General features: G+C 51.7%; 89 protein-coding genes and 1 pseudogene (2 of these 90 running past the window's edge). 73 read left to right on the plus strand and 17 right to left on the minus strand.

Annotation, left to right across the window (positions count from 1 at the left end; all coding sequences use genetic code 11):
* Window positions 1-2067: the 5' end (the start) of a DUF7507 domain-containing protein gene (locus tag ACFPOF_RS25855; RefSeq protein WP_378138135.1), read on the minus strand. 3060 nt of this gene lie to the left of the window's left edge; the window shows 2067 of its 5127 coding nt (coding positions 1-2067); it begins with the start codon at window positions 2065-2067; its stop codon lies beyond the left edge, outside the window.
* 199 nt (window positions 2068-2266) lie between these two features.
* Here ACFPOF_RS25855 and ACFPOF_RS25860 point away from each other — a divergent pair.
* The 5 genes and pseudogenes from ACFPOF_RS25860 to ACFPOF_RS25880 all read left to right on the plus strand — a co-directional run.
* Window positions 2267-2413 (plus strand): annotated as a pseudogene (locus tag ACFPOF_RS25860) (YkvA family protein); the annotation flags it as partial.
* A gap of 218 nt (window positions 2414-2631) precedes the next feature.
* On the plus strand, window positions 2632-3624 hold the full coding sequence (locus ACFPOF_RS25865; RefSeq protein ID WP_378138137.1) for a glycosyltransferase family 4 protein: 993 nt from the start codon (window positions 2632-2634) through the stop codon (window positions 3622-3624).
* Window positions 3625-3751: 127 nt separating this feature from the next.
* A complete protein-coding gene (locus ACFPOF_RS25870; protein ID WP_378138546.1) occupies window positions 3752-4510 on the plus strand; it encodes a phosphotransferase in 759 nt (252 codons plus the stop codon).
* 261 nt (window positions 4511-4771) lie between these two features.
* Entirely contained in the window at window positions 4772-6265 is a 1494-nt protein-coding gene (locus ACFPOF_RS25875) for an FTR1 family iron permease (RefSeq protein ID WP_378138139.1), read from the plus strand.
* An 18-nt stretch (window positions 6266-6283) separates the two neighbouring features.
* Window positions 6284-6655, plus strand: coding sequence for a hypothetical protein (locus ACFPOF_RS25880; protein ID WP_378138141.1), 372 nt, complete (start codon window positions 6284-6286; stop codon window positions 6653-6655).
* A gap of 471 nt (window positions 6656-7126) precedes the next feature.
* Here the strand turns inward: ACFPOF_RS25880 and ACFPOF_RS25885 are convergent, their stop codons facing one another.
* Complete coding sequence (locus ACFPOF_RS25885) at window positions 7127-7489, minus strand: hypothetical protein (RefSeq protein WP_378138143.1); 363 nt, start codon at window positions 7487-7489, stop codon at window positions 7127-7129.
* A gap of 271 nt (window positions 7490-7760) precedes the next feature.
* Here ACFPOF_RS25885 and ACFPOF_RS25890 point away from each other — a divergent pair, with 271 nt between their 5' ends.
* From ACFPOF_RS25890 to ACFPOF_RS25910, 5 genes are all read left to right on the plus strand, one after another.
* Window positions 7761-8657: a phytanoyl-CoA dioxygenase family protein gene (locus ACFPOF_RS25890; RefSeq protein WP_378138145.1), complete on the plus strand. Its 897-nt coding sequence runs from the start codon at window positions 7761-7763 to the stop codon at window positions 8655-8657.
* 101 nt (window positions 8658-8758) lie between these two features.
* On the plus strand, window positions 8759-9550 hold the full coding sequence (locus ACFPOF_RS25895) for a sugar phosphate isomerase/epimerase family protein (RefSeq protein ID WP_378138147.1): 792 nt from the start codon (window positions 8759-8761) through the stop codon (window positions 9548-9550).
* A 34-nt stretch (window positions 9551-9584) separates the two neighbouring features.
* Window positions 9585-10364 (plus strand): helix-turn-helix transcriptional regulator, encoded by a 780-nt coding sequence (locus ACFPOF_RS25900; protein ID WP_378138149.1) that lies wholly within the window; start codon window positions 9585-9587, stop codon window positions 10362-10364.
* 75 nt (window positions 10365-10439) lie between these two features.
* Entirely contained in the window at window positions 10440-11024 is a 585-nt protein-coding gene (locus ACFPOF_RS25905) for a YdeI/OmpD-associated family protein (RefSeq protein WP_378138151.1), read from the plus strand.
* Between the two features lie 85 nt (window positions 11025-11109).
* Window positions 11110-11553, plus strand: coding sequence for a cell wall hydrolase (locus tag ACFPOF_RS25910; RefSeq protein WP_378138153.1), 444 nt, complete (start codon window positions 11110-11112; stop codon window positions 11551-11553).
* 119 nt (window positions 11554-11672) lie between these two features.
* On the opposite strand, the gene ACFPOF_RS25915 is transcribed toward ACFPOF_RS25910, so the two are convergent.
* From ACFPOF_RS25915 to panD, 3 genes are all read right to left on the minus strand, one after another.
* Window positions 11673-12761, minus strand: a complete 1089-nt coding sequence (locus ACFPOF_RS25915; RefSeq protein WP_378138155.1) for a sensor domain-containing diguanylate cyclase — start codon at window positions 12759-12761, stop codon at window positions 11673-11675.
* Between the two features lie 309 nt (window positions 12762-13070).
* Entirely contained in the window at window positions 13071-13808 is a 738-nt protein-coding gene (locus tag ACFPOF_RS25920; protein WP_378138157.1) for a YheC/YheD family protein, read from the minus strand.
* A 34-nt stretch (window positions 13809-13842) separates the two neighbouring features.
* A complete protein-coding gene (gene panD / locus ACFPOF_RS25925) occupies window positions 13843-14244 on the minus strand; it encodes an aspartate 1-decarboxylase (RefSeq protein ID WP_378138159.1) in 402 nt (133 codons plus the stop codon).
* 168 nt (window positions 14245-14412) lie between these two features.
* On the opposite strand from panD, the gene ACFPOF_RS25930 reads away from it, so the two are divergent.
* Window positions 14413-15498 carry a YheC/YheD family endospore coat-associated protein gene (locus ACFPOF_RS25930; RefSeq protein WP_378138161.1) on the plus strand — a complete coding sequence of 362 codons (1086 nt, stop codon included), beginning with the start codon at window positions 14413-14415 and terminating at the stop codon, window positions 15496-15498.
* An 11-nt stretch (window positions 15499-15509) separates the two neighbouring features.
* Complete coding sequence (locus tag ACFPOF_RS25935) at window positions 15510-16709, plus strand: threonine synthase (RefSeq protein WP_378138163.1); 1200 nt, start codon at window positions 15510-15512, stop codon at window positions 16707-16709.
* A gap of 73 nt (window positions 16710-16782) precedes the next feature.
* Here ACFPOF_RS25935 and ACFPOF_RS25940 read toward each other — a convergent pair whose 3' ends face one another.
* The 3 genes from ACFPOF_RS25940 to ACFPOF_RS25950 all read right to left on the minus strand — a co-directional run bounded on the left by ACFPOF_RS25940 (window position 16783) and on the right by ACFPOF_RS25950 (window position 20900).
* Window positions 16783-17142: a hypothetical protein gene (locus ACFPOF_RS25940; RefSeq protein WP_378138165.1), complete on the minus strand. Its 360-nt coding sequence runs from the start codon at window positions 17140-17142 to the stop codon at window positions 16783-16785.
* Window positions 17143-17261: 119 nt separating this feature from the next.
* On the minus strand, window positions 17262-19946 hold the full coding sequence (gene mprF, locus ACFPOF_RS25945) for a bifunctional lysylphosphatidylglycerol flippase/synthetase MprF (RefSeq protein ID WP_378138167.1): 2685 nt from the start codon (window positions 19944-19946) through the stop codon (window positions 17262-17264).
* A gap of 72 nt (window positions 19947-20018) precedes the next feature.
* The gene (locus ACFPOF_RS25950) at window positions 20019-20900 is read right to left on the minus strand and encodes an alkaline phosphatase family protein (RefSeq protein ID WP_378138169.1); all 882 of its coding nucleotides are present in this window, start codon (window positions 20898-20900) and stop codon (window positions 20019-20021) included.
* Between the two features lie 243 nt (window positions 20901-21143).
* Between ACFPOF_RS25950 and ACFPOF_RS25955 the strand changes: the two genes are divergently transcribed.
* The 4 genes from ACFPOF_RS25955 (at window position 21144) to ACFPOF_RS25970 (ending at window position 25054) form a co-directional block, all read left to right on the plus strand.
* The gene (locus tag ACFPOF_RS25955) at window positions 21144-22085 is read left to right on the plus strand and encodes a hypothetical protein (RefSeq protein ID WP_378138171.1); all 942 of its coding nucleotides are present in this window, start codon (window positions 21144-21146) and stop codon (window positions 22083-22085) included.
* A 91-nt stretch (window positions 22086-22176) separates the two neighbouring features.
* On the plus strand, window positions 22177-22938 hold the full coding sequence (locus ACFPOF_RS25960) for an ABC transporter ATP-binding protein (protein ID WP_378138173.1): 762 nt from the start codon (window positions 22177-22179) through the stop codon (window positions 22936-22938).
* Window positions 22907-23656, plus strand: a complete 750-nt coding sequence (locus ACFPOF_RS25965) for an ABC transporter permease subunit (protein WP_378138175.1) — start codon at window positions 22907-22909, stop codon at window positions 23654-23656. The genes ACFPOF_RS25960 and ACFPOF_RS25965 overlap by 32 nt, the downstream gene beginning before the upstream one ends.
* 195 nt (window positions 23657-23851) lie before the next feature.
* Window positions 23852-25054 (plus strand): hypothetical protein, encoded by a 1203-nt coding sequence (locus tag ACFPOF_RS25970; protein ID WP_378138177.1) that lies wholly within the window; start codon window positions 23852-23854, stop codon window positions 25052-25054.
* A gap of 52 nt (window positions 25055-25106) precedes the next feature.
* Here the strand turns inward: ACFPOF_RS25970 and ACFPOF_RS25975 are convergent, their stop codons facing one another.
* Together ACFPOF_RS25975 and ACFPOF_RS25980 are read right to left on the minus strand one after the other, a co-directional pair.
* Window positions 25107-25910, minus strand: coding sequence for a hypothetical protein (locus tag ACFPOF_RS25975; protein ID WP_378138179.1), 804 nt, complete (start codon window positions 25908-25910; stop codon window positions 25107-25109).
* A gap of 61 nt (window positions 25911-25971) precedes the next feature.
* Window positions 25972-26487: a hypothetical protein gene (locus ACFPOF_RS25980; RefSeq protein ID WP_378138181.1), complete on the minus strand. Its 516-nt coding sequence runs from the start codon at window positions 26485-26487 to the stop codon at window positions 25972-25974.
* Window positions 26488-26644: 157 nt separating this feature from the next.
* Here ACFPOF_RS25980 and ACFPOF_RS25985 point away from each other — a divergent pair, with 157 nt between their 5' ends.
* From ACFPOF_RS25985 to ACFPOF_RS26090, 22 genes are all read left to right on the plus strand, one after another.
* Window positions 26645-27364 carry a FadR/GntR family transcriptional regulator gene (locus ACFPOF_RS25985; RefSeq protein ID WP_378138183.1) on the plus strand — a complete coding sequence of 240 codons (720 nt, stop codon included), beginning with the start codon at window positions 26645-26647 and terminating at the stop codon, window positions 27362-27364.
* Window positions 27361-28512, plus strand: a complete 1152-nt coding sequence (locus tag ACFPOF_RS25990; protein ID WP_378138185.1) for a trans-sulfuration enzyme family protein — start codon at window positions 27361-27363, stop codon at window positions 28510-28512. Before ACFPOF_RS25985 ends, ACFPOF_RS25990 begins: the two co-directional genes overlap by 4 nt.
* A 33-nt stretch (window positions 28513-28545) precedes the next feature.
* Window positions 28546-31350 (plus strand): glycosyl hydrolase, encoded by a 2805-nt coding sequence (locus tag ACFPOF_RS25995; RefSeq protein ID WP_378138187.1) that lies wholly within the window; start codon window positions 28546-28548, stop codon window positions 31348-31350.
* Between the two features lie 6 nt (window positions 31351-31356).
* A complete protein-coding gene (locus tag ACFPOF_RS26000) occupies window positions 31357-34533 on the plus strand; it encodes a family 78 glycoside hydrolase catalytic domain (RefSeq protein WP_378138189.1) in 3177 nt (1058 codons plus the stop codon).
* Window positions 34534-34544: 11 nt separating this feature from the next.
* On the plus strand, window positions 34545-35456 hold the full coding sequence (locus ACFPOF_RS26005; RefSeq protein WP_378138191.1) for a DMT family transporter: 912 nt from the start codon (window positions 34545-34547) through the stop codon (window positions 35454-35456).
* Entirely contained in the window at window positions 35456-36160 is a 705-nt protein-coding gene (locus ACFPOF_RS26010; RefSeq protein WP_378138193.1) for a PIG-L deacetylase family protein, read from the plus strand. The genes ACFPOF_RS26005 and ACFPOF_RS26010 overlap by 1 nt, the downstream gene beginning before the upstream one ends.
* A gap of 27 nt (window positions 36161-36187) precedes the next feature.
* Complete coding sequence (locus tag ACFPOF_RS26015; protein WP_378138195.1) at window positions 36188-37384, plus strand: hypothetical protein; 1197 nt, start codon at window positions 36188-36190, stop codon at window positions 37382-37384.
* 100 nt (window positions 37385-37484) lie between these two features.
* Window positions 37485-39146, plus strand: coding sequence for a response regulator (locus ACFPOF_RS26020; RefSeq protein ID WP_378138197.1), 1662 nt, complete (start codon window positions 37485-37487; stop codon window positions 39144-39146).
* On the plus strand, window positions 39130-40956 hold the full coding sequence (locus tag ACFPOF_RS26025; protein ID WP_378138199.1) for a cache domain-containing sensor histidine kinase: 1827 nt from the start codon (window positions 39130-39132) through the stop codon (window positions 40954-40956). Before ACFPOF_RS26020 ends, ACFPOF_RS26025 begins: the two co-directional genes overlap by 17 nt.
* Before the next feature lie 154 nt (window positions 40957-41110).
* The gene (locus ACFPOF_RS26030; protein WP_378138201.1) at window positions 41111-42013 is read left to right on the plus strand and encodes an ABC transporter permease subunit; all 903 of its coding nucleotides are present in this window, start codon (window positions 41111-41113) and stop codon (window positions 42011-42013) included.
* Entirely contained in the window at window positions 42010-42909 is a 900-nt protein-coding gene (locus ACFPOF_RS26035; RefSeq protein ID WP_378138203.1) for a carbohydrate ABC transporter permease, read from the plus strand. Before ACFPOF_RS26030 ends, ACFPOF_RS26035 begins: the two co-directional genes overlap by 4 nt.
* Window positions 42910-42987: 78 nt before the next feature.
* On the plus strand, window positions 42988-44808 hold the full coding sequence (locus tag ACFPOF_RS26040) for a type 2 periplasmic-binding domain-containing protein (RefSeq protein WP_378138205.1): 1821 nt from the start codon (window positions 42988-42990) through the stop codon (window positions 44806-44808).
* Between the two features lie 246 nt (window positions 44809-45054).
* Complete coding sequence (locus tag ACFPOF_RS26045; protein ID WP_378138207.1) at window positions 45055-47184, plus strand: alpha-galactosidase; 2130 nt, start codon at window positions 45055-45057, stop codon at window positions 47182-47184.
* Between the two features lie 26 nt (window positions 47185-47210).
* Window positions 47211-48908 carry an SGNH/GDSL hydrolase family protein gene (locus ACFPOF_RS26050; RefSeq protein ID WP_378138209.1) on the plus strand — a complete coding sequence of 566 codons (1698 nt, stop codon included), beginning with the start codon at window positions 47211-47213 and terminating at the stop codon, window positions 48906-48908.
* Window positions 48898-50457, plus strand: a complete 1560-nt coding sequence (locus ACFPOF_RS26055; protein WP_378138211.1) for a glycoside hydrolase family 32 protein — start codon at window positions 48898-48900, stop codon at window positions 50455-50457. Before ACFPOF_RS26050 ends, ACFPOF_RS26055 begins: the two co-directional genes overlap by 11 nt.
* A gap of 14 nt (window positions 50458-50471) precedes the next feature.
* Window positions 50472-51566, plus strand: a complete 1095-nt coding sequence (locus ACFPOF_RS26060; protein ID WP_378138213.1) for a glycoside hydrolase family 172 protein — start codon at window positions 50472-50474, stop codon at window positions 51564-51566.
* Between the two features lie 40 nt (window positions 51567-51606).
* A complete protein-coding gene (locus tag ACFPOF_RS26065; RefSeq protein ID WP_378138215.1) occupies window positions 51607-53208 on the plus strand; it encodes a hypothetical protein in 1602 nt (533 codons plus the stop codon).
* A gap of 38 nt (window positions 53209-53246) precedes the next feature.
* Window positions 53247-55937, plus strand: a complete 2691-nt coding sequence (locus ACFPOF_RS26070) for an alpha-L-rhamnosidase (protein WP_378138217.1) — start codon at window positions 53247-53249, stop codon at window positions 55935-55937.
* Between the two features lie 12 nt (window positions 55938-55949).
* Window positions 55950-58853 carry a glycoside hydrolase family 2 protein gene (locus tag ACFPOF_RS26075; RefSeq protein WP_378138219.1) on the plus strand — a complete coding sequence of 968 codons (2904 nt, stop codon included), beginning with the start codon at window positions 55950-55952 and terminating at the stop codon, window positions 58851-58853.
* A 27-nt stretch (window positions 58854-58880) separates the two neighbouring features.
* Complete coding sequence (locus tag ACFPOF_RS26080) at window positions 58881-60293, plus strand: Sapep family Mn(2+)-dependent dipeptidase (RefSeq protein ID WP_378138221.1); 1413 nt, start codon at window positions 58881-58883, stop codon at window positions 60291-60293.
* Window positions 60290-62650: a hypothetical protein gene (locus ACFPOF_RS26085; RefSeq protein ID WP_378138223.1), complete on the plus strand. Its 2361-nt coding sequence runs from the start codon at window positions 60290-60292 to the stop codon at window positions 62648-62650. The genes ACFPOF_RS26080 and ACFPOF_RS26085 overlap by 4 nt, the downstream gene beginning before the upstream one ends.
* Window positions 62651-63706, plus strand: a complete 1056-nt coding sequence (locus ACFPOF_RS26090; protein ID WP_378138225.1) for an SGNH/GDSL hydrolase family protein — start codon at window positions 62651-62653, stop codon at window positions 63704-63706.
* Between the two features lie 209 nt (window positions 63707-63915).
* Here ACFPOF_RS26090 and ACFPOF_RS26095 read toward each other — a convergent pair whose 3' ends face one another.
* Entirely contained in the window at window positions 63916-64863 is a 948-nt protein-coding gene (locus ACFPOF_RS26095) for a phytanoyl-CoA dioxygenase family protein (protein WP_378138227.1), read from the minus strand.
* Between the two features lie 120 nt (window positions 64864-64983).
* On the opposite strand from ACFPOF_RS26095, the gene ACFPOF_RS26100 reads away from it, so the two are divergent.
* Window positions 64984-65847, plus strand: coding sequence for a helix-turn-helix domain-containing protein (locus ACFPOF_RS26100; RefSeq protein WP_378138229.1), 864 nt, complete (start codon window positions 64984-64986; stop codon window positions 65845-65847).
* A gap of 27 nt (window positions 65848-65874) precedes the next feature.
* Here the strand turns inward: ACFPOF_RS26100 and ACFPOF_RS26105 are convergent, their stop codons facing one another.
* Window positions 65875-66555: a GntR family transcriptional regulator gene (locus tag ACFPOF_RS26105; protein WP_378138231.1), complete on the minus strand. Its 681-nt coding sequence runs from the start codon at window positions 66553-66555 to the stop codon at window positions 65875-65877.
* Window positions 66556-66738: 183 nt separating this feature from the next.
* Between ACFPOF_RS26105 and ACFPOF_RS26110 the strand changes: the two genes are divergently transcribed.
* The 7 genes from ACFPOF_RS26110 to ACFPOF_RS26140 all read left to right on the plus strand — a co-directional run bounded on the left by ACFPOF_RS26110 (window position 66739) and on the right by ACFPOF_RS26140 (window position 72680).
* Entirely contained in the window at window positions 66739-67701 is a 963-nt protein-coding gene (locus ACFPOF_RS26110) for a C-terminal binding protein (RefSeq protein WP_378138233.1), read from the plus strand.
* Between the two features lie 14 nt (window positions 67702-67715).
* Window positions 67716-68138 (plus strand): cupin domain-containing protein, encoded by a 423-nt coding sequence (locus ACFPOF_RS26115; RefSeq protein ID WP_378138235.1) that lies wholly within the window; start codon window positions 67716-67718, stop codon window positions 68136-68138.
* Window positions 68131-68913 (plus strand): MBL fold metallo-hydrolase, encoded by a 783-nt coding sequence (locus tag ACFPOF_RS26120; RefSeq protein ID WP_378138237.1) that lies wholly within the window; start codon window positions 68131-68133, stop codon window positions 68911-68913. Before ACFPOF_RS26115 ends, ACFPOF_RS26120 begins: the two co-directional genes overlap by 8 nt.
* Window positions 68914-68927: 14 nt before the next feature.
* Complete coding sequence (locus ACFPOF_RS26125; RefSeq protein WP_378138239.1) at window positions 68928-69689, plus strand: SDR family NAD(P)-dependent oxidoreductase; 762 nt, start codon at window positions 68928-68930, stop codon at window positions 69687-69689.
* Between the two features lie 39 nt (window positions 69690-69728).
* Entirely contained in the window at window positions 69729-70538 is an 810-nt protein-coding gene (locus tag ACFPOF_RS26130; protein ID WP_378138242.1) for an SDR family NAD(P)-dependent oxidoreductase, read from the plus strand.
* 282 nt (window positions 70539-70820) lie between these two features.
* Window positions 70821-72347, plus strand: coding sequence for a hypothetical protein (locus tag ACFPOF_RS26135; protein WP_378138244.1), 1527 nt, complete (start codon window positions 70821-70823; stop codon window positions 72345-72347).
* A gap of 18 nt (window positions 72348-72365) precedes the next feature.
* Window positions 72366-72680 carry a hypothetical protein gene (locus ACFPOF_RS26140; protein ID WP_378138246.1) on the plus strand — a complete coding sequence of 105 codons (315 nt, stop codon included), beginning with the start codon at window positions 72366-72368 and terminating at the stop codon, window positions 72678-72680.
* A gap of 1 nt (window position 72681) precedes the next feature.
* Here the strand turns inward: ACFPOF_RS26140 and ACFPOF_RS26145 are convergent, their stop codons facing one another.
* Window positions 72682-73674: an N-acetylglucosamine kinase gene (locus tag ACFPOF_RS26145; RefSeq protein WP_378138248.1), complete on the minus strand. Its 993-nt coding sequence runs from the start codon at window positions 73672-73674 to the stop codon at window positions 72682-72684.
* Window positions 73675-73677: 3 nt separating this feature from the next.
* A complete protein-coding gene (locus ACFPOF_RS26150) occupies window positions 73678-74454 on the minus strand; it encodes a DeoR/GlpR family DNA-binding transcription regulator (protein WP_378138250.1) in 777 nt (258 codons plus the stop codon).
* A 175-nt stretch (window positions 74455-74629) separates the two neighbouring features.
* Between ACFPOF_RS26150 and ACFPOF_RS26155 the strand changes: the two genes are divergently transcribed.
* From ACFPOF_RS26155 to ACFPOF_RS26215, 13 genes are all read left to right on the plus strand, one after another.
* Complete coding sequence (locus ACFPOF_RS26155) at window positions 74630-75376, plus strand: sugar isomerase domain-containing protein (protein WP_378138252.1); 747 nt, start codon at window positions 74630-74632, stop codon at window positions 75374-75376.
* 1 nt (window position 75377) lies between these two features.
* Entirely contained in the window at window positions 75378-76118 is a 741-nt protein-coding gene (locus ACFPOF_RS26160) for a sugar isomerase domain-containing protein (protein WP_378138254.1), read from the plus strand.
* Between the two features lie 48 nt (window positions 76119-76166).
* Entirely contained in the window at window positions 76167-77294 is a 1128-nt protein-coding gene (locus ACFPOF_RS26165; protein WP_378138256.1) for a beta-galactosidase, read from the plus strand.
* Window positions 77295-77385: 91 nt separating this feature from the next.
* Window positions 77386-78531: a GntR family transcriptional regulator gene (locus ACFPOF_RS26170; RefSeq protein ID WP_378138258.1), complete on the plus strand. Its 1146-nt coding sequence runs from the start codon at window positions 77386-77388 to the stop codon at window positions 78529-78531.
* 490 nt (window positions 78532-79021) lie between these two features.
* Window positions 79022-79789, plus strand: a complete 768-nt coding sequence (locus ACFPOF_RS26175) for an SDR family NAD(P)-dependent oxidoreductase (protein ID WP_378138260.1) — start codon at window positions 79022-79024, stop codon at window positions 79787-79789.
* Between the two features lie 12 nt (window positions 79790-79801).
* The gene (locus ACFPOF_RS26180) at window positions 79802-80803 is read left to right on the plus strand and encodes a zinc-dependent alcohol dehydrogenase (protein ID WP_378138262.1); all 1002 of its coding nucleotides are present in this window, start codon (window positions 79802-79804) and stop codon (window positions 80801-80803) included.
* Window positions 80804-80821: 18 nt separating this feature from the next.
* Window positions 80822-81466 carry a cyclase family protein gene (locus ACFPOF_RS26185; protein ID WP_378138264.1) on the plus strand — a complete coding sequence of 215 codons (645 nt, stop codon included), beginning with the start codon at window positions 80822-80824 and terminating at the stop codon, window positions 81464-81466.
* 27 nt (window positions 81467-81493) lie between these two features.
* Window positions 81494-83521: a hypothetical protein gene (locus tag ACFPOF_RS26190; protein WP_378138266.1), complete on the plus strand. Its 2028-nt coding sequence runs from the start codon at window positions 81494-81496 to the stop codon at window positions 83519-83521.
* Window positions 83518-84474 (plus strand): C-terminal binding protein, encoded by a 957-nt coding sequence (locus ACFPOF_RS26195; protein WP_378138268.1) that lies wholly within the window; start codon window positions 83518-83520, stop codon window positions 84472-84474. Before ACFPOF_RS26190 ends, ACFPOF_RS26195 begins: the two co-directional genes overlap by 4 nt.
* Window positions 84475-84686: 212 nt before the next feature.
* Entirely contained in the window at window positions 84687-85625 is a 939-nt protein-coding gene (locus ACFPOF_RS26200) for an AraC family transcriptional regulator (RefSeq protein ID WP_378138270.1), read from the plus strand.
* A gap of 234 nt (window positions 85626-85859) precedes the next feature.
* Complete coding sequence (locus ACFPOF_RS26205) at window positions 85860-88202, plus strand: family 78 glycoside hydrolase catalytic domain (protein WP_378138272.1); 2343 nt, start codon at window positions 85860-85862, stop codon at window positions 88200-88202.
* Between the two features lie 252 nt (window positions 88203-88454).
* Window positions 88455-89267, plus strand: coding sequence for a phytanoyl-CoA dioxygenase family protein (locus ACFPOF_RS26210; RefSeq protein WP_378138274.1), 813 nt, complete (start codon window positions 88455-88457; stop codon window positions 89265-89267).
* A gap of 101 nt (window positions 89268-89368) precedes the next feature.
* Entirely contained in the window at window positions 89369-90649 is a 1281-nt protein-coding gene (locus ACFPOF_RS26215) for a DUF455 family protein (protein WP_378138276.1), read from the plus strand.
* Between the two features lie 19 nt (window positions 90650-90668).
* On the opposite strand, the gene ACFPOF_RS26220 is transcribed toward ACFPOF_RS26215, so the two are convergent.
* A complete protein-coding gene (locus ACFPOF_RS26220; protein ID WP_378138547.1) occupies window positions 90669-91541 on the minus strand; it encodes a helix-turn-helix domain-containing protein in 873 nt (290 codons plus the stop codon).
* A 199-nt stretch (window positions 91542-91740) separates the two neighbouring features.
* On the opposite strand from ACFPOF_RS26220, the gene ACFPOF_RS26225 reads away from it, so the two are divergent.
* From ACFPOF_RS26225 to ACFPOF_RS26240, 4 genes are read left to right on the plus strand one after another with little or no spacing between them, the layout of a single operon-like run.
* Window positions 91741-93060, plus strand: a complete 1320-nt coding sequence (locus tag ACFPOF_RS26225; RefSeq protein WP_378138278.1) for a DUF455 family protein — start codon at window positions 91741-91743, stop codon at window positions 93058-93060.
* Between the two features lie 58 nt (window positions 93061-93118).
* Window positions 93119-94687 (plus strand): ABC transporter substrate-binding protein, encoded by a 1569-nt coding sequence (locus ACFPOF_RS26230; RefSeq protein WP_378138280.1) that lies wholly within the window; start codon window positions 93119-93121, stop codon window positions 94685-94687.
* A 13-nt stretch (window positions 94688-94700) separates the two neighbouring features.
* On the plus strand, window positions 94701-95570 hold the full coding sequence (locus ACFPOF_RS26235; protein ID WP_378138282.1) for a carbohydrate ABC transporter permease: 870 nt from the start codon (window positions 94701-94703) through the stop codon (window positions 95568-95570).
* Between the two features lie 16 nt (window positions 95571-95586).
* Window positions 95587-96405, plus strand: a complete 819-nt coding sequence (locus ACFPOF_RS26240; protein WP_378138284.1) for a carbohydrate ABC transporter permease — start codon at window positions 95587-95589, stop codon at window positions 96403-96405.
* 71 nt (window positions 96406-96476) lie between these two features.
* On the opposite strand, the gene ACFPOF_RS26245 is transcribed toward ACFPOF_RS26240, so the two are convergent.
* Window positions 96477-97376, minus strand: coding sequence for an AraC family transcriptional regulator (locus ACFPOF_RS26245; RefSeq protein ID WP_378138286.1), 900 nt, complete (start codon window positions 97374-97376; stop codon window positions 96477-96479).
* Window positions 97377-97443: 67 nt separating this feature from the next.
* Here ACFPOF_RS26245 and ACFPOF_RS26250 point away from each other — a divergent pair, with 67 nt between their 5' ends.
* From ACFPOF_RS26250 to ACFPOF_RS26285, 8 genes are all read left to right on the plus strand, one after another.
* Entirely contained in the window at window positions 97444-98355 is a 912-nt protein-coding gene (locus ACFPOF_RS26250; RefSeq protein ID WP_378138288.1) for an AraC family transcriptional regulator, read from the plus strand.
* 40 nt (window positions 98356-98395) lie between these two features.
* Window positions 98396-100066, plus strand: a complete 1671-nt coding sequence (locus tag ACFPOF_RS26255; protein WP_378138290.1) for an ABC transporter substrate-binding protein — start codon at window positions 98396-98398, stop codon at window positions 100064-100066.
* A 1-nt stretch (window position 100067) separates the two neighbouring features.
* On the plus strand, window positions 100068-101996 hold the full coding sequence (locus tag ACFPOF_RS26260; protein ID WP_378138292.1) for an ABC transporter permease subunit: 1929 nt from the start codon (window positions 100068-100070) through the stop codon (window positions 101994-101996).
* Window positions 101997-102003: 7 nt separating this feature from the next.
* Window positions 102004-102846 (plus strand): carbohydrate ABC transporter permease, encoded by an 843-nt coding sequence (locus ACFPOF_RS26265; RefSeq protein WP_378138294.1) that lies wholly within the window; start codon window positions 102004-102006, stop codon window positions 102844-102846.
* Between the two features lie 12 nt (window positions 102847-102858).
* On the plus strand, window positions 102859-104478 hold the full coding sequence (locus tag ACFPOF_RS26270) for a glycoside hydrolase family 140 protein (protein ID WP_378138296.1): 1620 nt from the start codon (window positions 102859-102861) through the stop codon (window positions 104476-104478).
* 47 nt (window positions 104479-104525) lie between these two features.
* The gene (locus ACFPOF_RS26275; RefSeq protein WP_378138298.1) at window positions 104526-107963 is read left to right on the plus strand and encodes a glycosyl hydrolase; all 3438 of its coding nucleotides are present in this window, start codon (window positions 104526-104528) and stop codon (window positions 107961-107963) included.
* Window positions 107964-108009: 46 nt separating this feature from the next.
* Window positions 108010-109401, plus strand: a complete 1392-nt coding sequence (locus ACFPOF_RS26280) for a sulfatase family protein (protein WP_378138300.1) — start codon at window positions 108010-108012, stop codon at window positions 109399-109401.
* Between the two features lie 90 nt (window positions 109402-109491).
* Window positions 109492-113175, plus strand: coding sequence for a hypothetical protein (locus ACFPOF_RS26285; protein WP_378138302.1), 3684 nt, complete (start codon window positions 109492-109494; stop codon window positions 113173-113175).
* Between the two features lie 106 nt (window positions 113176-113281).
* Here the strand turns inward: ACFPOF_RS26285 and ACFPOF_RS26290 are convergent, their stop codons facing one another.
* The gene (locus ACFPOF_RS26290) at window positions 113282-113998 is read right to left on the minus strand and encodes a helix-turn-helix domain-containing protein (protein ID WP_378138304.1); all 717 of its coding nucleotides are present in this window, start codon (window positions 113996-113998) and stop codon (window positions 113282-113284) included.
* A gap of 198 nt (window positions 113999-114196) precedes the next feature.
* On the opposite strand from ACFPOF_RS26290, the gene ACFPOF_RS26295 reads away from it, so the two are divergent.
* Both ACFPOF_RS26295 and ACFPOF_RS26300 read left to right on the plus strand, forming a co-directional pair.
* On the plus strand, window positions 114197-115165 hold the full coding sequence (locus ACFPOF_RS26295; RefSeq protein ID WP_378138306.1) for an alpha-L-fucosidase: 969 nt from the start codon (window positions 114197-114199) through the stop codon (window positions 115163-115165).
* A 150-nt stretch (window positions 115166-115315) separates the two neighbouring features.
* On the plus strand, window positions 115316-115343 hold the beginning of the coding sequence (locus tag ACFPOF_RS26300) for a hypothetical protein (RefSeq protein ID WP_378138308.1). It continues 1541 nt past the right edge of the window; the window shows 28 of its 1569 coding nt (coding positions 1-28); the start codon lies at window positions 115316-115318; the stop codon falls past the right edge of the window.

A 115343-nucleotide genomic window follows, 5' to 3' on the forward strand; every position in this document is an offset into this window, starting at 1 on the left:
CGTATTGATGACTTCGATCGTGTAGGTGACGATTTCGCCGGGTGCCACGGAAACTCGGTCCGACGTCTTCGCAACGACTAAGCTAAAGCTCGGGAGCACCTTCACTTGAGCGATATCTTTGACAGGTTCCGTTTGATCGGAGAAGACGACAACTGTGTTCTCGATGAATGTGCCGGCAAGCGCGTCCGGCGGGATGACGAATGACGCCGTTAGATCGACTCTAGCTCCGGGTGCCAAACTGGACAAAATGTCGATGAGGCCGAGCAGGGAATCCTCGACACGAACATTTGTCAAAGTCACGTTACTAGGATTTGAAACTTCGAAAGTATAAGTGACGATGTCTCCAGGTGCCCCCGATGGAACGGATGCTGTTTTCACAATATTAAGCGCTGCCGGCGAAGTGATCTGTACGATGTAGTCTTCAACCTCGCCGTCCGAAGCAGCCCCCAAGCTTCTTGTATCTTCTGCCGTTCCTGAAACGTTCTGATTGATCAGATTATCCGAGGTCAGCCGAAGCCGTACGAAGGTATGGTCGCTCTGCAGCGTCACTCCCACAGGAATCGTGAAGTTAAGAACGATTGTTTGAATTCCTGCTTGAGACGGCACCGACTGTACGGCGGAGGCTTCATCACCTTGGAATATTCCGTCACCATTAAAGTCGACCCATCCATACAGATTGGCGGCATTTCCGATATTGTTCGTCACTCTGACATCTAGGGAATAACTTGTTGCATCGAACGGAATAGGGGGGAGAGGGACCGTTAGCCCATCATCTTGAATGCCCACTCGAATATCGTCGCCAGTCGCTGTCGCATTTTGCAACGCGTCCGGTTCCGCCGTTACCTGTGTGCCTAAGAAGAGCGAGTCAACGAGATCATGCCGCGGGCCGTTTTTGGACAACAAGCTGGAGTAGTTATCCGGACCATTCCCTGGGGCGGTATCGGGGGCGTCGCCGAAATCGATTTGGACAGTTGCTGAAGGGCACATCGTCGCGTCGTTAAAAGAGGTCGTCACCGTAGTCGAGAATTGCGACGCTGTCGCCGTGTTGCCGGAAATGATGTATCTGTACACTGCGCCGGTTTGGTTGGATATGGCGTAGATCGTTCCAGTCGCATCGACTGCGATTGCTCCGAAGGGACCTGTATTATGCGGCGTTGTCGTCAGACTCGTCAGACTGCCAGTAGTTGGGACGATTCTTTGCATAATGCCCGTAGGGGTAATGCCATATAGAAGATTATCCAACGGATTGATGACCCAATCGCTCGCATTCAGGGCCGAGCTTAGATTGACGCCGAAGTTGCTCGTCTGTTCGGTAAAGCCGGTTGCCGGGTTGACCAGTTTCATGAAGGTGGAGGAGTTCGGTCGCAGGTCGATGACGTAAAATTTCGTTGCATTGTTGGTGAAAATGTAGAAAAAACCGTTCGAGTCGAAAGCTCCGTTCGTGTAAGCATCGGTAGGGAAGCCAGGCGGCAAGGGAGACAACGCGGTCACGTTGCCGCTGTTATCGACGCGCACGATATTGTTGTTTAACTGATCGTAGCCATAAATAAAATTGTCGAGCGGGTTGTATCCGATGGCATTGATATCAACGGGAGGATTGACGGTTCCGAGGACGACAGCCCCGCCTGTAACGACGCTGATACTGTATCGAACGGAGGGACGACCGGCAAATTGAATCAGTCGAGAATTGCAGGTTAGCGTGTCCGTGTTCGTGTCGTGGCTGAAATTCTGATTGCCTATGGTCACATTACCGCTGATCTGAGAGGCGCTTACGGGGACTGTCAATTTCCGCGGGCCGTTCGACATCGTAAATCCGGCAGGCTGCGTAAAGGTCGTCGGCGGACAAGTCAACCCGGGATCAGCAACAGGCTCATAGACCGTATAGGTCCCTGCGACAGTTACAGTAAAGCTGTAGTTTCCATTAGCGTCCGTTACGGCAGATGTACACGTTCCGCCTGCGCTGCTGAATAGAACGACAACGACATTCGGGATTCCCGGTTCTCCGGGGTCGAATGTGCCATTGTGGTTCAGGTCGTTAAACACGACTCCCGAAACCGTTGCCGGCATATCAGATTATCTCTCCTTCAACTGATCGTCTTGGCGAGCTCCGTTGTAGGCATAAATACCATTATCGCATTCATATGTGAGATGCCTTTGTCAGGTGTCTAGTTTAATTGGATTTTATGAGTGGTATAATAAAATAAAATGTTAATCATAAACGGGTGAGTCACAATGATTGAAGCCTTAAAACAATGGGCGAGACAGCGCCAAATCGTTATCCATATGTGTAGTAGCCTATGCCTTTAGCCCAATTGATTTGATTCCGGATTTCATTCCCGTATTAGGGTATTTAGATGATTTGATACTGGTTCCCTTAGGTGTTGCGGCGGCAATTAAATTGATCAACGAACAAGAATATGTATCAATTAGAATCCGCGCTTGCGCGGGTTTTTCATTTTATTATGGTTGCGGCGACAGACATTGGCCTAGTGCAATTCTGAGCTTGAATACATACGCTATTAGAAGTTCGGAATAGGGCGGGTGCCCGTAGATGACCTCATCTGTTTCATTGTACATGTTGTCAATTACCCCCAAAAGGGAATGAATTAAAAAAATGGGCAAACTTAAATTATGGGTCATGTCTCAGGAGTTTCAACCCAATATAATAGGGGGATTGGGGATCGCCGCTACCGTATTCTTCGATTCCCCCGAAATTCCCGGTATTTCAACCGTTCCAAACACTCCTTCAAAGCTTCCACCGTTATGCGTGCAGTTTCTTCGATGGGTTACATTGCACCGGATATTGTTCATGTGCACAGCACGGAGTTTGCGAATACGGCCCAAAAGGCAAAAGTGCAGTTCAGGGTCCCGATCGTCTATTCATGCCATTCTCTCTTATCAAGAGGAGTCAACTCGCCATCTGGTAAATTGTTTCGAATCGCCAAAAAAATCATCGTTCCGAGCAATTGGCAGGTTAGAGCAATTAATAAACGCTATCCGCGAAAGGCTTTTCGTTCAGTGGCTGTGATCCCTCATGGTGTAAAACCAAATCTTATGAAGAAAAAGGGTTCATCGAATCAATTGCTCTACGTTGGCAGACTCATTCCTTCTAAAGGACTTGAGCCTTTAATTAGGGCCATTGCGTTGTTATCTAAAAAACATAGCCGTGTTCATCTGACGATCGTTGGAAGCGGCAGAACAAGCTATCAAAGAAAACTTAAAACCCTTGCGAGGCAATTAGGTGTTGCAAAACGAATTCGCTGGATTAAACGAATGCCGAATGGCACTGTACAACGGATGTATGCTTCTTACGGTGCTGTGATTATTCCAAGTAAAACAGAATCGTTCTGTTTGGTTGCGCTTGAAGCAATGGCAAACGGAGTGCCTCTTATCTCTACATTGTCGGGTGGGTTAAAAGAATTTGTGAACGAACAAAATGCTCAAATCATACGCGCAGTTGAGAGTGTGAGCATAGCCCAAGTCATCAAAACGTTCTGGAGCAATCCTACCCGTAGAAGAAAAAGAATAACCAATGCTCGATCGACTGCTTCCCGGTTTAGATGGCCTACTATCGCGAAAAGATATAAGTCATTGTTCATGGCAATAAAAAAGGGGAATTCATAACATCAGTGGACCTTTGATTAACCATATTGCAAAATGTTTTGGGTTAAAGAAAAGCAGACATACGAAGATTAGAGGCGGCATCTATCGGGTTGTCAATTCAGATGGGAAGACATTCAATTTGAAGCGGATGCCAGTTCCAGTAGGAAGATTAAGGTGGATAGACCGCGTCTTGCTCAGGATCCGGCGCAAAGGATCGCTTCTGGCATGGCGTGATCCCAATACCCTTGAGGGGCGCAAACCCTATGTAACTTCCCGGAAAGGCGAGCATTATGTCTTAACGCCCTGGATATCGCGGAGGAAACCATCTCCACGTACATTATCGGATATGCGTGCATGCGGAATCGTCTTGGCTCGCTTTCATAAGGCCGGTCGTGCTGGATTAAAGGGAAAGATCGCATATAGTGAGATAGGAACATGGTACTCCACATTAAGAAATAGGGAAAGTTATATTAAAAACAAAATGGGTACCGCAAGAAGAAATGGGTTTAGTCCGCCGATAAGCCGATTTATCAAGCAACGCGGATCGGAGATCTTGCGGTACTCGAACAAGGCAAAAGCGCTGTTACGAGACAGCGGATACCACACATACCGTCATAACCCGCGTAAGCATGGGGTTCTATGTCATGGAGACGGGGGACCGAGCAACTTTATTATAACGGACAAAGGTACTTATCTGATCGACTTCGAGACAGTTCATGTAGACCTGAGAGTCTACGATTTATACCGGGTTACCGTCGGGTTTCGAAACTTCATAAGAACGATATCAAGCTTATTCGTGCGTGGTTGCAGTTCCCGTTCACAACATATTTTGTGTTTTGCGCCTCTAAACGATTTCCGTTTACAAAAAAATGGTTACAGTGGGCGCTTGAATCCGAAAGAAAAATAGGTCCATTTTTAAAGAAGCTTGATGAATATGCTGCAAGGAATTGTTCCTAAATAAATGAATCGTTTGGTACGCATAAGACGTGTACTGGAATCCTTGGTCGCTTTTAACGATCAATCCATTCACGTCTTTTTGCTTTTCAATAGGCAACGCATGCGGAATACCATTGACATTGCCGTTCCAGCCTCTTATAATTCTGTTGAGTTGCATTTGATAATCATTCTCAACAATCGAGAATGATTCCAAACTAGAGGTGTGAGTTTAGTGAAAATAGGCAAAGCGCTGTTGCTCGTGCTCGCGTTGTTCATGGGTTTTCACGTGTCTTCCGTGTTCGGAGAAGGGAAGTCCGCCGAAGAGAACATGACAGAGGCGAACACGATGGTGGAACAGGCGATCACGCTGGTGAACGGCCAAGACATCGCAGAGGCGAAAAGCCGATTCGCAGCGTTTAAGACCCAATGGTTCAATATCGAAGAAGGCGTCAAGGAGAAATCCCGAGCGACATACAAAGAAGTCGAGGACGCGATGGGCAAAATCGAATTCGCGTTCCTGAAGGATCCGGTCAATACGGCAAATGCTGTCAAGGCTTTAACCGAACTGTCCGAGGCGAATAAACGGTTTATTGCTGGCGATTACGTGGCCGATCAGCCTGCTGAATCACAGTCGAAAGGAAGCGTCTCATCGCTGATCAAGCTCCTTAATGAGGCCAAGATGGCGCTCGAACAAGGGGATTCGGCCAAAGCCAAAGCCGAAATCGAACGGTTCCGTGAATCGTGGCTCGATATCGAAGGTATCGTCTTGAGTCAATCGGCTTCCGCTTACAGCGATGCCGAACGAGATATGGTGCTAACTTACGCCTATTTAACGAATCATCCGACGAAGACGGAAGACGCCAAGCAAACGATTGAAGCGATGATCGTCTACTTGCAGCCACTTGCGGCCAAAACCGGCTACAACATGCTGGACGCCGTCACGATTATGTTGCGCGAAGGGTTGGAAGCGCTCCTCGTCGTCGTCGCTTTGCTCGCTTTCTTAAAGAAGTCGGGACACGAAGACAAACGGAAATGGATATGGTCCGGCGTCGGTTCCGGGATCGGCGTCAGTCTTGTCCTTGGCATAATCGTACAAGTGTTGTTTTCCTCAGGCATGTTCGGCTCGAATAACTTTATGATCGCCGGGTTCACCGGCATCTTCGCCGCCGTCATGCTACTTTATATGACCTATTGGCTGCACAGTAACGCCAACATCTCTCAATGGAATCATTACATCAAGTCGAAAAGCACGAGCGCGTTAGCTAAAGGCAGCTTATGGTCGCTAGCGATACTTGCGTTTCTGGCTGTGTTCCGCGAAGGCACAGAAACGGTGCTTTTCCTGATCGGCATGGCTTCGTCGATTTCGCTCTTCGACCTTCTTGCCGGCATCGGCATTGCCGTGGTGATTCTGGTTGTCATCGCTTATGTCATGCACAAATTCGGGGTGAAAATTCCAATCCGGCCGTTTTTCATGATATCAAGCTTGCTCGTATTCTATTTGTGCTTCAAGTTCGCGGGTATGGGCGTTCATGGTTTGCAACTTTCGGGTTTACTTCCGGCAACGGAAGTAAACGGTCTCAATACGATCGATTTTCTTGCGGTCTACCCGACGTGGGAAGGACTTCTGCCGCAACTGTTCCTCTTACTGGCGGCTGTCGGCATCGTGATATGGAACCGGTTAAAGGATCTTAGATTGCAATCGCAATTAAAGATAGATAGCAATTGATAAAGGGGACTTTTATTCATGTTTAAGCTGAAGATGAAGCTTGGAATGACGATGGTGTTGGCTACAGCGCTGATGATATCGGCGTGCGGCAAGAAAGACGACAACAAGATTTCGGACGGCGTAAGCGAGATGAAAGACGTATTGACGAACGTACAGGCGGCGGTCGATGCGGGCGACGTCGCGAAGGCGAAGACGGAAGCTACTAACCTCGAGAGCGCATGGGAGAAGTTCGAGGACGACGTGAAAGACAAATCCGCGGAATTGTACGAGAAAGCGGAAACGCCGCTGCATGCGATCGAAGCCGGGGCAGAAATCGATCCGCTGGACAAGGACGTGCTAACGAAGTCCGTCAACGAATTGAACCAGGTTCTCGACGAAATCAATAAATAAGGCTCGGATGCCAGGTCTGGCAAAAAAAATCCTCCTCAGAATCAATAGAGGAGGATTTTTTTGGCTATCGGTAAGAATATGGCTCAGGGTATTGGAGTTAACGTATCAATCTTTACAGTTTCCGATCCGAGAACCCGTTGAGCATTTACTAGGTTCCCATTTATATCCGTTGAGAAAAGGTTAGCGGTAAAGTCACTTGCGGAGGATACGTCTGCTTGAAGCTCGTAAGCTAAAGCTCCGGTAATATTATAAGTCTTAATGATGTTAGCAAGTGGGGGTACTGCAAATTGTTCTTTCGCAATTGGAACTTTCGGAACAACGCTATTCGTAATGATAAATAGTTCTAATTGAACTAAGGGCGTTGCAGCGGGGTTACTGTTCCTAATTGCAAAATGAAGTGTTGTTGCCACTCCATTATTAAGGATAGGTCCCGATGTCCTGGGCAAGTCGATCTCCTCCAATCAGTTGAAGTTAAAAAATGGGTGTTAATTGCGATATTTCTTGAGTTTCACTGCCGAGAACCCGCTGGGCTCCGATAAAATTGCCGCCCACATCTGTCGGAAATATATTTACAGAAAAGTTGGACGTACCCGTGACATTATACTGAATCTCATACGCGGAAGCACCAATGAGCCCATAAACACGAATATAGTTAATTAATGGTGGTACTGCAAACTGTTCATGGGCTACGGGAGTTGAGATACCCTCGATTGTAAGAAATACTTCAATTTCGATTACACCTGCAACATTTACATCATTATTACTTATTATCACTGTTGCATATGCAGCCGGATTCGGCACACTATTCCATATCAAGCTAGTCGTATTTGCCAAGTGTTCACCCCTCCATGAAATATGCTTTTTCTTAAATATTAGATGTGACTATTATATATATGGAGCTATTAAAAATCGGATTGTGTGAATATATGATAAACAACTAAATAGGTTATAGAATTGTGGTCGTAGACGACTTTTGAGGCACTTGCATGAAAGTACGGTTTTGCATAAATGCAGAGCGGTTATCACTAACGACTTTTCCTGCGGATTCCCTTATTCTTGGCGTATGAGCAGTAAACTATCAAGAATAAGAGAGGGTGCGACGAATATGAAATGGCAGATGGGTAATCGCGAACTGGAGATGGGCAGCAAATATTTGACGGAGCTTCGCAGCTCGAACGATATTTTGGAAGACACGGAGGCGCTGCGCGCGCGGCTGCAGGAGGATGGATATCTGCTAATCCGCGGCTTCCATGATCGCGAGACGGTGCTGGAGGCGCGTCGGGAGTTTCTCCGCAGTCTGGCTGAACAGGGCAAGCTCGATCCGAACGTTCCGTTGGAGGATGGCGTTATCGGGGAAGGTAATAAAGGCGGCATGTGGGGCAAGAGCGCTTTCGATCTGGAGACCGAGTTCCCGAGCTTTATTAACGTCGTTAATAATCCGAAAGTATTTACTTTCTTCGAGCGTCTGCTCGGAGGGCCGGCGATCACCTTCGATTACAAATGGCCGCGCGCAGTCGGTCATGGCGGAAATACCGGCGCGCATTACGATATCGTCTATATGGGGCGCGGTACGAAAAACCTGTACACGATGTGGACGCCAATGTCCGACATACCGCTGGAGCTTGGTACGCTGGCCATGCTGCTCGGTTCCCAGAATTACGACAGAGTGAAGGAGACGTACGGCCAAATGGATGTCGATCGCGACAATGTGGCGACCGGCTGGTTGTCCGAAGATCCGATCGAACTGGTCGACACGTTCGGCGGACAGTGGGCAACAACCGCTTTCGAAGCGGGCGATATGATCGTGTTCGGCATGTTCATGATGCATGCATCGCTTAACAATACGACGAACCGGTATCGGATTAGTTCGGATACGCGCTACCAGCTCGCCTCGGAGCCGGTCGACGAACGTTGGGTCGGCAAGAAACCTAAGGCGCATTACGCCTGGGGCAAAACACCGGAAAAATCCGTCGCCGAAGCGCGCAAGGAATGGGGCGTCTAGCAGGGGGTTATCGGAAGCGGGAGTGACCTTGCGGGCGCTCCTGTTTTCTGTGTTTATGGAAAATGGTAAGATAACACAAACGTGAGGAGGAGTACAGAAGAATGAAACTTCGTCTTTTTAAATCGTTATGGGGAATGGAAGAACTCTCCTATGAAGAAAGCTTCGAAAAAATCGCAGCGTTCGGTTACGAAGGCGTCGAAGCTGGCGTTCCGCCGACAGAGGATCGCGAGAGATTCTCCCAACTGTTGAAAAAACACAACTTGTCCTATATTGCCTTAATAGGCTCATCGGGGGATCATGAGAAAACGTTCGAAGAACGCGTTGCATCGGCGGTGCTGCTTGAACCGGATTTGATCATTTCCCACAGCGCCAGAGATTGCATGGACGAAACTGAGCAATATCGTTTCTTCGATAAAGCCCTACAGGTCGAGAGTCGTTATGGTATTCCTGTCGGTCACGAAACACATCGTCATCGCGCGATGTTCACGCCATGGACGACGTCGAAGTTGTTGAAGGCATTTCCTGACTTGAAAATAACGGCTGATTTCAGCCATTGGTGCTGTGTGTGTGAATCGCTGCTCGAAGATCAGGTGCATCACTTAGAGCTCGCATTCGAGCGTACGATTCATATTCATGCTCGTGTCGGATACGCGGAAGGGCCGCAAGTGCCTCATCCCGGCGCCCCGGAATACGAGAACGAGCTATTGGCGCATGAGAGATGGTGGAAGAGCATTATGGAAGCCCGTGCAGCCAAAGGATGTGCCGCGACAACGGTTACACCGGAATTTGGACCGCCGGGTTATATGCATACGATGCCTTTTTCAAATAAGCCGGTATCGGATTTATGGGACGTATGCTCGTGGATGGCGAATCGATTGAGGGCCAAGTATTAGCGGACAAAAGGGACCTGCTGAAGGGGAGTGCCGGATGCACATTCGCAGCTTTATCGGGACGCATGAGAAGGAGTGGGAAGACCCGCACGCCTTCCGTCATGAAAGCCTGGAGTTGACCAATATTGTGGAGGGAAGCGGGCTGTTTCGCTGGGGAGAGAAAGAGATCCCGGTCAGCGCGGGTCACATCGTGCTCATACCGCCCGATGTCGCCCACTCGTTCCACGCGGTGACGGCGATTCGCTTCGCCGTCATTCTGATGGATGGGCTACCGCAGGCGACAAGGGAGCTGTTCGATCGGCTGCTTCTTAACGGCGAACCGACGGTTATCGCGCTTTCGCCGTTCGACCAGGAGCAGTACGCGCAGTTGTTCAAGCAATGGCTGCGCATTGCCTCGTCGAAGCTTAAGGATCCCGAGCGTAGTTACGAGGCTTGGCTCGATATGCTGCTGTTGTTCGTGTCGGAGCACTCGCAGGCAGGCACGCAAGCGCAGTCCGTTGCACACATCGCCGATTACATCCGCACCAATCTGGACATTGGTCTGCAGATCGGCGATTTGGCCGAGAAAGCTGGGCTTTCGGAAGAAGGCTTTCGAAAGCGATTTATGAAAGCATACGGCATGACCCCCAAGCAGTACCATCAAATGTGCAAAATGACCGAAGCCAAATGGCTGCTTAGTTCTTCGGACAAAGATATGCAAGCCATCGCGGAAGCGATCGGTTTCGGGCAACTACATTCGTTCTCGACATGGTTTAAGCAACTCGAGGGCTGTTCGCCTTCGGAATGGCGCAAGGCGCAGCGGCTTTATCATCATTAATGAGAGTGGGCCGGATTATCACTGACCGTATCTGTCAGTTGTACAAGTGTATACTGGAATCAGGAGGCGAATTCTATGAAAAAGAAATCGAGCGAATTGGCTGTTATATTGTTCGAAGATCAACAATCACTTGAGAGTTGGCTTGAGGACAATCATGATACATCAGCGGGAATCCGACTGCAGATCGCGAAAAAAAATTCCGGCGTTGTTTCTGCTTCCTATGATGAGGCATTAGAAAGCGCACTATGTTATGGGTGGGTCGACAGTCAGAAGGAAAAATATGATGAAAAAACGTGGCTTCAACGATTTACTCCGCGTGGCGCTAGAAGCATATGGTCGAAAGTGAATAAAGAAAAAGCGGAGCTTCTTATCTCCAATGGAAGAATGAAGCCCTCCGGATTCAAGGCGATTGAAGCTGCCAAACAGAATGGACTGTGGGCAAAAGCCTACGAGTCGCAGAGCATTGCCACTATACCTGAGGACTTCGCAATCGCATTGGAACGGAATGTCAAAGCAAAGGCATTTTACGATCAGTTGGACAGACAAAATAAATATGCAATCTTATTTAGAATCCATAACGTCAAAAAGCAAGAAACTCGAGCTAAGCGAATCGAACAGTTTGTCCTGATGCTTGAAAAAGGTGAAAAAATCTATCCTTAGCGCAAAAAATAACCGTATTTTTCCAGAGTAACACTTTCGCTTCGCCTACATTATGATAAGTCTAGACATCGAATGAGGTGAGCGAATGGCAGTTGTAAAAGCCAGGAACCAGGACATTGATATGTTGGCGAGGTTGCTTCGAGCCGAAGCCGAGACTGAAGGCGAGATGGGCATGCTTCTTGTAGGGAATGTCGGCATTAACCGAATAAGGGGGAATTGCTCTGATTTTAAGGGGATTCGGACTATTCCTCAGATGATCAACCAGCCGCATGCGTTCGAAGCCTTGCAACATGGTTTGTACTATCAAAGCGCAAGAGACAGGGAACGCCGTCTGGCGCAAAGGGCTGTGAGCGGAGAGCGGAATTGGCCAGCCAAATTCTCTCTATGGTATTTCCGTCCGGGGTCGTTCGAAAATCCCGGGCCATGTCCACCAACATGGTATAATCAGCCGCTCGCAGGACGATGGAAGAAGCATTGCTTTTATGAACCGACAGCGGAAGAGTGTGAAAATGTATACAACACGTTCTGATTTCAAGTGCAACACGAATGGCAGAAACTCTCGTAGTGTGTGATTAACGCTTTGAGCAGTTATTTCATTACGCCGAGCAAGTGTCCGAACGTCCAGGGACTTGCTCGGCGTAAAGGCGATTACCCTACGAGCGCGCCATTGATCGCAATTCGGTTAGTGCCGTTGGACTTAGCTAGATACATCGATTCGTCCGCCGCGCGAATGAGTTCGAGCTCCGTCTTGCCCTCTGTCCATTGCGTACAACCGACGCTGGTGGACATCAATAGTTGAAGCCCCTTAAGCTGCATCGGCGACTCTAGTTGCCCGGTCAGACGCTTGGCGACCTGCAGCAATCCGTCGTTGCCGTTCTGCAGCCATGCCGCCACCACGAACTCATCTCCGCCTACGCGCGCGATCAGATCGGAGTCGCGAACCGCTCTTTTGATACGATTCGCGAATTCTACTAATACGAGATCACCGACTTCGTGTCCGTATGTATCGTTACATTGTTTGAATTTATTCAAATCGAGATAGAACACCCCGAATAAGCCTTCTTCTCGACTGGCCCGATTAATCCAACCTTCGATTCTATCGCTAAATCCTCTACGATTCAGCAATCCCGTCAGAATGTCGCGCTCTGTCAATTGAATAAGCTCACTTTCTAGTTTTTCGCGTCTTTCAATTTCGGCCCTTAATTGGACTAATAATTCCTCGTAATCGTTCAGAACTCGGATTTTGTCGTCGTAGGTGATTTGCTTGCCTAGCTCCGAGCCCAGGGCGAGCGATAACAACTGCAACGTCTCGATATCGCGGCTAGAGAAAGCATTGGGACGTCCAGAGATGACTTTCAACACGCCGACAGCGTGGCTAGATTCGAACAGGGGGACGCAGACCATGCTCCGCGCGCCGACTTTCAGGCACGCTTCTTTGTTGACGCGATCGTCCTGTTGCGTATCCGGAGAATACAAGATTTCCTTCTTCGTCACGGACAAGCCCGACAAGCTGCCAACCTTATTTATTCGAATTCCGAGGTGAGGTTGCAAAGTGCCGCTAACGGCGGCATAAACCATTTCATCGCCCGCCAGCATCTCGATGGTAGAGCCGTCGGCATCGGTTAATAAGCACATCCGATCGCAGATCGTATGCATAAATTGATTCAAATCAAAGTTAGCTAACAGCATCTGCTGTTGGACTTCCATTATGACTTTAAGGCGCCGGTTCTCAAGCATCGTCCCAATTCCTCCATGTACCGAAATCTGTCACATCATTAGGTAACATGGTAGCACTTTTAACTAGGTTTGTCAGCGGGGGGCTATGGAGAGCCATGGAGACGCAGGGTACTCGCTTACGGAATGCACAAACCTTGCACGGACCTCCAAGAGACAGGCATTTAGTTAGACTAAACACAACTACAGGGCACCGCGGCGACTCATTGTTTTCGCAAGCGATTGCCCAGTGGAGCCGCGCATAGCGCGGCTTTTAGTTTATTAAATGCACGCCTCGGTCAAAGCCGGCAGCTTCTTCGAGTTCAATTATCGCTATTTACGTTTTCGTTTTCTCCAAGTCGAGGCGATGGACTTGATTTTACGGTATTGACTTTTATCCTTTAACTTGGCGAACAGAGCATGGGATGGAAAATCGAAGTTTACTTCGATGACCCATATTTTCCCGGTAGGTTCAATGCCATAGTCAATGCCGATTTGTCGCGTGTATTTGTACGAATCGAACCGTCGACAAATTCGATAGCTGAGCGATTTTAACAGCTTCATCTTTCGTTCAGGACTGCGCTGCTTCGAGCGATGCAGAGCAGTCGGGATGCTCAGCACGTGGCCGCCGCCACGCCTGACATTCGTAATCACGCTGCCCGACCCCGCCACTTTCGCCAGCATCCCTGCATAGGTCCAGCGCCCCTTGAGGCGCATCATCATGACACGGATGTCATAGACCCGACCATTGACCCGTGCGAGCGGGATTGCTTTCTGAACGACGTAACTCTGTTTCGATCGAAGGTTTAACTTGCGGTATAGCTCGTTCGGCGTGCTCACGGGCGACGAAGGTGAGCCGCGAACCTTTACGAATGTAAAGCTGCCTGTTTTCTTCTTCCAAGCTTTAATGATCCCGATACCTTGATGCTCGTAGTTCGGTTTAATGTACACCCCTTTATGCCGATTCAAAAAACGTTCCAGCGTCGATCTCCCATAGATGGCTGTTGCAGGCAGATGATTCCGTACGACGCCATCCTTCCAGTAAAACCGGTGCAGTTGCCATTTCCCCATGCTGTCATCCCTTTCCCTCGGTCCGGCTTCCTGTTCAGCTTTCCAGTTCCATGTCTTGCCTGGCAACGGTCAAATCCAACGTCTCGATTTTTTCGATCCGATTGCTTTCATCGACGTATACGACGGTTGGCATTAATGAAGCTACTTCTTGCTCGTTAAATAACCCCGTGCTGAGCACGATCACGAGATCTCCTGGTTGAAAGAGAAGGGCAGGAGGTCCGTTCAGACAAATTTTTCCGGAATGCTCAGGTGCAGGTATGACATAGGTGATCCATCGTGTCGCATTGCGCAAGCTCGTGATTTGTACCATCTCATGAGGCGCTATGTTCGCTGCTTTCATCAGCAGCGAGTCGATCGTAATGCTGCCGACGTAATCGATCCGGGCTTCCGTAACCGTTGCTCGGTGGATTTTGCCCTTACACATATTGCGAAGCATGAGGTTCCTCCTTCGTGACCTTACATAGTATATGGCGGCCCCCGATAAGGCTTAGGCGATTGAGGGATTTGAATGGGCTATTGTCAGTCGCACGACCACCCATTTTTGTGTAAGTTAGGGTGAAGGATTTCGGGAGCATTCCATCGTTCGTAAAAGAGGGGGATACCGATGAGTAAACTAATGCCAGTAATCGGCGTAATCACAAGACGAAAAAAAGGCGGTTTCGTCGAGCCTGATTATTTCCGGGACTTGTATAGGGAAGGATCCAAATTGGGCGCATTGGTATACTTTTTTTCCGAGGAAGACGTGCGCTTAAAAGATAACGTGATTTTAGGTTTTGCGCCGGATAAACGCAGATGGAGACAAACGCTCCGCCCCTGGCCCGATGTTGTCATCGACCGAAGAAGGAGCAAATGGACGCGGTCCTTCTTGAATATACGCAGAAAGAAGCTATTTCCTTACACTAGCAGCAAATTCGCTTTTAAAGATGTTGTGACCCGAGAATTATCACGAATCGATGAGGTTAGCAAATGGATCCCTCAGACATCAACTTACTCATCCGATCGTTTGTCTCAAATGATGGATCGTTTTCCGCTCGTTTACGTCAAGCCGGGGAACGGTACAGCGGGAGGCAGCGTCGTGCGAATCGCGAAAGACAACAACCACTGGATTGCATGGGGGAGGGCGAAGGGGAAAAATTTGCGGAAAGCACGGTTCGCTAACAGGGAGCAAGTAATCAATTGGGTGAATACATGGGTGCGCACCGAGAGAGTGCGCGACGGCAAATTTATCGTGCAACAAGGACTGAATCTGGAGCTTATTCCCGGAAGAGTTGTCGATAATCGCCTTTTGATCCAGAAGAACAAAAATGGCAAGTGGGAGCTTACAGGGCTCGCGACCCGTATCGGCGGTCCAAACAGCCCGACAACCAATCTGCTCTATGACGACGGAAAAGCTCGAAAGTTCGATGTTTTCATGCGTGAACGCTTCGGTCCAGAGAAAGCCGCGGAGATCAGGGAAGAGTGCGTACGGATGGCGCACTCGCTTGTGGCGGTATTCGAACGGAAGTACGGTCCAATGATGGAATTCGGTATGGACGTCGGCGTTGACGTTGACGGACATGTATGGTTAATCGAAGCGAACCCCAAACCGAGCAGGGACGTCTTCCTTAAGACTGGGGAACGATCCACTTACTTGAAAGCCGTGCGTAGACCGCTCGAATATGCCTTGTATGTGGCTAAGCAACCGACTTGAGGGGGAAGACGATGAACAAATGCTGGTTGCGGTGCACGAGATGCAAGAGCGTATTCGACTTCCGACTGATCGGCAAATGCGAGAAATGCCAAGGAACCCTTCTTGTCGAGTACGACATGAATCGAGCACATGACGTCTTCACGCCGACAAAGTTGGCCCTAAGCAATAACAATACTTTATGGCGCTATCATGAACTGCTTCCCGTCCGATCTCTCGACTCCGCGATAACGCTTGGAGAAGGCGTCACGCCGCTCATTCGGATGCCCGCAATTGAGAAACAGCAATCCCTGCGCCGGGTCTGGATGAAGCGAGAGGAGCAAAATCCGACCGGCAGCTTTAAGGCGCGAGGCTTCTCCGTAACCGTGTCCTTGCTGGCCGAGCGAGGAATCCCGATTGCCGCCGTACCGTCAAACGGCAACGCAGCATCAGCTTTCGCGGCCTATGCCGCACGGGCGGGAATCGATGCGCATGTCTTCATTCCCAAAGATTGTCCACCGTTAATCGTCGAAGAATGCAAGTTGTATGGCGCACATACGACATTAGTCGATGGGAAAATACACGATGCTGCGGCTGCAATCGAACTACGGAAAGATCAAATGGGTTGGTTTAACGTGGGGACTCTTCGTGAACCGGGCAGGGTCGAGGGGAAGAAAACGATGGCATTCGAAATCGCCGAACAGCTCGGCTGGCGGCTTCCGGACGTGATTATCTATCCGACCGGAGGTGGTTCGGGCATTGTTGGCATGTGGAAGGGCTTTATGGAACTCCGACGGCTTGGACTCATTCAGGGGACACTCCCTAGATTGATCAGCGTCCAGGAAGAGGGCTGCCGGCCCATCGTCGATGCATTGAAGGGGACGGAGAACCAGGAAGAGAGCATAACCAATGAGGCTTCTAATCCGACGGGAATGCGCGTCCCCATTCCACCTGACTTGGATTTGCTCGTCACCATTCTAAAAGAGACAGGCGGTGATGCGATCTCCGTAAGCAAATCGGAGATGGACTCTGCCCAGAGAATGCTAGGCACACTCGGTATTTCCTCATCCCCAGAGGGCGCAGCCACGTATGCTGGATTGCTAAAGCTGACCGAGACGAACGGCCTTTCCGGCGAAGAAGAAATTGTCCTTTTCAACACATCGCATGCAATGAAATACTCGTCGGTATCTCCGAGCGCTATATCAAAACGTCAATTGGCTGATTATATGATCTAGCGCCTTGAACGCCACAAGGCTGCCGAGAAGTCTCTGCAGCCTTGTGGACCGTGATCGTTGAATTTGAACGTTTTCAAACGCGCTCAAGCTTCAGCAGCCAACAGGAAGTGCGGTCCAGCGTACGGGTATTTCGTGCGCTATTTATGACGGCAATGTTTAGAAAGATACGGACTCCGTCCCCGGTCCGGTTGTTGAAAAGCACTTTGTTCGGTTGCAAATCGCCGGCACCGCCGCGTGCAGTGAACGTTCCGGTTGAGGGCAATGCCTCCACCTTGAAGATGAATGCATCATTGGACAACAGAAAATTCACACTTCTCAATACGAGCTTTTTCCGGTTAGGTACGTCGATCACAATGGTTTGCACATCAACGCTTTTACCGGGTAGTAACTTAATCGGACTTTTACCACCAACAATACCGTTTAATTGAAGCATAACGACACCTCCAGATCGTGTATGCCACAGTATATGTCAGACGCATTGGACAAGTTTGGATGATTAACCGTCCCAAACAAAAGAAGACGACTGGCCCGCAATATAGGCTTGTCGTCTTCTTAGCGCTTTAATGATGCTCGAAAAATCGGATGCTTGACTTTGCGTTCTTTGTTAGGCCGACGGGCAATTAATAAGATTAATTCCACGAGGAGAACGGGAAGCGTCACGCGCCTAGGATACGCTAGGTAACGAGGCTCCCATGTCGGATGGAATTTTTCTTTATACTTACGAAGACCTTTAAACCCGTACCATTGCCCTCCGTATTCATAGACGCGGTTCGCCAACTTTTCCTCGCGCAGTGCGGATCGCGTTTCTCCGACGCTAGATAACGGAGCCATCCCCAAATTAAAGTAGGAATAGCCTTGGTCACGCGACCATTCTAACAAACGAATAAACAGAAAATCCATCGTCCCGTTCGGAGTACCGCTCAAGTGACGCATAAGGTCGATGGACATCGAACGATGGTCGTCATAACCAGGTGCAAGCGTAGCAAAAGCGATCTCTTGCCCGTCAGGATCGATAAGAACCGCGATCGGGGCTTCCTGCAAATAAGAGGGCTCAAACGATCCTAGCGAAAAGCCTTTTTCCCGTCGTCCCTTAAGCCATTCATTCGAGATCCGGCGAAGACGCTCGAGGAATTGCTGGTCATGCGGAGAGTGAAGAACTTCGAACCGAAAGCCGTCGCGTTCAAAGCGATTATTGACATTGCGTAGACTGGTATTGATTTTGCCGGTCAGCGTATAGGTCGACAGGTTCACGAGCGCTTCTTCCCCTAATTTGAAAAACCGATAGCCGTTCTCGTGATAAAGCGGGAGGTTCGCCGGCGACACTTGGTAAAATACAACCTCCAGATCGTATAAATCAGCTAAACGTTGGCACTCCTGAATGCCATCGCTGATGAGCATGGTGTCGCCGATTGGATCTCCAAGCACGACCATTTTGTTCCGGATCACGGAATAAGGAATGAGAACTCGCTCGTCGCAAGCCCAGAAAAAGCTTTTGTCACCTGAGAACAGCATGTGTGTGAGCAGGTTACCTTGTTGTTTAGCCAAAAATCCGCGTACTTTATCCAGGTCATCTGCCGAAGCGCCACGTGCGACCAGCCTGCTTGGCCGCATCAAAAGCGAGAGCGACAACAGGAGCCAAGTTATCCCGAGACCTGACACGATGGCAACGGTTTGTTCAGTCTTGTTAAGGATCAGGTGAAGTGAGTGACTTTCCGGGAGACGTTTCACAAATCCTGGAATTGTGCCGGAGGCGATAACATCATAGATATACGTTATAACTAGTGTGGTAATGGCCCAAGCCGCCATACGTTCACGATTGATCGGAGCTCCTAATCGGTAAAAGCGCTCCCGCGACAAGTAAAGCAGAAGGGCGATAAGGAGCAGAAAGATCGCCTCTTCAAAATCAAACGCTTTAGTGAATGTAAACAATGCCCCGGCGCATAGCAGGCCTAAAGTCCACTGGTATGCCCGCTTGATTCGACGGGAGATTCCCCAGGAAAGAACAACCAGCATGAGGCCGATCATCACGCTCAGTTGATGGGACAAGCGCATGAGCGGCGCGGATAGCAATTCCTCGGCGAACCGCAGACGATGGAGAAGACCAGGAGTTGCAGCAGATAGAAGCAGGACGACTCCGCTGAGAAATACCAGCTTACCGAGCGCCCACGCACCAAATTCGGAAATCCACGCATACTGCCCGGGAAACTCCCAGAATCGCTGCCAGCCGTTAAGAGCCCCCTCAACGTTGTTCTCCGTAACTTTGCGCTGGTCTTGTGCGAACTCGAATGCACCCATAACCAATCCAATGAGCCACGGGACCAAATAGTACATCATGCGAAATAATACAAGCACCGCGGCGGTTTTCTCAGGCGGGTAGCCAAGCGCCTGAAGCCCCAGCAATGCAATAAGATCAAAGCCGCCAATCCCACCAGGCGCCAGACTCACAAGGCCGGCCGCGGCCGCGACTGTATAAATGCCCAATGCCGTCCGGAATGGGAAATCCGGAAGAAGGGTGGACGCGATCATCCAGAAGGCAATACCCGCCAGTACCCATTCCACGACGGATACAGCTACTGAGGCAACGATCGTAGATACGTTCATCTGCGGCAAGTCGCGGTTTAACCATCTCGCATAAAAGGGCGTCCGCTGAAAAACCAGGTAGCCGGGAAGATAAAGCGCAATCGCCCAGACGGCATACAGCGTCCAGTGATGAGATCGGATCACGGCATCTATAGGTAAGAGTCCTGCAAGATCTCCCCAAGCCAGCAACGAAATCCCCGAAATGGTGATGGTGGATAGGAAGGCTATGGATGCCGTTATGATCGGAACGGAAATCCCGCGGTTGCGATACATGTAAGTGCGCAGCGCGGCTCCCGCAATCCCGGCGAATCCAATGACATTGTTCGACGTATTCGCAATCCACGCCAAGCGGAAAGTCGTCCAGTGTCCGATCGGGAGCCGGAAATGGCGCCGCAGTACGAATTCATACCCGCTAACTGATGCGACTGCGGCAAGAGATAAGGCTAAGAGCAGGAGAAGCCTCGAAGGTTCGAGATGCCGCAGGATATGCATCGTGGCTTTCCAGTCAATTCGGCGAAACTCGGCTTGTCCCTCCCATATGATCAGTGCAATGATGGCGATGGGAATCAAGATTTGTACAATTTTTAAGCGGTACAACGTGGACAGGAGCTTTAACGCTTTAAGGCGCGGATGCTCCCTTTTTATTTCTGCTGCCATGCCTTTTCTCCCTGTACGTATGTCGTACACTGAGTATGTCCGTAATGACGGTTATTCAAAAGTCGGCAAAATTTAATTAACGGGATTAAATATAGGCAAAAACTTTGCTTGCTTGGCGTGTCCGAGCGGGGGAAGGTCGTACAATTCTTCGATTGTGCGCAAGACATCGAAGTGATTGGACTGTTGTTTGTAATCGCCGATCTTGACCATCGGTCCTACAAATGTCGTTGGAATTTTGTTTTTTTGGCTGCGGTCGTCCTCGTCCCATGTCAGGATAAACAGACTATTGTTGGTTTGTGCCCATTCGACGTAACCGGATAAGTGTTGCTTAAGCCAGTCGTCCGCTTCTTTAATCGTCCCGTCATGAATATCGTGGTCCATGTTCGGGATGACGAACGAAACGGTCGGCAATTGGGCGTAATCCTTCGGAAAGCTCGTGAACGGCATGTTAACCGAACTTGGAACGTTCGCGAAATCGACCCACGGGTTGTGTTTTCTCGCGTAATTCGTTTTCAAGTCAAATGGCCCCGTATAACCGACTTTCGGTAATCCCTCGGAATAGCCTCCGAAAGTAAGACCGCGTTTGATCAGTTGAGCGGCCAAGTTATCGGACTTAAACGTAGGCGTCTTTTTATCGTCTTTTACGCCCTGATTCGATCCGGAGAACAAATCCAAATAATTAGGTTGGCTGGGATGCTCGATTGCGAAGTGGTTTACGAGATTTGCCCCTTGCTTCATGAGTTGGTTCATATAAGGAGCGGACTTGTTACCGGAAATTTCGCGCAGCGAGTGATTCTCTTCGATGACGATTACGATGTGATCCACCGTGGGCCGCGAAACAGAGGGCAGCTTCGCAGATACGGCTTGCTGGTCGACCGGCAGCGGGAATCCGGAAACAGCTAGCGGAGTAAGCATTAGAAGTAGCGAAATCAGTAGCTTCTTTTTGCGTAGCACCAGTACCCATCCTTTTAGATTCGTGTGTGGTAGAACGATTTCAGTATAGGGGAGCGGTAAGGCGAGTTGCAATGAATTTCGTCGAATTCGTTTGATCAAACACAGTTTTGTGACGAATACCAGTGTGGAGGGCATTCGAACAGGTAAGCAGATTTAAGAGAAAGTTAATAACTTGTTCACAGACCATTAATTTCTGATGTCTAAGCTTGAATAGTAAGACTATTCCATTGTAGGAGGTTTACTATGGTCAAGAAAAAATGGATATGGACGAGCAGTGCGATCGGCATTAGCAGTATCGTCATGCTGTCCACCGGGTTAACGGCGTTAGCGGGCACTTCGGGTTACGATGATTACAAAGCGGCTTTGAAATCGACGAAAGCGTTAAGCAGCGTCAGCGCGCAAGCTTCAGCGACTTTAAGGGATAACGGAAATGTTATCGCCGAAGCGCTGGCGAATGTGAAAGCGGATTTGAAATCGGAATCGAAAAGCGGCAACGTCAAAGTGACGAATAACGGAGGCGAGCAATACGTCGATCTGTACGCGTTACCCGACGGACAAGCATGGAAATCGAATGCAACGGATACTTATTTCGTGAAGAAAGATCGGCCGGATTCGGATAGCGAAGACTCGGGCGAAGGTACGGACTCTTCATGGATCGATCGGCAAGCAGAAACGGTGATCGACGCATTAGTCGGCAACCTCAAAAACGAGGTCACTGAGGAAGCCAATTCCGACGGCTCGAAGAAGATTTCGATCGCGCTCAATAGCATGCAGATTCCGGCAGTCGTTCAAGCACTAGCTCCAATCGCCTTTCATAAGCTTTCTGCCGATCGCGGTGAACGTGACCATGAAAAGCAAGATGCGAAGGATTCGGAAGAAAGGTCCGATCCGGAAGATCTGTTCGCGAAGCAACTATTCAATTCCATCGATCTCACCTTGACGCAGGATATTCAATTGAAGTCGATCGATTTGACGGCGGATATCAATGCCTCCGGTCAAATCGAACGCCAACAAGCAAGCATCGTCTTTGTCGGTAAAGATGCTTCCGGAGCAACCCATGAATTGAACTTCAGCGTGGATGCTAAACTGTCGGCGTTCAATCAGACAACGCCGGATACAATCGACCTTACTGGGAAAAAGGTACAAACAGTGCAAGACCGCCACGCTGGCAAACATCGCGATTAATGCAAGAGAATACAAGGAAATATCATTTGTCGGGACGGACGGGGCGAAAGTTGCCCCTCTGTCTTGACGCTTACAGTCGGGAGGCAGCAGGATGGAATTGATCGTTCAGATCGTCGATTTGACGAAACAATACCGCAATCGCCGAGGGGTCCAACATGTTTCGTTGGAGCTTCGCAAAGGCGACGTTTATGGATTGCTTGGCCCGAACGGGGCGGGAAAAACGACGCTCTTGAAACTACTTACAGGTCTTATACGACCGGATAGCGGAACGATATCACTGTTTGGACATGCTATCGGTGAATCGTTCGAGAGCGCGATGAAGAGAGTAGGCTGCATGATCGAATCCGCGGATTTCTACGACTATTTATCGGCTTATGAATATTTGAGACTGCTTGGAAATTATTATCACCGAATCGACAAAGAGGCGATCCTGTATGCGATCGATCAAGTCGGGCTTACTCCATATGCGCACGAGAAAATCAAAAATTTCTCCACCGGAATGAAAATGAAGCTGGCACTGGCTGGTGCTATCCTGCCCAATCCTGATCTCGTGATACTGGACGAGCCTACAAACGGACTCGACATCGAAGGGATCGTTTTGTTCAGAGAATTAGTGGGGCGGCTCTCGAGCGAAAGAGGCATCACGTTCTTGATCTCCAGCCACATGATTCACGAACTCGAACAACTTTGCAATAGGGTCGGCATTCTACTTGGTGGGGAACTCGTACATGAAGGGAATGTCGCCAATTTGCTGATGGACGGCAATTCGCTGGAGCAGTTCTATATCGAACAATTAACAAAACGAAAGGAGGTCTATCTACATGGGCAACTTGCAGGCGGCTATTCGGAATGAACTGAGGCTCATGCTCTATCGTAAGAAAACGCTCGCTTTTTTTATCGTTTCCGCAGCGATTCCCATTCTTGCGGCCTTCGCTTTTCGTTCCCTTAAACCAGTGTTAGGCATTTTCTCCGTGAATCCATCGTTCCCGATCGAGATGCTCGGTTTGTATACAGCGTTATGGATACCGCTATTTCTGCTTCTCTCGCTTGCCGATTCGTTTCCGCAAGAAGTATCATCTCGGACGCTAAAGTTGGCTTTGCTCCGGCCGGTAACACGGATGAAGGTCTATTTGGCCAAGCTGTCGGCCATTGCGATTGGAGTTGCCGCATTGATGCTTCTATTGTTAACGGTGACGCTGATCAGTAATGCGATGGCGGGCTCTGTCGGACAGTCGTTCCACGAGTGGTTCGTGTTCGCGAAAGCTTATTTCGCAGGATTCATCTCTATGTTGGCGCTTGCGACCGTTTTTTCAATGGTCGCGCAATTATTTCGTAGCGCGAGCGGCTTTCTCATTTTCTCTATCGTACTGTACGCGGCTGCGAAGATTGCCCCCTATTTTGTCGGCGGTTTTTCCGCGTTTTCCCTCGCCTCGTATACAGATTGGTACGTCTTGTGGCTAAGTGGAACTGTTGCGACCAGCCGACTGTTCTCATCATTTTTGTTCTTGCTGTCCGGAACCGTCTTATTCTTCTCGTTAGGATACACACTGTTTGATCGCAAAGAAGCATAGAAGGGAAACGACATTCCCATAACGGAACATAACAGGCATGCTGCTCGATTCTATGAGTGCGTGCCTATTTGCATTTCTAGTTATTCTCATTCTGCTTGTCTCAAGTTCATCCCTAAAATAAAAACCAGTTAATAAATAATTTATAATTCCCCTTTAATATAGGACACGTGACGCAAATAGGAAAGGGGAATTCACATGACGGCTAACGGAAATGCAGTTAAAGGCTGGTTTAGCAAAGTACCGGAAGTTACGATTTTTTTCTGGATCATCAAAGTATTATGTACGACAGTGGGGGAGACCTTTTCGGATTTTTTGAATGTGAATTTAGGAATGGGCTTAACTCAAACGACGATTATCATGGGGGTCGCGTTCGTCGTCGTTTTGTTTCTTCAATTCAAGGCGAGGAAGTATGTGCCCGTACTTTACTGGCTAACTGTCGTGCTGATCAGCGTATTCGGAACGTTAGTTACCGATAATTTGACGGATGCAATGGGCGTGCCGCTAGAGACAAGCACAATCGTTTTCAGCGGATTGCTTGCTCTGACTTTTCTAATGTGGTATTTGAGCGAAAAAACGCTCTCCATCCATTCGATATTCACCTTTAGAAGAGAAGCTTTCTATTGGCTGACCATTCTTTTCACGTTCGCGCTCGGCACTGCGGTCGGCGATTTGTTTTCCGAGCAACTCGGGCTCGGATATCTGAAGACCGGTCTCACTGTCGTTATCGTTATCGCAATCATTCTTGTCGCTTGGAGATTCAAACTCAACGAAATTCTGGCATTCTGGATCGCCTATATTCTCACCCGCCCGCTCGGTGCATCTTTAGGCGATTACTTGTCGCAATCCAAAGTCAATGGCGGCCTTGCACTCGGCGCAACGGTAACCAGCGTTATTTTCTTAATCGCGATATTAGCGATTATTCTATTCCTGGCTGTATCGAAAGTGGATATCATCAAAAAAAGCGAAGCAGATACGTCGACTCAAATCACACAAACTCCTAGAAAAGTTCTAGTGCAAACCGTAGTTGTTATTATCATTTTCTTAGCCGTCGGTATTGGCGGATATGTATGGTGCAATCAAAACATCATACCGGAAATAGATGCCGCACAAACGACGTTATCCGGACAATTAACGGATTTTATTACGACCGAGAACGAAATGCTTAATGCCGTTAAATCAAAGGATTTCGCTACTGCGAAATCATATGCGGACACCTTGGAGCATGATTGGGACGAGGCGCAAGCTAAGCTAAGGAAAATCGATCGCAAAACATGGACGAAGATCGACGGCACGATCGACGATGTATTGGCTGCGAATCGCGCGAAACAACCGAACGCAGACAAATGTCAAAGCGCGTTGGAGGACTCGCTAAGCGCCTTGAATGAAGCGAACCAATAGAAGGAGTGCTAAAATGAAATTGGCCGCCGAGAACGTCTCGGCGGCCAATGCTCTATTCGGACATGGATAGAGCTTGTTGATTAATTTCGCATTCTAATGCATGGAGCAAATTCAATGTTTCCAGATGGTCCTGTATTTGTTTCATTGTATTTTGTGCGTCGACCAATTGATGATTGAGTTCTTTAAAAACATTCGTTTGAAGTTGATTTTCTGTCAATTCGACTATGTTTAAATGTTTGGTGAGGTTTCCTATTAAAGACTCTTCAGGCATTCCGGCAACTGTAGCCTTTGATTCTGGTTTTGGTGCTGCCAATGATGTTGTTTTTAAAATTGCTTTTTGAATTTCTTCTTTAACGAATTGTTTGACAATCCGTATTTCGCGTTGAATCTGTTGCTCCGAGCTTTGGATTTCACTTTTTATTTCCAGCTTGATGTTATTATTCGTTTTTTGGAAAAAATCATGAAGTTCTTTTCGTTGCGCCTGCAATAAATCTTTAATCCAATCGTGCATTTTTTCATTCGCTTTTTTAGTGTGCATTTGATTTTCATTTTGAAAATGAGTCAATTTCGATTGGATTTCGTTTCTGATGTTTTCCAGATCATTATGGATTTGTACCGTGGATCTTCTTTGGTCATCCTTCAATTCGCGTTGAAGTAGGCTGACGGAGGTTTCCTTTTTCTGTTTGTATGCTTCATATTCGAGAGCAACCTCGACATCCGTTTTTGCTTGCATTTTTTTTAACGGTAGAGAAGCTTGTTTGGGGGCGCCCACAATTTTATTATTGAAGAAGGCTCTCTGGAAAACGACTCCAACAACTAACATCACTAAGATCACGATCAGGATAGAAAAGATCACTTCCATGCCCCCTTCTTAACAAGGGGGCTACGTAATCATACGTAACCCCGCTTGTCCGTTTTTATTGAATCGTTGGCTGGTTCATGCTTTGATTGTTCTGATTCATCATGCTGTTCATATTGCTTTGGTTCATATTTTGGAATCCGGAGCTTTGTTGTGTCATTTGATTCGCTTGTTGTTGGGATTGCTGAATGAGCTGTTGCATTTGGCTTAACATTTGGAAAGATTGAACGGTTTGATTGGCTTGATTTAAGGTTTGGTTCGCTTGTTGGATAGCCTGTTGGAGCTGCTTGATGGATTGTTTCTGTTGATTTTGAATTTCAGTGCTAAATTGGTTCATTTGACTAATCAGTTGATTGATCTGTTGTTGATTTTGGCCTGTCGATCCAGACGAAGCCGAGCTGGAACTTTGATTAGACGATTGTTGAGCTTGAGACAAGATTTGTTGCATTTGTTTAAGCGGATTCTCTAAAGGAGAAAGTTCATTTGCCACTTCCATTTTTACTGTTTCCGCGATATTTGCCGCCATTCCCGATTGTGTTGCGGATTTCAATACTTCATCTTTTTTGGAAGTCATTTTGTTGAATTCCTCCTAAGTCGATTTTTGCACGCCTTGTAGTATGTGACCGAGAATGATTTTTATCCTTTGCATTGTAATTGACGGCACATGAGAAATCACATATAGTTAAATTGGTCAGACAACTTACCATTGTTAAAAGGTTGTGATCATTTAAATGCTCAAGTCGTTAAAAAGGCAAAAGCTTCATGAGTCGATCTCCGAGGAAGTGCTTAAATATATCGTTGATAAGGGCCTCAGCCAGGGGGACCGCCTGCCTCCCGAACGATTTTTCTGCGAACACTTTCAAATCAGCAGAGCCTCTTTCCGGGAAGCGATGAAGAAACTCGAAGGCTACGGCATGATTGAAATTAGGCCGGGAAGCGGCATGTATCTTAAGGCCGAGAAAACCATTCTTGGGGAAGTTACGGATTTGCAGCTGCGCATTTCACTGGAGAAAAAGTCGCTGCTGGAAATGTTGGATCTTCGGGAAATGATGGAGCAGTACGCGATTGAGCAGATTGTCAATCAGGGCCAAAGCGCTTGTCTGACTCAACTGGAGAAAATTATCGAGGAATATGAGCGGAAGCGAAGCATTGGAGAAATTCCTCGAGAGGAAGATTTTTTGTTCCACAAAACGTTGTATGAAGGCGCTAACAATCAATTGCTGCTCAATTTATTTCAGTCGATTGAGGATTTGGAAAGTTTGTGGGCGGACCGAGTGATCGATTCCGCTAATTTCCCCGTATTCGGCAGAGAGACGGAACCGCTTCATCGGCAAATTCTGGACGCGATGAAAGCGGCGGATGTGAAAACAGCAAAACGCATTATGCGCAAACATTTCGAAATCCTTAAAAACGATATCTACACCATAGACGAAAGGTTGTTCCATACATGAAGGCAGGTTTTCAGACGATGCTGACCCACTATGGCGAAGAGAATATCCATGGTGCGGTTGTTCCCCCTATTTTTCTAAACTCTACATTTGCCCATGATTCTTTCGAAGATTTCCAAGCGGGGCAGGGTTATTACTACTCAAGGCATAGCAATCCGACATTGGAAGTGTTGGAGAAGAAGTTGGCCGCGATGGAATGCGGAGAAGCCGCAAAAGTATTCGCTTCCGGAATGGCCGCGATATCTGCAGTTTTGTTTCACTTCTTACGTCAAGGAGATCATGTGATTTGCAGTACGCCTACCTATGGCGGAACCTACGGGATTCTAGGACCCTATATGAAAAAGTTCGGAATATCGGTTGACTTCATCGATTTTCGGGACACGGAACGCGTACGCGCGGCGATCAAACCGAATACCAAATTAATCGCTTGCGAGTCGTACTCGACTTTTTTTATGGAAGTTTTTGATGTTGCTGCCATCATAGGCATTGCAAAGGAACATGGTTTGCTTACCATTGTCGATAATACTTGCGCTTCTCCTGCGAATTTTCGCCCGATCGAGTGGGGATTCGATATCGTCATCCATTCTGCGTCCAAATATTTGGGCGGACACAGCGATGTCATTGCCGGAGTCGTGATCTCGTCCAAAGAGATCATGGAGAGCATCGAACAGATCGAGTATGGGATATTCGGCGGCGCGCTTGGTCCCTTCGAGGCTTGGCTTGTTACACGCGGCATAAGAACGTTCGGATTAAGGATGAAGCAGCATGCAGACTCGGCATTGCAGATCGCCAAGATGTTGGAGGAGAACAGCAATGTAGCAAGAGTGAATTTTCCTTTCTTGCCTAGCCACGAGCAGCATGAATTAGCCAAGAAGCAATTCGATGCCCCTTCGGGTTTAATCAGTTTCGAGCTTCATGGCGGGAAGGCTTCCGCAGCACGGGTGATCAACCGATTGAAGTATTTCAAGATCGGCGTGAGCTGGGGAGGCTTCGAGAGCTTGGTTTATTCTCCGGGCATGCATGGGGAGAACGAACAGTTTACAGGGACTCCGTACGAGCCTCGGATGGAACATCTGATCCGGATATCCGTGGGGCTTGAAGATCCGGCTGATCTCATGGAGGATTTACGATCGGCTTTGGAAAGCGCTTAATTCTCATAAAACTAGATAAGGGAAGGTATCGAGATGAGCAGAACTCCAATGAATACTTACGAGATAATATTGCAAAATCCGCAGGAGGGAGCGAGAAGTTTTACGCGTTGGTGGTGGTACGGCGCGGCTGTTACGAAAGAGGAGGTTCGCCGAGAGCTTACTTTTATCAAAGAAGCAGGCTTGGCTGGGGTCGAAATTCAAGTGACTTACCCTCTTTCGGAGGATTCCGAGGAGCAAGGCATTAAAAATCGCATGTATCACTCGCCGGAATTTATCGAGATTATGGATTATACGTTAACGACTGCCGAGGAACTGGGACTGTTCGTGGATTTGACGCTCGGCTCCGGCTGGCCTTTCGGCGGCCCGTTCGTTCCGTTCGACATGGCACCGGAAATCTTGATTCCTTACCAAATCGATCTTATTGGTCCTACTGAATTTGAGCGGGATTTTACGACGATGCTGCCCGGAACGCCTTTAAGAGCTGTAATGGGTAAATTCGAGAACGGCGTCATCGTTGCAGATACGTTAGTGGATATCACCGATCATTTGGACGTCACTTGGCTGCACGGATGGGAATGGGGACATTGTCTGAACAAGATCAGCATCCCGGAAGGCCATTGGAAAATTTACATCTTCATTACAAGCCTGTATAAGCAGACGGTGGGTATACCTGCGCCGGGGATGGAAGGGTATGCGATCGACCATTGCCGCAAGGACGTGTCCGACTTTTACTTCGCGCAATTCGGCGAACCGTTGGTCGAGAAGCTGGGAGCAGGGCGTATCCGCGCGTTCTTCTGCGACTCGATCGAGCTTGGCGGCAACAACTGGACGCAGATTATGCCGGAGCAATTTCTTGCTCGCAGAGGCTATGAGCTGACACCTTTTATGCCGGCTTTGTGGGGGGACATCGGCGATATTACGGCGGATATCCGTTATGACTTCTACAAAACATTTTCGGAGTTAACGATCGAGAACTTCTTCCGCAACTTCACCGCATGGAGTAACTCCAAAGGGATCAAAACGAGAATTCAGGCGCATGGAACTTGGGGCGATATTCTTCAAGCTTATGCGGCTGCCGATTTTCCGGAGGGCGAAACGTTCGGCCCGAACGACAAGTACGAAGTGAACACGGTTCATCGCAGATTGGCTACCTCTGCCGGTCACGTCTACGGTCGCAAGGTCATATCGAACGAGACGTTCACCTGGCTGCGTGTGCCGCGTTTCATGGAAACTCTGGAAATGATGAAAGCGGCGGTTGATGCGGTTTTCCTCGATGGCATCAATCAAATCGTCAATCACGGCTATTCCTACTCGCCGGAATCTGCAGGTAAACCGGGCTGGGCATTCTATGCTTCATCCTTCATTTCTCATAACAATACATGGTGGGAGTACTACCCGATCCTCTCTTCCTATATTCATACGGTTTCCGCCTTCCTGCAGACGGGGGACAGCTACTCGGAAGTGGCGATCTATTTGCCACAGTCCGATATTTGGTCCTCGATGCCGATGGCCGAACTGCATCTAGGGATGAAGCTCGAGGAGCATATGGGCAAGAGCTTGATCAATCGCGTGAACAAATCGTGTTATTATTTCGATTTCCTGAATGATGAAGCCATAACCGATCTGTCTCACATGACTGACGCTGGGCTGGCAATCGGTGTTAACTTATACAAAACGATCATTTTGCCAAAGGTGACTCGACTGCCGCTGGATACGGCTCACAAATTGCTTGAATATGTGCTTGGAGGAGGCATCCTCATTGCCGTATCGGATCGTCCGCGAACCGTCCCCGGATTTATTGACAGAGAGGCAAACAATCAGCTCCTCGATAAATTGATGGAAAACATGTTCGAAGTCGAAACCGGGATTTGGAAACAAGTCGGAAAAGGCAAAACGATCCTTGTCGAAAATGAAGATCAGTTGATTGATCGGTTAAAAGAGTCGGAGGCTCCCGATGTGACGATTGAATCGTTAGGGGAGGAGGGCAGCCCGGACGTGGCAGCGCAAACCGTTGGTTATGTGCATCGCGTCCATGAGGGTGGTCATATCTACTTCGTATCGAACGTGTGCGGCGAAGAACGGAAAGCGCGTATACGGTTTAAATACGGCAGCCGGACAGCGGCCGTGCTTGATCCAATGACGCGCGAGACCGTGCGATATGTTGAATTCCCGTCGGAGAGCCACGAAACAGTAATTGAAATTGCATTCGAGCCGTTCCAGTCTTTCATTGTGGTCTTCGGTGACGAGCTCTTTGGAGCGGGGAATGAGAGGGAAGACGGGACACTGCCGACAGTGCCGCAGGTTGACCGTCATATCGACATTACGAATAGCTGGACTCTTCGGATTCCTGAAGCGAACTTCGAGCGACAACTGGAGAAACTGCAAACATGGGAGCAGTTCACCGAGGTGAAATATTACTGCGGCAGCGCGTTCTACGACAAGAAAGTGACGGTTCCTGCAATCCGGCCAGGAGAGAGCATTTGGTTGGAACTGGAAGACGTTCGCGAAGTGGCCGAAGTGTTCGTGAACGGCAGCAGCGCAGGCGTGCTCTGGAAAGCGCCAAGATGTCTCGATGTAACGAATTGGTTGCACGAAGGAGAGAACGAGCTGTCCATTAAAGTCGTGAACCTGTGGATTAATCATATGATTTCTCCGGATTTGCACGAACCGAAACCGGAAAGTCCCGTAACGAACAATTGGCCGTATTTTACGGAGAAAATCAAACAAATTCGCGACAAGCGACTTTACGCTCATAACGAAAGGGAACGCGTTCAATCGCTGCAGCCATCCGGACTTGCGGGGCAAGCGACGTTGACGATTCGGCACGGGGGGGCTTAAGCAACGATGAGCATAACTAGAAGTAATCATGCCGCTGTAACTGCTGTTGATTTGAAAACGGAGAATACCGTCAATCCGCTCGGGATCAGCACGATGCTGCCTTTGTTCAGTTGGAAGCTAGAAGCTTCCAAGCGAGCGCAAAGTCAAACGAGCTACCGCATAATCGTCGATACGGACGAGACGCAAGTGAATCTTTCGGTCGGGGGAGCCTGGGATAGCGGTAAAGTGGCATCGGATGAAACGCTGCAAATTCGATATGCGGGAAGTCAGCTGTTATCCGGTCAACGTTACTATTGGAAAGTAATGGTGTGGGATGGAGATGACGCGGCTTCGGAATGGAGCGCCCCTGCCTGGTTCGAAACGGGCTTGTTGCATACCGGGGATTGGCGGAGCGAGTGGATCGGCGGCAATTCGAGCTATAATCCGTTAGCTGGTTGCCGATGGATCTGGCATACGTTGCCATCTCAAGCAGAGCCCGAAGCGGATGTTAAAATCGCTTACCGCAAAATCATTCGTTTGCCGTCGCATAAAGCGATACGGCAAGCGATCTTCCATGGTACTTGCGGGAGTCTGTTCACTTTGTTCGTCAATGGAAGCACGATCGCCAAGCAGAATAAGCGATGGAAGCAGGACTGGTCTTCGCCTTTCTACTATATCGATTTCACTGCCAAGCTGACCGAAGGGGATAACTGTCTAGCGTGCGAGGTCGTGAACACGGATTCGGTCCATGCAGGCTTTATAGCCAGCTTCGAGTTTCATTATGAAGATGGCTCCATCGAAATGATCTCGACCGATTCCACATGGGTTACCTCGATCGCGGCTGACGATGGCTGGAAGCTTGCCGATGATGTGGAGAGCGGTTGGCAGCAGGCGAAGGTGATCGCGGAGTTCGGCGATCAGCCGTGGGGACGGATCAAACGCAGAGGTCCGGCTCCGTTGATCCGCAAGGAGTTCGCGGTCGAGAAGACGGTTAAACGAGCCAGGCTGTATATGTGTTGCCTCGGTTATTTCGAACTGACCTTAAACGGAGAGCGTCTTGGCGACGGGCTGCTGCAGCCGGATTATACGCAGTTTCCTAAACGCGTATATTACTTGACGTTCGAAGGCGAGCAGCTCTTGGCCATCGGCAACAATTGCATCGGCGTTGAATTGGGTCGCGGGCATTATGCATACGGGAAAGATTGGATCGGCGACAACCTTAGCAAGCCCGAGCCGAGTACGGGTACAATCGAACCGAAGTTTATGCTGCAATTGCAGATGGATTATTCGGATGGAACGAGTTGTAAGGTCGTTAGCGATCGCTCGTGGTTAACGGCGGACGGTCCAACCCGGGACGATAACATCTGGTATGGCGATAAGTATGATGCTCGATATGAGCAGAATGGTTGGAACAAGGCAGGATTTCGAAGCGAGAGCTGGGTTCCCGTGAACGTCATGACGCCGGCAGAAGGCGCGATTGAAGCGGCATTCGTCCCGCCGATTCGCGTTGTCGAGACCGTGCCGTTCGCCCTCATCGGGAATCCGAAGCCGAATGTTTACGTGTTCGATTGCGGCAAGGTGACGACGGGTTGGGCGAGATTGTCGCTTACTTCTCAGCCGGGAGTCAGCGTGAAGCTGATTTACGGAGAGATGCCGCGTGCGGATGGCCGGCTGGACATCTGGAAGGCGGGCTACGACCATCAATTCTGGGAGAACGCGCAAGAGGATGTTTACGTCTGCAAGGGCGGCGGCGAGGAAAGCTGGGAACCGAAATTCAGCTATAAAGGCTTTCGTTATATCCAGATCGAGAGCACGTGCGACATAAGCGCTGTTCGGCTGGAAGCAAAGGTATTCCACAATGACGTAGGGGCAATTGGCAGCTTCGCAAGCTCGAACACGTTGTTCGACCGGATTCATCGGGCAATGGTGGATACGATGCTGAATAACTTTCACAGCATTCCGACGGATACGCCTTTCCACGAAAAGCGTGGCTGGTTGGGCGATGCGCAAGCGATTGCCGAGTGTGCGTCGATGAATTTCGATATGACGGCATTTTTCAGCAAATGGCTGCAGGATATCGCGGATTCGCAAGATGAGCACGGGGCGGTCTGCCATACGGCGCCGGGTCCGTTCCTTTACATGACACCCACGCCTGCGTGGATGTCGGCGTTCGTCATCATCCCGTGGACGTTATACGAGTACTACGGAGATCGGGAGACAATGCGCAAGCATTACGTAGGCATGAAGCGGTATTTGCAATATGAATGGGATCGGCTGGTCGACGGCACGAGCACGGACGAAAGTTATGCGGACTGGGCGGTGCCGGGGCCATTTATCGGTCCGGAGGGCGGGGATTTGCTGGCCACGGCATACGTACTCCATTCGTTCAGCTTGATGGCGAGAATCGCCGAAGTGCTGGGTGAGGGGGCGGATCGCGAAGCGTTCTTGATCGCGGAAGAGCGGCTGAAGGCGGCGTTAAACGAGAAGTTTTACGATGCGGACAATGCTGTCTACCACACGCCAATAGAAGCCGGGTACCGCCAGACGTCCAATGTGCTCCCGGTCGCATTCGGCGCTGTGCCCGAAGCCAACATCCCCCGTGTCATAGAGAATTTGGCGCAGGACATTCGGACTCGGACGAACGGGCATCTGGATACCGGTTGCTTCGGCACGAAGTTCCTGGCGCCGGTGCTGACCGAACACGGGCAAGGCGAGCTCGCCTACTGCATCGCGAACCAGACGACGTACCCGAGCTGGGGCTATTGCTTGGCTGTCGGCGGAACGTCATTCTGGGAAGCGTGGGAAGCTGAAACTCGATCCTATGCCCACTATTTTCTAGGCACGATCGACGATTGGTTCTATAAGCATCTAGCGGGAATCAAGACAGGCACGAACGGATATCGAACGAGCGTCATCAAGCCGTATATTCTGGGCGACCTAACCCGCGTCAGCGGCACGATCGATACCGTCCGGGGCCGAATCGGCTCGGCTTGGGAGAAGACGGAAGATGGATTTACTCACACGGTCTCCATTCCGGCGAACACGACCGCTATGATCTACGTTCCTAAGGTTGGCAGCGGATCGTTAAGGGAGAGCGAACAGCCGGTTGAGCTGGCGGAAGGCATATTCTCGGTCTTGGATGTACCCGACTATTGGATAATCGAAGCGGGCTCGGGAACGTATCGATTCGAGTTGTCGGTCTAGCGGAGGGCGGCATGTCGGATAGAGCGGTCGTTTTCCAACTATTGGGCGTCACCTTGCTATGGGGCGGCAATTACGTTGCCAGCGCCTATCTGCTGACGGAGTTCTCGCCCATCCTGCTCGCGTTCTTGCGCTTAACGGTCACGTTACTGCTGCTGATCGGCGTAAGCCTCTGGGGCGGAGGGATTGCCAAGCCGAATCGGCAGGAATGGGTGCTGCTTGTCCTGATCGGCGTTACGAGCTCGCTGCTGTACCAGATTTTCTATTTCGTCGGCCTCGAGCATACGAGCGCGGGCAACGCGGCGTTAATTATCGCGCTGTCTCCCGTAGCCACGTCATTCCTGGCGCGAGCGTTCCTTAAGGAAAGAATGACCGGCTTTAAGCTGATCGGCGCGCTGGTCGCGCTAACCGGCGTCGCGATCATTGTCTTGAACGGCGGCAAAGTTACGGGCATGTCGACCGGGGACTTTTTCATCCTACTGGCCATGTTGATGCTGGCGTCAAGCGTGCTATTTATCCGCAAAGCCACGATGACGATGAACTCCCGGGACGTCACGCTTTATGCCACGATTATCGGGGTGCTGCTAATGATTCCTGCGGTTGGAGCCGAACAGCTGCAAAGCCACCTGCATTACAGCGATCATTCTTATCCGTGGGTGCTTCTGATCGTCATGGCTTTGTTCGCTCAGGGAATGGCAGGCCTTTGGTGGAACCACGGTATTTCCAAGGTCGGCGCTTCGACGAGCGCGATGTATATGAACATTCCGCCTTTCGTCGCGATTGTGGTCGCGTATATCGTTCTCGGCGATCCGATCCGGCTTGCGCAGCTCGCGGGCGGGGCACTGATTGTCGCAGGCGTGATGGTATCGAACTTGAAGAAAAGATCGACAAAATTTAATTTCTATTCGAAAGCGAGCGGATCTTAATGAACGTATTGGCTATTGGTGCACATCCGGATGACATTGAAGTATTTTGCGCGGGAACTTTGCTCAAGTACAAACAACAGGGCCACAACATCTTTATCGCGCTTACGACCAGCGGAAATATCGGTTCTAACGAGTACGAGAGCAGAGAGGCTATCGCCGCGCAGAGGGAGCAGGAGCAGTTGGATGCGGCGAAGCTTATGGGGGCGGAAGTCCGCTTCCTACGCTTCGACGATCAAGGGCTGCAAGACACGCCCGAACTGCGGAGGGCCATCATTAACGCGATTCGTTGGGCGAATCCGGACGTCATTCTGGTTAATTACCCCGAGGATCCGAGCACGGACCATGCGATTACAGGGAAGGTCGTCAGCCAGGTCATGCTGTCGATTCCAGGCAAGCTGATTCCGGCAGACGAGCCGCCGATCGACAAGAACCCTTCTCTCTTCTATTACGGGACTCCAGTGGGAATCGGGTTCCTGCCGGAAGTGTACGTTGACATCACGGATGTGTACGAACTGAAGAAGGAAGCGCTGGCCATGCATACGAGCCAGTTCAACTGGATGGACGTGTACCAGACACACAACCTGCTTAACATTTTGGACATTACGGACAAGTTCAGAGGTCTGCAAGCCGGGTGCGAGTATGCCGAAGCTTTCCGGGCATTCAGACTTCACGGCTACATGCCGAACTTCAAGCTGCTTCCTTAGGCTGCTTCGGGTGAAGGGGATGAGCAGATGAGTGAGGCTTACACACTCGTGGAGAAAGTCGTGAAAGTTGGCGGAACCGCCGGCGAGGACTGCGACTATACGGATTTAAAGGCTGCGCTCGACGACATAACGGACAACTCCGCACAGAAACGGTACGTACTGCGGATACTGAACGGCACCTACGATGTCTCGAACGACGGCAACCTGTTTTTGGGCTTGAAAAATTACGTGGAGCTCGTCGGACAATCCCGAGGCGGCGTGCGGATCCTGAAACGGGACGATGATTACAGCGATGCGAAGAACGTATTCGATTCGGCCTGTTACGGTCAACGGATCGAATATGCTGCGCTTCGGAACTTGACCATCGTCAGTTATAATTTGAAGGCACCTGTGCATATCGACGACGAGTACCTTCACGGGACGATCGAACTCGTCGACTGCACCCTGATCAACGAAAACACGCCGGACATGGGCAACTATCGGAATGGCCTCGCTTGCGGACTCCGGCAACACCAACGGATCGTCGCCAGGGGCGTCCATTCCAACGGAATGCTATGGATGCATAATGGCTTCGAGGCTTATAATGGTGAAGGCTGCCGGTTCGAGCTTTACAACTGTATCAGTCCGTTCATCGTTATTGGCGAACTGATCACCTACGGTAACGAGACCGTGATCATCGAGGGCTGCCGAGCGGAATTCCTCCGCTATCTCTATATCAAAGGAGTTGCCGTTAAGCAACTGCGTTCGTATGTCCAACCCAGCTTTTCCTTTGAGCTTCGGGGTAATTCGATCGACTACGTCGAAGCCGTCACGACGCTGGACTTGGGCTATACGACGGTTCCTACCGCGTTCGATGAGCTTTGCGAAGGAAAGTGGTCGATCAGCGATCCTTCGATTCATCGGTTCGTTCGGAATACCGGAGCGATGACTATTGACAAAGGAAGCCTGGTGTCGCAGGATGGGGAAGGTGTAAAGAGATGGGTATCAGGCGACTCGTTGTACGGGACGGCAATGGACGCGATTCCGCCCGGCGACTATGGAATCGTGCAGGATCGAGGAATCGTGTTCATAACCGCTCGTCCGGATGTTGAACTGAACGAGAATGAGCCGGTCGAGCTTGATGCATCAGGCCGGGCCATTCGACAAGTTAGCGGCACGAAAATCGGCGAGGCTCGAGGCTGGTACGCGCACGGTGAACGTCTGTTGAAAGTTAAGCTGATGTAAGGGGAAAAATCAAATATGTATAAGGAAAGAGCCGATTCTTTATGCGAATAGGCTCTTTCTATATCCATTGGAATTCGAGATTGAAAATGAGGTGTTAGTCATGATCAAGGTCATCCTCGTAGAGGACGAGATGTTGGTGCGAATTGGCCTGAAAAACTCGATCGATTGGTCGAAATTAGGGATGGAGGTTATAGCGGATTTCTCGAATGGGCAGACGGCGTGGGATTTCTATCAGCAAGAAAAACCGGATCTCATCCTTACCGATATTCGAATGCCTAATATGGACGGCATGGAACTGATCTCCCGCATTAGGGAGAACGATGCGCAGACGAAGATTATCATCCTGACTGCTTATGAAGAATTCGATTTGGTTCATAAGGCGATCCGGTTCGGCGTGACCGATTATATTCTCAAGTTAAAAATGTCCATTGATGAGATGGAATCTGTTTTGCAGAAAGTGAAGTCAGAATTGCAAACAAAAAGTGTCCGAGCTCCATCGGAGCCACAGCAGGACCTGCTGAATGCCATTAACCTCAAAGAAAACGCAATGAAGGATTATTTGTCTTACGGGCGCTACTCGGATGCGGAATTCGCCGCAATTACGAAAAAACTGCGGTTCCGTCTCCACCCGGAGAGACTGATTCTTTGCGTGATGGCGATCGACAATTTCAAACAGATGGAAAGCAAATTCAAAGACAGTCACGGGAATTTGATCCGATTCAGCATTCTGAACATGATGAGTGAATTGCTAGCCGGCTACAACCGGGGAGAAGTCATCTACGAGCGGGACGAGAAATATATTCTGGCGTTCAGCTTCCAGGATGTCGTCAGCGAGTCGAATATTTATCAACAACTGCAGGACATCCTGTCACATATCAGCAGCATCATTAAAACTTACCTGAACGCTTCCGTCACTTTCGGGATCAGTTCGATGAACAACGGATATTCCGCGCTTAAGGCTATGTACGTGGAATGCCTCCGCGCGCTGGATCTCGGATTCGTTCTCGGAAACGAAAAATATATCAGAGCGGATCTAATGGGAGCGGACCGCGTTGCGAAAAACGTAGGAATGAAGCTCGACAATATGATTGCCGATTCGGAGCCGTTGTTTAACGACAGGTACGCCAAAGAAATTCAAGCCGGCATCCAGGCGCTTAGCCAATTGGAGAGCATCTCCAAGCAGGACATCCAGGTGATGATGATCCGCTGGATTCACTGGCCGACCGTTAACCTCAATATTTATGCCGAGGATATCTCCAGTATGGCGTTCGACTATGCCGGCCGGATTCATCAGAGCACGACCTTGGATGAGAACATCTCTATTTTTACGGATTATTTACTTGAAGTTAAAAATTATCACCAGAAGAAGAGGGCGATCAGCAAAGAAATCGCCGAAGCGATTAAATATATTCAGAACCATTACGACCAAGATATCTCTCTGCAGCAATTAGCCGATCAAGTACAGATGAACCCGAGTTATTTAAGCAGACTGTTCAAGAAGCATTTGCAGACGAGCTTTGTTGAATATTTAAATCATTACAGAATCGATATGGCTAAAAACCTGTTGATGAATACGCATCTGAAATCGTATGAAATCGCCGAAAAGACCGGTTATATGGATGACAGCTATTTTAGCCGAATATTCAAAAAGGTGACCGGCATGAGGCCGCATGAATTCAGGAAGATATGGTTCGTGGACAGCAGAGAGGAAAGAGAGGATAGGGAGGAAGGGGAGGACGAAGCGGATGATGAGAATCTTTAATAAATCGAATCGATCTTCCTTGGCGAATCAATTGGTGATCTCGTTCCTCGTCATCTTCCTGTTTATCTTTACGATAAGCTCGCTTATTGCCTATTTCGGCATCCTGAATGTATTGAAGAACAATGCAAAGGATACGAATCAACAGCAGTTTAATCAATACGATTATAATCTGTCGTTGTTTGTCAATCAGGTTGATCAGGTTTCAAGACAGCTCTTCTTAAAAGCCGAATTGCAAAATTTGATCAATTTCAAAAGCATGAATGAGACAAACAGCGTCTTGCAGGTTGTGGCGGCGTTCCAATATTTCGCGGAAACGTTGTCTGCCAATAAATATATCGACTCGATCAGTTACTTCGGCGATAACGGCTTTATGATTCGAACGACCGTGCAAAGAAACGATATTCTATTCGATTCATCGAGTAACGTGAATGAATTTTATCGCGCTCAAATTTATAGCAAGGTGAAGTCTGCAGCGCAAACGCTAGTCTGGTTCGGAGGGTTTACCGATCAGGATTTCAATATTGCAGATGCGAGAACGATATCCAATTCAGCTGCGAAGCCGCCGACACACTATATTTCTGCAGCACGCAGCTTTTACTCGAATAACCACTCGGCTACGCTTGTCCTCAATGTGAATATGAAGTACTTCAATGATATTTATAATCATGCCAACGATATGCAGAATAACGAACTGTATTTGGTCGATGACTCGGGGCAAATCGTCTCTCACGGGGACGAAGCGAAAATCGGCCAAGCGGGAGCGCTTCCTGAGCAAAAGGATCATCCCGTGAACGCAGGCAATAAATTTGCCAGCGAAGAACGGGATAGTAAACAGATCATGTCGTACCGAATCAACGCGCTCGGTTGGACGCTTGTGAACGAAATTCCAGTAAGCATTTTCACCAGAGATATTTTGACCTTGAGGCTCATTGTCGTCACGATGTTTATTTGCAGTCTGGCATCGGCGGCCATTCTTTCGAGGTACTGGATTCGCAGAATAACGAAACCGCTCAACAGTTTAACGACCGTAGTAAGAAGAATGGGGCAAGGCAATCTGGGATTAACGTTGGATCTGGACTTAAGGAATGAACTAGGGATTCTGATTGCTCAATTTAATAAAATGTCCAAGAACATTCAGGACTTGATCGAACAAAAGGAAACGATTCAGGAAGAGAAACGGACGATCGAGATCGGGGCTTTACAATCGCAGATTACGCCCCATTTCTTCTATAACACGTTAAATACGATCAAATGGATGGCGATTATGGTCAAGGCGGACAATATTGTGGAAAGCATTACGACATTAGGGGATTACTTGCAGCCGATGTTCAAGAAAGGCATGCTCTGTACGATCCGGGAAGAAATCGAATATATCGAAAATTATATCAAAATTATGAATTACCGAATGGCAGGCGGGGTTAAGTTCCATTATGAGATATCTCCCGCAGTCATGGAATATCCGTTTCTGCGTTTCCTGCTGCAGCCGTTGGTCGAAAATGCGATTACGCACGGTTTGAAAAACCGAAATGGCGGAACGATAACGATTACGGCTACGGAAGAGCAAAATGAAATCGTCTGGCGCATCTTCGATAACGGTGAAGGCATGTCCGAATCGAAGCTACAAGAGGAAAGAGAAGCTCTCATTAACGGCAATAACGAACATTCCCATGAGAAGAAGGGGATCGGCTTGTACAATACAAACCGCAGAATCCAACTTCACTTCGGTGACCATTATGGCATCAAAATTCATAGCGAGCTGCAAGTAGGGACTGAATTGATATTTGCGATCCCGAAAGTGCAAAAAACGTAAAGAAAGTGCAACTTATTTGGCGCGATGGAAATAAACCTTTTTGGGGCATTCGGTTTGTTGTGTATTTCACTAGAAAGTCCATTTTTATGCGGAGATCCCGCTTCTATAATAAGTTCATAAGACACAACAATCGTCAGGCAAGGAGGAATCAAAGTTGCTATCTCTAAAGAACAAAATCGGATGGACCTATTTCTTAATCGCCATGCCCTTTATGATTTACGTGATTGCTTTTTATTTTGTGCCGCTGTTCGGTTGGGTCTATTCCTTTTATAGCTACAATCCGGCACTTAGTTTTTCGCAGCTGAAGTTCGTAGGCTTTGATAACTTCGTGAAGATGTATCAAGAATGGAACGAGATTTTCCGGGTTCTCAAGAACACATTGGCAATGAGTTTCCTCTTGATTCTGGTTACGCCATTACCGCTCATTGCAGCCGTTATGATCAACGAAGTGAAGCATAACAAGTTCAAGAGATTTATTCAGACGGTAACAACGCTGCCTAACTTTATTAGCTGGATTGTCGTATTTGCCCTGACTTTCGCCGTTTTCTCCAACGAGGGCCTTTATTATACATTGCTAAGAAGCTTGCATGTCGATGTGCCTGTGATCGGAATACTGGGCAATAATGGCGCGGCATGGTTTTTCCAGGCGGGGCTGTATGTGTGGAAGACGATCGGTTGGACGATGATCATTTATATGGCCGCGATTGCAGGAATTGACAACGAGCAATATGAGGCGGCCCGTATAGACGGCGCTGACAAATTCGGCTTAATGCGCCACATCACAATTCCGGGGCTAGGCCCGACGTTCTTTGTCCTCTTGCTGTTGCAGATCAGCAACTTGCTCAACAATGGTCTTGACCAATTTTTTGTTTTCTACAATCCGCTTGTCGCAGATAAATTGGATGTGCTCGATTACTACATCTACAAAGTCGGCTGGGCTGTCAGCGATTACTCGTATGCGACTGTTCTGGGGATGGTTAAGTCTCTGCTCGGCATTGGCCTGTTGTTCGCCGTCAACTATCTCTCCAAGAAAACGAAGGGGGAGTCGATCCTGTGATCAGCAAACAACAGCGCTCGCTGGCCGAGCGAACGTTCGACATTTTCAACTACGTGTTTATGGCCTTGTTTTCCTTCGTGTGCGTCTATCCCTTTTATTATGTGTTCATTTATTCGATCAGCGAACCGAGATTGGCGCAAAAAGGCGTTTATCTATGGCCGGGTAATTTCAATATCGACGCTTATATTAAAATATTCAGTCTGAATACGATCCCGCATGCTTTCCTGGTTTCGGTGGAAAAGACAGTGATCTTCACCGTACTGTGCGTCTACTTCTCGGCGATGCTTTCCTATCTCTTTACGAAACATGTGATGCCTTTCCGCAGGTTAATGTATCGTATCGTCGTTGCATCCATGTATTTGAACTCGGGTTTGATTCCTTGGTATATCACCATGAAGAGTTATGGATTGCGCAACTCCTTCTTGCTCTACGTCCTTCCGGGAATCATTAACGCCTTTTATATTATTCTGATCAAGACTTATATCGAGCAATTGCCATCATCGCTTGAAGAGTCGGCTCAAATCGATGGCGCCGGATTTATGACCGTCTTCAATCGGATTATATTTCCATTGTCCAAACCGATTGTCGCTACGGTTGCCGTGTATGCCTCGGTAGGCTGTTGGAACTCGTGGATCGATAATTACTTGCTGGTGGAGAAGGCCAATCTGCAAACGATTCAAGTCATCTTGTTCAGCTATTTGAATGAGGCTCAGAGTTTGTCTCAAGGTCTTGCGGACATGATGAGGAGCGGGAATTCGGGCAGACAGCTCCAGCTTTCGCCGGAAACGATTAAGATGAGCATCACCGTCATCTCGGTGCTTCCGATCATTCTTGTGTATCCATTCCTGCAAAAGAATTTTATCAAGGGCATTATGCTTGGTGCAGTAAAAGGTTAATACACGGATATAATGGTTTTTCTAGAGAACCATTTATCAATAGATGCATCCATGAACCGATAACAGGGAGGGTATTCGATGTCAGTAATGAAGAAGAGAACAAGTCTGCTCGCGATGGTTCTGATCATGACGCTTCTTGTGCTATCCGCGTGTTCCAGCAATAACAATAAGAACAATGCTGCATCCTCCGCACCCGCTTCAGAATCTGCTTCATCCGAAGCGCCTGCATCAACTGATAGTGCATCACCAGATTCTTCGGGTTATCCTGAGCTCCCTAGAGATCCGATTACGCTGAAAATATTCGTTGGCGGTTCGAATGCCAATTTGAATGGGGTATGGAATACTTCCATAGCTAAAGTGATTAAAGAAAAATTCGGGATCACGCTGGAACTGATTACGGGCGATGATGTCAAAGAGAAAACATTAATTGCCGGCGGCGACTTGCCTGACGTCATTACGACGGGCGGCTCCGTCTCTGCATTGGTCGACTCCTTGATTCAAGGCGGCCAGGTTATTCCACTCGATGACTTGATTGCGAAGTATGGCCCGAATATTACGAAAAATACGCCGCAAGCGCTGGAAATTATGAAAGCGTCTGCAAGCAACAATACGGGGAAAGTCTATTTCCTGCCGGTTCGGGTGAATAAAGCAAGTCCTACGCCTACTCCGTTGTTAACCGCTCTTGCCGGTTTCTACACGAGATGGGATTTGTACAAAGCGATCGGCGCTCCGGCTATGAGCAATGAAGATGATTTCTTGAAAGTAAATAAAGAAATGCAAGACAAGTTCCCGAAAACGAAAGATGGCAAGAAAACGTACGCGTTCTCTGCGTGGGCCGCAGATCCGTTCCCTTACATCATCTCCTATCCGTTCTCCATGGGATATAACAACTGGACGGCGAATACGTCGATCAGCGCAACGACCGGAGATGTGGTAGACAACTATATTGCTGGCGACGGCGTATTCTGGAACGGAATCAAATTCTTCAACAAAGCATATCGCATGGGACTGTTTGATCCGGAAGGTTTCACGCAAAAAATCGACCAATATATCGCCAAGCTTAACAACGGTCAAGTATTTAACTCGGCAGCGAGCTTCTGGACAGGCGGCAATGATCTGATCAAGAATACAGGCAACGATAATGCAGAATTGCAACAACTGCCTGGACCGTTCCCTGGGTATATGGCGTTGTACACCAAGGATGCCCCAGGCGGCAACCTGTTGGGACCAGCTCGTGCCATTACAAAGGCGAATAAATATCCGGAACGTACGATGGAACTGTTCAACTACCTTAGCGGTGATGAAGGCGGAAGATTGGTGTTCACAGGCGTTAAAGGCGTAGATTGGGATGTCGTAGACGGCAAACCTCAATTAATCGGCAAGATGGCGAACCCTTCCGATCCTGGTTATAACGATTATGGGATAAGCGTAGGTACTCTTCCTGCTCCTGTGCTGAACAAAATCTCGAACCTTCATGAGGCTTGGACAGCAGAAGACGGATATCCGCTTGATTTGAAACTTGTCATCAACCCGGCTACGGTTACGAAGGCCGAGAAAGAATTGGCTCAACAATTCGGAGCAGATTTGTACCCAGGCCAAGTATACGACAAGTTGGTTAAAGAAGGAAAAGCGGTTACAGATTCGAAATACTTCGCGTTCCCTGCATTTGTTAAGCAATTGTCCGAGCCAAGCCAACAAATTATGGTTAAAGCAGACCAATACTTCTTGGCTAACGTTGCGAAATTTATTATGGCCAAAGATGACGCAGCTTTCGATGCCGCGAAGAAAAAAGCCATCGATGATTTCACTGCGATGGGCGTAGACAAAGCGTATGCAGAGTTCCACAAACTCATCGATGATGCCAAAGCGTTTGTTAAAGCGAACAATTTGGGTGAGTAATTGAGCATGGCAAAGGATTGATGCAGTAAAAAGGGGCTGCCTTGGGTGGTCCCTTTTTACTTAGGGACTGTTGCGAAATAAGGTGAAGGATATCCCGCAGGATTTTGTCGGAGTACAAGGAAGCAAAACCGCCGCGTAGCAGAGCTACGCAAGGTTGAAGCTGACGCAGTAATCCGGCAAAAGACAAGGGATAGACGAACGGTTATTTCGTAACAGTTCCGTAAATAGCAGACAGGAGGGAATCATGTGACCGCTTTTCAGAATGCAATTTACGCCGATCTTGACAACATGCGCTTTCAGTATGAGTCGGAATCGTCCATTTATACAGAAAAGCTAGTCGATGGAAGGCTGCTGTTCGCCGGGTTTCAAGATAACGGAACATCGATCTACGAACATATGGACTTAAAAGATAAACCGTCCTTCGACCTTACGATCGACGGAGAATCCTTATATTACGGGTGGGAATACAGCGACTTTGTTTCGACTCGAGATGAGCTTGGAAGCACGATCGGAACGCTGACGTTAAAGCATACACGGAAGTCGATTCAATTAAAAATCATCACCAGCTGCTCGGGGTTCGGCTTCTTTAAGCGATCCATGGAAATCACCAATCTCTCGAACGAGACCACTTTCGGGCTTACGAACGTAACACCCTTCAAGGGTTGTATTTGGAATATTACGGATAACATCGCCGATAATCTGCGAGACGACACGGTAGCGCCTTATTCCGTCGGGCGGTTTAAAGATTTGTATTGGGCGAACGAAGGTAACTTCGCTTGGCAGGCTATTCCGGTCAACACCGGCATATTCTTTAACTCGACTTTCGGCATGAGCGGGCACAGCAGTCCTTTCTTTATATTGCGCAATAACATAAACGGCGGCTATTTCGTTTGCCAGATGGGGTGGTCGGCGAACTGGAAGACAGCCTTCTTCGCCGATTATTTCAATGATAGCCGTCTTCCGAACAAGATCAATTTGAACTTCGAGGTTACACCTGTTACGCCGTCTCCTGCCAGATTGATCGCGCCAGGCGAGACGATCTCAGCGCCGGACATGCATTTCGGGTTGAGCCATGTCGATCTCGATACGGCAGTCCAGAACCTGCATGGCTATTTGCGTCAATTCGTCCTGCGACAAGTCGGCGACGGCTTGCAGCCGGTGATTTATAACCAAGCCGGTTATATGGTGCCTGGTTATAAGCAGCCGGATATGAGCGAAGAGGGACTGAAGCACGAGGTAGACATTGCGGCCGAGCTAGGCGCGGAGCTCTTCATGGTCGATGCCGGATGGTACGGCAATAACGGCCAAGCAGGAACGGATTGGGGCAATACGACGGGCGATTGGCATGCCTCGGACGTTCTTCCGAATGATCTGTTCCCCGTCTATGAGCATGCTCGTTCGAAAGGCTTGAAATGCGGTTTATGGGTTGAAATCGAAACAGCCGGCGCGAAATCCAAGCTTGCCGAGGAGCATCCGGATTGGTTTCTTGAGCAGTATGGCAGAACGTTCCCTAGAGTGCTCGATCTCTCGAAACCGGAAGTGAAGCAATTCGTGGAGTCCGAGATCATTCGGCTTGTCGAGAAATATCAGTTAGATATGTTCCGTCTGGATTACAATTCAAGCTCTCATGACGGAGGCTTTAACTTGAAGGACGGCAGGAACGAGAATACGCATTGGCGTCATATGGAGGCTATTTACAATATTTTCGAGAGAGTCGGCAAGCGGTTCCCCAACCTTCAGCTAGAGAACTGCGCCAGCGGAGGCGGAAGGACGGACATCGGCATCGTTAGCCGATTTACGACGACATGGGTTTCCGACTGGTTCAAGATGCCGCGTACAGTGCGGATCTTGAATGGCATGAGCATGGCGCTGCCGCCTGAATATATCAACAGGTCATACTCGCCAGGTATGGAAGGGAATTTGGACAGCCAAATGCATGTGATTATGATGGGACATCCGATGCTATGCGGCATTACGCCTTCGCTCGCGGCAGCGAATCCCGCCATCATGGCGTGCGCCAAAAAATATATCAGCATCTACAAGGACTTTATTCGATCATTCCATAGAACGTCGAAAGTCTATCACCATACGCCTGTCATCCCCGGGGCCGACGGTTCAGGCTGGGCTGCGCTGGAATATGTGTCCGAAGACCGGAAGAAAGCCGTAGCGACCGTGTTCCGTCTGGTCAACGCGGATGTCGATTGTTATACGCTGAAATTCAAAGGCCTCGATAAAGGCGCGAATTATCACGTGAGAATCGAGCCCGAAGGAAGCGAGTTCGTTGCCTCCGGTTACGCGTTAGCGAGAGAGGGACTGACGATCGAACTGGATACGGCATTAACTTCGCAAATGATTTTGCTGACGTTACTTCCTTAATACAAGGCTAACGGGAGGATAAATCCATGAAAGTTAACGTTTCGGGCCTTGCGGTCATCCCCACGAAGCCGGCTTCTATGAACGTAATTGTCGAGCCGGGGAAAATCAGTATGGGCCCTCAGGTCATCGAGCTTGCAGAAGCCGCTTCGATTCGTATTCGAGAGGCCGGACAAAGACGGTTTAACAACCAAATCTATCGGATTGTAGGCGAAGGCACGGTTTCCCCGAGCGGCTGGAATGGCGAGGATGTTCGCGGTACAGCCGGAATGCCTTATCAGCGCATGGTCCCCGGATCGTTGCAAGTATATTCTAAAGATCGTGAGAAGCGCTACGTGCCGGAGTTCGACTATACGCAAGATAGCTACTGGGGCACCATCAAACGCCATCCTCAAGGGGAAATCGGCGTTGGTCAAGAGCTTTCCATCGATTACTCGGTATGGTTATGCAGATATGATGCCCTCGTTCTGCTAGAGGATGGAACGATACAAGTCGTAGAAGGCGACAGTGAAGCGCCGGAGTCGCGCGAACTGTTGTTGCCTGAGCCACCGACAGTGAAAACGGGAGTTGTTCTGGCCCATGTTTTCACGGGCTGGGGACAATCCAGTATTTATGGTGGAGGAAGCACGGTCACTGCGAATCGCTCGTTGTCTGCCCGGTCGACGAATTCGTTGCCGGTTCTCGCAGGACGGTATGAGGATATGGTGGAGCGCACCTACGTGGTCGAAGTTACGGCCGCAGAAGGTGATTCCCGGGGCCAATACCAAGTCAGAATCGGGGCAACGGGAGAAGATTATGGTACGAACGACTCTTTAACGATGGAAACTTTGCGATGGACGGATAAGAAGCTGCTGCCGCACGATCGGGAATTGCCGTTGGTGCTGCAATCCGCCTACCGATATCCGGTAAGCTGGGGGCTGAAGCTGGATTTTTCGCAGATTGGCTTGGATGCAAATGGATCGGATGAGCATGTTGACCTGTCCGGACAGTACATCGTTCACGCCTATCCGGAAATGATTTTCGACAGAAGACAAGCGCTGAACGGAATCGATCCGCTAGACTTTATCCCCTTGGAGCAACGAGATCATCTGGATGGTTTCAGGGATAAGCTTGCTTCCGGCAATCCGGTACGCATTGCTTTCTTCGGCGCAAGCAATGCGCGTCACGGATTATGGCCTGCCCAAGTCGTAAGAAAGCTAAGGCAAGCTTATCCGCACACCGCAATTTCAACTTCGGTCATTGCCTATGGCGGAGAGGAAATGCGTCATGGCAGGCATCGTTTTCATCCTGAAGTATTGCCAGTTCAACCAGACTTGATCGTGATGGAGTATTTCATTAACGATGTCTGCTACGGCAATCCGGAGGAGACCGAACAAGCGGCCCGTTTCATTTTGCGGAGCATACGGGAGGCCGGCATCCCGTGTATCGTCCTTACGAATAACGGAGCGAATCCGCTTTTCTCCAGAAATGGCTCCTCAAGCAGCTTTCAACAGTATCATGAGCTGTATCGCGGATTGGCAGCCGAATATCAAGTGGCTTTTGTCGGAGGTTACGGCTACTTCAAAAATCTGCACATGTTCGGAAAGTATTTCATCACAGAGCTTAAGGGCAACATGGTGAATCATCCTTACGGGATAGTCGATCAGAATTGGGGTCTATTCGATTCCGTGTTCAGCAATGCGATATTGAACATACTCGGTACGCCAGGAGGCAACGATGGGAGATAAAACGATTGAAGACTCCATTCGGACGGTAAAGGAATTTAGAATGCTGCTGCTTGGCGATCGCTATCGCCCCGGGTTTCACTTTGCCATGCCCGAAGGCTTCGGATTGCCGGGCGATCCGAACGGCGCTTTTTATGCGAATGGCAGATATCATCTGATGTACCTCTATAAGAACTGTACGAGAGATTCTTTCAATTGGGGGCATGTTTCGAGCCATAATCTCGTCCATTGGCGGCATCACCCGGACGCGTTATTCCCGACCCCCGGGGATAACGGCGCTTTTAGCGGCGGCGCCTTCGTAGATGACGACGGTACCGCCTACCTCTCTTATTCGAGCTTGGCAACGAGTTTGGAGACGATGGAGGGCGGAGGAGTCGGGATTGCCAGAAGCTCGGATAGGCATTATGACCATTGGGAAAAATTCGATACGCTGGCGATCCAAAGTACGGAAAACGGCATTACGGAAGTCGTCGGCGCCAATGGCGAAATCGTGTATGCGGGGAGCTGCGACCCAAGCAATATTTGGAAAAAAGACGGCGTGTATTATATGCAAACCGGGAATTTATGCGTGCTCGGCAAGTTCGGAAGAAAGGAAGATTCTCCGCTTGAGGCGAGGGGAGATTGGACGGATTTATTCCAATCGACGGATTTGAAGAAGTGGGAATACGCGGGTCGCTTTTATGAAAGGGATCGTTCGAACAAATGGACGCTGGAATCCGAAGACGACATGTGCGCGAGCTTCTTCCCGCTTCCTCTGACGAAACAAGGCGGAGAGCCGAGCGGCAAGTACCTGCAGCTTTTCATATCGCACAATAAGGGCGGCCAATATTATATCGGCGAATATCGCGAAAATAAATTGCTATTGGAAACGCATGGACGCATCACGTGGGTAGACAAAGCGTTCTGCGCTCCGGAAGCCTTGATGGACGATAAAGGCCGGCAGATCATGTGGGCATGGATCGTCGATAATCTGGAAGACGAATCGAGCTTCGGGTGGTCCGGCGTGTACAGCTTGCCTAGAACGGTATGGTTAGGAGAGGACAATACGTTACGGATGGCGCCGGTAGATGAGCTTGCCATGCTGAGGTATAACGCCAAGAGCTTTCCGGCAATCGAGCTCTCCGCTGGCGAACAGCTGGAGCTGGATGGCATTAACGGCGAATCCTCCGAGATTAAGCTGGCGATCACGCCCGGGACCGCTCAGAAGTCAGGTCTGAAGGTGCGAACTTCACCGGACGAAGAGGAAGTCACTCTGCTCTATTACGATGCCGAAACCAAGGAGCTTGTATTTGATTCGACTCGCAGCGGCGTCAACGGCTGGAAGGTTAGGGAAGCCGCGCCTTTTGAATTGAAGGAAGGCGAACAACTCGAATTAACGATTTTTATCGATAAATCCGTTATTGAGATTTTTGCCAATGAGCGTCAAGCGATAACAAGACGGGTTTATCCGGAAAGAGTGGATAGCACGGGCGTTTACCTGTACAGCGAGGGTGGCTCAGCTACCTTTGATACGATTCAGGCGTGGGAGATGATGCCCTCGAATCCCTATTAAGCTGGAGGTTCAAGATGAGTATCTCGTTCGATTTATCTACAATGTTTCACGCTTCGAACGCCGTATCCCGCTCCATCTCTGCCGAGAATCCTACTGGAGAGAAAGGCAAGGGTGCGATGGAGGCGCCGAGTCCGGATGGACCCGCTTCGGCTATGGGCATCGGCTGGAAGGCTCGGCCTTATATTACGGTCAAAGGCGGAGAGACAGTCGTACTGGCCGATATGGAAGGGCCGGGCATCATTACGCACATATGGATGACGCTCGGCGGCGAGAAGTTTTATCGCGATCTCGTGCTGCGCTTTTACTGGGACGGCGAAGATGAGCCATCGGTCGAGGTACCGTACGGGGATTTCTTCTGCAATGGCTGGGGCGTTCCGGTTAACGTGCTGTCTGAGCCGATCAACGTGAATCCGCTCGGCGGCTTCAACAGCTACTGGCCGATGCCCTTCCGACGTTCGGCGCGCATCACGGTCGAGAATACGCGTCTCGTCGATCTCGATATGCTGTTCTACCAGATCGATTATTCGCTTGCGGATGTTCCTAAGGACTGCACTTATTTCCATGCGCAGTGGCGCAGGCAAAATCCGATTCCACGCGGAGAGGAATATACAATCGTGGACGGCATTTCCGGTAAAGGTCGGTTCGCTGGCGTCTATCTGGCCTGGGGACAGAACAATAACCGTTGGTGGGGAGAAGGCGAGGTCAAATTCTACATCGATGGGGACACGCAGTTTCCAACGTATTGCGGTACGGGACTTGAGGATTATTTTGGCGGAGCTTGGGGATTCTTCACGAATGATCAGAAAGCTTACGAGACGTACAGCGCACCTTACCTTGGCTACCATCAGTTAATTAAACCCGACGGCTTCATGTCGGCCAACATGCGGCACGGCTTATACCGCTGGCATATTCGCGATCCGATATTCTTCGGGGAGGACTTTAAGGCAACGGTTCAGCCGCTGGGCTGGCAAGTGAACGCGGAGGACAAACAGAAATATTTGCATCTGCAGGATGATGTGGCATCCACGGCATTCTGGTACCAGTCGGAGCCTCATGCGGCTTTTCCGCCGCTGCCTGATCGGGATGTGCGGAGTGTAACAGTAGGGTGAAAATGGCTTCCTTAAATCGAAACTGGCAGGAGTGATAGGGATGAAGCTTCAATATAGTATGGCACATGAACCATTGTTGGACATCTCGACGAGGGATGTCTTGATTGCGAACATAAAAAAAGCCGGTATCGAGAAAATTTGGATTGCCGGATTCTTCTCCGGCAAGATGGTCGATATCGAAGAGCTGAAGCAGGCAAAGGCGTTCGCGGAGCTGCATGGACTTGAGGTCGGTGCGGTAACGATTCCGATTGGACACCCTGGGAACGCGCTGAATCCGGACGATCCCGATTTGGATCTGGAAATCCCCAAGCATTGGCACTATCGGGTCGATAAAAACGGCGAAACCGTCTATTATTGCGGGGCGATCGATGCTTGCCTCATTGAGGACAACGGCAAGGCGGCAAAGCTATTGCGTAATGCTGGCTTCAAGGAAGTTTTCCTTGACGATGATCTGCGAGCCGGTAACTTTAACGAATATATCGAAGGCTGCTACTGCGATACTTGCGTGGCGGAATTTAATACGACCTACGGTCGTCAGGAAACAAGGGAAACGTTACTGGCACAAATCACATATAAGCTGGATACGGAATTAATGAAGGATTGGGTTGCGTTCCAATGCGTTAAAGTGACGGATGTGGTGAAGGCAACGGACATCGAAGGCGTCCAGCCCGGCATTATGGTGATGCACTTCGGAGACGAACGGCACGGAATCGATATGCCTTCTATTCGCGAACAAATTCCGAACACGTTGTTCCGGGTGGGAGAGTATCAATTTAATGATAAACGGTTCACAAACCCCCATTCGAAAGCAGAAGAGCTGCTCGGTATTCTATATCACTTGAGCTTTATCGATAAGGAATTCGCGTACAGCGAATCGACGATTTTTCCGCCGCGCTCGTTAAAGGAGCACAATCTGGTCTATAAAGCGAAGCTGGCCATTACGGCCGGTCTTGAGAATGTGTTGTTCATGAGCGGTACATGGGTGCTGGACGATAGTTATTGGCATGCGATAGCTGACGCGCTACCGGTATTGCGTGAGTTGGACCGCGCGACCGCGAACGTACCAAGAGAATTTCCCGTTCATCTCGCGTATGGCACGCATGGTGCTTATGCCGAAGCCTTCGTTCCGACGAGTCTTCCTCTGCTTGCGGGATTGCCGGCTAAGGCCGTTCGCGCGGATCAAAGCGGTGAGGGCGGAGAATTGCTGCTATTTTTCGGAGACTATCAATTAGGGGTAGAGTGGCAGGAGCAACTACCTCGCTATAAGCAAGTCGTGTTCGACCAAGCGGCAGTTAAGAAAAATGAGGATATCCTCCAACAGCTGCAGCAATCAGCAGACAATTTGACTTTCTGGGATCATCAAGCGACAGCAATGCCTACCGAGGAACAAATTTCTTCGCTGCAGCAGCTTGTGGCCCAGGGTTCATGGGATTTCCCGCGGTTCGTTGAGGGGGATCATATCGGCTTGGTATGGCTCAAGGAAAGCGACAAGTGTATTTTGTTTAATTTATTGGAAACGGAAAATCAGGGGGTTATCCAATGGGCAGGCCGTCAGTATCCTGTTCAACTGCAACCGTTGTCCTTCGCGACTATTGACGGTACGGGCGTCTTGACGACGTACAATACGGAAGTCGTGCTGTAGCCCTAACATGCTGATTGATTCCATTGGAGGCGAAATCCATGAACAGATTTACCCCGGCGAATCTCAAGACGGAATACTTAACCAACCCGCTTGGCATCGATTCGCCGCTCCCAAGATTGAGTTGGATGATCGACACGAAGACGAGAGGTTTTCTCCAATCCGCTTATCAGATCCTCGTCGCCTCCAATCGGCAGCAGCTACTTGATGAATCCGAGCTCGTATGGGATTCGGGGAAAGTGAATTCGGATCAATCCGTGTTCGTCCCGTATAACGGGGCTCCGCTAGTGTCCAATGAGAGATATTATTGGAAAGTCCGCGTTTGGGATCCGAAAGGCAACCCATCCGTTTGGAGCGAAATCAGCGAATGGTCTATGGGGCTTCTGAGCTTGAGCGACTGGAAGGCGAATTGGATCGGCGAAGTTTTCAAACCCGTGGAAGGGAACCGGGAAGCCAGCTACTTCCGTAAATCGTTCGCGATCGAAAAACCGATTGAAAGAGCGACGCTTTATGCGACTGCCTTCGGCGTGATCGAGCTCAGTATGAATGGCACCCGCGTCGGGGAGGACTATTTTGCTCCGGAATGGACCGATTATCATAATAGAGTGCATTACAGAACTTATGATGTTACCTCTTTGCTACATGAGGGCTCGAATGCCGTCGGGAGTATTCTCGGAGAGGGATGGTACAGCGGCCACATCGCTTGGTATGGGAAAAACCTGTACGGCGAGGCGCTTCGTTTTATGCTGCAGCTGAACATCCGTTACGAAGATGGAACAGAGGGAACAATCGTCTCGGATGCTTCATGGAAAGAGAGCAAGGGGCCGATTCTGTTCTCGGATTTTCTCATGGGCGAGAGCTACGATGCCAGATTGGATCACGGCGGGTGGAATGAAGCGGGCTTCGATGATTCGGCATGGCGCAGCCCTCATGTGTACGGCGACTTCAAAGGATGGATCACTTCCCAGGTCAGCCCGCCGATCCAAGTCATGGAAGAGAAGGAGCCGATCTCGGAGCGAAAGCTTGAGTCCGGTTCGCTGCTGATCGACATCGGTCAAAATATGGTCGGCTGGGTTCGAATCAAGGTGATTGGTGCTCAGGGCTCTACCGTTACATTGCGATATGCGGAAGTGCTGAACGAAGAGGGTTCGATCTACAAGGATAACCTGCGAACGGCTAAACAAACGGACACCTATATCCTCAAAGGCGAGGAAGAAGAGCTTTACGAACCTAAGTTTACGTTTCACGGATTCCGATACGTGGAGATTACCACTTCCGCCAATGTACAAGTGACGCAAATCACGGGACGCGTCATCCACAATGCGATGAAGGGGACAGGGAAGGTCGTCACTTCCGATTCGGGCGTTAATCAATTGTTCAGCAACATCCTCTGGACGCAACGCGCGAACTTTATCAGCGTTCCAACGGATTGCCCGCAGCGGGACGAGCGGATGGGGTGGACCGGTGATGCGCAAGTCTTCTCCCGCACCGCATCTTATAACATGGACGTTTCCGGTTTTTTCGCGAAGTATATGACAGATATCGTGGATGCGCAACGGAAAACGGGGGCTTTTACGGATACGGCACCATTCCTCAAAGGCTTCTCGGAGTGGGCTACGTTCGTTGCTTCCGCAGGCTGGGCAGATGCAGGCGTGATCATTCCTTGGACGATGTACAGCGTCTATGAAGATCGGCGGATCATCGAGGACAATTATGAGGCGATGGCCGCCTGGATCGCATTCTTGATTAAGATGAATCCGGGCTTACTCCGTACGGATACTCAGTATTATGGGGATTGGTTATCCCTTAACGCGAATACGCCGATGGAGCTGTTCGCAACCGCCTACTTTGCCTACTGTGCCAAGCTTATGGCGGCCATGTCGGAAACGGTCGGGAAAACGGAGCAAGCCATCTCGTACGCTGCATTATTCGAACAAATTCGCTCCCGTTTTATCGAAGCTTTCGTAACGGAGGACGGACGGATCGCGGGAGAGACGCAGACCGGTTATGCGTTGGCGCTGTTCATGGAATTGCTACCTGAAGAACTAAGACCGAAAGCTGCCGCTCATCTGGTCGCGGATATCGAGCAGCGCGGCTGGCATATTACGACAGGGATTCATGGCATTAAATATTTATTGCCCGTTCTCTGCGAAGCAGGCTATGAGGAAGCTGCTTATCGCCTTCTGCTTCAAGAAACGTATCCTTCCTGGCTATACTCCATTCGCAACGGAGCGACGACGATCTGGGAACGATGGGACGGCTGGACCGAGGAGAAGGGGTTCCAGAATCCGGGCATGAACTCTTTCAACCATTATGCACTTGGCTCCGTAGGGGAATGGATGTATCGATACATGGGCGGAATCGATAAGTCATCCGAATCACAGGGCTATAAACATATTCAGATTCGTCCTTTCCTGAACGAGAGCCTCTCTTTCGTAGATTGCCAATTTGAAAGCAGCTACGGTTTGATCCGCAATCGTTGGTCGATCACGGACGGTTTCGCCGAGCTTCAGGTGACGATTCCTCCGAATACGAAGGCTGATATCTTTATCCCGTACATGGACGGAGAACAAGTGTATGAGAGTAGAGAGTCGATAATTAACGGGGTGAATGATCGGCATGGCGTGTCCATCATCGATCTAGGTATCGTCGGACATAGACGAGTGCTGCAGGTGGGGTCCGGCGAATATTGTTTCCGGACTCGGTTCAAATCCAATAGGGCTGGGAACTAGGAGGAATAACGCATGACAATGCTCGCAACTAGCCAAAAAGGGTACATCCAATCATTAAATGGAACTTGGCAGTTGCTCGTTGACCGCGAGAATAAAGGGATAGAGGAACGATGGTTTGAAGACATTCGTTCCGAAGCTCGGCCTTCTCCTGTTCCGGGAGTCATTCAACAAGTGTTTCCCGGGTACCATGGCGTCGCATGGTACTGGCTTTCTTTCCAGGACGATTGCGCTCATTCCCCTGGAGATCGTTCGATTGTTCGTTTCGGCGCGGTCGATTACTTGGCCGATGTGTGGGTCAACGGTCAGCATGCCGGTTCATTCGAAGGAGGGGAAACCCCCTTCGAGTTCGATGTTACGGATGTATTAGTTGCCGAAGGCGAGAATTTGTTAGCTGTTCGCGTACTGAATCCGACCAATGAGCCGATTGACGGCATCGTTCTAGGTCAAGTTCCGCATCGGAACAAAAACGAGGTCCCCTCTGCAGGCGGGGATTTCAATCATGGCGGAATTAAAGAGCACGTGGATTTGAGATCGGTGCCTGCCGTTTATTTGACTGACGTGTTCGTTCAACCTGAAATCAATACGGGTATTGTACGTATCACGGCTACGGTGCGCAATAGCCTAGGCGCAGTAACCGAAGGCGCTTTGCAATATTCCGTTACGCGAACGAATGGATCCGGAGACGTGATCCTGGCCGAGCGCGATTTCGTGAATGTGGCGAGCGGCGAGTCCGTACATGAATGGACCTTGACGATCCCGAATCCGCGATTATGGCGACTGGAAGATCCTTATCTTTATCAAGCGACGATCGAGATCCATACGGCCGGACAACGGCCGCACAGACAATCGGTGCGTTTCGGGTTCAAGGATTTTCGGATTGTCGACGGTTTCTTTTACTTGAACGGTAAACGAATCTTCTTGAAAAGCACGCACACGGCCAATATGACGCCCGTTACGATGAATGTGCCGTTAGCTTCCGATCATGTCCGCAAAGATATGCTGTATTTGAAAGCAGCCGGGTTTAATGCGGTTCGGTTTATTGCCGGCGTCGCTTCGCCTGAACAACTCGATCTTTGCGATGAAATCGGTTTGTTGGTGTTCCAAGAAACGATGGCCAACTGGTGCTTGAATTTCACGAGCGATCCTAAATATCCGAATCTTCCTTATTCCGAGGAAGTCGGGAGGCGTTATGACCACAGCAACATCGAAATGATCAAACGCGACCGTAATCACCCGTGCATCGCAGCGTGGAGTTTATTAAATGAAACGTACGACGGTCCCGTCTTCGAGAGGGCCGTAGCCTTTCTTCCGATTCTGCGTCAATACGACACATCCCGGTTAGTGCTTCTCAACAGCGGCCGCTTTGATTTTCGGTTTAGCATCGGCTCGGCCAGCAATCCCGGCGCCGAAGCATGGGAGTATTGCTGGGGGATCGAAGCTCCCGACGCGCCGACGCTGAAGTTCGATCGTCCGTCCGCCGATGGCTGCGGCGAATTTCATTTTTATCCGCCAGTACCGCAATCCGCTGAAACGAATAGCTATCTTCGCAATATGGGGAAAGAAACGAAGCCGATTTATTTATCCGAATACGGAATCGCCAGTCTATTTAATGTCATTAATGAGTGGAGGCACTTTGAGCAAGCGGGAGCCCGTAGCGACTTGGAGGATGCTTCTTGGGTGCAGGAACAAAGCGAGGGCTTGTATGCGGATTGGAAACGGCTCGGACTGGAAGACTCATATCCGTTTCCGGAAGACATGCTGCGCGACAGCCAACGGCTGAACGCACGCCAACGTACGTTCGGATTCGATTTGATTCGCTCTAATCCTCGCATATGCGGTTACAATTTAACGGGTATGCTCGATCACGGCATGTGCGGCGAAGGCATGTGGACCTTGTGGCGCGAATGGAAGCCGACGATGTTCGACGCGGTAAGCGACGGGTTTGCCCCTCTCCGATGGTGCTTGTTCGTGGACTCCATGCATGGTTATTGCGGCCGAGAGATTACGGTAGAAGCCGTTCTGGCAACGGAGGATGTGTTGGCGCCGGGGGAATACCCCGCTCGGTTCAAAGTGTTCGGGCCGACGGGCACGGTTTGGGAGAAAGCCGTTTCTTTTACGATTCCGGAGAGCATGCCATTTGCGGTACCTGTGATCAAAGAGACATTCCGAATCCAAGGTCCGCAAGGAAGTTATACGTTTGCGGCTAATCTGGAACGAGGCGGTGCTCCTTCCGGAGGCGCGGTGAAATTCCAGCTCACTGATTCGAATGCTTATCCTTCATGTATGGGACAAGTGACGCTTTGGGGGATTGAACAACCTGTAGAGGAATGGCTCGTCAATCGCGGGTTGAGTTGCGTACCGCTCCAAGAGGGAGAGTCGAAGAACGAAATCATCGTTGTTGGAAGTCCAACCGACTCTTCGAATGAAGTGATGTGGAAGCTGTTGAAGAAACGCATGGGAAACGGAGCGACCGTCCTTTTTGTAGACCCGCAGCTTTTTATTAACAACGAATCGGCCATCCATTGGTTGCCTCTGACGAATAAAGGCGAGTGCAAAAGCATCAGGGAATCGATCTACCATAAGGAAAACGTGGCGAATCGGCATGCCGTATTCGAAGGTCTTCAAGGGCCGGGAATTCTCGACTTTGACTATTATGGTCACGTGATTTCGCACGAAGTGTTCCTAGGGCAAGATACGCCACACGAAACCATTTGTGCCGGTTTCAACACGGGGCATTATCGGATCCCACGCGGTTATGGGTCAAGTCTGTTGATCGCTCATTATAAGACGGATGAAGGCCGGTTTTTCTTAAATGCAATGAATATTGTTGGGCAAATAGATCGTAATCCGGCAGCCGACCGATTACTTCTCAATTTGATCCAGTATGCGCAAGCAATCATTACCGAATCTATCTAAAGGATAGCTAGGGGGGGAGAGTTCATCATGATCGGGGAAGCGATAAGACAATATGAGGGAGAAATCGTTGAGCATCTTCGACGATTAATCGGTATTCGATCCGTGAGATCCGATCCAGCTCCAGGACAACCGTTCGGAAGCGGCGTAGACGAAGCTCTCCGCTACATGCTGGATTTGGGAAGCGCAATGGGGTTCGCGGTGCGGAACGTAGACGGATATACCGGACATGTCGAGTATGGGGATGGCGAAGAGCTGGCGGCTATCGTTGTTCACCTGGATACGGTCCCGGAGGGAGAAGGCTGGAGCTCGCCGCCGTTCGTCGCCGATGTCAGAGACGGCATCATTTACGGCAGGGGCGCTTGCGACAACAAAGGGCCTGCAATCGTCGCGCTGTACGCGCTTAAGGCGCTGAAGGATCTCGGCATCCGACCGAGTCGCAAGCTGCGGGTTATTTTTGGTACGAACGAAGAAACCGGGATGACCGATCTCGATTATTACTTCGAGAGGGAGCAAGTTCCCGATTATGCGTTTACTCCGGATGCGGGTTATCCGATTGTGCATGCGGAGAAAGGGAGCTACGACTTGCGATTGACGAGCGCAAGAGGCGTACGCTTGAGCGGCGAGCCTGCAGGGGTGTTCGATGTCGTATCGTTCGAAGGCGGTTCTGCGCCGAATGTCGTGCCGGAGCAATGTCTGGTTCGACTTCGACTGGGCGATTCTGCCGAGCGGCAAGCTGCCGACATCGTTCAAAGGGCGGAAGCGTATCCTTACATCTCGGTTGAAGCGCCGGAGGGGCAGATGCTCGAATTGAAAGCTTCAGGTTTAAGCGCCCATGGAGCCACACCTGACTTAGGTGTAAATGCGATTTCTCGAATGCTTGCTTTTCTGGCCGATCTGCTCGGAAAATTTCCGGAGAGGGACAGCCTCCTCGGATTTCTGTACGAGGCGATCGGATTCGAGACGACGGGGGAGTCGCTCGGTGTCGCGTGCCGACATCCCGTTCACGGGGAATTAACGGTGAATCTGGCGCAAATCGCGGTGAATGACAAGACAATGGAAGCTGTAATCAACATCCGTTATCCGGTCGTCGCTCAAGGAGAGGACGTTCTGGCCGGCATCGGCCAGACGGCTTCGCCCTATCAGGTCGGCGTCGAAGTGGCAAAGCACCTCCCCTCTGTTCTTGTCGATCCCGACGCGCCATTGATCGCCATGCTTGGCCGAGCTTACGAGACGGTGACGGGGCAACCGGCCCATCTGCTTTCGATAAGCGGCGGCACATACGCCAAGAAGCTGCGCAATCGCGGCGTTGCTTTCGGACCGAGTGTCGGGGGCCGGGCGCACCAGGCGGATGAATTCGTTCCGATCTCCGATCTGATCGATCACGGAGTTATTTGTTTGCAGGCGATCTATGAGTTGTCATTAGGAGATGAGCTTTCATGATGTTTACCCGTCAGCATGAACCCAATTGGTCACAAGTTTCCGGGCGGTATCCCAGAACCCGCTCCAAAAGAGTTTATATTCATCCGCCTTTGGCCGATTCGTTGGTCGAAGTTAGACCGGATCTAACACTGATAATCAAGGATGCTCTGGCACGGAAAGGACAACTACGAAGAGGCCACGGCTTTCTTCTCGGCGCGCAGGCGGGCGGGAATCCGCAATTTTTCGATTTTCGCAAGGTGGAGCAAGGGTACTTGTCCCCAAAGGAGCCGATCTTATTCTCGTCGCTGGCGCAATCCGGCTTTGACCATCGAATGACGAGCTTGACCGTGAAGGAGCCGGATGGCGGCACGCGCGTCCATCTCTATCTATCGATTACCAATTTGCATCCGAATCTCACGAGATCGGGGGATTGGTACTTCGCGAGCGTCGAAGACAAACATGAAAACTTTTACGTAGATATCAATGAAGATTATGTCCCTTATGACCAGGTCGTTGCGCCATGGTTAAAAGGGATGGAGCTTGAGCATCGGGCAAACGATTCTTTAAACGGGTTTCTCCTCGATCAGCAGGGCGTTACCATCCTACGGTACGGCGCATCGTCCGGCACGAGAGCGGAGTATGCGGCACGAGCCGGTGAATTCGCCAATATTCTTAAGTTTAATATGGAGCTTGCTCCGGGCGAGACCAAGGAAATCCATATCGAAATTTTCGATACGTTTACCGGAAGAATGAATGAATTTGCTTCCGTTCGGAATGAAAACTTCTTAGATGAAGAAACGGCAATGGATTGTTGCAGGCAAATATGGAACCAGGCGTTAACGGGGAAAGCAAGCATTCAAGTGCCGGAACCGATCATTCAGGCGATTTTCGATACGGCCCAAACCAACTCCTTGCAGCTGATCGCAGAAAGAGCGGATGGATCGGCATTACCCGGACAAGGCGGTTTTAACGAATATACAGTCGTGTATTCCTGGGAAGTAGCTGTTTATTTGAAAATGCTGAACCGTCTTGGTTACGGGGATACGGTCAAAAAAACATTGCAATATTTTATGAGCACGCAGGCCGGCAGCAAAGGCCCTGATGGGGACATCGTATCCCCGCAGGGATCGTTTCGCGCGCATATTTTCTGGATGTGCGAGACGGGGTCCGTGCTAGGGCTGCTTGCGGATTATTATTTGACGACGAAGGATAAATTGTGGTTCGGCGAGCATCTGCCGGCGATTGTTCAAGCGTGCGAATGGATCGAAAGAGAAAGGGGTGCGACCAAAATCGTCCAAGAAGACGGTACGAAAGTGGCGCACTACGGCTTGTTGCCGAAAGGACGCGTTCACGATTGGCCGGATAGAGGTCACTTCTTCTTCTCGGACGCTTATACGTGGCAAGGCTTGCACCTGATGGCTCTCGCATTGAAGGATTGGGGGCATCCGGACGCGGCGAAATACGCGGAAGCAGCTTTGGATTACCGGGAATGTTTGGAAGCGGCGGTTCGGCAGGCGACTTATCCGCATCCGTCCGACGAGCATATTCGCTGGATATCCAACGAAGTGTATACGACGCCAGGAGTAAAGAGAGGCGTATATGCAATAGATGGGCCTGTCAGCCTGCTGAACACGGGGCTTCTAAGAGCCGATGATCCGATCATCCCGGAAATCGAGTATGGTATGCGCAATCATTTCTCCATGAGCGACTTGTTCGCGGTAAAATTGCCTGAAATGGAAGATGCACAGCTTGGGAAACTTCAGGAGCAATATGCGGGCTCGGCGGTCGATTTATATTACGTCAACCATTCGGAACGGATCTGGCATCGCGTGTGGAGCTTGCGCGGAGAACGGGAGAAGGCGTTGCGCTATTTCTATTCGACGATGGCGTTCTCCACTACACTGGACACCCATCATGTTCAGGAACGCTTCTGTCCGCAACTGCCGTGGCTCTCGCCTTGGCAGCCTAATGGAAGTGGAAATGGCCGCGTCATGGAGATGATTCTGAATTCGCTTTATCTCTTGGAGGATCGCGCGCTGAAGCTGCTGCCTTGCGCGCCGGCTGAATGGCTGGAGATCGGAAAGCGGATCGAAGTGAACCGGGTAGAGACCTATCTCGGAGAGCTTTCTTTTACGGTGACGAGAAGTTCGCTCCAAACGGTGAACATTGAGATTCAACCTCCGGTAGGGATCCAAGAAATTGAGGTAACGCTCATCTTAAAAGGCGGCTACCAAATCCGAAAGGTTCAAATGTTGACCGGAGATGGTCAAGAGCTGGAGTGGAATGGAACCTTTAACGGCGATAAGCTGCACCTACCGAACCCTCAACAGGAACTGAAATTGATCGCGTGGTTGACAGAAGAAAAGGGGATGGCTTAGTTGGAACAACAACCCGTTCGTGAGCAAGAAGAACTAAAGTGGCTATCGCCCGATGAACCTCCTTTTCAGATCGCCGGATTCGCCTGGTGGGGGAAGGAGCGTAAGTATCGCCGGCTACCGTCCGTCGCGCCCGGCGCGATTCGCGAAGCGCTGGACGAGATAGCGAATCATACGACAGGCGGACAAATCCGTTTTCAAACAAACGCCTCGAAGCTCGCTATTCGCGTCAAGTTATTTGCGCCTAACCGGGATGAGCATATTACGGGGACGGCCGTCGGCGGGTTCGACTGTTATTTGGGAGCGCCAGGGGAGCAGCAGTACTTCGGGACGACGAGATTCCCGCACGATGCCGATCATTACGAGTATGTGTTCTTCAAAAATCAGGAAGCGGCGATGCGTTGCGTCACGTTGAATTTCCCTTTGTGCCAAGGTGTTCATGAGGTGCAAATCGGGGTGAACGCAGATGCCGACATATGCGAGTTTCCGGCGTATGCATCGGATCGCAAGGTTGTGCTATACGGGACGTCGATTACGCAGGGAGGCTGCGCATCGCGGCCGGGGATGTCGTACACCAACATTCTGAGTCGCAGATTCGACCGGGAATTTATCAATTTGGGCTTCTCCGGCAACGGCATAGGCGACCCGGAAATCGCGACGTTTATGAACGAGATCGACAATCCGGGCTGCTTCGTCATTGATTATGACGCCAACAACCCGAATATCGACAACCTGATCCGCACGATGCCCGAATTTATTCGTATTTTGCGAAGCAAGCATGCCGAAGTGCCAATTCTCGTTCTCTCGCGGATTCCTTACGGATATGAACATCTTCTGACTTCATCTCGACAAGACAGAATCGCGAGACGGGATTACCAGAGAGGATTCGTCGAGGAACTTCGGAACCGGGGCGATCGTTTCATCGAATTTTACGACGGGGCCGTGTTGACGGGGGATCTCTGGAACGAATGCACGGTAGACGGCGTCCATCCGACCGATCTTGGGTTTATGCGGATCGCAGACCGGCTAACGCCGATACTGAAATCGATCTTGAAGTAAAAACAGAAGCTGCGATCCCGAAAGTTCGGTTCGCAGCTTCTGGTCATCAAGGCGTGTCTGAACACTCGCTCAGGGGCATCCATCACCGCCTTTTCGCCCCCTGCTGCGTTACTTTTGCTCGACGTACCCCCGGTACGCCTTCTCAAAAGTTCCTTGCATGGAACGAAAATTCGGCAATATCTGCTCCCATCGGAGTATTCAGGCACGCCCTAGCATATTTTTTCTTTCTGCCATCGGATGGAATGGTCGAATTCCGTTAATTGAAATTGTTGGTTCTCCCAATAATACTTCAGATCCTCATTGGCCCAGCCCTCATACAGTTCATCCCATTCATACGGGCCATGGGGTTTCAATGAAGAAGGCTCAATGACATGGCTTACCGGTTGATAGCGATAATCGCATGAAAGTCGAATCTGACCCGGGATTTGGTTGGGCGTCGATTTGTGAACGGTGTGGCAATGAAAGACGAGCACGTCTCCGGCCTCATAATCAGTCGTCTGCCAGTCATAATCGAGTCCGCATAGGATCGATTCCAATCCTCCGGCTCCCGCGTTGCTCGTTACGCCGAGCAGCCCAGCCTGATGGCTTCCTTTCAGCACGGCTAAGCCGCCCAATTTTCTCGAAACATCGCCAAGCGGCATCCAGCAGGTCCAGGTATTGGACGAGCCTTGTATATGAAGGAAATCCTGATGCGAGGGCGTGATTCTCGCGTCGTGATGAGGGAGCATGATCCGGCCGATATTCCGCGGATGCGGAAACGGCGTTTCGTCGAACAGGGCGGAGAACATCGCCAAGATTTCCGGAGAATGAGCCAGAGCATGAAACGATTCCAACTGCTGAATCCGTCGATACATTTCCAAGGTGACGCCTACGCCGTTCCATTGCAGCTCTTCCGTGGAGTACCGATTGACGGCTTCGATGTCGGCCATTCCGTCCATGAGCGGGTATTGCGGATTCATCACACCGAAACTGTCCAGAATGCTCAAGATCCCGCGGCGAACTTCAAGCACGCGAGCTCGAGGGAGAAGATTTTTGAAGAAAAGAACGCCATCTTCGTTTGCTCTGGCGCGCAATTGATCAGGTTGGCTTAGAAGCGGGCTGGAATCTGTGAAGCTGCCATTGACGGGTTTCCGATCATTGTCCATTGCCGCATTCATTGCATGTGTTTCCTCCTCTCGTATTTGTTATGATCATAGCATCAGAAGCGCCAAAATCATTTAGATGTTAGCGCAAAAGTTTGTCATTTACCGGAATGAAGTGGAGGGAGGGAAGCGCGATTGGAGGCGTTCATCACGGCAATCGCAAACGCGCAGCCGGTCGTACATTTCGCGAATCGATGGGTGGGTCGTCCAGGCGAATCTTTCGGACCGCGAACGATCGGGGACTACCAATGGATTTACGTGAGGAGCGGCAAAGGCAACGCACGAATTGGCGGCCAGAACTTCCGCGTTTATCCCGGCTGTTTGTTCACCTACGGTCCCGGGCAGCCGCATTGGTTCTGCTCGAGCGAGGACGATCCGCTCGTTCTGTACGGATTGCACTTCGGTTACGCGGAACATTCAGGTCTTGACGATGTTCTGAGTATGATTCGTAACGTAGATTGGGATAGCTTCGAAAAAAAAGAACCCGTTGTCCCCATCCAGTTTCCCGCGAGGATGGAGACGGGCTCTTGGCCGCTGCCTTTCTTCGAACGGTTGGTCGAGGAGTATCGGGGCAATCGGACGATGGGTGCTCTGATGTTAAGAGGACTGATCACCGAATTAGTGGCCAAAGTCGCACGGTGGGTCATCGATAAACCTGTCTCGGCCATACCGCTGGACAAAAGAATAATTCGCGTAAAAGAAACTCTGGAGCGCAACACAATTGAGAGCTATCAGGCCGAGTGGTTGACGGACGGGTTGGCTTTTAGCCACGATTATGTTTCCCGTTTATTTAAGCAAGTTTTCGGTCTTTCTCCGCGCGACTTTCATAACCAGGCGAGATTGGCCCAAGCCCAACAACTGCTCGAAGAGGAAGGGCTTAGCTCCACCGCGATCGCCGAGCGGATGAAGTTCGGGAGCGTGCATCATTTCTGTAAATGGTTCAAAAAGCATTCGGGCATGCAGCCTGGCGCTTACCGCAAAAAAAGCCGTTTTCTATAACTCGCTTGTTGAGGAAACGCGGCGCTGTTAAGTTTTCATGTTCTTTTCAAGTCGAGCGATCGTGATCTCTTTCGCATTTGAGATATGGCGCGTCAGCTCGGTTAGTGCATCGGGATTCCTCTGTATGACCAGATCTGCCAACCGGCGATGGCTTTCGTAAAAATGCTGGTAGGTAGGGCTGGTCATGTTTGTAATTTCCAATATTGCTTGGAACACGTTCGCCATTGTATTCCAAGCAACGAGAAGAGGGCTGTTCTCCGACATCATCACCAGGCTGCGGTGGAATTGAATATCAAGAAGGGATGTCTCCGCGCTCGAAGGCGTGTTTCCAGGAATGGACTTACGTTGTTCCAATTGTTCCATCGATTCGAAAAGGGGACGGAAATGAAAGGATCGGTTCGCCAAAATTTGTTCGAGCGCTTTGTGTTCGAGCAGAAGGCGCAATTCGAATAAATCATGGGCTTGTTTCGACGTGAAGCCGATCACCTCGGTGCCGCCGTTGGATAGATTTAGCACCAGCCCTTCTTGCGAAAGCAATTGGAATGCCGTTCGGATCGGCGCTCGACTGCAGCCGAGCTGGTCGGCGACTTTCGATTCGATTAATCGGGAACCGGGTTTGTATTCGCCGAGAATAATGTCGGTTCTTAGCCGCTTAACGATTTCTTTCGCCTGAAGCGAACGCGCAAGCGGATCATCTAATTTGTTCATCTGACTGCCCCTCTCCCGATCTGAATCGATCTTCTTAAAAATGATTGTACTTTGTTTTGATACTTGAATTCAACATTCCGTTCCGGTAGACGTAAAATAAATATTGTATACAAAACATTTAAATTGTATATTTATTTTGCGAGAAGGATTTTAGATGAGCTTTGCGGGAAAGGAGAGAGGGAAATGAGAAAGCTCGCGATATTGGGCGCGGGTATTTTCGGCGACCAGAGGGAGCGGGAACTGTTCGAGCCGGCCGGTTATGAAGCCGCCTATTATGAATGCGCAGACCCTCTGGATATTGCGGCTTCGCTAACGGATGTCGAAGGACTGATCGTGAATCTGGAGCAGGTATCGGATGAACTATTGAATCGGCTGCCGGGCCTGAAAGTCATCGGACGATACGGCGTCGGCGTTGACAATATTGATCTCGAAGCGGCGTCCAGACGGCGAATACCGGTCATTAACGTTCCGGATTATTGCATCGATGAAGTAGCGGAGCACGCGGTAAGCTTCATTTTTGCGGCGAACCGTAAATTGCCGATCGCGTCGTCTTTGCCGAGAACAGGCATCTGGGGTAAAGTGCAACAATTGAAGCCGATTCGCGCGATCAAAGAGATTACGCTTGGCGTCGTCGGAACAGGGCGGATCGGTATGAAAGTGATCGAGATGATGGCTCCTTTTGGCTGCAGGATTCTCATTTACGATCCATACCTGGTCAATGCGGAACTGCCTCCCAATGCGGAAATGATCGAATTCGATCGACTGCTTGAATTGTCCGACATCATCACGATCCATTGCCCGTTGACGGAACAAACCCGTCACATGTTCCGCTCCGAGACGTTTGCCCGAATGCGAAGGAAGCCGGCCATCGTTAATGTTTCACGGGGACCGATCATCGACGAAAGCGATTTAATCGCCGCTCTGGACGAAGGCACCGTGTCCTTAGCCGCGCTGGACGTCATGGAACGGGAGCCTCCGGAACAGGAGCACCCTTTGCTCCACCATCCTAAAGCGATCGTGACCGGACATGCGGCATGGTATTCCGAGCAATCCGAGAACCGATTAAGGGATCTGCTTTCGATTCGCATCATGGATTATCTGGAAGGCAGACCTGTCCCTTCGATCGTCAACAAAAACAAAATTTAAGGAGTGTTCATCTCATGCGTAAAGGTAACGTAGTCCGCGCTTCCGAAGTCAAAACATTGTTCGTCGACGAAACGTACTCGTCGAAAATGCTCATAGACCGAACGAATTCTGCAACCCAGAACGTCCAGATCAACATGGGAATCGTGGCGCCCGGAGCCAAACATGCCGATCATAATCACCCGGCCGAATATGACGAATTGTATCTCATTATGAAAGGCGAAGGGGTGGTGCGACTGGATGGCCAAGAATACGATCTGTCGCCGGGCGACGTCGTATTCATTCCGGGCGGATCCTACCACGCCATCGCCAATAGGAGCGACACGGAAGAGTTGGTTATTTTCACGGTGTGGCCTAAGCATCCGGAGGAAGGCGCAAACTTTGTATACGATCAGCGCATCCAAGAGTGGGGCAAGTCTTACGTGACGATTCATGATTAATTTATTGCAAAAATTGCGCGATACCGAGGTAGAACCCGGCAGGGTCGCGGTGTGCAGTCTCGGGCAGGCGGGGTTTATCTACAAACGGTCTAACGGCGATTATGTCCTCATCGATCCCTATGTTACCGATTCGTGCGCCACGAAGTTGGGGAGGCATTTCCAAAGAATCATGCCCTCCCTCATCGACCCGGAAGAGCTGAACGACCTGCCGATATCAGCTTACCTGATCACCCATCACCATGAAGACCATCTGGACGAGGAATGCGTCCGCCGGATCGTCTCCACGGAATTTCCTTTCTATACGCCGCCTGAAACGATCAGGCAGCTTGTTGCCCTCGGCATTGCCGCGGATCGGTGCTTTGCGCTGGCGGACGGACGATCCTATCTGCATGCGGGCATGGAAATTCACGGAACATTCGCTGATCATGGCGAGCTTGCTCCGGATGCAGTGGGTATCGTGTTCCAATCGGATGGCAAAACGATATATCACATGGGGGATACTTGTTTAAATGAGGGGGAGATGAAGCGCATCTCCGAGAAATTCGCCATCGATCTGATGATCGCCCCCATCAACGGGAAATACGGAAATATGGACGAACGAGAAGCGGCGCAAGCCGTCTCCCTCGTGAATCCGGGAACGGCGATCCCTTGCCACTACTGGATGCTGCCAGGAAATTCGGGCGGAAATCCGCTTGCTTTCCTGGAAGAAGCGGAGAGTATGGCACCGAAGACCCGCACGCTAATGCTGACCCAAGGCGAGATTATTTTGATTTAGAGAGGTGTTCGCATATGAAGCTGCAAGGGAAGATCGCGCTCGTCACGGGAGCGGGAAGAGGAATCGGGCGCGGAATTGCGCTGGAATTGGCCAAAGAAGGCGCCGACGTTGTGATCCATTATCGCAGCAGCGAACAACAGGCTATCGAAACTTCGGAAACGATCCGTTCAATGGGCGGAAAAGCGTTGCTTATTCGGGCGGATCTCTCCGACTTCAAGCAGATCGGTGGGATGATGGAGGCTATCCGCGAGCAATGGGGCGGAGTCGATATTTTGGTGAACAACTCGGCCATCGATCCGACGTACGACTTCTTTGAAGTGACCGAAGAGCGATGGGATCAGGTGTTGGATACGAACCTGAAGGGCGCCTTTTTTTGCGCCCAAGCGTGCGCGAGAGACATGATTAAGAAGGGCGAAGGCAAAATCATTTTCATCAGCTCCGTTCACGGGAATACGACGATGCCGAAGTATTCGGCTTATGCGGCATCCAAGGGCGGGATTAATGCCATGACCCGGCAGCTTGCGCTTGATCTTGCCAAATTCAATATTCAGGTGAATGCGATTGCTCCAGGAGCCACGGACGTGGAGAAGTTTCACGAGGATCCGGCTCATGATCCGGCAGCCATCGGCGCACAGATTCCGCTCGGTCGGATCGGATACCCGGATGATGTGGCCAAAGTCGTCGCGTTCTTCGCATCTTCGGACGCGAATTTTGTTACCGGGCAAGTGTTAACCGTCGACGGAGGCTCCAGTACGCGGTTTTTCCTAAAATCATAAAGGGTTTCGCGAGCCAATCGCAGCGAAAGGATGAGTAGAGTGGAGTTTGAAAATAAAGTCGTGCTTGTCACCGGGTCCGGCAACGGAATCGGGAGGGCAACCGCGATCGCGTTCGCTAAGGAAGGCGCTACCGTCGTGATCTCGGATATTGATGGCGGCGCTGCGGACAAAGTCGCGCGTGAGATTGAGTCCATGGGAGGCAAAGCAAAGAGCATTCGGACGGATGTATCATCCGCCTCAGATGTGGAACTTTTATTTGCGGAAATCCATCAGACATATGGCCGGCTTGATGTGCTTATTAATAATGTCGGTACGACAATCCGTAAACCGATAGTAAGTTTTACCGAAGATGAATGGGACTTTATCTATGATACGAATGTCAAATCGATGTTTCTGTGCGCGAGAGCAGCCGGCAAATTGATGTTGAAGCAAGGGCTCGGTTCGGTGGTTAATATTTCCTCCATTCTTGGCGCGGGAGGGGTCAGCCGGCGTCTTCCGTATGCTTCTTCCAAAGCGGCCGTGGACAGCTTCACCCAAACGCTCGCCTGCGAATGGGCGCTCGACGGGATCCGGGTGAATGCCGTAGCTCCCGGATATATTCGAACCGAAGGATTAAATCAGGCGTTCATCGCGGGCCTCCTGAAAGAAGACGATATGGTGCGAAGAACGCCTCAGGCGCGTCTGGGAACTCCGGAGAATATCGCAGACGCCGTTCTATTTCTATGCTCGGCCAAAGCGGAGTATATTACGGGAACGGTCCTTTACGTCGATGGCGGATATAACGCATATCAGGGGCCGGAGCAGGTGCCCTCCTTTCATCATGACCCGGCGATCTTGGGCGGAGTCTGATGTGAGGCGGGAAGGCTGGTGGTGAAAGCTGCCCTTGGGCGGGTTTTCAGACATGCTCTAAGCCCGCGAGCCTACCTGCCTGGACTGGTCGCCAAAAGATGCGATTATGCAGGCTTTGAGGAGCCCCTCGACCGACAAAACGATATTCCTGCGAAAATACAGGAATCAATCGACAATATGATGATTTGAGCGAGAAATCGGTCAAAAAACTGCATTTTCGCAGGAAAACTGGCTTTTCCGCGGAGAATACGCGGCAATTCCTGTAGAATTGCAGGAATTCCTATGAGCTTTGAGGATCAACGTGGAAATTTAGAGTTAGAGGTTACAGGCGGCACTACTGCGGCGATTACCAAAGTAACGATTACGAACACCGATCAAATGGAACATACTTATCAGCTTAAATGTGGATCAGACTTTCCGATTGATTATTACAATCCCCATTGGGTTAGCCGATCCGAGCCGAATGATCTTTTATTGGCGGGGTGGAAAGAACGGGCGGATCGTATTCTGTTTTTTGGAGTAGGCGATTATTCCGTAACTACTAAACCGGCAAATTTTCAACTAAGCTGGCAGCTCAAGGCGGGTGAATCGGCAGAAGTGTATTTAATCCGGCCCTATAAAGCCTATCGTAAAGAATTGGAATCGCTTCGACAAATGAATTGGGCGGAGGAAGCCGAACAAGCTAAACAGGTTTGGCGGCGTTTGTTGGCCAAAGCCGTACAAATTCAAGTGCCTGACGTTTCCTTGCGAGCTTGTTATTATGCTTCTCTGGCAGATGTTTTTATGATGCGTGAGCCAGTTGCGGATGGTTATCTGGCGCCGACTCCCGGCACTGAAGTCTATCGTGCTCCTAATTCGACAGAGCCCTTGTTAGGTTGTATCGCTTTAGATCAGCTTGGCCTGCATGAAGAAGCTAAGCTGGGATTCATAATGGCGATAGATCAGCAGCAGGATAACGGAGACTGGATGGACGCTAGGGGCTGGAACCATCTGATGTGGTGCGTTAGCGGGTTTAAAGCATGGACGGTTATGGAGCATTATCGTTTGACAAAGGATATCGATTTTCTTCGAGAAAACTATCCGCGAATGGTGGCAAGCAGCCGTTGGCAGGAGCAAATGCGCGCAACTACCCGAGTGCTTGAGGGCGGGCTACGAACAACTGAATATGGCCTGATGCCGCGCGGTTTTGGCGATTGCGGTTTGATGGATGATGACGACTTTTACGGTGTGTTTTATCCGCATAATTTTTATAGCTTGTATGCTGATCGTTTAACGGCTGAGGCGGCTGAAATCCTGCAATTGACGGACGAAGCAGCAGAATTTCGTGGATATTATGAACGCGGAGTAGCGGATCTTAAACAATCGTTGGCAGCCGGTGCCATTCAAGATGAAGGTTATCGTTGGATTCCAGGTGTTGCCGGGAAAACCGTAGGAAGTAGATGGGGAGCATTAAATGCCCTGACGCCTTGCGGAGTTCTAAGTGCGGATGATGAATTGCTTGACGGAACGATTCGTTATATAGAAGCGAGAATGAGTCTTGGAGGTATGCTGCTTCATACCGGTTGGATGCTTGAGGGCATGTGGGTGGCAGCTACGCTTGATAACGTAGCGCAAGCTCATTTGACGCGCGGTAACGGCGATGCGGCCATTTCTTATTTATACAACTCATTGAATCACGCAACTCCTCTCATTACCTGGTGCGAGGAACGCGGCCAAGAAGCAGGTACTGCCGATTGTTCGGGAGACCGCCAGCATTTATGGACCCCTGTGGCTGTTCTTCGGTTAATGCGGGACTGCTTGATCATGTAAGATGGAAAAGGCTTGCATTTGGCAAGAGGAACACATCGAGATTGGCTTGTCAGTGGTGAGACGATAGGTATCGTTGATGCACCGAGTCATGTTGGCAAAGTAAGCTATAGTCTTACGTATGATGCCGAGAACCGGCAGATCATTGGCAATATCGAGCTTGTAGCGGACAGTAGTGCGGAATGGTTAATCCTTCACATTCGGCTGCCTGAAAGCCATAAGGCAACGAATATTCATTCGTCAACGGGGCTAACCTTGCATTCTGAAGGAACGGAAATCATGTGGGACAGACCCTCCGGTCAAACGAAATTCACAATAAATGTCGATTCGATATAAGTCATGATCCTTCGGTGTGGGGCGGAGTCTGATGTAAATGCGGGAATGAATAATCGTCGTACTCGGGATGCTTCATTTGATTGGCATCGACGCCAAGCGCTTCAAGTCCGAGTAAAATGCCGCCGAGAACAGGTTCATATTTCGGAGGGGCGATGGCGATCGTCGGAAATCGCTCCTTCACGTGTCGACAAAATGTCTGGAACATTAGCGGGCTCGCTTTCCATACGCCGCCTGAGACTGTGAGGGGTAAATGGTGTGCATTCGTCCGCTCCAGCGCGAAGAGCATCTGATCGGCTAGCTGCTTTCCAGCCTCCTCCATAATACGAATGGCAATCTCGTCTCCCAAGTTCGCGCATTGTCCGACGATGGGGCAAAGAGAGGAGACGAGCTTACGCTGAAGGTTCGGCTTTGCAGAATAGAGCTTCAAGGCTACGTCAAGCAATTTGTCCTGATTCCAAAAGCGGAGAATGTCGCTCAGCAGCAGGGTAGACGGGCCGCGGCCATCCACCATAAGCGCGCAAGCCTTTAACGCTTGTTGGCCGACGTGCGTACCCGATCCTTCGTCTCCCATGAGAGCTCCCCAGCCGCCAATATGCGTATAACTGTCGTGGCTGCGCAGGGCGGCGAACGAACCGGTGCCCGATAATACGAGGCCCCCGTACCGCTCTTGGATCGCTCCAAAAAGCGATAATGTAAATTCATCCGAGACCTCGATTGTGGTTTGTTCACCGAAAACAGAGACCAGGGCACGCCTGACCTCTGTTTGGATTACCGGCATTGCAGTATAGATCAATGCGACGTCGGTAACCGCAACACCGCCATTTTCCAGCGCTTCTAGGACAGCTTTGCGAATAGTAGCATGAATGTCTTCGGCCGTATCGAACCAAGAGTTCGTCGAACCTGCAATGGATCGTCCAATCAGCTTGCCCCGTTCGTCCGCGATCAGGCAATTGATTTTCGTTCCGCCGCCATCCAAAGACACGATATATTTCATTCGTTATCCCTCGCTGTTTGTGTGATCGGTAATCCCAACCTCGATTCCTTTCTGTTGAAACAGACTAAAGAAGGGCTCTTTCGGCGTTTGGTCGGTAACTAAGCGATGGACTTTGTCAAAATTGCTTATGCTGAAAACAAAGTTCTCATTATTGAATTTACTATGATCCGCAAGCACGATCACCTTCTCGGCGGATTCGATCATTTTTTTGCGAATGGCCGCTTCTTGCACAATGTTGTCCCGCAGCCCTTCCGGCAAGATGCCTTTAGGAGCTATGAACGCTTTGCTCACCCTGATCTTGGAGATCATTTCTTCGGCAAAAGGTCCGACGAATGATTGAGAATAGGGATTTAAAGTGCCGGAAATGCTGATGACCGTTCCATTATGGTATTCTTTCAGCTTGTCGAAGATCGGGATCGAATTCGTAATGACCGTCACGTTATTCATCTTGGCAATGTAATCCGCCAGCAAAATGGTCGTCGAACTGGCATCGAGGAAGAGGCTGTCTCCTTCTTCGATGAGAGCGGCCGCTTGATGAGCGATGGAAGCTTTGATATCGCTTAAACGAAGCACGTTTTGTGAGAGCGGTTGCAATACGTCTGGATTGATCGCCGCTCCACCGTAATTCTTCTGCAGTTTCCCTTGTTGTTCCAAGAATTTGAGATCCGATCGGATGGTCACTTCCGACACTTGATACAACGCGCTCAATTCAGCTACCGATATGAACTGACGTTCCTGAGCCAGCTTATAGATCTCGTTCCTTCTTTGCGAAGCGTACATCGATGTTCTCTCCTTGCGCGATCCGAAATAATGGTGGTTTCATTTCGATTCTATATTAAAACCTTTTCTTTCACAACAAATTCAGGGAAAACATAAGAGTTGACCTAGTAAAAATAAGAAAATATAATATAAACGAAAAGAAACGAAAGGTTTTATGAGGAGGAGAATGATGATCATGACACAACAAGCCGACTTAAGACAGGTCTATTTCCATAAAATTCATGAATTGCTTGAGCGGGTAGAACAAACCCAAAGCAATTCCATTGACCAAGCCGCGGAAATCATTGCCTCGGCGATCGAGGATGGAAAATGCATTCACATTTTCGACACGGGTCACATGCTCGACAGCGAATTGATTGACAGAGCGGGCGGATTGTATAGCTTCAAGCGACTATCCATGAAGTTCGAAATTCAAAATCTTGTTCGCAATCGTCCCGGAGACGGAGAAAAGGACCGCAGCCTGGATGGCTTGATGAAATATGCGCTGAGATCGAGCAACGTGCAGCCTGGCGATGTCCTCGTCATCGGAAGCGTATCCGGCAAAACCGTATTGCCTGTCGATCTTGCGCTGGAAGCCAGACAATTCGGTGTGACGGTCATCGCTCTTACGAGTGTGTCTTACTCTTCGCTTCTGAAGAGTGATCATTCCAGCGGCAAAAGGTTGTTCGAGTCGGCCGATCTGGTGATTGACAATTGCGCTCCGCCTCTGGACGCGATGATCCAAGTTCCGGACATGGACGCTGCCATCTGTCCGGCTTCGGGGATCTCGTCGGCGGCGATCATGTGGGCGGTCGAAGCCAAAACCGTACAAATTTTGTCGCAGCGCGGAATAACGCCGACGGTACTGAAATCCATTAATAACCCGGGAAGCGATAAGTTTAACGATACGCAGATGCGGCGCTACGAAGAGACAGGGTATTGAGATGGACCCGATCGCGCAATATTGCCAAAGCGTAATCGACTCGGTACAGCGGATTCAGAGCGAGCAGCATGAGGCGATGACCGCTGTCGCCAGGTTGCTCGCGGATAAGGCGGAGAGCGGGCAGTCCATCTTTATTACCGGCTGTAGCCATTCCAGTCTTTTCGCCCAGGAAGTGTACTACCGAGCTGGTGGTTTTCTGCTTATGAATCCGATTTTCCTACCAGGCATGACGGTGGACGTCCGTCCAGTGACGCAAACAAGCCGCTATGAACGCATACCGGGAATTGCTGAGGCTGTGCTGTCCGAGAGTTCGATTAAACAAGGCGACGTATTGATCATTGCCTCGGTGTCCGGACGTAATGCCGTTCCTGTAGAGATGGCTTTGTGGGCGAAGGGGAGAGGGATTTCCGTCGTTGCACTCACTTCTTTGACCTATTCCCAAGCTGTAACGAGCCGTCATGCCAGCGGGCTTCGTCTATTTGAAGCCGCGGACTTTATTCTGGACCTTCTGTGCCCGGACGGGGATGCGGTATTGGAAATGGAAGGTTTGCAGGTCAAGACAGCCGCCATATCCACGGTTACCGGAGTAACCATCCTGCATGGCGTCGTCTCGGAGACGCTGCGCTTGCTGATCGAACGCGGCGTGACGCCGCCGGTGTTCGTTTCCGGCAATTTGGACGATGGGGATGCGTACAATCAGGCGTTACTGGAACAGTATCGGGATCAGATCCACTATATGTAGGCAAAGACAGGCCGTGTTGGCCGTGTAGACGATTGGGGGAATGTAGCTATGTATGAGTCGATTGCCGCCAGTATGCAACCGTTTCCGATCGGGCTTTGGGTGCCGCCTCCGGCGGATGAGGTCTCCATCGCAAGGTACAAAGAAATTCGCGATGCCGGTTTTACATTCGTGATCGGATTCAGGGAAATCGAACACGGTGAGGAGACGGTGGCCAAAGCCTTGGACTGCGCGCAAGCAAACGGATTGAAATATTTGGTTAACGATCCGCGCGTAAAAAATTTGGGCGTGACCGAATTGTCGGCCATGGAGCCGCTAATTTCCCGATTTTCCTCTCATCCAGCCTATCTCGGACATTTGTTCTTCGACGAGCCAGGTGCTGATCAATTCGAACGCCTGGCCGCGCTTGCCCGAAGCTACGAATCGTGCGCTCCCGACGGACTGGCTTATGTGAATTTGTTACCTGACTATGCATCCGCCCAGCAGTTAAGAACAGCAACATATGCGGACCATGTGGAGCAGTTCTTGCTGACATTCAAGCCGAAGGCGTTATCGTACGACTATTATCCGCTAAGGATGAATGGTTCGGTGAAGGCGACTTATTTCTCGAACTTGTGGACGGTCCGCGAAGCATGCCATTTGCACCAAGTGCCGTTCTGGGTGTTTATTCAGGCACTTTCGTACAATGGCACGCATAGGGAGCCGAACGAAGCGGAAATTCGTTGGCAGGTCAATATGAGTCTTGCTTTCGGCGCGAAGGGAATTCAATATTTCACCTATTGGACGCCGGACGCCGCGAACGGCGAAACGTTCGAGAAGGCGCTAATCGGGAAGGACGGCGCCAAGACATCTACCTATTGGAATGTTCAACGTGTCAACGACGAAGTGGCTATCGTAGGTCCGATCTTGCAGTCGCTGCAATCCGAAGGGCTTCTCGTATCCGGAGAAACGCCGGCCGGTGTTGAACGCGTAATGCAATCTTTCGGTTCCGTTGTAAGTTTGGAAGGAGATCCGGCCATCGCAGGTTGCTTCTCCAGCGACAACCATCCCCATTCGATATTCGTAGTTAACCGTGATTATTCGCAACCGGCCGATTCGGTTATTGTCTTCGATGACAACAGACAATTGACGATTCGACTGGAACCAGGAGAGGGCAAGTTGATTCCGCTCTCACAATGAAAGGCCAGTTGTGAGTATGATGCATATAGAATATACTCTTTATATCCAGCCCCAATCTTTACGAGCTGTTTATAGGGAGAGATTCGTTTAAATGAAGCAGAAGATTCCTTTGTACAATCAAATTCAGCAATATATCTTAAATAAAATTCAATCCGGAGTCTGGAAGCCTCACGAACAACTACCAGCTGAGCGCATCCTTGCGGATCAATTCAACGTAAGCCGCATTACAGCGAAAAACGCCATAACCGGTTTGGTTAGCGGTGGTTATTTGTATCGTCATCGCGGGAGAGGGACATTCGTCACGGACAAAAAGCTCTCTCTACCCGCATCGGCTGTCGAGAATGCGATGTTTATTCCATCGTCCAAAAAGATCGGATTAATAATGCCGTGGATGGAGTTCAAGTATCAATTCTCTTTAATTTCCGGCATTGAATTTGAGCTTAGCCGCAGAGGGTATCACCTGATCTTTAAGCGGATCAATGATACCGATGACGGAGAGACTTCGACGATCAAAGAACTGTTGGATCTCCCGATAGATGGCTTGATCGTCGTCGCCAGCCGAGCCGAATATTTTCAAGACGATATGCTGCGGTTGATCTTGGAGAAGTTCCCGCTCGTGTTCGTTGAGAAGTATTTACGCGACATTAAAGTAAACGGCGTACATTGCGATACGGAGAAAGTCGGCTATCTGATGGGCCAGTTTCTTGTCAGCCGCCAAAAGCAGCATATTGGCTATGTGAGTTATCCTTCCCAGTATACCGTAGGCGTGAGAGAACGCTTTTTTGGTTTTCAGACGGCTTTGTTGGAAAAAGGAGTCCCTCCGTTGCCCGGGGATCGGAACTTGATCATTTCTTCAGAAGTCGTACAGGGCTCGAATCAGTTGGGACCGCACGGCGTGCCGCAAGAGATCATGGACTTTATTCAAGAGCATCCGGAGCTTGAAGCCATTGCGGCTGCCGATGCCTTGATTGCTCAATTCATTGGAAGAGCGTGCTGGCAACTGGGCCGACGCGACATGACGATCGTCAGCTGCGACGAACCAAGCTTCGCGCCTGAATGCATCATGCCTGCCGCATATGTGGATCAGTCTCCGGCGGAAATAGGCATCATTGCAGCGCAATTGATGATCAATGTGATGGAACGAGACACGGAAGCGTTGCTCAGACGGGTGGAGCCCCGGTTGATCGAAGTGAATGAGATTGGGCATCCCCCAAAAACGAATCTGTATCATAAGTAAGTTCTAGTTCGATTTGAGACAAAAGGCGGTGTTTGGGGATTTATCCAAGCGCCACCATTGCCTATTTTTGAAGGAAACTACACAATCGGCTCTCTCGTTATCGAGCTTTCGCGTCGCTCCAATTCGGTTTAACCTGACTACGTGCTCGTTATCACGCTTTCGCGTCGCTCCAATTCGGTTTCACCTGACTACGTGCTCGTTATCGTGCTTTCGCGTCGCTCCAATTCGGTTTCACCTGACTACGTGCTCGTTATCGCGCTTTCGCATCGCTCCAATTCGGTTTCACCAGACTGCAAGCTCGTTGTCGCGCTTTCGCGTCGCTCCAATTCGGCTTTTTCGGGTTATTTTCAGCGAAAGGAACGAAAACAAAAATCGGCTTCGAGGACGGCTCTTTCCTTATTGGGTATATAAAATAATAAATGGACTTATAGACATATCCAGACGCCGCCCCTATACTCTAATTATCAAAGCTTAGGGGTGGTGAAGTGCTGTGCGAGGACTAAATGGAAAAGTTGCCGTTGTGACAGGCGGAGCACAGGGGTTGGGGAAGGCCATTGCCCATCGGTTAAGCGAAGAAGGCTGCAAAGTATGGGTTTTGGACCTGAAGCAGCAGGAAGGCAAGGAGACAACCAAGAACATTCAGCTTGCGACTGGAAATCCCGTACATTTCGTGCAAGTGGACATCAGTAAAGAGGATCAAATCAAAGAAGCATTCGACAAAGTTGCCGAAGTATCGGGTACCGTAGACATTCTGGTCAACAACGCCGCCCAATTTATTTTTAGAGGGATCGATGCAACGGCACAAGAATGGAAGAAAATCCTGGATGTGAATATCGTGGGCACTTCGCTGGTCACCCAATATTGCGTGCCTCTGATGAAGAAGACAGGTGCCGGGGCCATTATTAATCTGTCCTCTGTAAGCGGTTTCGTTGGACAGACCGACTTTGCGACTTATAATGCGACCAAGTTCGCGATTCGCGGATTGACGAAATGTTGGGCGATCGATTTAAGCGGCTTTCGTATTCGCGTCAATAGCGTGTGCCCAGGCTACATCAGGACCGATGCTTTCGATAACAGCTGCATCCAGTTGGGGATCGATCCGGAGGAAGAGAATGCGCGTGTTTCCAAGCTTCATATTCTGGGACGTCAAGGTACCCCGGAAGAAGTGTCGGGTGTCGTAGCCTTTGTGGCGTCTGATGACGCTTCGTTCATCACCGGTGAGGATTTCATGGTTGATGGCGGCTATCTTGCGAAATAGGAGCTGTGGAACATGCAAGCATTGATTTATCAAGGACCTGAGAAACTAACGATCGAGCAAACGGCAAATCCAAGCCTTCAGTCGAATGAGGTACTCGTTCGAGTGGAAAGCGTCGGCATATGCGGAAGCGAATTAGAAGGCTACCTAGGCCACAGCAGCATTCGCGTCCCGCCGCTTATAATGGGGCATGAGTTCTGCGGTCGGGTCGCAGCGATGGGAGATCAGGTTAGCGGCCTGTCGCTGGAAGACAAAGTCATTGTCAATCCACTGATTGCGTGCCGCACGTGTGCGAACTGTCTGTCGGGGAAAATCAATATTTGCCGCAATCGCCAAATAATCGGGATTCACCGTCCTGGCGCCTTTGCCGAATACGTTGCCGTACCTTACGAAAATGCGTTTCGAGTTCCGCAGGATATGGATGCTTCACTGGCTTCGCTTGCAGAACCGTTAGCCGTCGCGATCCATGCCGTTAAGCTCGGACTACAATCGCTGAACGATCTGCTCATCTATGGCGCCGGACCCATCGGTCTGCTTTGTCTGTTAGCCGCCAAGCAGATGGGGGCGGGCAGAATCGTCGTTGTTGATCTTCAGTCGGCAAGGCTGGAACACGCGGAGAGATTAGGAGCTATCGGACGATCTCCAAGTCAGCTGGAAGATCAACGCGAAGAGCTGTTTCCACAAGGAATCCCGACAATCATCGATTGCGTTGGCGTACAGGGAACGAGAGAGCAGGCGATGCGAATGGCGGACCCGGGCGGCACGATCGTCATGGTGGGGTTAGGCCACGATCAATCCGCGTTGCCCATAAACCATCTTGTCAGACAAGAGATTTCTCTTATCGGCTCTTATACTTATTCTCATGAGGATTTCCGGCAAGCAATCGAGCTTCTGAAACAGGGGGCAATCGATATTAGAGGCTGGACCGAATCGCGTAGTTTGGCGTATGGACCCGCAGCGTTCAAAGAGCTGGTAGAAGGAAAAAGCAGTGCTTGTAAAATCTTTCTAAAACCATAACGCGGAAGGGGAATTTGTATGACTGTCAGAATCGTCGATCTGTCGCTTGAGATCTATCATGACGCACCTAACTTTGCGTGGGATCCGAAATGCGCTGTAATCGTTCACAATACGGTCGCAAGCATCGGGTACAACATGACTCAGCTTTCCATGGCGACCCATCAAGGCACGCACTTGGATGCGCCATTTCATTTTCTGGACGATGGCAAAACGGTGGATCAATTGGATTTGCAGCAATGCGTAGGCCAAGCGATTCTCGTGGATTTGACTCACAAGAAGCCGAAAGAACCGATCGAGATTAAAGACTTCGAGCCCTATGCAGACAGGATCGTTGAGGGCTCGAAAGTGATCTATCGCACGGACTGGTTTAAGCAGCTTCCGGGGCGGCATTATTTCAGCGATTTTCCTTATATGACGATTGAATTGGCCAGGTGGCTGGCCGAGCGCAAAATCGGATTAATCGGGATGGACGTTCCTACACCGAACCCAACGGATTACGACCCCGTTCATAAAGTATTGTTAGGTGCAGAAATCGTCATCGTAGAAGGTTTGGCGAATCTAGGCGATATTGGAACGGATACCTTTTTCTTCTCCGCAGCGCCTTTGAAGATTAGAGGAAGAGACGGAGCGCCGATTCGGGCTTACGCGATGGTCGGGCTGTAACATTCGATAATAGAGGAGATACATGCAATGAATAAATCAGGCGATTTGAAGCTTTCTTTTCGGATTGTGGTGCATCGATACGAGGAAGAGGAGCAGTTCCAGCAGCTTCTTTCTTTTCTGAAGGAGTATAAGGATGCGGTCGACGAGCTCGCGATTTTTACGGAATATTGGCATTACGGGTATTTTCCTTTGGACGAATTCGGCGCCAGATGCGCCATCATCGAGAACCGGATCGAGCGCCTACGGGCGGCCGGCTTCCGGAACGTCGGCGTGAATATGCTCTCCACGTTGGGACATATGCCGGAGGCTTGGGACTTCCTGCCGGCGTTGCCCTATCAAGGAGCCATGGACCCGAACGGGGAGGTCTCCACGAGCAGCTTCTGCGCGAACTCCGCCGATTTCCGCGCTTATATCGCCAAGAAATATATCCTCGCCGCGCGTACGAAACCGGCCTTTATTTGGGTCGACGACGACGTTCGGATGTTCGGTTTAGGCGTGGACTACTCTTGCTTCTGTCCGGAATGCTTGCGAATCTATAATCGGAAATACGGATCCGACTTCAAAAGAGAGCAGCTGGTGAACCGGTTGAACTCGAGTGAAGGCGGAATCGAACGCGAGCGATGGGTCGAGCAAAATATCGAGACGATCGCGCGTTTGCTCGAGCACATCGCGGAAGCCGTTCGCGGCGTCGACTCATCCATCGAACTAGGTTTGATGACGGTAAGTCTCAGCATCTCCACGTATTCCGGCAACGATTACCCGAAATGGTTTGAAGCTTTGAAAGCCGTGAAAGCCCGACCGGGCGGCGGGTTTTTCGAAGACAGCAAGCCGTTCGGTCTCGTTCGCAAAATTCATGAGACAAATCGCCAAATCGGTCTCTACCCGGACTCCGTTCGGGATATCCAGTACGAGCTGGAAAATTTTCCGTTCCAAAGACTGTCCAAATCCGTTCATATTACGCTCTTGGAATGCACAGCGGCGATTATGGCCGGCGCGAACGGCGTTGCGTTCGATGCGCTTAAGGGCGAGAAAGGATCGCTTGAGGAATATCACGAGCTGATGCTCGGCATTCAATCTAGCAGACCGATGTGGGCGGAGATGGAGCGCATTGCCGGCAACTATAGAGCCTCGGGGCTGTATCCAGCGCTGCCTGCCGATTATGAAGCCAAACGGAAAGTGGAGAACGGCAATTGGTTCGACAGCATCGCGGTGGACAACACCCCTAAGCCTTACGTGCTTAGCGAGATCGGCATTCCGCTTGCGATGACGCCGGATTCCGCTTGCGGAGTCATCCTCTCAGGGAATATGCCGGAGGCGTACTCGAATGAAGAGCTCATCGCGATGTTAAGTCGCGGGGTATTGCTGGATGGCCGGGCTTTGGAGATTCTCACAGAACGCGGCTTAGGCGCCTATTGCGGGGTTGCGGTTGACCGAACCTACGACAACGGCGTCGTGGAACGTTTAACGGACGATCCGTTGAACGACGGTCATCAGGGCGAGGAAAGAGATACGCGCAATTCGTTGTCGAAGAGCTTGGTATACGCCTTAAAGCCGCTTCACGAGGACGTACGCGTGCTTAGCCGCCTGATCAGTTTCACCAACATCGATTTAGCGCCTGCCTCCTCGGTATACGAGAATTCGCTGGGCGGCCGGGTTGCTGTTCAAGGCTACACGCCTTGGCAGGGCATTCATTCCGCGGTCAAGAGAACGCAGTTGCTGCGAATATGCGATTGGCTGAGCTACGGGCGTCTTCCCGCGATCATCGACCGGACCTGTAAGGTGGTGCCTTTCGTCAAGGAAGCGGAGGATGGCAGCGGCTGGTTCGTCATGCTATTAAACGGATCGTTCGACGAAGCAAGCGCGTTGGAGGTCAAGCTACGAGTGGCGGCGGACAAAGGAGCCGTCTATGAGCTGATGGCCGATGGAAGCAGCAGCTTGTTGCCGGTTAGCGCCTATCGACAAGGCGTCGGCGAAATCATCCTGTCTCTGGACCGCATCGGCAGCTGGCAGAGCAGAATGTTTTATCTCGTTAAAGGAGCGCCCACGACAAAATGAAGAAAATCGCCTTAGTTAATTTCTCGACGCTCGATTACTCGATAGAAGAAACGATTCTGCGTAATGCCGGCTATCAAGTGGATGTCTATGACGGCGTTGCCACTGCAGACTTGCCGCATACGGTCAAGGATGCCGACGTTCTCGTTGTGCAGCTGCAGCTAGTGACGGAAGCGTTATTGGATCGAATGCCCAGCTTGAAGCTCATTGCCAGAGAAGGCATCGGCTTGGACAGTATACCGTTGCAGGCTGCAAGCGCGCGCGGAATTACGGTGATGAACGTGCCGGATTATTGCTTGGAGGAAGTAGCCGTCCATGCCGTTAGTTTGTTGCTTGCGGCGCATCGCAAGCTTTTCCCTTCAACAGCGCTTGTACGCGGAGGACAATGGACGAACATGCCCGAGCTTAAGCCGATCATGGCCTTGTCTGATTTAACACTAGGATTGATCGGGATGGGCAGGATCGGAGCGCAGGTCATTACTCGAATGAGAGGCTTCGGCTGTCGAATCATCGTTAGCGATCCTTATTTACACCCAGACAACGCGCCCGAAGGCGTCGAGTTGGTGTCCTTGGACGAATTGCTGGCGCAATCCGATCTGATATCGCTGCACTGCCCTTATACGGAAGAAACCAAGCATCTGATCAATAAACAAAGGATTGCCAAAATGAAGAAGAAGCCAGTACTCATCAACGTCTCGCGCGGACCGCTTATTCATGAGGGTGATTTGTTGGACGCCCTGAACAGCGGAGACATTTCTTTTGCCGGGTTGGACGTTCTGACTGAGGAGCCTCCGGCAAACGATCATCCGCTGCTGCACCATCCCCATGCCATCGTGACGAACCATATCGCTTGGTATTCCGAGCAATCGGAAGCGCGTTTGCGGAATTTGACTTCTAATCGCATTGTCGACTTCCTCGAGGGAAGAGAAATCCCGAATGTGGTGAACAAAAAATAATTGGAACATGCATAAATTTGCACGCCTGGTTGGTATAGGGGTCAATTTCGACGATTATTTTAGAGATCTAAAAATGCGGATGTACTAACGAAAAAAAACGGAATCCCAGTTAAACGCCTGGATTCCGTTTTTACTTTAGTCGTTCAATATAGTAATGTCGTCGCAGGAGATTACTTGCAAATACTAGCTATTCCACAGATAGGAGAATGTCGATGCTTCCCTTCGTGCAACTGGCCCAGTTTCGGGAAATCCGGCCGCATATCCGGTTCGCCCACTATACGGACTACCCGATGAAAGTACCTTCGCGCTACATTCGCGATCATGAGCTCATCTTCGTCGACCGGGGCCGGGGGACGGTGTTTACCGAGCACGGAGCTTTCCCGTATGCGGAACGGTCGCTGCTCATGGTTCCGCCGGGGGTGCTTCATTCGTTCAAAGACGATCCCGATCCTTCGACCGGGCACGCGCATTGGGCGGTACATTTCGATTGGGAACCGCACAAGTCGGAAGGACTCGTATACATTGTCGGAGACGAGGAAGGGCCGATCCGGCAGGATGAAACGCCCCGGGAAGCGGCAGAGTTAAGTTCGTTGTGGCTGCCGAACATGGTCCGAATCGACAGGGCGGGCGACGAGATCCAGGCGCTCGTTCGGCGAATCGCCGACGCGTTTTCCGATGACCGCCCGTTCCGGAAGCTCGAGCTGCAAACGTCTTTTTTGCAACTGCTGCTTCTGCTCGCGGAACGGCTTCACGACGGCACCCTGAGCTGCACCCTCCTGACGGACCGCAAGAAAAACGGGAAACCGCGGGACCGTTCCGACATCACGCATTATATTCTGAAAATGCACGACGCCGTCCGGCAGAACGCCGTTTCCGATGGCATCCTGCACCAATGGCAGGAGACCGTGTTTTTCAGCGCCCCGCATTTTCACCGGCTGTTCAAGGAACAGACCGGCAATACCCCTCACGAATATCTCACTAAGCTCCGGATGGAGAAAGGCGCGCTGCTGCTGCTCGGCACGAAGCTACCGGTCCAGGAGATCGCTTACGCCTGCGGATACGAGGATAGTAAATATTTCAGCCGCCTGTTCCGCCAATATGAAAAGTTCAGCCCGATGCAGTATCGCCGGCATTTTCTTCGCGCGAAATGAGGACCGTCCGGCGCATGGTAAGCGAAGAACTGCCCAGACGAGCGAAAACGCCTATCGGCAAATGTGCCTGCGCCAAGGCGAACTGTCTGCAAGACCCAAGCGCCTGTCCGGCTCGTCCCTAAGGCTGACGGAAATGATCAAATTGTCCACCAAAGATGATAGACGCGGCCTCCTTGGTTTTGCAGTCCGATTGATACAATCAGACCAAACCGAAGAAGAAGGAAGGCGATTCCGATGAAAAACGTGCCTTGTTTATGGCATCCGTCCCCGTCCCGTTCGCAAAATGTATACGTCGCGTTCCAATCGCCCGTTGTTTTGAAGGAAGCCGAGGACGTGCATTTGAACGTATTCGGCAGCAGCCTGTACCGGGTTTACTGGAACGGTGAGGAAATCGCGGAGGGGCCGGCGCGCTTCTCGCCCGACCATCCCGAATACGATGCGCACGTGTTGAACCTGCCGGCCGGACGCCATGTCTTATCCGTGATCGTGCACGATTACGGCGTGCACACGCGCATTTTGCTGGGGGGCATCCATCCCTTCCTGCAATGCGAAGCGGTCGGGAGAAACGGGCCGATTCCGCTGGCGTGGAAATGCAAGGAACTGACCGCCTTCGAGCCGATCGACCGGCGAGTCAACGGGCAGCTCGGCTGGATGGAAAGCTGCGACACCCGGCAGTTGCCGGATCTGCGCCAAGCTTTCGACGGCGAAGGTTGGGCAGATGCGCACGAGATTGCCAGCCCGCTCGGGAATGCGGCTTACCGGCCCAAAACCGTCGGCGATTGTCTTCGTCTGCCGGTTGCTGCCTCAGAAATTGCGCGCGGTACATACGCCGACCGCTTCGGCTACGTGAACGACGATCCGCCGGTGCGGTTCATCAGCCGGGCTTTGCAGCCGCAGCTGCCGGCCGACGGCGTCTGGGTCCGGTACGACCTGGGCAAAATCGGCTTGTACCGTCCGCGCATCGCAATCGATGCGCCGCCGGGAACGGTCGTCGAATCGGGATATGCCGAATCGCTGACCGACGGGCGGGTATTCCCGGTCATCCCGTTGTCGGCGAGCACGTCCTGCCATGTCGACCGCTGGATCTCCAAAGGCGGGCCGCAGCAGATGCAGACGTTCGCTCCGCGAGGCTTTCGCTTTCTCGAAGTGCATATCGCGGCCGCTCCTTCCGCGGTCGTTTCGCTGCAAGCGGAAGGCGTGCTGCGCACCCGTTACGGAGAATCCGCGGGCACCTTCCAGTGCAGCGATTCGCTGTTGAACGACATCTGGCGCATGGGCGTGGAGACGCTGCGCGCCTGCAGCGAAGACGCCCTTGTCGATACGCCGACGAGGGAGCGGGGGCAATGGATCGGCGACGCCGCCGTAATCGGCATGGAGTTGCTGGGCGTTTCTTTCGGCGACCTGGAGCTCATTCGCCGCGGACTGCAGCAGGCCTCGTACCGGAGAAGAAAGGACGGCCTGGCGGCCGGGCTTTGTCCGGGGCAAGAGGCTTATTTGACAACGTACGCGCTGTACTGGATCGACGGCTGTTTCCGCTACAGCCGGCTAACCGGGGACGGCAGCCTTCTTGACGAATGTTATGAAACGGCAGAACGCACGATTGACTACTTTTTCGCGAACTTGAAGCTTCGAGGCACGCTGCCTACCTCGGGCACATGGGACTTCATCGACTGGGGGCATTCCGTTGCACCGGGCGACATCAATGTCAGCCTCAATCTGACTTTGCTTCGCACGCTGGAGCAAATGGCCGCATGGGAGCAAGCGAGCGGCCAGCCCGAAAAGGCGGAAAAGCGTCGTGCGCAGTACGATACGATTCGCCGCATCGTGGCTGAACATTATATCACGCAGGACGGACTGCTGGCGAAATCGGTCCCGGTGGAGGGCGCCTCGTCGACGGAAGCGAGAAAGGCCGGCTATCACGCGACCGTGCTCGGCCTGTTGTACGGGTTGTTTGACGACGAGACGAAACCGCGCGCCGTCGCCTTCATCAAGAACCATATGATGGACTGCTTCCCGAACAATCCGGAAGCGAACAGACTGGCCCATCCGTTGGCCAACCACGACCGCCTCATCACCCCGAGCTTCTCCCATTTCTCGCTGCAGGCGTTATGGGAAGCTGGAGAGGCCGACTTCGTGCTGGAGCAGTACCGGACGTGCTGGGGCTGGATGCGGGAGCAGGGCGTGACCACGCTGCTCGAAGTGTTCGACACGCGCTGGAGCCATTGCCATGCTTGGTCCGGCTCGCCGACCTGGCAGCTTTCGCGGTACGCGCTGGGCCTGATCCCGGAACCGGGCGAGGATCTGTACCGTTACCGGCTGCGCTTCCAGCCGGGGACGCTTGATTCCGCCTACGGAAGCGTGCCGCTATTGGCGGAGAAGGGCATGGTTCACATCGAGTGGAAGCGGACTTCATCAGGAGAATGGGAGTACGCACTACGCACCGATCGTCCGATTCGCGTTTCGTTCGAAGGGGAGCGCCCGATTACGCGGATGGTGCTGGACGATAAGGAAATCGCGCCGGACACTCGGTTCGAGGTGCAGCGCCAACTGGTGCTAGAGTTTGGCGAGCTTCATTGATTTTCATTTTCTCAGCGCTCAAGGATGGCTGCAGACGGCTTACGTAGGCTGTTGCCGTCCTTGAGCCTTTTTCACAAGTAAACCTTGCAGCAAAAACCGCGAAATGCGGTCACTTTTGCCGTTTCCGCCATGAAAAACGATGCGGACAAAAATAGAGCAGATTCATGCAAATCTTTTTGGAGGCGGGCTCACTAGAATAGGGGGTGAGACGCTTTTCAAACAAATCTTTGTTGCTGAATGGAGGAAAAAAACATGAGCGAACACGAAAAGTTCGACGAATTCGAAGATTCCCGGGATCTGCTGGACAACCCGGCACAGCTGCGGCAGCGGCTGCTGGACAAAGGGTATTTGTTCTTCCGCGGTTTCATGGATCAACAGACGATGCTCGATTTGCGCAGAGAGATTCTCGAGCGCGCCGTGAAGTACGGTTACGCGAAGCCGGGAGACGATTTGATGGAGGGCTTGTTCGCAGGCGGGGAATACCCGACCGGCTTGAAATTCGCGACAAGTCCATTGTTCAAGGAAATATTCCATTCGGAACGATTTAACGCGCTGCCCCAAAACGAGTCGTTGATCCAGCTGTTTACGCAGCTGCTGGAAGGGGAAATCGTCAATCATCGCAGACGGCTGTGCCGCATCACGTTTCCCCAGAGCTTCACGGAAACGACGCCGGCGCACCAGGACTATCACTACATTCAAGGAACGCAAGAGACGTTCACCGTGTGGATGTCCTGCGGAGACTGTCCCCCGGAGCTCGGCGGCCTCGCCGTGCTGGAGGGGTCTCACAAAGCCGGCAAGATCGAGCATGTGCAGATCAACCGGCTGGTCGGCATTCCCGACGACAAGCTGAACATTCCCGGGACGCGTTGGCGGAGCACGCATTTTAAGACAGGCGACGTGCTGCTGTTCCACAGTCTGACGGTGCACAAAGCGCTGGACAACCGCACGACCGACCATCTGCGCATTTCGATGGATTTCCGTTACCAGCGCAAGAATGACGCGATCGATCCGGCCTCGATGGAAAACCATTGGTCGACTCTGGAAGCGCTGGCCGAGCAGAAGTAAGAACGGTTGACCGAAGAGGCGGGCTTTCCTTCCACCGGAGGAAGCCCTGCATGTTTTCCTTGCGCCAGTCCGAGATCACCAAACCGACAGGGGGCAGGACGGTGAAACGAAGCCGAAACGATTTGCGAAAAATCGGACAAACCGAGACGCTGCGCAAAATCATGAGTTTTCAAAAGGAACTAATCCCTCTCGCCGGAGCCTGGCTGGCTAAACTTCCGAACGTGGAAGCCAAGTATTTGACGGCCAGGCATTTGTACCAATGGGCCGCTCACGTACAGGCCATCCGTCAGCGGCTGAAGGAGCTGCCGGGCGGGAAGCCGAACGCTGCGTTGCATCCGGCGTTGGCGGACGTCGCCGAGGAAATGCTGTTCGCGCAGGGCGAGGAGGCGTTTCTCGGCGCTATGTACGGGACGCTGCTGCCGGCCATCCGCGACGGTTACGCTTTGTATATGGACGACCGGCACGAACTGCCCGATCGTCCGACGTTCGCCCTGCTGAAGCAAATCGCCTTGGAACTCGAGGAGCAAATCCGCTACGGCCAAATGTATCTGGAGCGCCGGCAGGCGAATACCGAGCGGGATTCCGACTGGGCGGCGCACGTCCGTGCGCTGCTGGAGGCGGCCGGCGGCATCCTGGCCGAGGATGCAACCGGGACGATCGGTTCGCTGCGGCGGTTTGCCGGCGCGAACTACGCCTTTTCGGAACGGCCGCACCGTCCGGAAGGCGCGCACCTAACCAACGTATTCCCGATCGACGGTTACGAAGGGAGCCTGCTCGGCGGCGAGCTCCTGCTGGAACGGGTGGCGCTTGCGATTTGGCTGTACAACGAGATGGACGCGGTGGAAATTTTGGGCTCGGTGCTGTACGAGGTCAAGGGGATGCCCTGGGAATTTTATTACGATGTCGCGCGCCATACGTGGGACGAAGCGCGACATTCCGAGTTCGGGAACCGGCTGCTCGACCTGTTCGGTTTCCGTCCCGAAGAATTCGAGACGACGTTCGGCGCTTATTCGGCGACGATGGCGCTCGCACCGCACGAACGCTACCTCGCGATTACGCACATTTACGAGCCCGGCAGCTTTCAAATCAAGCCCGGCTTTCTGGAGCGGCTGGCTGCCGAGACGGATCGAACGGATTTGGTTCTGGAGCTGCTCAAGTTCGATCTGGCGGACGAGACGACCCACGTCAAATACGGCCACAAGTGGGCGCAAGATTTGCTTCGCCAGGCTGGGGAAGAACGGACCGTACAGGAGGCCGTCGAACAAATCGGCAAGCGGCTGGAATTTCTGTATGCGGACATCGCCGCTTCCTTCAAGCGCACGATGCCGGAAGACAGGCGCCATACGACGGAAACGGTGCTGCGGCACATGCGCCAAGCGTAGGGGTGGAGCCGTCTGCACGCTACAAGCTGTTGCGCGACTGCTGGCGGTAAGCCGCGGGCGTGACGCCCTCGGCTTTTTTGAACACCCGGTAAAAATAATGAACGTTGCCGAACCCGCAGCGGTCGGCGATTTGTTCCAGCGAGTCCAGCGATTCCCGAAGCAGCTTTTTCGCAGCCATCACGCGACTCGTAATGAGATAGCTTTGGGGCGACACCCCGAAGCACGCTTTGAAAATGTGAAAAAAGTAGCTGGTGCTCAAGTTGAGCTTTTCCGCCAGCATCTCTACCTTCATATGCTGCAGCTTGCCTTCGGCTTCAAGGGCGTTAAGCTGGCTCCGAATTTTGTGATCGTATTCGTAGTATTTGAACTCCGGCTGAACGGTTGGAACACTCTTAAGCAGGCTGGCAAGCAGTTGGATCATGATTCCTCTGCAAGCCCAGGCGTGGTCCTCCGAGCGGTTTTCGAACGTTTCGACGAGTACCGCCATCAACCGGTAGGCAGGATGATGGAGCGAGAGATTCAAATATTCCGGGATGCGGGCCGATGCCAGCTCGATGCCGACCGTTTCGTCCTGTGCCTTCTCCAGACCGGTGTAAATCGGTCGGGCGCCGAGAGGTTCCAGATCGGCCCGGTCCAGATCGAAGTGGACTCCGCCCAGCAGGAACGGATGCTCGCCGTCCCCGACGATCGTGTGCATAGCGTTGGCGCTGTAGCAGTAGACGTCCCCGGCCCGGGCCGTGTAAACCCGGTCGCGGATGACGATTTGTCCCGTCCCGCGGAAGACGAACAAAATCTGGTGATCCGGATTGATCCGGGGACCGGCGTACCCTCCGGCCCCGATTTGAACCATTAACGCTTCATTTACGGTAGGCAGCAACCGGCTCCATGGCATGTCAGCCAAGTCCCCCATCTCATCGGCAGTCTGTTTGGGTTCTCATTATATCGGAACGTCGTTAAAGAAAAAAGCGGGTTCGGGCGTTTTGTACTTATAAGCAACATCTTTAGCAAATCAACCAAGTTTGGGAGCAGAATGGACCTTATATTCAACATAGAGGAAGTATACAAACACACAAAGAGGAGGTCTTGCGCAATTGACGATTCAATTCGAGATTGAGAGATTCGAATCCGAATCCGTACAGAACAGCCTGGGAGAATACTGGATGCGTGCCCCGGAACAAATTCAACTGCTGAACCGCTTTGTTTTTCTGGATTGGGCATCGGCCAGGGTGTTGGCCGGATGGGTTCCCGCAGCCGAAGAGTTCGAATGGAAGTGCAAGATGAGCCGCTTCCTGTGGCAGGACATGAAAAACGCCGAGAAGCTGCGCGCCCGCAAGGAAGAACTGTCGGGTAACGCGAAGGTGTTCATTCCTTCGGAGAAGCTGAAACTGTTCGTGCAGGAGGTCCCGGCGGCCGACGGGTTTTTCGCTTTTATCGCCGGATGGTTTCTGGAAGTGAAGAAAGGGGTCATCGACGCGTATGAGCGGTACCTGGAGGCGCTCGATCCGATTTTCGACGCGCCGACGCTGGAAATATTCGAAGACATTTTGCCGAAGAAGCGAAAGCAACTCGCCTGGGGGCAGCGTCTCATCCACGACACCGTAAAGGATCCGAAGATGCTGGAGAGCGTGGGACGGTGGAGGAAGTATACTCGACAATATTTACTTTATCTCGGCGGGATTGACGAGCGACAGCCCAGTTCTTCGAATAAGCCAGCGTCTCCCATTTTCGAACCGTACGGACCGGCGCCGGTCAAGCGTTCGAAGCCGAAATGGCTGAAGCACGCCGAACTGGTTGAAGCGCCGGAGCAGTTCCGCGACAATCTGAAAATATTCATGTGGCACTACGCCACGGAAATCCAGGTCGTCGACCCGATGTGTTACGTTTTCTATGGCGTGGACGATATGCCTTTCGAGTTTTACGTCGATTTCAGTCGCCACATCTGGGACGAATCGCGACACCATCAGATGGGCGCGCGCCGGCTACAGCAAATGGGGTACGACCTGCGCGACATTCCGTTGCCGTATCAGGACGATCCGATCAAACTGCTGGAGGAATATTACGAAGATTTGACAATGATCGGGGAATCGTGCTCGTTCACCCGTAAGAAGAAGTCTATGGAAGCCTATTACGCCAAAGGCGATATTTTGTCGGGCATGACCGCGGAAATCGATATCGTAGACGAGCGCTCCCACGTCAAATTCGGCAAAAAATGGGTGCCGGTCATGCACAGCCAGCGTCTGGGCGACGACAGCAACCTCGACGACATTGTGCGCGGCATTCTCGACCGTTGGATGAACAAGATCAAGGAAGCTGGCCTAACCGAGTTGACGGGGCCCGAGGACAAGAGCATTTCGCATTTCGCGTTTTGCGGCAAGGTCGAGTTCCGCAATCTCAATTTCGATAAACTATAAATCTAAGGTTTTTGATATCGCTTACACGAGGTCTTATATCCAAATTGGGGGTCGTCAAATGAAGAAATGGCTGGCGGGCACGCTTGCAACGGTTTTAATCGCGTTATCCTTATGGGGATGCTCCTCCAAAAACGAGCCGTCGGCTTCGTCGTCCGCCCCGGCTTCCGCCGGAAGTTCGCAGCCGGCACCGGAGAAAAAAGAGGAGAAGACGATCGAATTTCTGACCGTCACTCCGTATTACATTACGGCGATGAAGGAAGCGGCGGAGGAATACACGAAGCTGCATCCGGAGACGAAGGTTAAAATCTCCGTCGTACCCGCGGATCCGACGTCCTACAAGACGAATTTCGACGCCAAGATGAACGCGGGCGGAGAAGATGCGCCGGACATCATTCATACGAATTTGCTCGGCGATTTGACGGAGTTGATCCAGAAAGGCTGGGTCGCCAAGCTGAACGATTTCGTCACAGAGCCGAATCCGTATAACGGCGGCGTCACCGTGTTCGACGGAATCGACGAGAACTACCACCAATACTCCTACGACCGCGAAGGCAACGTCGGCAACATTCCGTTCGACCTGGTCGGCACCGGCTTCTTCTACAACAAGGACATCTTCGCCAAGCTCGGCCTGTCGGAGCCGACGACGTGGGAAGCACTGTTCGAAACGAGCAAAAAGCTGAAAGAAGCGGGCTATATCCCGATCGCCACACCGTTCCTGTTCGAAGGCTGGATGCACTCCGCGTTCGTCGATTGGGCCGGCCGGTCGCTGTACAAGGATTTGCTGATCCTGCCCGGCGACGCCCGTTATGACGAGAAAATTCACAAGCGGAACACGGAAATCGGCAGTCCGGATTCGTCCCCCGACTTCGACTTCGGTGCGGTCATCGATCCGGAGAAGCAAATTTTGGCCTGGAAAAACAAGCTTTACGACAACCAGGGCGCCGCGGAGAAAAAGTATTGGAGCGTGCTGAAGGAGCTGTCCCAATATTACGAGCCTGGTTATGCGACGATGGACGACAAATCGGTATACGGGTTGTTCATCTCGCAAAAAGCGGCCATTTTCTGGAACGGCAGCTGGCAAGTCGGCTCGATCCTGGCCGATATGAAGAAGCTGGGGGACAAAGGGTTCAAGTGGGGCACGTTCGTTTTTCCGGAGTTCGCGACGCCCGATCCGCTGTTCCCGGGGAAACCGCGCGGCATTCTGACGCCGGGACACGTCATCGGTCTGACCCAGAAGAAGGACGCGGAGAAGATGGAGCGGGCCAAAGACTTCCTGAAATACATCTACTCCAAGGGCGTCGCCCAGAAAATTTTCGAGCGCACGCTGGATCTCGGCGAATTCGTGCAAGGCCCGAGTCTGATCAAGGGAGTGCAGCTGCCTGACGAGGTGAATGCCTATTTGAAAGGATTCAAGATTCAAGGCAACATGTCCTATCACCTGCAACCGGTTGCGGACGGCGTTCTGCCCGGCCAGATGACCGCCTGGAACTCCAATTTGCTCAAGTATTTCGAGAATAAAATCCCGCTGGAGCAGTTTTTGAAAAACAAGGCGGATTTCGTCGACAAATACATGCAAGATTTGATCAAGAAAAATAACTACGATCTGGATCCGAAAACGAATCCGTAATGGAGATTAACCGATGTCCATTCCCAGGCGATTAATTCCTTATTGCTTTATTTTCCCTTCTTTTTTGATGGTCGGGACGTTTTTGTATTATCCGGTGTTCACTTCGCTGTTCCATTCGTTCACGCGGTGGGATTTGGCTTCTTCGACGTGGGTCGGATTGGACAATTACCGGCAACTGTTCTCGGATGCGATGTTTTTGAAAAGCTTGGCGAATCAAGCCATTTTCATGATTTCGGATGTTGTGAAAGCGCTTGTATTTCCTCTCGTCATCGCCGAGCTCATTCATTTGCTGGCCGGCCGCTGGACCAAATATTTGTTCCGCACCGGCTTCTCCGTTCCGCTGCTCGTGCCCCCCGTCGTCGTGTTCCTGCTATGGCAGTACATCTACGATCCGAATTACGGTTTGCTTAATCAGGTGCTGGATCTGTTCGGATTGTCGGAGTGGGCGCGGCCGTGGCTAGGAGACGGCGGGACGGCGCTGTGGGCGATCGTTCTCGTGAACTTTCCGTTCGCCGCCGGGTTATCTTTCCTGATCTATTATGCGGAGATCGGCAACATGAACAAGGAGCTGATCGAGGCGGCGAGAATGGACGGGGCGGCGGCTTGGAAAGTGTTTACCCGCATCCATATTCCGCTGCTCGTGCCGAGCATCCGGACGATCACCATCCTGACGTTGATTGCCAGCATGCAGGATTTCGTCAAAATCCTCGTGCTGACCGGCGGCGGCCCCGGCGACGCGACGGTCGTTCCGGCGCTGGTCATGTACGACGCGGCGTTTACCGGTTCGCAGTACGGCTACGGCGCGGCGATCGGCACTTGCCTGATGCTCATCGTCATTACGATTACATTGTTCAACATGAAATTTTTGAAGTCGAAAATGTAAGGGGCGAGTTCTCAGCATGGCAGTCAAACCTTTTCCGCGTTTCGTTGCGATTCTCGCCCTGGTCTTTTTCCTGGCGATCACTCTCGTTCCTTTCGCGCTGCTGCTGATCGTGTCCCTCAGGGACAATCTGGACCTCATGATTCAGTTCTGGTCGTGGCCGGAGCAGTTGAAGTGGTCGAATTATGCGGATGCTTTCGCGGGCGTTAAATCCAGTATCGGAAATTCCCTGTTTGTGTGCTCGGTAACGGTAATCGGCGCCGTCGCGCTCGCTTCCTTGTCGGGATACGCGTTCGCGCGTTTCCGGTTCGCCGGCCGAGGGCTGCTGTTCCTCATGCTGCTTGGCGTTTTGATGATTCCCGTGCTGCTGACCTACATCCCGCTCTATTCGATCATCGTGACCTTCAAAATGACCAACACGTACTGGGCGCTTATTTTGCCTTACATCGCCGGCAGCCACCTGCTCGGCATCATGCTGTGCCGTACGTTTTTCGAGTCGCTTCCGGACGAATTGTTCGAAGCGGCGCGCATGGACGGGGCAAACGAGTTGTACGTATATGGCCGAATCGCGCTCCCGCTCAGCGTGCCCGTCCTGATGACTCTCGGTATCGTCGTATTCATTGCCATGTACGGCGATTACTTGTGGCCGCTTCTCGTGCTGGACGAATCCAAATACACGTTTGCCGTAGCGGCAGCCAAGCTGAACGGCAACGGGCGGCAGGATATCGGTCTGTCGTTCGCGGGTTATGTCATCGGTTCGGTCCCCATGATCGCCGTTATGGCGATCGGGATGAAATATTATGTCGAAGGCCTCGTAAGCGGTGCCGTCAAATCGTAAGGCTTTCGGGGGGACGGGGCAAACCATTTTTCGGCGTCTGACCCCGGCGGACTGCCGCCCCTGTCCCTTTCTCAGTCCGTCGGGGACATATTTCTCCGATACAGCTCGCGATATTCCCTCGGCGTAACACCTACGTTTTTCTTGAACATTTTGTTAAAAAAACTTACATCTTCGAAACCGGCGTCAAGCGCGACCTGCAGAATCTTGTCTTCGCTTTCGGCCAGCTGCTTGCAAGCGGCATCCGTCCGGGCGGCGTTGCGGAACTCGATGAACGTCATGTCGGTATGCTGCTTGAATTTGGCGGTAAACGCCGCATGGCTCATGCCGCAAAGCTGGCTCACCTGGGGCAGCGTGAGCGGCTGGCCGCAATGCAGCCTGATAAAATCGCATACGTGGCGCATCACCTTTTGTTCGTCGGTGAGAGTCGTAAGCGGTTTCTTGACCCAATTGTCGTAGCAGCGGCTTAGAAACACGAAAATTTCCAGCAGCTTTGTTTTGACCAGCGTCCGATAGCCGGCGTTTTTGCTTTCGTATTCGTCCTCCAGCCGACCGAGCAGCGTTCTCATCTGCAGCCGTTCGTCGGCTTGCAAAATGAGGTGGGCCTGGAATTGGACCGTATGCCGCAGGAAAGGCTCGACGTAGAAGAAATCGACGAACGGCGTCACCTTGGCCATCGCGGCCAGTTCGGCTGCCAATATGCCCGGCAAAAACAGCACGTTGTAAAAAAGCATCGCCGTCTCCGCCCGGTAAGAGTGAACGGTTTCCGGTTCGATGACGAACACGTCCCCTTCGGATATGCGGTAGGTGCTTCCGCGATACTCGTGGTAACCCGTTCCTTCCGCGACATATACGAATTCGATGAATTCGTGGCAATGGGGAGGGACGATGCCGCCTTTGTCCAACCGATAGGGCACAAGACTGAAGGGGAATTCGGCGCTCTCCAAAAAATGTTCGTTGTGGACTCGAAGCATCCGGACGGCCTCCACCTGAAAAGTTTCACTGCAATGCCTATTATAAAGCAACTTCGGGAATCGAGGGATGAAAATGATCGTTTGCCGAAATTCCGACATGCTGGAAAGCCGCGATTTTCTGTTCTATGCCTCGCCGTACGCGATCGCCCGTAATCAGGCCGTCGAGAAGCACGCGCACGAATTCGTCGAACTGGCTTATGTCGCCGAAGGAGAAGGCGAGCATGAATATCGCGGTCGGAAGCACCTGTTGAAGGAAGGCGACTGTTTCCTGATCGAGCCGAACGAAGCGCATTCATACCGGGTTGGGCCTCATGCGGGGCTGGTGATGTACAACGTGCTGTTTCAGCCCTCGGTATTGAATGTGGAACTGGAGGCGCTGCGGGACGAGGGGCCGTTCGATACTCCTATGCTCCTCGATCCGCCGGGCGGCTTCGATTTCTTCGTCGCGCTGGAGCCCGCCGAACGGCTGGAGATGATGTATTTGCTTGACCGTATCGTTGCTGAATTCAATGTAAAAAAGCTCGGCTACCGGATTCTGATCAAAACGCATCTGATCGATTTGTTCGTCTTCCTCGGCCGTTGCAGCGACCGGAGAAGACAACGGCTGCAGCCGTTTGAAGACGCTCAGGCTGGCGAGGAGAAGATGATCCGCCAAGTATGCGCCTGGATCGAAACGAATTACGACAAGCCGATGACGCTGGAGCGGATCAGCAGGCGGTGCGGCATGCGCAAATCGGCGTTCTCCGCCCTGTTCAAACGGCATACCGGCAAAGCGTTCGCCGATTACTGCAACGGAGTCCGCATTCAAGTGGCGAAGCAGCTGCTGGAGAACGGCGACGATAAGTTGATCCAGATCGCCTCCCAGGCCGGATTCGACAACTGCGGCTTTTTCAATAAATATTTTGCGAGAACGGTCGGCATGGCGCCGGGGCAATACCGCCGCGAGCGCCGGGCCGGGTCACTCCGTTCGGATAAATGAAACGTAAGCGAAAGCGACCAACGCAGGGAGGGTTTTTTCAATGGGAAAAAGCAAGACGCTGCTCGTATGGCTCGCATTAATGCTCGTATTTGCCACGGTTGCCGCCGGATGCCGTTCCGGCTCCGGGGACAAAGGGACGGCCTCGCCGTCCGCTGCCGCCTCGCAGTCCGCGACTGGCGAAGCTTCTCCTTCGGGTGACGGAGGCGGGCAACCGGCGAAGGAGTTGGAAGGAACGATCAAAGTTTCGCTGAACAACGGCAAGCCGGATGTGTGGGGAGCGGTAGGCGAAGCGTACGCGAAGCTGCACCCCAAGGTGAAGGTCGTCATGGACATGAAGCCTACCAATGGGTACAAGGAGTGGCTGACCTCCCAATTCGCCGCGGGCCAGCCGGATGCCGACATCGTGCAGTCCAACGAAGTAAGCGAGCTTTATGGGCAGAAGAAGTTCGTCAATTATTACCCTTACTTCGATAAAGTAAGCCCTTACACGAACAAACCGTGGAAGGACGGCCTCGATCTCGACGCCATGAGCATCAACATGAGCGCGGTCGGCGCGGAAGATGCTCTTTACGTGTTGAATTTTGAAACGATCCAGATCGTCTGGATGTACAACAAAGATATTTTCGCCAAGGTGGGCATCGCTTCGCCGCCGGCCACATTCCGCGAGATGATCGACGATTTCAAGAAAATCAAGGAAGCCGGCTATATTCCGTTCGCCGCGCCCGGCAACGCGCTGTCGCTGTGGAGCGGAACGTCCGCCTGGCCGCTGATGATTTATTCCGACCAATATTTCCGCGACATGGCCAATGTGGTGCGCTCACAGCCTGGCGATTACTCGTACGTGCCGGAAATCGACGACAACTGGAAATACGATCTGGCGGATCCGTACAACGATATCGTCTCGAAGGTGACCGTGAACCCCTTGCGCGCCTGGAAAGCGATCAAGGACAAGACAGGCGGTTACAAGGTTGCCGGGAACCCGGCCTGGAAAGATTTCATGAACAACATCAAAGAGCTGTACTCTTACGCGGAGCCCGGGTTGTTCGCCACCGATTACGATCAGGCCTACAAGCTGTTCCTGACGAGCAAAGCCGCCGTCATGCTCTCGTCACCGGCTTCCATATGGCAGTTGCCCAAAGACTTGAAGGACTCAGCGAAGAACGGAGGAGAAGGCTCGGTTAAGCCGTTCGAGCTCGGATTTTTCAACAATCCCTCAATGGAAGGGGAGCATGTCCTGTCGCCGGCCCGCACGATTGCCGGAGCGATCGGCTTCTACTCAGTCATCGCCAAGGACGCCGCGCAGAACGATCTGAACATGGACTTCCTGATGTTCATCACCAGCCCGCTAGGATACCAGGCGTATGCCGATGCCGTGCAGAAGAGCAACGACGCTTCGCTGGCGGGGCCGCCGGCGCTGAAGGGAATCGAGCTGTCCGAAGATCTGAAGAAGGTGTTCGATCAGTTCCAGCCGATCGGCAAGGTCAACGTATACGCGGACTTGCTGGACCGCGGCCTGTGGGCTTATCAGCCGACCGTACAGATCTACACCGGCAACATCCAGAAGTTCATCCAAGGGGACTTAACGGTCGATCAGTATTTGGACTTGACGCAGCAGATGATCGACAAGTACACGGCGGAAGCGATGCAATCGCAGAAATTGGAATTATCCGATCTGGACCACCCGGAACGCAGACCACCGGAACGGAAATAGCATGAGAAAAGCTATTATCGGCTTGTTGATCTGCTGGTCGGTTCTGCTGCCGGCGGGTTCGGCGCTGAGTTCCGCGCTGGGTTCCGCGCCGTGGACGTTGGACGACAAGGCGGACATTACGTCACTGTCCGTCAGCGAAGACGGCTCGCTCGTCGCCGCGGGCACGCAGAACGCCCAGTCGGTCGTATTCGATGCCGAGGGGCGGCAGAAGTTCGCCGCCCCTGCCGGCAACGTGGTGACGGCGGTGTCCCTGCTGCAGGACGGCCGTCTGCTGGCCGCTTCCGACGACTATCACGTGTATATGTACGACGCGCAAGGGACGCGGATTTGGGATGCGAATTTGAAGAAGCGCGCCAAATCGCTGGCCGCTTCGTCCGACGGCTCAGTCATCGCGGCGATTGCTAAAGGAGACACCGGCGTTCGTTTGCTCGACGCCGGCTCCGGCAACGTGACAAGCAGGATCGACGTCGGCTTTCAGACTAACGTAGTGGCTGTTTCGAGCAACGGAAAATGGATCGCCGCGGGCGGGACCGACCAATACGTCTATTTGATCGGCTCAAGCGGCAAAGTGGAGCGGAAAATCGCGCTGGACGGGATCATCGAATCGATCGGCGTGACCGACGACGGCTCGACGATCGTTGGCGTATCGAACCGGAAGGTTCATTTGTTCACCGCTGGCGGGGAGCCGATCGGCCTCTACCGGACGAAAGACGACGTGACCGGCGTCGCGGCCGCCCCGCAAGGGAAACGGTTCGCCGCCGCCGATTATTCCGGCAACTATTACGTGCTCAGCGACAGCGCCAAGCTGTTATGGAACGCCAAGCCGGACGGGATCGGCCGCCGCGCGGCTTTCAGCACGGACGGCCGTTATCTGGTTACCGCCTCGGGAGACGGCGTTCTGCGCAAGATGGAGCTGTCGGAAATTGTATCGGCGGCCGGAAGGGCCGACGCGCTCCGCCTGACGGCGGCCATCGCCGGAAGCGCACTCGTCCTGCTGATCCTCGCGGTCTGTCTCTACATGATGAAGAAGCGAAACAAGCTCGGCTTGTTTCGCGACATCTGGCGGGAGCGCGGCAGTTACCTGATGATTTTGCCGACATTCGCGCTGCTGATCGTGTTTTTGTACTACCCGGCGTTTTCCGGCTTGTTCCATTCCTTTTACGACTGGATTCCCGGCGGCCGCACGTCGTTCATCGGATGGGACAACTACGAGCGCGCCGCTCGCGACCCGTACGTGGTCAAGGGAATCGGGAATTTGCTGGCGCTGATCGTTACCGGCATCGCGAAGAGCATCGTCCCGCCCTTGATCGTGGCCGAATTCATCTACCATCTGCGCAGCAAGCGGTCTCAATACTGGTTCCGGACGGGTTTCGTCGCTTCGATGGTTATCCCGGCCATCGCGGCGACGCTTATCTGGAAAAATTTATACGACCCGAACCTTGGGCTGATCAACAATCTGCTGGAAGGCATCGGGCTCGGGAACTGGGCCCATCCCTGGCTCGGAGATCCGAAAACCGCTCTCTGGGCGATAATTTTCATCGGATTTCCGTTCGTCGGCATATTGCCGCTGCTTGTGCTGTATGCGGGACTCATCTCCATTCCTTACGAGCTGATCGAGGCCGCCAAAATCGACGGGGCCCGGACGATGCACATTGTACGCTCCGTCCACCTGCCGCTGATCCGGGGCCAGATCAAGCTGCTGCTCGTGCTGTTTTTCATCGCGACGATTCAGGAATTCGGCAGCATCATGCTGCTGACCGGCGGCGGGCCGCTGGATTCCACTTACGTTCCGGCACTGCAGATGTACTTTGCTGCCACGAATTTCCACGCCCTCGGTTACGCGTCGGCGCTTGGCGTGCTGATGTTCCTGATCATAATCGCGATTACGATTCTCAACATGAAATTTTTCAAAACGGATGCGGAGGGGTGATGCCGACATGGGCCTGCGTTTGCGTTTGAGCGGCCGCGATTTCGTACAGTTGTTGCTGTACGCGCTGCTTGCCGTCACCCTGTTTCTGACATTGGCACCGATTTTCTACATGCTGTTCAGCTCGCTGAAGAGCAATTCCCAGATCATCGGCAATTTCTGGTCGCTGCCTTCCCCCGCGGAGTGGGGGAACTATGGCGAAGCCTTCCGTGGCATTGCCCGCTATATGCTCAACACGATCTTATACGCGCTGGCGGGAAGCGGCCTGGTCATTCTGCTGTCGTCGCTGTCCGGTTACGCCTTTGCAAAGCGGAAGTTTCCCGGCAAAGAGTTTCTGTTCCTGCTTATGTTGACGCTGATGATGATTCCCGGCATCTTGACGCTCATTCCTTCCTATGTGCTGTACAGCAGGCTTGGCCTGACCGATACGCCGTGGGTCATCATAATCGCCCACGCGGCGGCCGGCCAAATTATGGGCACGTTCCTGTGTCGGACGTTTATCGCCGGCATTCCTAGCGAATTGTTCGAATCGGCGCGGATGGACGGAGCATCTGAGACGGTCGTTTATTTCCGTATGGTGATGCCGCTGTCGGCTCCGATCATCAGCACCGTGTTCATCATGCAGAGCGTCGCCATTTACAACGATTATATTTGGCCGCTGCTAACGATCAGCGACAACCGGCTGCAGATGCTCGGAGTCGGGCTGACCCTATTTACGAACCAATTCGGTATTTCCGACATGGGCCTGCAATCCGCTGCTTATGCGATTTCTTCCGTTCCGCTTATTCTCGTATTCATGTTCGGAATGAAATACTTTATCCAGGGCGTCACTTCCGGCGCTTTGAAAATGTAGGGAGGATCATCAATGCAAATCGCGCAAAACCGGGTGGCGGAATGGACGTTCGTGTCCGCCAAAGCCTATTCCGACCCGTATCGGGACGTGCAAATCCGGCTGGAAGTCGATGAAGAGGGAGGAACGAGAACCGTTCCCGGCTTCTGGGACGGAGGCTCGACATGGAAAATCCGGTACAGCTCCCCGCGGACGGGAAGTTTCCGGTACCGCACCGTCTGCTCGGACGCTTCCAATCCGGATCTGAACGGAATCGAAGGCATGATCGAAATCGTACCCTACGAAGGCGACAATCCGCTGTACCGCCACGGTCCGATTCGTCGCAGCGCCGACAGCCGATATCTGGAGCACGAGGACGGCAAGCCGTTTTTCTGGCTCGCGGATACGTGGTGGATGAGCTTGACCAAGCGGCTGAAGTGGCCGGAAGAGTATATGGAAGTGCTGAACGACCGGGTCGAAAAAGGGTTTTCGGTCATTCAAATCATTGCCGGCTTGTATCCCGATATGCAGCCGTTCGACGAACGCGGGGCCAACGAGGCGGGATTCCCGTGGGATGAGGAATATAAGACGATCAATCCCGCTTATTTCCAGAAGGCGGACGACCGTATTTACGCTCTGGCGGAAGCAGGCCTCGTGCCTTGCCTGGTCGGCTGCTGGGGATTTTACCTCGGCGTCGCGGGCAAGGAGGCGATCTCGAAGCATTGGGACTACTTGATGGCCCGTTACGGCGCGCTGCCAGTTGTCTGGTGCCTGACCGGAGAAGCGACCATGCCTTTCTATACCAATCCGGTCGTGCTGGATAAAGATAAGCTGGCGGAGTATCAGGAAGCAATCCGTCACGAGTGGACGGACGTCACCCGCCATGTGAAGGAAACCGATCCGTTCGACCGCCTGGTCACGATCCATCCGACGACGTACAGCCGCGAGATGGTCGACGATCCGGCGCTGCTCGATTTCGAGATGCTGCAAACGGGACATAGCAGCTTCATTCATATCCCGAACACGATGAAGCGGGTCCGGGAGGCCGTCGGCATGGAGCCGCGGATGCCCTTCCTCAACTCCGAGGTTTGCTATGAGGGAATCGGCTACTCAAGTCCGCCCGACATTCAGCGCTTCATGTTCTGGGCGTGCGTGCTGAGCGGCGCCTGCGGCCATACGTACGGGGCCAACGGCCTCTGGCAGATCAACGGGATCGACAAGCCTTACGGGGCTCATCCGTACGGAATGGGCTGGGGTGAAACGTCCTGGAAAGAGGCTTATAACCTGCCTGGCTCCTTGCATGTCGGATTGAGCAAAAAATTGCTGGACCGGCTTCCCTGGTGGAAGTTCGAGCCCCATCCGGAATGGCTGGAAGATCTGTCGTACGAGAACGAATTCATCGTTCCATATGCCGCCGGTGCCCCCGGCGAAGCGCGTGTCGTCTTCCTGCCGTTCTGGGAGTTCAAGACGTGGGGCGGCGTCCTGATTCGGCATCTGGAGCCGGATATTAACTATCGCGCCTACTATTACAGCCCGATTACGGGCCAGGAGCACGATCTGGGCGACGTGACGCCCAGCGAGCAGGGCGAGTGGCGCTCCGCCGCGATGCCCGGGTTCCACGATTGGGTGCTCGTGCTCGAAAAGAAGGAAGTTTAAGCGGTCGCCGCAAGTCACCCGCACCAGAAAGGAGGGTTTCACCCGAAATGCAGGAAAAACAGCTGTTCAAAGACCCGCCTTCCGCATTCCGCACGGCTCCGCTTTGGGTATGGAACGACGAGATGACAGAAGGGGAAATCCGGGCGCAGCTCCGGGCAATGAAGGAAGGCGGGATGGGCGGCGGGTTCGTCCATCCCCGTCCGGGGCTCGTCACGGAATATTTGTCGGACGAGTGGTTCCGGGCGTTCGAAATCGCGCTGGACGAAGCTCGCAAGCTGGGCATGCACCTCTATATTTACGACGAGAACTCCTATCCCTCCGGCTTCGCCGGCGGGAAGATCCCGTCCGAGCTGCCGGACTGCTTGTCCCGCTCGGCCGTTCAGCGGTTGTTCGAAGGGGAGGAGGCGGAAAACCACCCATACCGCTTTGCGCACTTCCTCGCCCGGCCCGGTTATCCGATCGCCGCTTACGCTTACGAGCGCAAGGACGGCGTTGTTCGTCTCACGAAGGATTTGAGGGACGTGCCGCCAGCAGAATGGAGCCGTTATGGGGATGGAATTGCCGCGTACGAGTGGCAACCGGCGGAAACGAACTCATGGCTCGGCGGATTCGCATACGTCGATCTGATGCGGCCGGAAGTCGCCAAGCTGTTCATCGAGACGACGCACGAAGCGTATTTCCGCCGCTACGGCGCCGACTTCGGCGGGCTGATCCCCGCCGTATTCACCGACGAGCCGGAAATTTCGCCTGGCAATCTGTTCCGCACGGACGAGGTCGCCGTTCCGTTCAGCTATTGGCTGAACGCCGAGTTTCAGCGCCGAACGGGCTATTCGCTGGCCGAGCATCTGCCTGCGCTGTATCAGGACGTGGAGAGCGAGCTCGGCCACATCGATTGCCGGCAGGTCCGGTACGATTACTACGAAGTGATGCGAGAGCTATGGACCGACAATTTCGTGCGGCCGCTGTCGCAATGGTGCGAGGAACATCGCGTGGCGCTGACCGGCCATTATCTGGAGCATCAATGGCCGATTCCGTGGGCGCGTTTCTCGCCGGCGGTCATGTCGATGTACGAATACATGCAATGGCCGGCGATCGACCTGCTGACCTGCAGCGTCTTGGAGGCGGACGGCACCGACCCGCTGCTCGTCGCCGTCCGCGAGGTGCTGAGCGTCGCCAACCAGCTCGGTAAAAAGCGAACGCTGTGCGAGACGTACGGGGCGGGCGGATGGGACTCGACATTCGCTGACTACAAGCGGATCGGCGACTGGCTGGCAGTGCATGGAATCAACTTCCAGAACCAGCATTTGACTTATTCCTCCATCGTCGGGACGAGGAAGCGAGATCATCCGCAGTCGTTCGATTGGCGCGAGCCGTGGTGGTCGGAATACCGGACGCTGAACGATTATTTCGGCCGGGTCGGTTATCTGCTGTCGCAAGGCAAGGCGGAGCATCGCGTGCTCGTTCTGCATCCTACAACGACGGCTTTCCTGCACGCGGCGACGCCGAACTGGAGCGCGGACGGACTGCCGCTCGAGCCGATGGTCCGACGCTATACCGAGCTCGTGCAGTTTTTATGCGATCATCAGATCGATTTCGATTTTGGCGAGGAATACATCATGCGCGGTCACGCGTCTATTGAAGCTGGGCGGTGGGTCGTCGGCGCGGCCCGCTACGAAGCGGTCGTGCTGCCCTATGGCATGGAGCAGATGAACGCGTCCACGGTCGCGCTGCTGGAGCGGTATTTGCAGGCCGGCGGCGAGTTGCTTGCGCTCGGGGATGCGCCGCGGTACGTGGACGGGAAGCGTAGCGGCCAGGTTCAGGCGCTCGCCGACGCGTATCCGCGGCAGTGGTTGCGACTGGAAGGCTTGGAAGCGCTGCGTTCCGCGATCGGGCGACAGTTGGAGCCTTACATTCGCATTCTGCCGGCGGACGGGGGCGAGGCTATTCCGAAGGGGGTCGCCCATATGCGGCGCTTGCTGCCTAACGGGGCGAGGGTTCATTTTGTCACGAACAGCGGTCCCTGCCCAGTGGAAGGCGTTATGACCGTTAGGGGACATCGCTACGAGCTTTGGGATTTGTGGACGGGGGGTATCGGCGATCGACAGGGTAGCTTGACTTTGGAGGAAGCGGAGGCTGGCGGCGCAAATGCTGCGGTTGAGGAGCGAGAGAGGGTTTATTCGGGCTGCGGTGCCGTTTGCGGGGCAGGATGCTGCATGGCTTGCGGGGTAGATGCAGATGTTCAGGTCGATAGTAACGATCATGCAGATGGCGTTGCGGGAGACCGGTCTGACAGCAACCGCTCTAGCGTTCAAACAACCGAGGGCTGGGTGACGCTGCCGTTCCGGTTGGAGACTTGCGGTTCGCTTTGTTTTGTCGCATACGACGAGCCGCCTGCTTCCGATGCGGCTGCCGCACCGATCCACGTGCCGAACGAAGCGGCACAGCCGACGTCCGTCCCCGCGATTGCTTTGCTGTCGAGGAGACCGGGCGAGAGCGCGACGGATGAGCTTCCCGGCGGCGAACTGCGCATCGTGCGGGCATCGGACAACGTATGGCCGCTGGACTACGCCGACGTTACGGTCGGCAAACGCCAATGGCGTTGCCTGCATACCGTGGAGGCAACCCGCCGCATCTTCCAGGCGCACGGTTTCGAGGCAAATCCGTGGGACAACGCCGTGCAGTACAAACGGCGGCTGCTCGACCGCGACGATTTCCCGCCGGCAAGCGGCTTCACTGCCGAGTACCGTTTTGCGATCGAGGCTTCTGCACTGCCCCAAAGGCTGCGTCTTGTCGTAGAGCGAGCGGCTTACTACCGGTTGGAGGTTAACGGCCAGGAAGTACCGTTCGCCGAGGATGAATCCTGGATGGACCGGCACATCGGAGTCGCGGACATTGCCGGTGCGGTCCGGCCCGGTGACAACGTGATTCGTCTCGTGCTGGCTCCGTTCACGATTTATGCCGAGCTGGAGCCGGTTTATTTGATTGGCGGCTTCGGCCTCAAGCCCGCGGAGCGGGGATTCGTCATGACGGAAGAGCAGCCGCTCGCGCTTGGCTCCTGGAGGGAGCAAGGGCTGCCGTTTTACTCCGATGCGGTGTTCTACCGCAAACAGGTGGAGGTCGCTTCCTTGGCCGAAGGCCGCATATACGCCGAGCTGCCGGCCTGGGCTGGCACGGTCGCCTCTATCATGGTGAACGGCCGTCCGGCAGGGCTGATCGGCATCGGCGAAGGCAGTCGGCTGGACATGACTGGATGGCTGAAGAAAGGGACGAACGAGATCGAAGCGAAAGTGGTCGGCTCGCTCAAGAACGTGTTCGGACCTCACCACCAGCCCGACAAGCTGCGCAAAATCGCCGGTCCGGCTTTTTGGAAGGAAGCCCCGCTGGAAGGCCCTCCGCCAGGAGAACAATACGATACGCTCGATTATGGACTTTTTGAAAATTTTCGTGTCGTCCGATACGGATTGCAGCCATTTGCATCTCGATAAAGGAGCAGGTTTGGCGGCAAACCCCGCAAACGAAGGAGGCGTTACGATGCGAAAACCGAATATTTTGTTCGTGATGGTCGACCAAATGCGCGCTAGCGCGCTTGGAATCGCAGGAGAAGAAGAGGTTCTGACGCCGAATCTGGACGCGTTCGCGCGGGAAGGGACGAGATTCGCCCGTGCGATCTCGAACACGCCGTCCTGTACGCCTGCCCGGGCCAGCGTGTTGACCGGTCTGCACGTGCTGAGCCACGGACTGGTGGCCAATGATGTCCCGCTGCCGACCTGCAAGACAACGATTGCGAACTGTCTGAACGAAGCCGGTTATCATTGCGGCTATATCGGAAAGTGGCACTTGGATATGCACGATCGCGGAACGTTCATCCCTCCGGGGCCGCGCAGGCATGGGTTCGATCACTTCTGGGCTGCGAACAATTGCAACCACGACTATTTCGACGCTTACTACTATTTGAATGACGACCCGGAGCCCAGATGGATCGACGGGTATGAACCCGAAGCACAGACGCGGCTGGCAAGCGAATATATAGCCGCCAATGCGAAAGGGGACCGGCCTTTTTGCCTCTTCCTGAACTGGGGGCCGCCGCACGACCCTTATCTCGACGCGCCGGAAGATTATCTCGCGCTTTATCCGGAAGAGAGGATCAAGCTGAGGCCCAACGCTCCGGAAACCGCGGACAAAAAAATGCTAGGCGGGTACTACGCGCACATCTCCGCGTTGGACGCCTGCTTCGGCAGCCTGATGCAGACGCTGGAACGGACCGGCATCGCGGAAGAGACGATCGTCGTCTTCACCAGCGATCACGGAGACATGCTGTTCAGCCAAAACCAGCTGTTCAAAAGCAAGCCGTGGAACGAATCCGTCAACATCCCGCTCCTCATCCGCTGGCCGAGACACGTTCCCGCCGGCCGCGTGACGGACGGACCGATCGGCCTGACGGACTTCATGCCGACCCTCCTCGGCTTGGTCGGAGCCGCCATTCCCGCGGAAACCGAAGGGGTGGATCTGTCGGCTTTCGTCCTGGGAGACGAGACGGCGGCCCAACAATCGGTATACATCAATTCACCCGTCATTCCGAGGGGTTATCCAAGCATTTTCCCGTTCACGGAATGGTGCGGGGTCGTCACCCAATCCTGCACGTATGCCCGAATGCGCGATAAACCGTGGGTGCTATACGAAGACGATAAGGATCGGTACCAACTGAACAATCTCGCCTTGTCACCAGACCATCGCGAGCTGCAGACGCAACTGGAAGAGGAACTGCAGCGTTGGCTGCAGCGGTTGAACGATCCGTTCGAGTCCAGCGACGAGGTGGCGGCCAAGTATTACAAAGACGGAACGGACGGCATGATGCCATTCTACGAAAACGAGAAGATCGCAACGACCAAAGCGGAGCGCAAGCGGCGCCGATCGTCGGTGTAGCTCGGAGAAGACGGGCAAATCTCATGCTCGCGAAAGCCGAAGCTTGAATGCGGAGGATCCGAAAGTTCGCCGCACAATAGGAAGAATGGAGTGATCGTGATGATGTTCGCACGAAGCAAGTTCAGGCACAACCATCTTGCACGAGCAATTGCCATTGTTTGTCTAGCGGTACTAGCGAGCTTTTCCTGCGCTTTTTTGTTTGTTTTGAAAGCGCACGCGGTTCCGGTCGCCAACGGAAGTTTGGCAGGGGCAGACGACCTGCACAGGGTTTTGCCCAGCCATTCGCAGGTCGGCAGCGAGCGCCAGGATCGATACGTCGGCATCTTTTATTTGACGTGGTCCGGCGAACATGACGGCGCCGATAAAGGACCGTTCGATGTCAAATCGATTCTCGATACTTACCAGGCAACTCATGGCCTAGGGACGATACCGGACTTTACGGACAACGCATGGGGAGTCGGGCATGCGACGGCTCAAGAATGGTATTATTGGGGACGCCCGCTGTTCGATTACTATTTTTCTCAGGATTCATGGGTTATCCGCAAGCATGTGCAGATGCTCACCGATGCGGGCGTCGATTTTCTGATGCTGGATGCCACGAATGGATTTACTTACAAGCCGGTTTACGACAAATTGATGGCGATTCTGGAAGAATACCGCCTGAAAGGGTTCAATGTGCCCAAGATCGTCTTCTATACGACCGCTAACACGGTGAATGTCATGAGAGAGCTGTACAATGACGTTTATGTGGACGACGGCCCGACGGATACGAATTATTATCCCGAGCTGTGGTTCAAGTGGGAAGGCAAGCCTCTGATCATTGGCGACGTTAACAACCTTACGGTGCCTGGCTCCGAGGACCCGGCCGAACCGCTGTCTCAGGAAATATTGGACTTCTTTACGTTCCGCGTGAACCAATGGCCGACGGAGGCGCAGAAGCAAGATGGATTTCCGTGGATGGAATTTACGCGCCCACAAAGGATTTTCAAAGACAGCCAAGGTCAGAACGAGGTCATCAGCGTCTCCGTCGCCCAACACCAGAACACGCTGAAAATGAGCGACAAACCGTTCTACAATTACGGAGTGAACGACGATTACAACTGGGGAAGAAGCTATCATGACGGTGTTCACGAAGAGTATGACGGAGCGACAAAATGGGGGTATAACGTCGCCGAGCAATGGGATTACGCCATCGCCAACGATCCGAAAATCATCTTCATCACGGCTTGGAACGAATGGGTGGCTTTCCTGTTCAATTACGATGCCGCCGATAGCATTCCAACGCCTGCCGGCTTTGCGCCCAATTCCGTCTTTATGGTCGACAGCGCGACGCAGGAATACAGCCGCGATATTGAACCGATGAAGGGCGGCCACGGCGACAACTACTACATGCAGATGATCGACAAGATCCGCGAGTACAAAGGCACGAAGCCGCTCGAAGCTTCCAGCGCCAAGAAAACGATCGCAATCAATACCGATTTCAGTCAGTGGTCTTCGGTTAATCCGAAATTTCAGGACTACACCGGCGACACTCCGAGCCGCAATCATGCGGCATGGGGGACAACGACTTATACGAACGCTACGGGCCGCAACGATTTCGATACCATGAAGGTTGCAAGAGACAATTCCAATGTGTATTTTTACGCCAAAACGGTCGATCCCATCACGCCTTACACAGATTCCAAATGGATGAGGCTGTTCATCGATACGGACGGCGATTTGACCAACGGCTGGAAAGGATATGATTACGTCGTCAATCGCTCCGGCGCCACTTCCACCACGATGACGATCGAGCACAGCACCGGCGGGTGGAACTGGGTGTCGGACGGGACCGTTAGCTACAAGGTGGTCGGCAATGAAATTCATCTTGCCGTTCCTCGCAGCATTCTCGGTCTGAACAATACGTCGGCTCCGTTCACCCTTCAATTCAAATGGTCCGACAATATGCAGACTGACGGGGACATCATGGATTTCTATTCGAACGGGGACGTCGCACCGAGCGGAAGATTGAATTTCGCCTATTCCGAAAACCCGCTCGTTATCGACCAGAACAACAGCACGGGCACGTTCTCCACGGCGAACAGCAGCGATATCCGTTACCAGTACCGGCAGCTGCAGCAATTTGCCGTGTCCGGCAATAAACTGGAGCGCATCGATCTTTGGTTGTACAAAAAAGGCGCTCCTCCCGGAGATCTGAAGGTGGATGTCGTTGCGCTCGATTCGTCGGGAAATCCTGCGCCCGGCGCACCATTATACTCGAAGACGATTGCCCCGTCGCTTGTTTCGACCGTGCTCAATCCCATTACGATAAATCCGAATATAACCGTTGCCAAGGGCGGGACTTACGGCGTGGTCCTGTCATCCCCCGGTTCTCCTGATGCCTTCCTTAACAATGCGTACGGCTATGGTTATATTGACAGCCATCTCTATGCCGGCGGAGTTGAAAAAGTATCGTTAAACAACGGCTCCACCTGGACGACCGTGAACAACAGAAGTTTGAAATTCGCCACCTACGCCAGCAATTTCACGGGAACGCCGGCGGGATTGTCCGCCGGTATCTCAAGCGGGAAAGTCGACCTGAACTGGACGGCATCCGACAACGCCCAAACCTATACGGTCAAGCGAAGCACAACACCTGGCGGTCCGTATTCGACGATTGCTTCGAATCTGTCTTCTCCTCACTATGCGGATTCGTTCTTGATAAACGGAACCACCTATTACTATATCGTTACGGCGCAGAACAGCAGTCTGGGGGATAGTCTCCCTTCCGCGGAATTGCCGGCAACGCCGGTTCTGAACATCGATCAGGACAATTCCCTGGGCACATTCAGCACGGCAAGCAGTACGGATATTCGCGACAAATACTGGCATTTGCAAACCTTTACCGCTTCGAGCACATCGCTGACGGATGTCGAATTATGGTTGTACAAAAACGGTTCACCGGCCGGACTGCTGAATTTCGCCGTGTATGCGATCAACGGTTCGAACGTCCCGACAGGCGCTGCCCTGTACCAGACGCCTCTGTCTCCCGCATCCATTCCGGGCACGCTGGGGAAAGTCACGTTGCATCCCAACTTGACAGGTCTGACTCCTGGAGGAAAGTACGGATTCGTCCTCTCGTCGCCGAGCACGCCCGATGCCGGTCTGATCAATGCGTACGGTTATGCTTATAACGACAATGCCATCTACAGCAATGGGATCGAGCGCTTGTATGACAGCAGTACCGGCGTATACACGACCGTCCCCAATCGAAGCCTGAAATTCAAAACCTATAGCAATGCCATCGTGACGACAGTCGATCAAAACAACAGCACGGTCACTTTCTCCACCACCAACAGCAGCGATATTCGCGACATCTACAAGCAACTGCAGACGTTCAAAGTTTCAAGTACGACTTTGCCGAGGCTGGATGTATGGTTGTACAAAAACGGCGCGCCCGCCGGCAATTTGGTCCTGGAAGTGGTCACCCTTAACGGCAGCAATGAACCGAATACGACATTGTTCAGCCAGAAGATCGACTCCGGCCTGATCTCTTCGACATTGAGTCCGGTGGAGATCCATCCGAACCTGACCGGATTGACCCAGGGAGGGACTTATGGAATCGTCCTTTCATCCCCAAACACGGCGAATGCCGGATTAAGCAACGCATACGGTTACGGGTACAATGACAGCAATATTTATACGAAAGGTATCGAACGCGTCTACCTGGGGCCGTCCAGTGGCGGCTGGACAACGGTGAACAATCGCAGCCTGAAATTTAAGACGTATCGATAAGGATTGAAGTCTTGATCTGTCGTTCTTAATCCACATGAATCACAAGATATTGCTTGCGGTATTCTCCAGGCGTGAACGACGTTAGGCGTTTGAACAAACGTATAAATTAATTGTGATCCTGGAAACCGCATTGCTCTCCGATTTGGACTAAGGAAAGCTCAGATTGCGCCAAAAAACGCTTTGCTCGATCTATCTGCAAACGATGCCGGTATTGCATCGGGCTCATCCCCGAATATTGCTTCAAGCATCGCGCCAAATAATCGAAATGGTAGTGCAGGTCCAGCTCCATTCTTTCAGAGTCGAAAGGGAGTTCCAAGCAGCCCGCTAGGTATGAAGCCACCTTTTCACCAAGAAAAAAGGATCTGGCTTGCGGGCTGCTTTTTCGCATACCATTTTGTAATAAAGTGAGAAGTTGACCAAACAGAGTTTGCAGTTCGAAGGAACGATATTGCGTAAGCTGTCTGTGCAATTTAAGCATATCTGTCAATAGCGGTACGACTGAACGCAAATCAATAGTAGCGAATTTGGGAATATCGATCATGCCAGGTTTAAATTCTGTATCCTGTTCCGTCGCGATGAGCAAAGGCTGCTGCCAGTTGTTTTTGTCCACCAGCAACGGCTTCGAAGGCAGCGGATATTGAAAATGAATCCAATACACCTCGGTTTCCGTTTCTGTCGGGCGGTAGCCGCGATGTACTTTCCCTGGCTCGAGAACTAACATCATGCCTTGACCGATGTCATATTGGATTCCATTCTCCTCCATAAATAACGTGCCTTTGGAGCAAACAATCAAGTCGAAGCATGTATGACTCCAGACTGCCATATCGTATGACCGACTGCAGCTATCAGAGGAAAGGGAGGTACTTGCAACTCAAGAACGAGCATTTCATCACCTAGGTATATAGGATGTAGATATTGTAGGATAATAAGTCGATATTGTCAGCTGAATCAAGCTTTTCCATCATGTAGAGTGGTAGATATCATATGATAGTTAGTCTATCCTTGGGAGTGAGATATTATCATGAATCATGAAGAACTGTTAGGGCGACAACGTTGCTTTGTGAACCAAAGATTCGGGATGTTCATCCACTTTAATAGCGCGACGTTCCAGTTTGCCGATTCGGAGATCAACGACTGGGAATATGATCATGAGAATGGAGATGAGCCTCGCAGATTTGTATTTGATCCGAAAGACTGGAATCCTGAGCAACTGGATTGCAAGCAGTGGTCCAAAGCAGCTAAATCGGCTGGCATGAAATTCGCAGTGTTGACAGCGAAGCACCATGAAGGATTCAGTTTATGGTCAACCCGATATACAGAACATTGCATTCGAAATGCAACCAACAAACGGGATGTCGTAAAAGAATATCTGCAAGCTTTTAAACAAGAAGGGATCACAACGGGACTTTATTTCTCTATGCTGGACCTGCATCATCAAATAGGCCGAAAAAAATGCACGCCGGAACATAAGCAGTTCATTAAAAATCAGCTTGAAGAACTGTTGACCGACTATGGTGACATTCCTTTCCTGATTATCGATGGCTGGAATGCTCATTGGGGTGGTCCTAATTATGAAGAGCTGCCTTTCGAAGAAATTGACGCATGGGTCAAGCAACTGCAGCCGCAGTGTCTGTTGATGAATATTAGCTGTGAATCCAATCTAGATCATACAGATGTCGTTTTTTATGAAAATGCGGCCGGACAAGAAATAGAGGATTCATTTGCTGGCCCTGGCGCGAGCTGTAATGTTTTAACCGACACCTGGTTCTGGAGAACGTCAGATTCGACCCTTGACCTCAGAACGACAGACTGGGTACTGGAAAAGGTCCGAGATGCAAACCGACATAATGTGACGTTTCTATTAAATGGCGCCCCGAATCAGTGTGGCTTGTTGGATGATAACGTTATAAACCGCTTTAGAGATATCGGAGCACGATATCGACAGCCTGCGGATCTCACTGAGATTCCTGAGAACTGGTTAATTAGATGAATATTGGCATTGATTTTTTGTTTTTCTTGAAAACACCTCTCATTATCATGAAAGAGATGGTATAGTATGTGTATCTGTTTATATGGAATCGTTACCATATAGATGGTGTACAACTTCTCTTCGAGACAAATCACGATATTGGAGGTACGTATGACCCAGTCTAGGTTTAACGGAACGA

It is taken from the genome of Cohnella soli, assembly GCF_042655525.1.
Taxonomy (GTDB): Bacteria; Bacillota; Bacilli; order Paenibacillales; family Paenibacillaceae; genus Cohnella; species Cohnella soli.

Coding starts and splice junctions, on each gene's coding strand:
- ACFPOF_RS25960 (WP_378138173.1), top strand. CDS start 22,177: ATGGAATTGATCGTTCAGATCGTCGATTTGACGAAACAATACCGCAAT.
- ACFPOF_RS26020 (WP_378138197.1), top strand. CDS start 37,485: ATGATCAAGGTCATCCTCGTAGAGGACGAGATGTTGGTGCGAATTGGC.
- ACFPOF_RS25935 (WP_378138163.1), top strand. CDS start 15,510: ATGAACAAATGCTGGTTGCGGTGCACGAGATGCAAGAGCGTATTCGAC.
- ACFPOF_RS26195 (WP_378138268.1), top strand. CDS start 83,518: ATGAAGAAAATCGCCTTAGTTAATTTCTCGACGCTCGATTACTCGATA.
- ACFPOF_RS26160 (WP_378138254.1), top strand. CDS start 75,378: ATGGACCCGATCGCGCAATATTGCCAAAGCGTAATCGACTCGGTACAG.
- ACFPOF_RS26265 (WP_378138294.1), top strand. CDS start 102,004: ATGGGCCTGCGTTTGCGTTTGAGCGGCCGCGATTTCGTACAGTTGTTG.
- ACFPOF_RS26095 (WP_378138227.1), bottom strand. CDS start 64,863: ATGAATGCGGCAATGGACAATGATCGGAAACCCGTCAATGGCAGCTTC.
- ACFPOF_RS25870 (WP_378138546.1), top strand. CDS start 3,752: ATGCCAGTTCCAGTAGGAAGATTAAGGTGGATAGACCGCGTCTTGCTC.
- ACFPOF_RS26170 (WP_378138258.1), top strand. CDS start 77,386: ATGAAGCAGAAGATTCCTTTGTACAATCAAATTCAGCAATATATCTTA.
- ACFPOF_RS26280 (WP_378138300.1), top strand. CDS start 108,010: ATGCGAAAACCGAATATTTTGTTCGTGATGGTCGACCAAATGCGCGCT.
- ACFPOF_RS25920 (WP_378138157.1), bottom strand. CDS start 13,808: ATGGGGAAATGGCAACTGCACCGGTTTTACTGGAAGGATGGCGTCGTA.
- ACFPOF_RS25965 (WP_378138175.1), top strand. CDS start 22,907: ATGGGCAACTTGCAGGCGGCTATTCGGAATGAACTGAGGCTCATGCTC.
- mprF (WP_378138167.1), bottom strand. CDS start 19,946: ATGGCAGCAGAAATAAAAAGGGAGCATCCGCGCCTTAAAGCGTTAAAG.
- ACFPOF_RS25910 (WP_378138153.1), top strand. CDS start 11,110: ATGGCAGTTGTAAAAGCCAGGAACCAGGACATTGATATGTTGGCGAGG.
- ACFPOF_RS26220 (WP_378138547.1), bottom strand. CDS start 91,541: ATGCCATGGAGCCGGTTGCTGCCTACCGTAAATGAAGCGTTAATGGTT.
- ACFPOF_RS26135 (WP_378138244.1), top strand. CDS start 70,821: ATGAGCTTTGAGGATCAACGTGGAAATTTAGAGTTAGAGGTTACAGGC.
- ACFPOF_RS26010 (WP_378138193.1), top strand. CDS start 35,456: ATGAACGTATTGGCTATTGGTGCACATCCGGATGACATTGAAGTATTT.
- ACFPOF_RS26295 (WP_378138306.1), top strand. CDS start 114,197: ATGAATCATGAAGAACTGTTAGGGCGACAACGTTGCTTTGTGAACCAA.
- ACFPOF_RS26245 (WP_378138286.1), bottom strand. CDS start 97,376: ATGCTTCGAGTCCACAACGAACATTTTTTGGAGAGCGCCGAATTCCCC.
- ACFPOF_RS25980 (WP_378138181.1), bottom strand. CDS start 26,487: ATGACTTCCAAAAAAGATGAAGTATTGAAATCCGCAACACAATCGGGA.
- ACFPOF_RS25905 (WP_378138151.1), top strand. CDS start 10,440: ATGAAAAAGAAATCGAGCGAATTGGCTGTTATATTGTTCGAAGATCAA.
- ACFPOF_RS26005 (WP_378138191.1), top strand. CDS start 34,545: ATGTCGGATAGAGCGGTCGTTTTCCAACTATTGGGCGTCACCTTGCTA.
- ACFPOF_RS26250 (WP_378138288.1), top strand. CDS start 97,444: ATGAAAATGATCGTTTGCCGAAATTCCGACATGCTGGAAAGCCGCGAT.
- ACFPOF_RS26255 (WP_378138290.1), top strand. CDS start 98,396: ATGGGAAAAAGCAAGACGCTGCTCGTATGGCTCGCATTAATGCTCGTA.
- ACFPOF_RS26185 (WP_378138264.1), top strand. CDS start 80,822: ATGACTGTCAGAATCGTCGATCTGTCGCTTGAGATCTATCATGACGCA.
- ACFPOF_RS26125 (WP_378138239.1), top strand. CDS start 68,928: ATGAAGCTGCAAGGGAAGATCGCGCTCGTCACGGGAGCGGGAAGAGGA.
- ACFPOF_RS26055 (WP_378138211.1), top strand. CDS start 48,898: ATGGGAGATAAAACGATTGAAGACTCCATTCGGACGGTAAAGGAATTT.
- ACFPOF_RS25900 (WP_378138149.1), top strand. CDS start 9,585: ATGCACATTCGCAGCTTTATCGGGACGCATGAGAAGGAGTGGGAAGAC.
- ACFPOF_RS25880 (WP_378138141.1), top strand. CDS start 6,284: ATGTTTAAGCTGAAGATGAAGCTTGGAATGACGATGGTGTTGGCTACA.
- ACFPOF_RS26275 (WP_378138298.1), top strand. CDS start 104,526: ATGCAGGAAAAACAGCTGTTCAAAGACCCGCCTTCCGCATTCCGCACG.
- ACFPOF_RS26080 (WP_378138221.1), top strand. CDS start 58,881: ATGATCGGGGAAGCGATAAGACAATATGAGGGAGAAATCGTTGAGCAT.
- ACFPOF_RS26000 (WP_378138189.1), top strand. CDS start 31,357: ATGAGCATAACTAGAAGTAATCATGCCGCTGTAACTGCTGTTGATTTG.
- ACFPOF_RS26075 (WP_378138219.1), top strand. CDS start 55,950: ATGACAATGCTCGCAACTAGCCAAAAAGGGTACATCCAATCATTAAAT.
- ACFPOF_RS26150 (WP_378138250.1), bottom strand. CDS start 74,454: ATGTACGCTTCGCAAAGAAGGAACGAGATCTATAAGCTGGCTCAGGAA.
- ACFPOF_RS25895 (WP_378138147.1), top strand. CDS start 8,759: ATGAAACTTCGTCTTTTTAAATCGTTATGGGGAATGGAAGAACTCTCC.
- ACFPOF_RS25995 (WP_378138187.1), top strand. CDS start 28,546: ATGAGCAGAACTCCAATGAATACTTACGAGATAATATTGCAAAATCCG.
- ACFPOF_RS25990 (WP_378138185.1), top strand. CDS start 27,361: ATGAAGGCAGGTTTTCAGACGATGCTGACCCACTATGGCGAAGAGAAT.
- ACFPOF_RS26165 (WP_378138256.1), top strand. CDS start 76,167: ATGTATGAGTCGATTGCCGCCAGTATGCAACCGTTTCCGATCGGGCTT.
- ACFPOF_RS26115 (WP_378138235.1), top strand. CDS start 67,716: ATGCGTAAAGGTAACGTAGTCCGCGCTTCCGAAGTCAAAACATTGTTC.
- ACFPOF_RS26070 (WP_378138217.1), top strand. CDS start 53,247: ATGAACAGATTTACCCCGGCGAATCTCAAGACGGAATACTTAACCAAC.
- ACFPOF_RS25930 (WP_378138161.1), top strand. CDS start 14,413: ATGAGTAAACTAATGCCAGTAATCGGCGTAATCACAAGACGAAAAAAA.
- ACFPOF_RS25865 (WP_378138137.1), top strand. CDS start 2,632: ATGGGTCATGTCTCAGGAGTTTCAACCCAATATAATAGGGGGATTGGG.
- ACFPOF_RS26145 (WP_378138248.1), bottom strand. CDS start 73,674: ATGAAATATATCGTGTCTTTGGATGGCGGCGGAACGAAAATCAATTGC.
- ACFPOF_RS25940 (WP_378138165.1), bottom strand. CDS start 17,142: ATGCTTCAATTAAACGGTATTGTTGGTGGTAAAAGTCCGATTAAGTTA.
- panD (WP_378138159.1), bottom strand. CDS start 14,244: ATGCTTCGCAATATGTGTAAGGGCAAAATCCACCGAGCAACGGTTACG.
- ACFPOF_RS25985 (WP_378138183.1), top strand. CDS start 26,645: ATGCTCAAGTCGTTAAAAAGGCAAAAGCTTCATGAGTCGATCTCCGAG.
- ACFPOF_RS26290 (WP_378138304.1), bottom strand. CDS start 113,998: ATGGCAGTCTGGAGTCATACATGCTTCGACTTGATTGTTTGCTCCAAA.
- ACFPOF_RS26180 (WP_378138262.1), top strand. CDS start 79,802: ATGCAAGCATTGATTTATCAAGGACCTGAGAAACTAACGATCGAGCAA.
- ACFPOF_RS26105 (WP_378138231.1), bottom strand. CDS start 66,555: ATGAACAAATTAGATGATCCGCTTGCGCGTTCGCTTCAGGCGAAAGAA.
- ACFPOF_RS25970 (WP_378138177.1), top strand. CDS start 23,852: ATGACGGCTAACGGAAATGCAGTTAAAGGCTGGTTTAGCAAAGTACCG.
- ACFPOF_RS25915 (WP_378138155.1), bottom strand. CDS start 12,761: ATGCTTGAGAACCGGCGCCTTAAAGTCATAATGGAAGTCCAACAGCAG.
- ACFPOF_RS26025 (WP_378138199.1), top strand. CDS start 39,130: ATGATGAGAATCTTTAATAAATCGAATCGATCTTCCTTGGCGAATCAA.
- ACFPOF_RS26260 (WP_378138292.1), top strand. CDS start 100,068: ATGAGAAAAGCTATTATCGGCTTGTTGATCTGCTGGTCGGTTCTGCTG.
- ACFPOF_RS26235 (WP_378138282.1), top strand. CDS start 94,701: ATGTCCATTCCCAGGCGATTAATTCCTTATTGCTTTATTTTCCCTTCT.
- ACFPOF_RS26190 (WP_378138266.1), top strand. CDS start 81,494: ATGAATAAATCAGGCGATTTGAAGCTTTCTTTTCGGATTGTGGTGCAT.
- ACFPOF_RS26060 (WP_378138213.1), top strand. CDS start 50,472: ATGAGTATCTCGTTCGATTTATCTACAATGTTTCACGCTTCGAACGCC.
- ACFPOF_RS26270 (WP_378138296.1), top strand. CDS start 102,859: ATGCAAATCGCGCAAAACCGGGTGGCGGAATGGACGTTCGTGTCCGCC.
- ACFPOF_RS26040 (WP_378138205.1), top strand. CDS start 42,988: ATGTCAGTAATGAAGAAGAGAACAAGTCTGCTCGCGATGGTTCTGATC.
- ACFPOF_RS26230 (WP_378138280.1), top strand. CDS start 93,119: ATGAAGAAATGGCTGGCGGGCACGCTTGCAACGGTTTTAATCGCGTTA.
- ACFPOF_RS26155 (WP_378138252.1), top strand. CDS start 74,630: ATGACACAACAAGCCGACTTAAGACAGGTCTATTTCCATAAAATTCAT.
- ACFPOF_RS26120 (WP_378138237.1), top strand. CDS start 68,131: ATGATTAATTTATTGCAAAAATTGCGCGATACCGAGGTAGAACCCGGC.
- ACFPOF_RS25955 (WP_378138171.1), top strand. CDS start 21,144: ATGGTCAAGAAAAAATGGATATGGACGAGCAGTGCGATCGGCATTAGC.
- ACFPOF_RS26240 (WP_378138284.1), top strand. CDS start 95,587: ATGGCAGTCAAACCTTTTCCGCGTTTCGTTGCGATTCTCGCCCTGGTC.
- ACFPOF_RS26200 (WP_378138270.1), top strand. CDS start 84,687: ATGCTTCCCTTCGTGCAACTGGCCCAGTTTCGGGAAATCCGGCCGCAT.
- ACFPOF_RS25890 (WP_378138145.1), top strand. CDS start 7,761: ATGAAATGGCAGATGGGTAATCGCGAACTGGAGATGGGCAGCAAATAT.
- ACFPOF_RS26110 (WP_378138233.1), top strand. CDS start 66,739: ATGAGAAAGCTCGCGATATTGGGCGCGGGTATTTTCGGCGACCAGAGG.
- ACFPOF_RS26085 (WP_378138223.1), top strand. CDS start 60,290: ATGATGTTTACCCGTCAGCATGAACCCAATTGGTCACAAGTTTCCGGG.
- ACFPOF_RS26210 (WP_378138274.1), top strand. CDS start 88,455: ATGAGCGAACACGAAAAGTTCGACGAATTCGAAGATTCCCGGGATCTG.
- ACFPOF_RS26205 (WP_378138272.1), top strand. CDS start 85,860: ATGAAAAACGTGCCTTGTTTATGGCATCCGTCCCCGTCCCGTTCGCAA.
- ACFPOF_RS26065 (WP_378138215.1), top strand. CDS start 51,607: ATGAAGCTTCAATATAGTATGGCACATGAACCATTGTTGGACATCTCG.
- ACFPOF_RS26015 (WP_378138195.1), top strand. CDS start 36,188: ATGAGTGAGGCTTACACACTCGTGGAGAAAGTCGTGAAAGTTGGCGGA.
- ACFPOF_RS26050 (WP_378138209.1), top strand. CDS start 47,211: ATGAAAGTTAACGTTTCGGGCCTTGCGGTCATCCCCACGAAGCCGGCT.